Origin of the sequence: Streptomyces sp. NBC_01808, assembly GCF_035917395.1 — a bacterium.
In the GTDB taxonomy this organism is placed as follows: domain Bacteria; phylum Actinomycetota; class Actinomycetes; order Streptomycetales; family Streptomycetaceae; genus Streptomyces.
The window spans coordinates 287,518-402,860 of record NZ_CP109072.1 but is presented as its reverse complement, the minus strand read 5'-3'; the positions used below and the strand labels follow the sequence as shown (position 1 = coordinate 402,860).

The following is a 115,343-nucleotide window of genomic DNA, read 5'->3' as shown; positions in this document are numbered from 1 at the left end:
CCATCTTCATGACGCCCGCTACGCCCGCCGCGGCCTGGGTGTGGCCGATGTTGGACTTGATGGAGCCCAGCCACAGCGGCCGCTCAGGGCTGTGCTCGCGCCCGTACGTCGCGAGCAGCGCCTGCGCCTCGATCGGGTCGCCCAGCGCCGTGCCCGTGCCGTGCGCCTCCACGGCGTCCACCTGACCGGGGGTCAGCCCGGCGCTGACCAGCGCCTGCTCGATGACGCGCTGCTGTGACGGGCCGTTGGGCGCGGTGAGCCCGTTCGACGCACCGTCCTGGTTGATGGCGGAGCCCTTCAGCACCGCCAGCACCTTGTGCCCGTTCCGCTGGGCGTCCGACAGCCGCTCCAGCAGCACCAGGCCGACGCCCTCGCCCCAGCCCGTACCGTCCGCCGCGTCGGCGAACGCCTTGCACCGGCCGTCCACGGACAGCACACGCTGCCGGGAGAACTCGATGAACGCACCCGGGCTCGACATGACGGTGGCGCCGCCCGCGAGGGCGAGGTCGCACTCGCCGTTGCGCAGCGCCTGCGCCGCGAGGTGCAGCGCGACCAGCGACGACGAGCACGCGGTGTCGATCGTCACCGCCGGGCCTTCGAGCCCGAAGGTGTACGCCACCCGGCCCGAGGCGACGCTCGCCGCGCTGCCGTTGCCGAGGTAGCCCTCGAAGCCTTCCGGGGCGTTCTGCATGAGCCGCGAGGCGTAGTCGCCGTAGATCACGCCGGCGTAGACCGCGGTGCTGCTGCCCCTGAGCGTGGCCGGGTCGATACCCGCCCGCTCGAACGCCTCCCAGGAGGTCTCCAGCAGCAGCCGCTGCTGCGGGTCCGTGGCCAGCGCCTCGCGCGGGTTCATCCGGAAGAAGTCGGCGTCGAACTCGTCGGCCTCGTGCAGGAATGTGCCGTAGCTGGTGTAGCTCTTGCCTGTCGCCGCCGGGTCGGGGTCGAAGAGGTTCTCCAGGTCCCAGCCGCGGTTCGTCGGGAAGCCGGAGAGACCTTCGCGGCCCTCGGCGACGAGCTTCCACAGGTCGGCGGCGGAGTGCACGTCGCCGGGGAAGCGGCACGCCATCGACACGATGACGACGGGGTCGTCGGTGGTGTCGGCGCTTACGACCTGCGCCGCCGCCGCGCGCGGCGCCGACTCCAGCACCTCGGCACCGATGTGGTCGGCGAGTACCTGCGCGGTCGGGTAGTCGAAGATCAGGGTCGCCGGCAGCCGCAGCCCGGTGGCGGCGTCGAGCCGGTTGCGCAGCTCGACCGCGGTGAGGGAGTCGAACCCGAGGGCGTTGAACGGCGCCTGCGCGTCCACGGCGGCGGCGTCGCTGTGCCCCAGGACGGCGGCGGCGTTGGTGCGCACGAGGTCGAGCAGCAGGCGCTGCTGCTCGGCAGCCGACAGCCCGGCGAGCTGCTGCGCGAGCCCCGAGACCTCGCTCGGCACGGCGGCCGCGGCCGCCCGGCGGCGCGCCCGCGGGGCGAGGTCGCGCAGGAGGGCGGGGACGCGGTCGCCGGTGCGGAGGGTGGCCGGGTTCAGCGGGACGCAGAGGTGGTATGGGGACGGGGTGGCGAGGGCGGCGTCGAGGAGCTTCAGACCGTGCTCGGTGCTGAGCGCCGCGTCGCTGCGGGCCACCTCGCTGTCGCCGAGGTGCTGGGTGAGGTCGGTGGTGTGCTTCCAGTAGCCCCAGGCGAGGCTGGTGGTGGGCAGGCCCTGCTGGGTGCGGTGGTGGGCGAGGGCGTCCAAGTACGTGTTGGCGGCGGCGTAGTTGGCCTGTCCCGGGTTGCCCAGGGTGCCGGCCGCCGACGAGTAGAGGACGAAGTGGGCCAGGTCCAGGTGCCGGGTCGCCTGGTGCAGGTGGTACGCGGCGTCGACCTTCGGCGCCAGGACCGGGTGCAGCGTCTCCGGGGTGAGCTGGGTCAGGACCGTGTCGTTGAGCACGCCCGGGGTGTGGATCACCGCGGTCAGCGGGTGCCGCTCGTCGACGGAGGCGATGAGGGTGTGGACGGCGTGGGCGTCGGTGACGTCGCAGGCCGCGAGGGTGACCTGGGCGCCGAGCTCGGTGAGTTCGGCGCGCAGGGTGTCGGCGTCGCGGTGGTCGGGGCCGCTGCGGGAGGCCAGCAGGAGGTGGCGTACGCCGTGCTCGGCGACGAGGTGACGGGCCGTCAGCCTGGCGAGGCCGCCGGTGCCGCCCGTGATCAGCACCGTGCCGTCCGGGTCGAGCGGCCGGGGGAGCGTCAGGATCAGCTTGCCCGTGTGCCGGGCCTGGCTGAGGTGCCGTAGCGCGTTGGGGGCGTGGCGTACGTCGAAGCAGGTGGTCCGCGGCGCCGTGAGATGGCCCGCGGCGAACAGCGCGGCCAGGTCGACGAGCATCTCCTGGATGCGGTCGGGACCGGCCTCGATGAGGTCGAAGTTCTGGTAGCGGACCCGGTGGTCTGCCTCCACGGTCTGCGGGTCGCGGACGTCGGTCTTGCCCATCTCCAGGAACCGGCCGCCGGGGCGCAGCAGGCGCAGCGACGCGTCGGTGAACTCGTGGGCGAGCGCGTTGAGCACCACGTCGACACCCTGGTGCGGGGTGTGGGCGCGGAAGTGGTCCTCGAAGTCGAGGGACCGGCTGGACGCGACGTGCTGCTCGTCCAGGCCCTGCGCGTACAGCAGATGGTGCTTGCCCGGGCTGGCCGTCGCGTAGACGTCGGCGCCCCAGTGGCGGGCGAGCTGGAGCGCGGCCGAGCCGACGCCGCCGGTGGCGGCGTGCAGCAGCAGCGACTCGCCGGCCGCCAGGCCGCCGAGGTCCTTGAGCCCGTAGTACGCGGTGAGGTACGCCACCGGGACCCCGGCCGCGTCGGTGAACGACCACCCCTCGGGGACGGCGGTGACCATGCGGTGGTCGGTGACCGTCTGCGCGCCCACGCCGTTCGGGAACATGCCCATGACGCGGTCGCCGACCGCGACATTGGCGACGTCGGCGCCGACCTCGGTCACGACACCCGCGCCCTCGCTGGCCAGCAGCGCCTCGCCCGGGTACATGCCGAGGGTGATCAGGGCGTCGCGGAAGTTGAGCCCGATGGCACGCACCGCGACCCGCACCTGATGCGGAGCCAGCGTCTCGGGGAGGTTCGGGTTCGGCAGGAAGGCGAGGTTGTCGAACGTGCCGGAGGCGGTCTTGTCCAGCCGCCAGGACTCCTCGCCGGCGGGAAGCGCCAGCGCGTCGGCGGTCCCCTCGGCGGAGCGGGCCAGCCGGGGTACGAGGACCTGCTCGTGCCGAAGCGCGAGCTGCGGCTCGCCGGTCGCCAGTGCGTCGAGCAGGTGGGGGACGGCGGCGGGGTCGCCGCCGGTGACGGCCTCGACGGCGGTGTCGGTGTCGATGAGGTGGATGCGGTCGGGGTTCTCGTTCTGGGCGGTACGGACCATGCCCCACAGCGGCGCGTGCGGGAGGTGCACGTCGTCGGCCGGGCTGGTCGCGACGGCGCGGTGGGTGAGGACGACGAGACGGCGGTCGGTCCGGTCGTTGGCGGCCAGCCAGCCCTGTACGTGGGTCAGCAGTGCCTCCGCCGCGGCGTGCGCGGCGGTGGGGCCGTCGTCCTCGGCGGGAGCCGCGACGTAGAGGTCCACCAGCTCCGGTGCCACCCGCTCGGCCTGGGCGTGCTGCTCGGCGGCGGCCGCGTTCCAGGCGAGGTGGAAGAGGCTGTTGCGGGTGGCCGTGTCGGCGTGGGGGCCGCCGGTGAGCGCCGAAGCGTCGACCGGGCGGGAGTTGAGCGCGGAGACGGTGGCGACGGGCGCGCCGGAGGGGTCCCACGTGTGCAGGGTCAGATCGTGGCCGTGCTCGCCGGTCGGGACGAGGGTGGCGCGCAGGTGGGTGGCGCCGGTGGCGTGGACGGTGACGCCGGTCCAGGCGAAGGGCAGCCGGAGCCGGCCGTCGGCGCTGTCCTTGTCGCCCTTGCCGAGGTTCTCGGCCGCGAGGGGGTGGAGGGCGGCGTCGAGCAGGGCGGGGTGGATGGTGTGGCCGGCGGCGTCGGTGCCCTCGGGAAGGGTGATCTCGGCGTGGAGGGTGCCGTCGGGGCCGCGCCAGGCGGCGGTGACGCCCTGGAAGGCCGGCCCGTACTCGTAGCCCGCGGAGTGCAAGCGGGGGTAGAGGTCGGTGACCTCCACGGGCTCCGCGCCGGACGGCGGCCACTGGGTCAGCGCCGGGACCGGGTGGGCGGAGGCGTCGGCGTCGGTCGTGAGGATGCCGGTGGCGTGGCAGGTCCAGGGCTCCGGCTCCGCGTCGTCCGCGGTGTGGCGGCGCGAGTGGATCGTCACCTGCCACCGGCCGCCGTCCTGGCCCTCTGCCCCGGCGAGGGGGACGGTGGTGACCTGGACGTCGTGGATGCCGGCCCCGTCCAGGGTGAGGGGCGCGTGCAGGGTCAGCTCTTGCAGGTGGGTGGCGCCGGTGTGGTCGCCGGTGTGCAGGGCGAGGTCCACGAGGGCGGTGCCGGGGAGGAGGACCGTACCGGCGACGGCGTGGTCGGCGAGCCACGGGTGGGTGGAGAGGCTGAGGCGGCCGGTGAAGACCGTCGTACCGGCGGAGCCTGAGCGGCCCCCGGTGGTGTCCGCGAGCTGCACGGCGGCGCTGAGGAGGGCGTGGGTGGTGCCGAGTTGGCCGAGGTCGGTTGCGCTGGTGAGCGCGGCGGGCGCGTCGAGCCAGTAGGGGCGGTGCTGGAAGGGATAGGTGGGGAGGACGGGGAGCTTGCCCGCGGTGTCGGGGAGGTGGGGGGTGAGGTCGAGGGGGTGGTGGTGGGTGTGGAGGCTGACCAGGGTGGCGAGGTGGGTGCGGGTCTCGTCCGGGAGGTGGGGGGTGCTGCGGACGCCGGACGGGAGGTGGGGGGTGAGGGTGGGGTGGGGTGCCAGTTCGGTGAAGAGGCTGATGCCGTCGGTCTCGGTGAGGTGGGTGACGCCTTGGTGGAAGTGGACGGGTTGGCGGATGTGCTGGGCCCAGTAGTGGGGGTCGTGGTGCTGGTCGTTGGTGGCGGGCTGGCCGGTGACGTTGGAGATGACCGGGATGCTGGCGTCGCCGAGGGTGTGGTGGGCGAAGAGGTCTGTCAGGTGGTCGGTGAAGGTGTCGAGGATCGGCTCGGTGTGAGCGGTGTGGAAGGCGTGCGCGACCTTCAGCGCCTTGGTACGGATGCCCGCCTCGGTCAGCTCCGCGGCGAGCGCTCGGAGCGGCTGGTGCGGGCCGGCGACGGCGAGGGAGGTGGCGGAGTTGTACGCCGCGATGGCCACCTCGTCGTGGCGCTTGAGATAGGGGGCGAGGGTGTCGGCGTCGGTGTTGACGGCGAGCATGCCGGTGCCGTCGGGGAGAGTGTGGAGCAGCTTCGCTCGCGTGGCGACCATGTCGGCGGCTACGGCGAGGGGCAGGACGCCGGTGAGGTGGGCGGCGGAGAGTTCGCCGATGGAGTGGCCGACGAGCGCGGTGGGCTCGACGCCGGTCGTCTGGAGCAGCCGGTAGCCGGCCACGTGGTGGGCGAAGAGGGCGGGCTGGGTGTAGAGCGTGGTCTCAAGGAGGGCGGCGTGTTCGCTGTCGGGTTCGGCGAACATCACCTCCCGTAGCGGGACCTCGGTGTCGAGGTGCTCGTCGAGCGCCGCGCAGACCTGGTCCAAGGTCTCGGCGTAGGCGGGGAAGGTTTCGTACAACTCGCGGCCCATGCCGGGGCGCTGGCTGCCCTGCCCGGAGAACATCACCGCCAGCCGGCCGCCGGTCTCGACCGAGCCCAGGCCGGTGACCAGAGCCGGGTGCGTGGCACCGGTGGCCAAGGCGGTGAGAGCTTCACAGAGTTCGGTGCGGTCAGCGGTGACGATGCCCGCGCGGTGCTCCAGCTTCGCCCGCCCCGACCACAGCCCGACCGCCAACGCGCCCACCTCGACGTGCGGGTGCTCCTCGACATACGACGCCAGCCGACCCGCGACCTCCGCGAGCGCAGCCGTCGTACGGGCGGAAACCACCACCGGCACCGGCGAGGGCTCGGCCTTCGCGTCGGCATCGGCAGACTGCTCCGGCGCGGCTTCGAGGATGACGTGGGCGTTGGTGCCGCTGATCCCGAACGACGAGACCGCCGAGCGCCGCGGCTCACCGGTCTCCGGCCAGGGCTGCGTCTCGGTCAGCAGCGACACATGGCCCGCGGTCCAGTCGACGTGGCTGCTGGGCTCATCCACGTGCAGCGTGGGAGGCAGCACCCCGTGACGCATCGCCTCGACCATCTTGATGACACCCGCGACACCGGCCGCCGCCTGGGTGTGCCCGATGTTCGACTTCACCGCACCCAGCCACAACGGACGCTCAGCACTGTGCGCCGCACCATAGGTCGCCAGCAACGCCTGCGCCTCGATCGGGTCACCCAGCGTCGTACCCGTACCGTGCGCCTCCACCGCATCGACCTGACCCGCACTCAACCGCGCACTGGCCAGGGCCTGCTCGATGACACGCTGCTGCGACGGCCCGTTCGGCGCCGTCAGGCCGTTCGACGCACCGTCCTGATTGACCGCCGAACCACGCAACACCGCAAGGATCTCGTGCCCGTTACGCTCCGCGTCCGACAGCCGCTCCAGCAGCACGAAGCCGACGCCCTCGCCCCAGCCCGTACCATCCGCAGCCTCCGCAAACGGCTTGCACCGCCCATCCGGCGCCAAACCCCGCTGCCGCGAAAACTCCACAAACACACCCGGCGTCGCCATCACCGTCACACCACCGGCAAGAGCCAGCTCACACTCGCCGTTACGCAGCGCCTGCGCGGCGAGGTGCATGCCCACCAGAGAGGAGGAGCAGGCGGTGTCGACCGTGACCGCCGGGCCCTCAAGTCCGAAGGTGTACGCCACCCGCCCCGACGCCACACTCGCCGCACCGCCGTTGCCCAGGAAGCCCTCGTAGCCCTCCGGGATCTGGTGCATGAGCCGGCCGGTGTAGTCGTCGTACATGACCCCGGCGAAGACGCCCGTCTTGCTGCCCTTGAGGGAGTGGGAGTCGATGCCCGCGCGCTCGAACGTCTCCCAGGCCGCCTCCAGCAGGAGCCGCTGCTGCGGGTCCGTGGCCGTGGCCTCCCGCGGGCTCATGCCGAAGAACTCGGGGTCGAACTCGTCCGCCGTGTGCAGGAAGCCGCCCTCGCGGGCGTAGCTCTTTCCGGTCCTGTCGGGGTCCGGGTCGTAGAGGCCCTCGACGTCCCAGCCGCGGTTGACCGGGAACTCCGACACCGCGTCCGTACCCGCGGCGACCAGCCGCCACAGGTCCTCCGGCGAACGCACCCCGCCCGGGTAGCGGCAGGCCATCGAAACGATCGCAATCGGCTCCTGCCTTGCCGTCTCGGCGTCCTGCAGGCGCTGCCGCGTCTGGTGCAGCTCGGCGACTGCGCGGGTCAGGTACTCCCGAAGCTTGGCTTCGTCCGACATTGGTCGTCGCTCCTCTGTACGGAATTGCTGGGGCGGCGCGGGCGCCGCCGGGGTCAGGAAAGGTCGAGATCGCTGTCGAGCAGGTCGAAGAGTTCGTCGTTGGACGCGGACCGGAGCTTCGTCTCGATGTCCTCGCCCTCCGGTGCCGTGCGTGCGGTCTCGTTGAGGCGGGTGAGGAGGGCCTGGAGTCGGCGGGTCACCTTCACCCGCCCGGCGTCCTCCGCGGAACGTTCGATCAATGTCAGTTCGAGCTTGTCGATCTCCGCAAGGAAGGAGTTCTCGGGGCTCGCTTCGTCGACGCCGATGCTCTCGCCGACGTGCCGGGCCAGATCGTTCGGCGTGGGGTAGTCGAAGATCAGCGTCGAGGTCAGACGGAGCGCGGTGTCCTCGGTGAGGCGGTTGCGGAGCTGGACGGCGGTGAGCGAGTCGAAACCCAGCTCGTTGAACGGGCGGTACGGATCGATCGCGTCCGCGCCGCCGTGTCCCAGGACCGCGGCGACGGCGCTGCACACGACGTCGAGCAGCAGCTTCTGCCGCCCCTCCGACGGCAGCGCCCGGAGCCGTGCGGCCAGGTCCGTCCCCGGCGGCTGCGCACCGTGCGTCCGCGCGGCGGTGCGGCGGGGGGCCGGTACGAGGTCGCGGAGGAGCGCGGGGAGTCGGGGAGCGGTGCGGAGGGCGCCGGGGTTGAGGGGGGTGCAGAGGTGGTGGGGGTGGGGTGTGGTGAGCGCGGTGTCGAGGAGGTGGAGCGCGTGCTCGGTGGTGAGGGGGGTGGTGCCGTGGGTGAGGGAGCGGATGTCGGTGGTGGTGAGGTGGCCGGTGAGGCCGGTGGCCTGCTCCCAGTAGCCCCACGCGAGGCTGGTGGTCGGCAGGCCGAGCCTGGTGCGGTGGTGGGCGAGGGCGTCGAGGTAGGTGTTGGCGGCGGCGTAGTTGGCCTGGCCGGGGTTGCCGAGGGTGCCGGCGGCGGAGGAGAAGAGGACGAACTGGGCGAGGTCCAGGTCCTTGGTGGCCTGGTGGAGGTGGTACGCGGCGTCGACCTTGGGGGCGAGGACGGGGTGCAGATCGTCGGGGGTGAGCTTGGACAGAACGGTGTCGTTGAGGATGCCCGCGGTGTGGATGACGGCCGTGAGGGGGTGGTCGTCGCCGATGGAGCCGACGAGGGCGCGTACGGCGTCGGTGTCGGTGACGTCGCAGGCGGTGAGGGTGACCTGGGCGCCGAGTTCGGTGAGTTCGTCGCGGATCGTGCCGGCGTTGGGGTGGTCGGGGCCGCTGCGGGAGGCCAGCAGGAGGTGGCGTACGCCGTGCTCGGTGATGAGGTGACGTGCCGTCAGGCTTGCGAGACCGCCGGTGCCGCCCGTGATCAGCACCGTGCCGTTCGGGTGGAGCGGCCGGGGCTCCGCCGCGGCGTCGTCGGTGGAGCGGGTCAGACGCGGGGTGAGTAGCTGGCCGTTGCGGACGGCGAGTTGGGGTTCGCCGGTGGTCAGTGCTTCGGCGAGGTACGGGACGTCGGCGGCGTCGGAGTTGGCGACCGCGGTGTCGGTGTCGATGAGGTGGATGCGGTCGGGGTTCTCGTTCTGGGCGGTACGGACCATGCCCCACAGCGGTGCGTGGGCGAGGTGGATGTCCTCGGCCGGGTCGGTGGCGACGGCGCGGTGGGTGACGACGACGAGACGGCGGTCGGTCTCGTCGTTGTCGGCCAGCCAGCTCTGGAGGCGGGTCAGCAGGGCTTCCGCGGCGGCGTGGGCCGCGGCGGGGGAGTCCTCCTCTGCCGGGGCCGCTCCGTACACGTCGATCTGCCCGAGGTCCGCCTGATCCTGCTCCTGCTTGAGGTCGGCGGGGCGCCAGGCGAGGTGGAACAGGCTGTTGCGGGTGGCCGTGTGCGCGTGGGGGCCGCCGGTGAGCGCGGTGGCGTCGACGGGCCGGGTGTGGAGAGCGGTGATCGTGGCCACCGGAGCGCCGGCCGGGTCCCAGGTGTGAAGAGCGAGGTCGTGGCCGTGCTCGCCGGTGGGGGCGAGGGTGGCGCGTAGCTGGGTGGCGCCGGTGGCGTGGACGGACACCCCGGTCCACGCGAACGGCAGCCGCAGTTCCTCAGCCTTGCCGCTCGCGCCGCCGTCCGCGTGGAGTGTGCGGGTGGCGAGGGAGTGGATGGCGGCGTCGAGCAGGGCCGGGTGGACGGCGTGGCCGGTCGTGTCCGTGTCCTCGGGCAGGGCGATCTCGGCGTGGAGCGTGCCGTCGGGGTGTACCCAGGCGGCGGTGACGCCCTGGAAGACGGGCCCGTACTCGTAACCCGCCGCCAGCAGGCGGGGGTAGAGGTCGGTGACGTCCACGGGGTCCGCCCCCGCGGGCGGCCACTGCGCCGGCGGCGTAGCCGGTGCGGCCGGTTCGGTGGTGAGGGTGCCGGTGGCGTGGTGCGTCCAGGGCTCGGGCTCGGTGTCGTCTGCTGTGTGGCGGCGGGAGTGGATGGTGACCTGCCACCGGCTGACGCCTTCGTTCTCGTCGCCGTCCGTTCCGCCCCGGACGGAGGCGGTGACCTGAAGGTCGTGGGTACTTGCCTCGTCGAGCGTCAGCGGGGCGTGGAGACTCAGCTCTTCGAGATGGGCGGCACCGGCGTGGTCGCCGGCGTGCAGGGCGAGGTCGACGAGGGCGGTGCCGGGGAGGAGGACCGTACCGGCGACGGCGTGGTCGGCGAGCCACGGGTGGGTGCTCAGGCTGACCCGGCCCGTGAACACCGTGGTCGAGGCGTGCTCGTCGGTGCCGTCGGCGAGTTGGACGGCGGCGTGCAGCAGAGGGTGCGTGGTGGTCGCCTGGCCGAGGTCGGTGGCGCTGGTGACCTGCGCGGGGAGGTCGAGCCAGTAGGGCCGGCTCTGGAAGGGGTAGGTGGGCAGGCTCGGCAAGTCGCCGACGGTGTCGGGGAGGTGGGGGGTGAGGTCGGTGGGGTGGTGGTGGGTGTGGAGGCTGACCAGGGTGGCGAGGTGGGTGCGGGTCTCGTCCGGGAGGTGGGGGGTGCGCTTCGTACCGGACGGGAGGTGGGGGGTGAGGGTGGGGTGGGGTGCCAGTTCGGTGAAGAGGCTGATGCCGTCGGTCTCGGTGAGGTGGGTGACGCCTTGGTGGAAGTGGACGGGTTGGCGGATGTGCTGGGCCCAGTAGTGGGGGTCGTGGTGCTGGTCGTTGGTGGCGGGCTGGCCGGTGACGTTGGAGATGACGGGGATGCTGGCGTCGCCGAGGGTGTGGTGGGCGAAGAGGTCTGTCAGGTGGTCGGTGAAGGTGTCGAGGATCGGCTCGGTGTGAGCGGTGTGGAAGGCGTGCGCGACCTTCAGCGCCTTGGTACGGATGCCCGCCTCGGTCAGTTCCCGGGCCAGCTCTTCGAGTGCGCCGAGGGGTCCGGCGAGGGCGGTGGAGACCTCGGAGTTGTACGCCGCGATCTCCACCTCTGCGTGCCGGTCCAGGTACGCGCCCAGGGGCTCGGGTGCGGACTGCACAGCGAGCATGCCGGTGCCCTCAGGCAGGGTGTGGAGCAGCTTCGCTCGCGTGGCGACCATGTCGGCGGCTACGGCGAGGGGCAGGGTGCCGGTGAGGTGGGCGGCGGAGAGTTCGCCGATGGAGTGGCCGATGAGCGCGGTGGGCTCGACGCCGGTCGTCTGGAGCAGCCGGTAGCCGGCGACGTGGTGGGCGAAGAGGGCGGGCTGGGTGTAGAGCGTGGTCTCAAGGAGGGCGGCGTGTTCGCTGTCGGGTTCGGCGAACATCACCTCCCGTAGCGGGACCTCGGTGTCGAGGTGCCGGTCGAGCGCCGCGCAGACCTGGTCCAAGGTCTCGGCGTAGGCGGGGAAGGTTTCGTACAACTCACGGCCCATGCCGGGGCGCTGGCTGCCCTGCCCGGAGAACATCACCGCCAGCCGGCCGCCGGTCTCGACCGAGCCCAGGCCGGTGACCAGAGCCGGGTGCGTGGCACCGGTGGCCAAGGCGGTGAGGGCTTCACGGAGTTCGGTGCGGTCGGCGGTGACGATGCCGGCGCGGTGCTCCAGCTTCGCCCGCCCCGACCACAGCCCCGCCGCCAACGCGCCCACCTCGACGTGCGGGTGCTCCTCGACATACGACGCCAGCCGCTCGGCCGACTGCGCGAGCGCAGCCGTCGTACGGGCCGAGACCACCACGGGCACCGGCGTCGGCTCTGCCGCCGACTCGGCGTCGGCGCTCGGCTCCGGCTTCGCCGCCGGGGACTGCGCCGTGCCGGCCTCCAGGATCACGTGCGCGTTCGTGCCGCTGATCCCGAACGACGAGACCGCCGCGCGCCGCGGCTCACCCGTCTCCGGCCAGGGTCGCGCCTCGCTGAGGAGGGCGACGTGGCCGGTGTCCCACTCCACGTGCCTGGACGGCTCATCGACATGCAGGGTCTGGGGAAGGTGCCCGTGGCGGAGGGCCTCGACCATCTTGATGACACCCGCGACACCGGCCGCGGCCTGGGTGTGGCCGATGTTGGACTTGATGGAGCCCAGCCACAGCGGGCGTTCCTCGCTGTGCGCCTGGCCGTATGTGGCCAGCAGCGCCTGCGCCTCGATCGGGTCGCCCAGCGTCGTACCCGTACCGTGCGCCTCCACCGCATCGACCTGACCCGCAGTCAGCCCTGCGCTGGCCAGCGCCTGCTCGATGACCCGCTGCTGCGACGGACCGTTGGGGGCGGTGAGGCCGTTGGAGGCGCCGTCCTGGTTGACGGCCGAGCCGCGCAGGATGGCGAGCACCTGGTGCCCGTTGCGCTGGGCGTCGGACAGGCGCTCCAGGAGGACGAGACCCGCGCCCTCGCCCCAGCCCGTACCGTCCGCCGCGTCGGCGAAGGGCTTGCAGCGGCCGTCGGCGGCCAGGCCGCGCTGGCGGGAGAACTCCAGGAACGCGGAGGGTGTGGACATCACGGTGACGCCGCCGGCGAGGGCGAGGTCGCACTCGCCGTTGCGCAGCGCCTGCGCGGCGAGGTGCATGCCCACCAGGGACGACGAGCAGGCGGTGTCGATGGTCATGGCAGGACCTTCGAGGCCGAAGGTGTACGCCACCCGCCCCGATGCCACACTCGCGGCGCTGCCGTTGCCGAGGTAGCCCTCGAAGCCCTCCGGGGTCCGGTGCATCAGACGCGGGCCGTAGTCGGCGTAGATGACGCCGGTGAAGACGCCGGTGTTGCTGTCCCGCAGGCTCGTGGGGTCGATGCCGGCCTGCTCGAAGGCTTCCCAGGCGGTCTCCAGCAGCAGCCGCTGCTGCGGGTCGGTGGCCAGGGCCTCGCGCGGGTTCATGTGGAAGAAGTCCGCGTCGAACCTGTCCGCGTCGTGCAGGAAGGCGCCGTGGCGCGTGTACGTCTTGCCCGTCGCGTCCGGGTCCGGGTCGTAGAGGTTGTCGAGGTCCCAGCCGCGGTTGACCGGGAACTCGGAGACCGCGTCCGTGCCCTCGGCCACCAGTCGCCACAGGTCGTCCGCGGAGCGGACCTCGCCGGGGTAGCGGCAGGCCATGGAGACGATCGCGATGGGGTCGTCGTCGGTGACGGTGCGGGTGGTGAGCGCGCGGGGGGTGGCGGGCGCGGTGTCGAGGAGCCGGCCGAGGAGGTGACGGGTGAGGGCGTCGGGGGTGGGGTGGTCGAAGATCAGGGTTGCGGGGAGGCGGAGTGCGGTGGTGGTGGTGAGCTGGTTGCGGAGCTGGACGGCGGTGAGGGAGTCGAAGCCCAGCTCCTTGAACGGGCGGTGCGGGTCGATCGTCTCCGCGGTGCCGTGGCCGAGGACCGCGGCGATGTTGCTGCGGACGATGTCGAGGACGACCTTGTGCTGCCGCTCCGGCTCGGCGAGCGCGGCGAGTCGTTCCACGAGCGCGTTGCCGTCGGCCGCGGCCGAGGAGGCGGCGGTGCGTCGGGTCTGCCGGGCGGCCAGGCCGCGGAAGAGGACGGGGAGCCGGTCCGGGGTGCGGAGGGCGGACGGGGTCACCGGGAGGCAGAGGTGGTGGGGGTGGGGTGTGGTGAGTGCGGTGTCGAGGAGGTGGAGCGCGTGCTCGGTGTCGAGCGGGGTGGTGCCGTGGGTGACGTTGCGGACGTCGCTGTCGCTGAGGTGGCCGGTGAGGCCGGTGGCCTGCTTCCAGTAGCCCCAGGCGAGGCTGGTGGTGGGAAGGCCCTGCCGGGTGCGGTGGTGGGCGAGGGCGTCGAGGTAGGTATTGGCGGCGGCGTAGTTGGCTTGCCCGGGGTTGCCGAGGGTGCCGGCGGCGGAGGAATAGACGACGAAGTGGGCGAGGTCCAGGTCCTTGGTGGCCTGGTGGAGGTGGTACGCGGCGTCGACCTTGGGGGCGAGGACCGGGTGCAGCGTCTCCGGGGTGAGCTGGGTGAGGGTGGCGTCGTTGAGCGCCCCGGCGGTGTGGATGACCGCGGTGAGGGGGTGCTGTTCATCGACGGAGTCGACGAGGGTGCGTACGGCGTCGGCGTCGGCGACGTCGCAGGCCGCGACGGTGACGTGGGCGCCGAGTTCGGTGAGTTCGTCGCGGATCGTGCCGGCGTTGGGGTGGTCGGGGCCGCTGCGGGAGGCCAGCAGGAGGTGGCGTACGCCGTGCTCCGTGACGAGGTGACGTGCCGTCAGGCTCGCGAGACCGCCGGTGCCGCCGGTGATCAGAATGGTGCCTTCGGGGTTGAGGGGCCGGGCCTCGGCGTCGGTGGCGGTGGACCGCGTCAGGCGCGGGGTGAGCAGTCGACCGTTGCGCAGGGCGAGTTGCGGTTCGCCGGTGGCCAGCGCTTCGGCGAGGTGCGGGACGTCGGCCGCGTCGGCGTTGATGCCCGCGGTGTCGCTGTCGATGAGGCGGATACGGTCGGGCTGTTCGTTCTGGGCGGTACGCACCAGCCCCCACAGCGGCGCGTGCGCCAGGTGGACGTCCTCTGCCGGGTCGGTGGCGACGGCCCGGTGGGTGAGGACGACGAGCTGCCGGTCGGTCGCGTCGTTGGCGGCCAGCCAGTTCTGGACGTGGGTCAGCAGCGCCTCGGTCGCGATGTGCGCCGCGGCCGGGGTGTCCTCGGCGGCAGGCACGGCGACGTACACGTCGACCTGGTCGAGATCCACCTGCTCCACCGGAGCGGCCGTGGTGGGGCTCCAGGCGAGGTGGAAGAGGCTGTTGCGGGTGGCAGCTCCCGCCTGGGCGCCGCTGTTGAGCGCGGTGGCGTCGACGGGCCGGGTGTTGAGGGCGGCGATGGTGGCCACGGGCGCGCCGGTCGGGTCCCAGGCGTGGAGGGCGAGGTCGTGGCCGTGCTCGCCGGTGGGCACAAGGGTGGCGCGAAGCCGGGTGGCGCCGGTGGCGTGGACCGACACACCGCTCCACGCGAACGGCAGCCGCAACCCCTGTGCCGCGTCGCCCTCTTCGCCGAGGTTGCGGGTGGCGAGCGGGTGGAGGGTGGCGTCGAGCAGCGCGGGGTGGATCGTGTGCCCCGCGGTGTCGGCGTCCTCGGCGAGGCTGATGTCCGCGTGGAGGGTGCCGTCCGGGTGCGACCAGGCGGCGGTGACGCCCTGGAAGGCGGGCCCGTACTCGTAACCGGCCGCCGCCATCCGGGCGTAGAGGTCCGCGATGTCGAGCCGCTCTGCCCCTGCGGGAGGCCACTGGGTGAGCGGCTGGGGTGCCTCGGCCGGTTCGGCGGTGAGGGTGCCGGTGGCGTGGCACGTCCAGGGCTCGGGCTCGGCGTCGTCGGTGTGCGGCCGGGAGTGGATGGTGACCTGCCAGCGGCCGGGGCCGCCGTCCTCGGTTCCCGCCTCGGGACTCGCTGTGACCTGGAGGTCGCGGGTGCCGCTCTCGTCCAGCACCAGCGGTGCCTGGAGAGTCAGCTCTTCGAGGTGGGTGGCGCCGGTGTGGTCGCCGGTGTGCAGGGCGAGGTCCACGAGGGCGGTGCCGGGGAGCAGCACGGTGCCGGTGACCGCGTGGTCGGCGAGCCAGGGGTGGGTGCTCAGGCTGACCCGGCCGGTGAACACGGTGGTGGCGTACGGGCCTTGCGCACCGGCGGCCGAGTCCTCGCCGCCCTCGGCGAGCTGCACGGCCGCGCTGAGGAGCGCGTGGGCGCTGCTGATCTGGCCGAGGTCGCCGGCGCTGGTGAGCTGCGCCGAGGTCTGGATCCAGTAGCTGTCGCGCTGGAAGGGGTACGTGGGCAGCTCGGGCAGCAGTTCGGCGGAGTCCTCGGCGCCCGGCAGGAGCGGGGTGAGGTCGATCGGGTGGTGGTGGGTGTGGAGGTTCGCCAGGGCGACGAGGAAGCGGGTCTGCGTGCCGTTGTTGCGGATGAGGGTGGCGTGGTGCCGGGCCGGGGTGGCGTGCTGCTCGAAGGTGTCGGCGAGGGCAGCCGTCATGACCGGGTGGGGGCTGGACTCGATGAGGGTGTAGTGGCCGTTGTCGAGGAGTTGTTCGAGGGTGGTGTGGAAGTGGACGGGGTGGCGGAGGTTGTTGAACCAGTACTCCGCGTCCAGCAGTTGGTCCGGCGTGAGCAGGGCGCCGGTGTGGGTCGAGTAGAACGGAATGGCCGGGGCCACGGGCTTGATCGCGGCCCGCTCGCTGAGATCGTTCAGGATGGTTTCGCGCAGGTCCTCGACGTGGGGGGTGTGCGAGGCGTAGTCCACCGGGATCAGGCGCGCCCGGATCTCCCGCTCCTGGTACGTGTTGACCAGGTCCGTCAACGGCTGGGTCTCGCCGGCGAGGATCGTGGTGTGCGGACCGTTGATCGCGGCGACGTAGACACCCTCGGGCAGGTCGCCCAACTCGTCCTGCGGCAGCGGGAACGAGGCCATGGTGCCGGTGCCCGCGAGTTGGGTGATGGCCTGTGCCCGCAGGGCCACCACGGCGATGGCGTCGGGCAGGGTCAGCGCTCCGGCGACGTACGCGGCGGCGATCTCCCCCTGCGAGTGGCCGATGACCGCGTCCGGTTCCACGCCGTGGTGGCGCAGGAGCTGCGCGATGCCGGTCATGACCGCGAACAGCGCGGGCTGCACCACGTCCACGCGGTCGAGGGCCGTCTCGTCCTCGCTGGCCAGGACTTCCAGGAGATCCCAGTCGCACCAACGCGACAGCTCGTCCCGGCACGCGGCCAGGTGCGCGGCGAAAGCGGGCTCGTCTGCGGCCAGCTCATAGCCCATACGGGTCCACTGCGAGCCCTGCCCCGGGAACACGAACGCCGTCTTGCCCGCGCCCACCGACCCCGGACCGGTCACCAGCGCCGGGTGCGCCGCACCCGTGGCCAGCGCGGTCAGCGCCTCCACCAGCTCGTCGCGGTCGGCGGTGACGATGCCCGCGCGGTGCTCCATCTTCGCCCGCCCGGACCACAGCCGCGCCGCCAGCGCACCCACCTCGACCCGCGGGTGCTCCTCGACGTACGCCGCAAGCTGCTCGGCGGACTGCGCGAGCGCGCCCGCCGTACGGGCGGAAACCACCACCGGCATCGCGACGCCCGAGCCGGGCCCGGCCTCCTCGGACTCGGGGGCCGGGGCCGCAACCGGCGCGGCCTCCAGGATCAGGTGCGCGTTCGTGCCGCTCATGCCGAACGACGACACCGCCGCCCGCCGCGGCTCGCCCGTCTCCGGCCACTCCCGCGTCTCCGTCAGCAGCGCGACGTGGCCGGTGTCCCACTCCACGTGGGTGGAGGGGCGATCCACATTCAGCGTCTGCGGGAGCCTGCCGTGCCGCAGGGCCTCGACCATCTTGATCACGCCCGCGACACCGGACGCGGCCTGGGTGTGGCCGATGTTGGACTTCACCGAGCCCAGCCACAGCGGCCGCTCCTCGGTGTGCGCCTGCCCGTACGTGGCAAGCAGCGCCTGCGCCTCGATCGGGTCGCCCAGCGTTGTACCCGTACCGTGCGCCTCCACCACGTCGATCTGCTCCGCGGCCAGCCCGGCGTTGGTCAGGGCCTGCTCGATGACCCGCTGCTGCGACGGGCCGTTGGGCGCGGTGAGACCGTTCGACGCACCGTCCTGGTTGATCGCGGAGCCCTTGAGCACCGCCAGGACCGTGTGCCCGTTGCGCTGCGCGTCCGAGAGGCGTTCGAGCAGGATGAGGCCCGCGCCCTCGCCCCAGCCGGTGCCGTCCGCCGCGTCGGCGAAGGGCTTGCAGCGGCCGTCGGCGGCCAGGCCCCGCTGCCGCGAGAAGACCTGGAAGGTGCCCGGCGTGGCCATGATGGTCGCGCCGCCGGCGAGCGCGAGATCGCACTCCCCGTTTCGGAGCGCCTGCATGGCCAGGTGCAGGGCGACGAGGGACGACGAGCACGCCGTGTCCACCGTCATGGCCGGGCCTTCGAGACCGAAGGTGTACGCGATCCGGCCGGACGCCACGCTGCCCGAGCTGCCGGTGGCGATATAGCCCTCAAGGCCCTCCGGGTTCTGGTGCAGCCGCAGCAGGTAGTCCTGGGAGATGACGCCCGCGAACACGCCGGTGTTGCTGCCCTGGAGCGTGGCGGGCTCGATGCCCGCCCGCTCGAACGCCTCCCACGAGGTCTCCAGCAGCAGCCGCTGCTGTGGGTCCGTGGCCAGCGCTTCGCGCGGGTTCATGTGGAAGAAGTCCGCGTCGAACAGGTCGGCGTCGTGCAGGAACGCGCCGTGGCGGGTGTAGACCTTGCCCGTCGCGTCGGGGTCCGGGTCGTACAGGTTCTCCAGGTCCCAGCCGCGGTTGGTCGGGAGGTCGCCGATGGCGTCGCGGCCGGTGCTGACGAGGTCCCACAGCGCCCGCGAGTCGCGTACGCCGCCGGGGTAGCGGCAGGCCATCGAGACGATCGCGATCGGGTCGTCGCTCGCGGCCACGGCGCCGGCGCGGCTCGGGGTCCGGGCGGTGAGGGACCCGGTGTCGAGGAACTGGCCGAGAAGGTGGCGGGTCAGCGCCTGGGGCGTCGGGTGGTCGAAGATCAGGGTGGCCGGGAGGCGCAGCGACGTGGCGTTCGTGAGGCGGTTGCGCAGCTCGACGGCGGTCAGCGAGTCGAAGCCCAGCTCCTTGAACGGCCGCTGCGGGTCGATGGCGTCGGGCGTGCCGTGGCCGAGGACCGCGGCCACGTTGCTGCGTACGAGATCCAGCAGCCGGCGCTCCTGCTCCGCCTCGGGGAGCGCGGCGAGCTGCTCGGCGAGCGCGTTGCCGTCGGCGGCGGCCGAAGAGGCGGCGACGCGGCGGGCGGGACGCGGGACGAGGTCGCGCAGGAGGGCGGGGAGGCGGGGGGCCGTGCGCAGCGCGGCGGGGTTGAGGGGGAGGCAGAGCTGGTACGCCTCGGGGCCCGCGAGGGCCGCGTCGAACAGGCGGAACGCGTGGTCCGCTTCGAGCGGGGTGGTGCCGTGGGTGACGGTGCGGACCTCGTTGTCGCTGAGGTGGCCGGTGAGGCCGGTGGCCTGCTTCCAGTAGCCCCAGGCGAGGCTGGTGGTCGGCAGGCCGAGCCGGGTGCGGTGGTGGGCGAGGGCGTCGAGGTACGCGTTGGCGGCGGCGTAGTTGGCCTGGCCGGGGTTGCCGAGGGTGCCGGCGGCGGAGGAGTAGACGGCGAAGTGGGCCAGGGGCAGGTGCCGGGTCGCCTCGTGCAGGTGGTGGGTGGCGTCGACCTTGGGGTCGAGGACGGGGTGCAGGTTCTCGGGGGTGAGCTGGGTGAGGACGGTGTCGTTCAGCGCGCCCGCGGTGTGGATGACGGCGGTCAGCGGGTGGTCGTTGCCGATGGAGCCGACGAGGGTGCGTACGGCGTCGGCGTCGGTGACGTCGCAGGCCGCGAGGGTGACGTGGGCGCCGAGCCCGGTGAACTCGTCGCGGAGCGCGGTGGCGTTGGGGTGGTCGGGGCCGCTGCGGGAGGCCAGGAGGAGGTGGCGTACGCCGTGCTCGTTGATGAGGTGACGTGCCGTCAGTCCGGCGAGGACTCCGGTGCCGCCGGTGATGAGCACGGTGCCGTTCGGGTCGAGCGGCCGGGGGAGGGTCAGGATCAGCTTTCCGGTGTGCCGGGCCTGGCTGAGGTAGCGCAGGGCCTGGCGAGCCTGCCGTACGTCGAACGAGGTGGTGGGCAGCGGGGTCAGCACACCTTCGGCGAACAGCTCGGTCAGGTGCGCCAGGATCTGCTGGATGCGGTCGGGGCCCGCCTCGATGAGGTCGAAGTTCCGGTACTCGGCGCCGTGTTCGGCCTGGACCGCCTGCGGGTCGCGGATGTCGGTCTTGCCCATCTCGATGAACCGGCCGCCGGGGCGTACGAGGCGCAGGGAGGCGTCGGTGAACTCGTGGGCGAGGGCGTTGAGGACGACATCCACGCCCTGGTCCGGGCCGTGGGTGCGGAAGTGGTCCTCGAAGCCCAGGCTCCGGCTGGACGCGATGTGGTGCTCGTCCAGACCCTGCGCGTACAGCAGGTGGTGCTTGCCGGGGCTGGCGGTGGCGTAGACGTCGGCGCCGAAGTGGCGGGCGAGTTGGAGCGCGGCGGAGCCGACGCCCCCGGTCGCCGCGTGTAGCAGCAGCGACTCGCCGGCCTCCAGCCGCCCCAGGTCCTTGAGCGCGAAGTACGCGGTCAGGAAGGCCACCGGAATCCCGGCCGCCTGGGTGAAGCCCCACTGCTCGGGGACGGTGGTGAGCAGCCGGTGATCGGTGACGGCGTGGGAGCCCGCGCCGTCGATCATCACGCCCATCACCCGGTCGCCCACGGCGAAGTCGGTCACGTCGTCGGCGACGCCGGTCACGACGCCGGAGCCCTCGCTGCCCAGCGGGGCGTCGCCCGGGTACATGCCCAGGGCGATGAGCGTGTCGCGGAAGTTGAGGCCGATCGCGTGCAGTTGTACGCGGACCTGCCCGGCGGCCAGCGGCTCGTCCCACGCCGGCATCGGCCGGCAGGTGACCGCCTCCAGCGTGCCGTCGCCCCCGGTGGCCAGCTTCCAGGTGCTCTCCGGCACGTCGAGCGCGCCGCCGGCGCCGGTCGCGCGCACGAGTCGTGCGACGAGGAGCTGGCCGTGGCGGAGGGCGAGTTGCGGCTCGCCGGTGGCGAGGGCCTCGCCGAGGTGGGGCACGTCGGCGAAGCCGGCACCGGCGTCGACCGCGGTGTCGCTGTCGAGCAGGTGGATGCGGTCGGGCTGTTCGTTCTGCGCGGTACGGACCATGCCCCACAGCGGCGCGTGGGCCAGGTGGACGTCCTCCGCCGGGCCCGTGGCGACGGCGCGGTGGGTGAGGACGACGAGGCGGCGGTCGGTCTCGTCGTTGTCGGCCAGCCAGCTCTGCAGGTGGGTGAGCAGGGCTTCGGTCGCGGCGTGGGCCGCGGCGGGGGTGTCGTCGGCGGCCGGGGCGGCGACGTAGAGGTCGACCTGCCCGGGATCGATCCGGTCGGAGTCGTCCTGCGGCGCCTGGGCCGGGGTCCAGGCGAGCTGGAAGAGGCTGTTGCGGGTCGCGGCGCCGTCGTCTGCGCTGCCGGTGGTGAGAGCGGTGGGGTCGACGGGCCGGGTGTTGAGCGCGGCGATCGTGGCGACGGGCGCGCCGGTGGGGTCCCAGGCACGGAGGGCGAGGTCGTGGCCGTGGTCGCCGGTGGGAGTGAGAGTGGCGCGGAGGTGGGTGGCGCCGGTGGCGTGGACGGACACACCGCTCCACGCGAACGGCAGCCGCAGCTCCCGCGCCTCGTCCTTCACGGCGTCGCCCGTACCGAGGGCGCGGAGGGCGAGGGGGTGGAGGGCGGCGTCGAGGAGCGCGGGGTGGATGGTGTGCCCGTCGGCGTCGGCGTCACCGGGGAGGGCGATCTCGGCGTGGAGGGTGCCGTCGGCGTGCTGCCAGGCCCGGGTGACGCCGCGGAAGGCGGGCCCGTACCCGTAGCCGGCCGCGGCCATCCGCGGGTACAGCTCGGTGACGTCGAGCGTCTGTGCCCCGGTCGGCGGCCACTGGCCCAACGACTGGGCCGCGTCGGCCGGTTCCGCGGTGAGCGTGCCGGTGGCGTGGCAGGTCCAGGATTCGGACTCCGCCTCGTCGTCGGCGTGGGCGCGGGAGTGGATCGCGACCTGCCGGCCGCCCTGGCCGTCGTCGAGCGGCGTGGTGGTGACCTGGAGGTCGCGGGCGCCGGTCTCGTCGAGCGTGAGCGGGGCGTGCAGGGTCAGCTCTTCGAGGTGGGTGGCGCCGGTGTGGTCGCCGGTGTGCAGGGCGAGGTCCACGAGGGCGGTGCCGGGGAGGAGGACCGTACCGGCGACGGCGTGGTCGGCGAGCCACGGGTGGGTGGAGAGGCCGAGGCGGCCGGTGAACACCATCGTGCTGGCGCCGGTCTCGTCGGCGCCGCCGGTGTCGGCGAGCTGGACGGCGGCACTGAGGAGGGGGTGGGTGGTGCTGCTCAGGCCGAGGTCGGTGGCGCTGGTGAGCTGGGTCGGGGCATCAAGCCAGTAGGGCTGGTGCTGGAAGGGGTAGGTGGGCAGCTCGGGCAGGTGGTCGCCGGACCGGTCGACGTGGGGGAGTTGAGGGGTGAGGTCGATCGGGTGGTGGTGGGTGTGGAGGTTCGCCAGGGCGACGAGGAAGCGGGTCTGCGTGCCGTTGTTGCGGATGAGGGTGGCGTGGTGCCGGGCCGGGGTGGCGTGCTGCTCGAAGGTGTCGGCGAGGGCAGCCGTCATGACCGGGTGGGGGCTGGACTCGATGAGGGTGTAGTGGCCGTTGTCGAGGAGTTGTTCGAGGGTGGTGTGGAAGTGGACGGGGTGGCGGAGGTTGTTGAACCAGTACTCCGCGTCCAGCAGTTGGTCCGGCGTGAGCAGGGCGCCGGTGTGGGTGGAGTAGAACGGAATGGTGGGTGCCATCGGCTCGATGCCGGCGCGTTCGGCCAGGTCCGTGGTGATCGTCTCGCGCAGGTCCTCCACGTGCGGGGTGTGCGAGGCGTAGTCCACGGGGATCAGGCGCGCCCGGATCTCCCGCTCCTGGTACGTGTTGACCAGGTCCGTCAACGGCTGGGTCTCGCCGGCGAGGATCGTGGTGTGCGGACCGTTGATCGCGGCGACGTAGACACCCTCGGGCAGGTCGCCCAACTCGTCCTGCGGCAGCGGGAACGAGGCCATGGTGCCGGTGCCCGCGAGTTGGGTGATGGCCTGTGCCCGCAGGGCCACCACGGCGATGGCGTCGGGCAGGGTCAGTGCCCCGGCGACGTACGCGGCGGCGATCTCCCCCTGCGAATGGCCGATCACGGCGTCCGGTTCCACGCCGTGGTGGCGCAGGAGCTGCGCGATGCCGGTCATGACCGCGAACAGCGCGGGCTGCACCACGTCCACGCGGTCGAGGGCCGTCTCGTCCTCGCTGGCCAGGACTTCCAGGAGATCCCAGTCGCACCAACGCGACAGCTCGTCCCGGCACGCGGCCAGGTGCGCGGCGAAAGCGGGCTCGTCTGCGGCGAGTTCGTACCCCATACGGGTCCACTGCGAGCCCTGCCCCGGGAACACGAACGCCGTCTTCCCCGCCTCCACCGACCCCGGACCGGTCACCAGGGCCGGGTGCGCCGCACCCGTGGCCAGCGCGGTCAGCGCCTGCACCAGCTCGTCGCGGTCGGCGGTGACGATGCCCGCGCGGTGCTCCATCTTCGCCCGCCCGGACCACAGCCGCGCCGCCAGCGCACCCACCTCGACCCGCGGGTACTCCTCGACGTACGCCGCAAGACGCCCGGCCGACTGCGCCAGCGCCGCCGCCGAACGGGCGGAAACCACCACCGGAACCGGCGGGTTCGACACCGCGTCCGTCTCCGGCGCCGCCTCCGTGGACGTCTCCCCGTCGCCCGGCGCTGCCTCGTCCGGTGCCGCAACCGGCGCGGCCTCCAGGATCAGGTGCGCGTTCGTGCCGCTCATGCCGAACGACGACACCGCCGCCCGCCGCGGCTCGCCCGTCTGCGGCCACTCCCGCGTCTCCGTCAGCAGCGCGACGGTGCCCGACTCCCAGTCCACGTGGCTTGACGGCTTGTCCACGTGGAGCGTGGGCGGCAGCACACCGTGCCGCATGGCCTCGACCATCTTGATGACGCCCGCCACCCCGGCCGCGGCCTGGGTGTGGCCGACGTTCGACTTCACCGAGCCCAGCCACAGCGGCCGTTCGGCCGAGTGCTCGCGCCCGTACGTCGCGAGCAGCGCCTGCGCCTCGATCGGGTCGCCCAGCGTCGTACCCGTGCCGTGTGCCTCGACCACGTCGACCTGGCCCGCGTTCAGCCTGGCGTTGGAAAGTGCCTGCTCGATGACCCGGCGCTGCGACGGCCCGTTCGGCGCCGTGAGCCCGTTCGACGCACCGTCCTGGTTGATGGCGGAGCCCTTCAGCACCGCCAGCACCTTGTGCCCGTTCCGCTGGGCGTCCGACAGCCGCTCCAGCAGCACCAGGCCGACGCCCTCGCCCCAGGCCGTACCGTCCGCCGCGTCGGCGAACGCCTTGCAGCGGCCGTCCGCGGCCAGGCCGCGCTGCCGCGAGAAGACCGTGAAGGCCGACGGGCTGGACATGACGGTGGCGCCGCCCGCCAGCGCGCTGTCGCACTCGCCGTTGCGCAGGGCCTGGACCGCCAGGTGCAGCGCGACCAGCGACGACGAGCACGCCGTGTCCACCGTCACCGCCGGGCCTTCGAGACCGAAGGTGTACGCCACCCGGCCCGAGGCGACGCTGCCGGCGCTGCCGGTGGCCGCGTAGCCCTCCAGGTCGCCGGTGGCGCGGTAGAGGCGCAGCAGGTAGTCCTGGGAGTTGAGCCCCGCGAAGACGCCCGTCCTGTTGCCCTTCACCCCTGCCGGGTCCAGGCCCGCCCGCTCGAATGCCTCCCAGGCCGTCTCCAGCAGCAGCCGCTGCTGCGGGTCCATGGCCAGCGCCTCGCGCGGCGAGATGCCGAACAGCTCCGCGTCGAACTGCTCGGCGCCCTGAAGGAAGGCGCCCATCCGCGTGTAGCTCTTGCCGCTAGCCGCCGGGTCCGGGTCGTACAGGTCCTCGGCCCAGCCGCGGTCGGCCGGGAACTCCACGATCCCGTCGCGGCCCTCGGCCACCATCCGCCACAGGTCCTCGGGCGAGGCCACGCCGCCGGAGTAGCGGCAGGCCATGGACACGATGGCGATGGGCTCCGTGGACTTCGACTCGACCTCGCCGAGGCGCCGGCGGGCCTGGCGGAGCTCCGCGGTCACCCACTTCAGATTGTCCAGAAGCTTCTGCTCGTTCTTCATCAGCGCAAGCTCCTTGTCGAGGCGCGGAGAGGTACCGGGTGGTTCAGGGGCGTACGGGCGGGGGGCGTCATGACTTGCCGAACTCCGTCTGGATGATGTCGAGGAGGTCGTCGACGGACGCGGACTCCAGGTCGCTGTCCGCCTCGCCGCCGGCGGCCCCGCCGCCCGGGCCGCCGCCCGCCGCGTGGCCGTTCTCCGCCCCGTACGGCGCGGATCCGTCGAGCCGCTGGAGCATCGTCCGCAGCCGCTCCCCGGCCTGGCGCCGCACCTCCTCGTCCGCCAGCGCCGCGCCGCTCAGCGCACCGTCGAGCCGCGCCAGGTCGGCGAGGATCGACTGTCCCGCGGCGTCGGGGCCGCCGAGTTCTTCGCGCAGGCAGGTGGCGAGGGCATCCGGCGTCGGGTAGTCGAAGACGACGGTCGTCGGCAGCCGCAGCCCGGTCCTGGAGTTGACGCGGTTGCGCAGCTCGACGGCGGTGAGCGAGTCGAAGCCCAGGTCGTTGAAGGGCTTCCCGGGCCGTACGCCGTCGGCCGACGCGTGCCCGAGCACGCCCGCGACCTCCGTACGCACCAGGTCCAGCAGCTCGCGCTGCTGCTCCTCGCGGGTACGGCCCGCCAGCAGCGACCGCAGCCGCGCGGCGGCGTCGGTGCCCGCGGCCTCCGGCTCGGCCTCCTCCCGCGCGCCCAGCACCGCGCGCGCCTCCGGGAGTTCGCCGAGCAGCGGGCTGTGCCGCCGGGACGTGAACGCGAGGGTGAACGCCGACCAGTCGATGTCGGCGATCGTCGTCGGGGCCTCGTCCGCCCGTACGGCCTCGGCCAGGGCCGCCACCGCGGCGCCCGGGTCGAGGCCGCGGATGCCGCGGCGCAGCAGCCGCCGGGAGCTCTCCCCGTCGCCGGCCATGCCCTCGCCGCTCCACGCGCCCCAGGCCACCGCGGTGGCCGGGAGGCCGCGGGCGCGGCGGTGCTCGGCGAGCGCGTCGAGGTAGGCGTTGCCCGCGGCGTACGCGCCCTGCGCTCCGCTGCCCCACACGCCGGCGGTCGACGAGAAGAGCACGAAGGCGCTGAGCCGGCTGCTGCCGTCCGCGTCCTGGGTCAGCTCGTGCAGGTGGCGGGCGGCGAGGGACTTGGGGCCCAGGACTTCGGCGAAGTGCTTGGCGTCCAGATCCGCGAGCCCGCGGTCCGCGCTGACGCCGGCCGCGTGCAGCACCGCGGTCAGCGGGGTCTCCTCGGGTACGCCGGCCAGCAGCGCGGCGAGGGCCGCCCGGTCGGTGACGTCGCACGCGGCGATCGTCACCTCGGCGCCGAGTCCGGTGAGTTCGCTGCGCAGCTCGTCGGCGCCGGGGGCGGCGGGGCCCCGGCGGCTGACGAGGAGCAGGTGCTCGGCGCCGTTCGCCGCCAGCCAGCGGGCGGCGTGGGCGCCGAGTCCGCCGGTGCCGCCGGTGACGAGGACGGTGCCGCGGGGCGGCCACTGGGCGTCCGCCTTGCGGGCGGGCGTCGTACGCCTCAGCCGCCGCGCCCGCGGCCCGTCGGCCCGTAGCGCGATCTGGTCTTCCGCGGGCGCGCCGGAGCCGTCCGGCGCGCCGCCGAGCAGGCCGGCCAGCTCGGCGCGCCCGCGCGCGTCGAGGCCGGCGGGCGTGCCCGGAAGGTCGATCAACCCGCCCCAGCGCGCGGGCTCTTCGAGCGCCGCGGCCCGGCCGAAGCCCCACACCAGGGCGGCCTCCGGGTTCCCGAGCGGGTCGCCGTCGCCCACGGACACGGCTTGGCTGGTGGCGGCCCACAGGGGGGCGGTCACGCCGGCGTCGCCGAGTGCCTGGGTGAGGAGGACGGTCGCGGTCAGCTCCTCCGGTACGCCGTCGGCGGCCGGGTCAGCGGTGGTCCCGGCGGTGTCAGCGCTGCCCGCGTTGTCGGCGCGTACGGCCAGCAGCGACAGGATCCCCCGCGGCTGCCCGGTCTCCTCGATCCGGCGGGCGAGCTGCTCGGCGAGCGGCGCGCGCTCCGTGCCCGCGGCGATCTCGACGGCGGCGACCTGCGCCCCGGCATCCCTGAGCGCCGTCGCGCAGAACTCCGGCCACTCCCCGGCCCGTCCGCCGGCCGGCACCGCGAGCAGCCAGGTGCCGTCCAGCACGGCGCCGCCGCCCCGGGGCAGGCGCGCCCAGGACGTCCGGTAGTGCAGGCCGGAGTCCGCCGGGGCCGCAGCGGCGGGCTCCACCGGGTCGATCCAGTGGCGGCGGCGCTGGAAGGCGTACGTGGGCAGCTCGACCGTGCGTCCGCGCGGCAGCACGTCCGTCCACCGCGGGCCCGCGCCGACCGCGTGCAGCTCGCCCATGGCGTGCAGGAGCGCGGTGGGCTCGTCGGACGGGGGCGCCGGCGCATCGCCGTCCCCGGCCTTGCGGGCCGGGCGCAGCGACGGAATCGCCGCGGCGTCGCCCTCGCCCGGCAGAACCGCCCGGGCGAGCGCCGTCAGGGTGGCGCCGGGGCCGATCTCCAGGAAGGTGGTGGCGCCCTCGCCGACGAGGTGGGCGAGGCCCTGGTGGAAGCGGACAGGGCGGCGGATGTGCTCGGCCCAGTACGCGGCGTCGGTGAGTTCGTCGGCCGTGGCCGCGGCTCCGGTGACGTTCGACACCACCGGGAGGTCGGGCGCACGGTACGTGAGCCCGCCCGCGATGCTCGTGAACTCGGCCAGCACGGGGTCCATCTGCGCGGAGTGGAAGGCGTGGCTCACCTTCAGCCCGCGGGTGCGGATCCCCGCCGCGTCCAGCTCCCCGGCGAGCGCGGCCAGCGCGTCGGCCGGTCCGGCGAGCACCGTCGCGGCGGGGGAGTTGTACGCGGCGATCTCCGCCCGCCCGTGCCGCTCCAGGTGCTCGGCCAGAGCCTCTGGGCCGGACTGCACGGCGAGCATGCCACCGGTGCCGTGGGGGAGTTCGTTCATCAGCCGCGCGCGGGCCGTGACGAGCCGGGCCGCGTCGGTGAGGGAGAGCACGCCCGCGACGTGCGCGGCGGTCACCTCGCCGATGGAGTGGCCGATGAGGTGGTCCGGTTGCACACCCCACGCCCGGAGCTGCCGGGTGAGCGCCGTGTGCAGGGCGAACAGGCCCGTCTGGGTGTAGAGGGTCTGGTCGAGCAGCGCGGACCCGTCGTCGGCCGCGTCGGCGAACATCACGTCGCGTACGGGGAGATCGAGGTGCACGTCGAGCGCCGCGCACACCTCGTCCAGGGCCTCGGCGAACACCGGAAGCGCCTCGTACAGCTCGCGCCCCATGCCGGGGCGCTGGCTGCCCTGCCCCGAGTACATGAACACCAGCCCGCCGGGCCGCTGCTCGCTCCGGGTACGGATCACGCCGGGCGCGCTCCGGTCCTGCGCCACCTCGCGCAGGCCGTCGAGAAGTTCCGTACGGTCGCGGCCGAGGACGGTGGCGCGGTACGGCAGGGCGGTGCGCCGCGAGGCCAGCGACCACGCCAGATCGGGCGCGCTCAGCTCAGGCCGCGCCTGGACGCGCTCGGCGAGCCGGGCGGCCTGGGCGCTCAGGCCCTCCGGGGTCGCGCCGGAGACCAGCCAGGGCAGCGCCGCCCCGGCCGGCTGCGACGGCTCGGCCGGCGCCTCCTGCGCGACGGCCGGCGCCTCCTCCAGGATGACGTGCGCGTTGGTGCCGCTGATGCCGAACGCGGACACACCCGCTCGTCGCGGCCGGCCGGCCCCGGCGCGCGGCCACTCCCGCTCCTCGGTCAGCAGCGAGACGACGCCCGCGTCCCACTCGACGTGCTGCGACGGCTCGTCGACGTGCAGCGTGCGCGGCAGCACACCGTGCCGCATGGCCTGGATCATCTTGATGACCCCGGCGACGCCGGCCGCGGCCTGTGTGTGCCCCAGGTTGGACTTCACCGAGCCCAGCCACAGCGGCTGTTCGGCCGAGTGCTCGCGGCCGTACGTCGCCAGCAGCGCCTGCGCCTCGATCGGGTCGCCGAGCGTCGTGCCGGTGCCGTGCGCTTCGACGGCGTCCACCTCGGCGCCGGTCAGCCGGGCGTTGGCCAGGGCCTGCCGGATGACGCGCTGCTGGGCGGGGCCGTTGGGGGCGGTGAGGCCGTTGGAGGCGCCGTCCTGGTTGATCGCGGAGCCGCGGAGGACCGCGAGCACCTGGTGTCCGTTGCGCTCGGCGTCCGACAGCCGCTCCAGCAGCAGCACCCCGGCGCCCTCACCCCAGCCCGTACCGTCGGCGGAGTCCGCGAAGGACTTGCAGCGGCCGTCCGGGGCGAGGCCGCGCTGCCGGGAGAACTCCACGAAGACCGCGGGCGTCGACATCACGGTCGCGCCGCCGGCCAGCGCCAGCGTGCACTCGCCGTTGCGCAGGGACTGCGCCGCGAGGTGCAGTGCGACCAGCGACGACGAGCAGGCCGTGTCGACGGTCAGCGCGGGCCCCTCGAAGCCGAAGGTGAACGCGATCCGCCCCGACGCCACGCTCGGCGCGCTGCCGTTGCCGACGTACCCCTCGTACTCCGCCGGGGTGCGCAGCAGCAGCCGGCCGCCGTAGTCGCTGTACATGATCCCCGCGAACACGCCGGTCGAGGAGCCGCGCAGCTCGTCGGCGGGGATGCCTGCACCCTCGACGGCCTCCCAGCACAGCTCCAGCAGCAGCCGCTGCTGCGGGTCCATCGAGGCCGCCTCGCGCGGCGAGATCCCGAAGAACTCGGCGTCGAACCGGTCGGCGTCGTGCAGGAAGGAGCCGGCCCGCGTGTACGTGGTGCCCGGGCGCTCCCCGCTCGGGTCGTAGATCGCGTCGATGTCCCAGCCGCGGTTCTCGGGGAACGTGCTGGTGCCCTCGGCGCCCCGGCTGAGGAGGTCCCACAGGTCGGCGGGGGAGTCCACGCCGCCGGGGTAGCGGCAGGACATGGCGACGACGGCGATCGGGTCGTCGTCGCCCGCGCGGGCGGCGGCCGTCGGCGCGGCCGGGGCGGCGGCCTCCTCGGACTCCAGCAGCTCCGCGCGCAGATGGTCGGCGAGCGCCTGGGGCGTGGGGTGGTCGAAGACCGCGGTGGCGGGCAGCCGGCGGCCGGTGGCGGCGCTGAGCTGGTTTCGCATCTCGACCGCGGTGAGCGAGTCGAAACCGAGGTCGCGGAAGGTCTGCCCCGGGCTCACCGACTCGCCCTCGGGCAGGCCGAGCGCGAGCACGGCGGTGCGGCGTACGAGCGCCAGCAGCGTGCGGTCCTGCTCGGCGCGGCCCAGCGCGGCGAGCCCGGCGAGCGGGTCGGCGGCCGGGGCCGAGGTGACGGCGGCCCCCTCGGCGGGGGCGGCGGGCGCGGGTGCCTGCGTGCGGAGTACGGCGGGCAGCGTCCCGGCGCGGGACTGCGTGCGCAGTGCGCGGCGGTCGAGGACCACGGGGGCGGCCAGCGCGACGGGGCTGCGCAGCGCCGTGTCCAGCAGCGCCAGCGCCCGGCTCGCGGGCATGGCGCGTACGCCGGCGCGGGCGATGCGTGCCCGGGCCGCCCGGTCCAGGCCCCCGCCCATGCCGCCCTGCTCCCACAGACCCCAGGCGAGGCTGACGGCGGGCAGCCCGCGAGCGCGGCGGTGCTGCGCGAGGGCGTCCAGGAAGCTGTTCGCGGCGGCGTAGTTGGCCTGGCCGGGGGTGCCGACCACGGACGCGAACGACGAGAACAGCACGAAGGCCACCCGCGGCAGCTCCGCGGTGAGCCGGTGCAGGTGCCAGGCGCCGTCCGCCTTCGGCCGCAGCACGGCGTCGAGCTGAGCGGGCGTCAGCTCGCCGACGGTCGCGTCGTCCAGCACGCCCGCCGCGTGCACCACGGCGGTCAGCGGGTGTTCCGACGGGATCCGGGCCAGCGCCTCGCGGAGCGCGTCCGCGTCGGCGACGTCGCAGGCGGCGAAGGCCACCTCGGCGCCGAGTCCGGTGAGTTCGGCGCGCAGCTCGCCGGCGCCGGGGGCGGCCTCGCCGCGGCGGCTGACGAGGAGCAGGCGGCGTACGCCGTGGGCCGAGACGAGGTGCGCGGCGACCTGCCCGCCGAGCGTGCCGCTCGCGCCGGTGACCAGAACGGTGCCCTCGGGGTCGAGGGCCGCGGGTCCTTCCGGCACGATCCGGGTGAGGCGTGGGGCGAGGAGGGCGCCGTCGCGGATCGCGAGCTGCGGTTCGCCGGCCGCCAGCGCGGCCCGTACCGCGTCCGCGACGGGAAGCGCCGGCCGCTCCGCCGGGTCGTCGTCGACGAGCACGATCCGGTCCGGGTGCTCCGACTGCACCGAGCGCAGCAGCCCCCACACCATGGCGGACTCCAGCGCGGGTACGTCCCCGGCCGCGTCCGCGCCGACCGCGCCGCGGGTGACCACGGCGAGCCGGCTGTCGGCGAAGCGGTCGTCGGACAGCCACCGCTGCACGGCGGCCAGCATCCGGGCGACGGTCGTACGCGCCCTCTCCGCCGTCGCGTCGTCGGGACCGTCCGCGCCGGGGCACCGTACGACGACCACGCCCGCCCGCTCGGGAACGGTCCCCGCGGCGAACGCGTCGAGGTCCGTCTCCCACAGCTCACCGCCGTCCGCCGCCTCCGGCGCGGGGTCGAGCCGCCGCCACTCGACCCCGTACAACGGGTCGGCGGACACCGCGCCGAGGCTGTCGGCGGGCACCGGCCGCAGCGCCACCTCGTCCACCCGCAGCACCGGCGTGCCCGCGGCGTCGGCGAGGTCCAGGGCGACGGTCTCCGGGCCGGTGGGCGTCACCCGGGCGCGCAGCGCCGCCGCGCCTGGCCGCGCCAGCAGCCGGACGCCGGACCAGGCGAACGGCAGCCGCAGCTCCGTCCCGGAATCGTCAAGCAACGCGACGGTGTGCAGCGCGGCGTCGAGCAGCGCGGGGTGGATGCCGTACTCGTCGAGATCCGCGTGCTGCGCCTCGGGCAGCGCCAGGTCGGCATACAGGTGCTCGCCGTCGCGCCACACCGTGCGCAGCGATCGGAAGGCAGGGCCGAAGCGCATCCCGCGCTCGTGCAGCCGGTCGTACAGGTCGTCCACGACCGCGGCGGGCTCACCAGGCGGCGGCCAGGCCGTGCCGTCCCAGGCACCCGGGGCCGCCCCCGCGTCGGGCGCCACCGCGCCCGTCGCGTGCAGCGTCCACGCGGTGTCCCCGGCGAGATCGGCGGTGTCCCCGGCCGCCTCGGCGGGGTCCGGCTCGGGGCGGCCGTAGAGGGAGAGGGTCCTGCGGCCGTCGGCGTCGGGGGCGTCCACCGCCACCTGGAGCTGCAGCGCGCCCTCCGCGGGAAGCACCACAGGCTGGCGCAGCGTCAGCTCCTCGACGCGCGCGCAGCCCACGTGCCGCGCCGCGCACAGCGCGATCTCCACCGCGCCCGTGCCCGGCAGCACCACGGTGGTGCCCAGCACGTGGTCCGCCAGCCAGCCGGGCGTACGCGCGCTGATCCGGCCGGTGCACACGGCTCCCGGCCGCTCGGCGTCCGCCGTCTCCAGCACCGCGCCGAGCAGCGGGTGCCGGGTGACCCGTACGCCCGGCTGGCCGGCGGCCGGACGCGCCTGCCGCAGCCAGTACGGCCGCCGCTGGAACGCGTACGTCGGCAGCTCGGCCGGCCGGCCCTCGCCGTGCAGCGGGCGCCAGTCCACCTCGGTGCCGTGCACGTGCAGCCGGGCGACCGCGGCGAACAGGGCGGGGACCTCGGGGTGGTCGCGGCGCAGCGCAGAGGTGACCACGGCCGGCTCGCCGCCCGGTTGTGCCGGGTCCGCCTCGTCGAGCACCGCCTGCGTGAGGGTGCTGAGGGTGGCGTCGGGGCCCAGTTCCAGGTACGTCGTCGTACCCAGGCGGGCGAGGCCGGCGACGCCCTGGTGGAAGCGGACGGGCCGGCGGATGTGCTCGGCCCAGTACGCGGGGTCGTGGTGCTGCCCGTCCGTCGCGGGCAGACCGGTGACGTTGGAGATGACCGGGATCTCCGCCTCGCCCGGGGCCTGCCGCTCGAAGAGGTCCGTCAGATGGCGCGCGAAGGCGTCGAGGACCGGCTCGGTGTGCGCGGTGTGGAAGGCGTGCGCCACCTTCAGCCGCCTGGCGCGGATCCCGGCGTCCGCCAACTCCCGTGCCAGCGCGTCCAGCGCGTCGAGCGGCCCGGCCAGCGTGGTCGCGGCCGGGGAGTTGTACGCGGCGATCTCCACCCCCGCGTGCCGCTCCAGATGCCCGGCCAGCGGCTCGGGTCCAGACCGTACGGCGAGCATGCCGGTGCCCTCGGGGAGCGAGTCCATCAGCTTCGCACGGGTGGCGACCATGTCCGCGGCGACGTCGAGCGGGAAGACCCCGGCCACGTGCGCGGCCGACAACTCGCCCACGGAGTGGCCGATGAGGTGGTCGGGCCGCACCCCCCACGACCGGAGCAACCGGGCCAGCGCGGTGTGCACGGCGAACAGCGCGGGCTGGGTGTAGAGCGTGTGCTCCAGCAGCGCCGCCCGCTCGGTGCCCGCGGCGGCGAACATCACCTCGCGTACGGGGACGTCGAGATGTGCGTCGAGCGCCGCGCACACCTCGTCCAGCGCCTCGGCGAAGACCGGGAACGCCTCGTAGAGCTCGCGCCCCATACCGGGGCGCTGGCTGCCCTGCCCGGAGAACATCAGCGCCAGCCGCCCGCTCTGCTGCACGCCGGTGACCAGCCCGGCGGCGGCGTCGCCGCGGCCGAGGGCGTCGAGCCGGCCCAGCAACTCGCCGCGGTCGGTGCCGAGGAGCACCGCGCGGTGCCCGAGCGTGGCCCGGGAGGTCGCCAGCGCGTGGCCCACCGCGTCGACGGAGAGCTCCGGACGGGAGCGCAGGTGGCCGGCCAGCCGGGCCGCCTGGGCGCGCAGCCCGTCCGCGGTGGCGGCGGAGACCAGCCACGGTCCTGCGGGACCGCCGGCAGCCGCCGCCCATGCCTGCTCCGGCTCGTCGGCCGGGGGCTGCTCCAGGATCACGTGCGCGTTGGTGCCGCTGATCCCGAACGCCGACACCGCGGCCCTGCGGGCGCGTTCCCCGCCGCGCCACGGCAGCGCCTCGCCGAGCAGCGCGAGCGTCGCCGGGTCCCAGTCGACGTGCGGGCTGGGTGCGTCGGCGTGCAGCGTACGGGGCAACTCCCCGTGCTCCAGCGCCAGTACGAGCTTCATCAGCCCGGCCACGCCCGCGGCGGCCTGCGTGTGCCCGATGTTCGACTTGACCGAGCCGAGGTACAGCGGCGCCCCCGCGGCGGCCCGGCCGCGGCCGTAGACCTCCAGCAGCGCCTGCGCCTCGATCGGGTCGCCCAGCTCCGTGCCCGTGCCGTGTGCCTCGATCGCGTCGACATCTGCGGCGCCGAGCCCGGCGTCGGCGAGGGCCGCGCGGATCACCTTCTCCTGGGCCTGCCGGCTCGGCGCCGTCAGCCCGTTGGAGGAGCCGTCGGAGTTGACGGCGCTGCCGCGGATCACGGCGAGCACGCGGTGGCCGTTGCGGCGGGCCGCGCTCAGCGGTTCCAGCAGCACGACGCCCCCGCCCTCGGACATGCCCATGCCGTCGGCGCCCGCGCCGAACGCCTTGCAGCGTCCGTCGGCGGCCAGCACCCCCTGCCGGCTCATCTCCGTGAAGGGACCGACGGTGGAGAACACCGTCGCCCCGCCGGCCAGCGCCATCGTGCACTCGCCGCGGCGCAGCGCCTGCACGGCGAGGTGCACCGCGGTCAGCGACGTGGAGCACGCGGTGTCCACGCTCACGGCCGGGCCTTCGAGCCCGAGCGTGTACGCGAGCCGGCCGGACAGCACGCTGAGGACCGTGCCGGTGAGCAGGTGCCCGCCCACCTGCGCGGCGGCGTCGCCGAGCAGCCCGCCGTACTCGGTGGGGTTGCTGCCCACGAACACGCCCGTACGGGAGCCGCGCAGCGCGTGCGCGTCGATCCCGGCCCGCTCCACGCTCTCCCACGCCAGCTCCAGCAGCAGCCGCTGCTGCGGGTCCATGGCCAGCGCCTCGCGCGGCGAGATGCCGAAGAACGCCGCGTCGAAGCCGGCGATGTCGTCCAGGAAGCCGCCCTCGCGCACGTACGAGGTGCCGGGCCCGCCGAGGTCCGGGTCGAAGTGGTCGTCCAGGTGCCAGTCCCGGTTCGCGGGCATGGCGGAGATGGCGTCCCGGCCGTCCCGCAGCAGCTCCCACAGCCCCTCGGGGCTCTGTACGCCGCCGGGGAGGCGGCAGGCCATGCCGACGACCGCCACCGGCTCCCGGCGCTGCTCCTCCACCTCGCGCAGCCTGCGCGTGGTGCGGCGCAGGTCCACGGTGAGCCGCTTGAGGTAGTCGCGCAGCTTGTCTTCCTCGGCCATGGCCGGAACTGCTCCTCTCCGTGTGCCGCTCCGGCGCTGGTCAGCCGGTGGTCGATGCCGTCGGTCCCGGCTCCGCCGGGCCGAACTCGTCGTCGATGATCTTGAGTAGGTCGTCGGTGCTGGCGTCGTCGAGGTCCGCGTCGTCGTCCTCGTCCGGCCCGGCCGCCGCCGTGCCGCCGCCGGCCAGCGCGGCGGCGAGCGCCTGCAACCGGTCGCGTACGGCCGCGCGTTCCGCACCCTCGACGGGCGCCGCGTCCAGGGCTGCGGCCAGCCGGTCCAGCTCCTCGTGTACGGAGCCGGGCGCCGGCCGCTCGCCGGCCGCGCCCAACTGCCCGGTCAGGAACCGGGCGAGGGCCTGCGGGCTCGGGTGGTCGAAGACCAGCGTCACCGGCAGCGGGAGGCCCGTCGCCGCGCGCAGCCTGTTGCGCAGCGCCACCGCGGTCAGCGAGTCGAAGCCCAGCTCCTTGAACGTCCGCATCGGCGTGGGCCGGTCGGCAGGGCCGTGGCCCAGCACCGCGGCCACCTCGGCGGTCACCACGTCCAGCACCTCGCGCCCGCGCGCCGCCTCCGGCAGCCCGGCCAGCTTCCGCAGCCGCTCCCCGGCGTCGCCGCCGTCCGCCGCGCCGGTTCCGCCCGCCGCCGCGGAGCGCCGCAGCGCGCCCCGTACCGCGGGGATCTCGTCCAGCAGCGGCCGGGGCCGGGCCGAGGCGAAGACCGGGGCGAACGTCTCCCAGTCCACGTCGACCAGCGTCACCGGCCGCCCGCCGCCCGCGCCCGCCACCTCCCGGCCGAGGCCGGCGAGCGCAAGATCCGGGTCCAGCAGCGGCAGGCCCTGCCGCTCCAACTGTGCCTCGTCCAGGCCCTCCGGCAGCTCCTCGCTGCGCCACGCGCCGAAGGCGACAGACGTCACCTTCCGCCCCCGGCCGCGCAGTTGCTGCGCGTACGCGTCGAGGAAGGCGTTCGCCGCCGCGTACGCGCCGTGCTCGCCGCTGCCCCAGACGGCGGCGATGGAGGAGAAGAACACCAGCTCCGCGGGGCCGTCCGGATCCATCGACTCGGCCAGGTGCACCGCGCCGAGCGTCTTGGCGGCCAGCACCTCCGCCACCCCGGCTGCGGTGGCGTCGGCCAGTGGCTCCAGCCGGGTGGAGGTCGCTGCGTGCACCACGGCGCGCACCGGTCCGCCCACCTCCGCGGCCTGCCGCAGCAGCGCGCGCACGGAGTCGCGGTCGGTCAGGTCGCAGGACAGCGCCGTTACCCCTACGCCCCGACCGGCGAGTTCAGCGGCCAGCGCCGCGTGGCCGGGCGCGTCGGGGCCGCGGCGGCTGGCCAGCACGAGGTGCTCCGCGCCGCCGTCGGCCAGCCAGCGCGCCAGGTGCGGCGCCAGCGAGCCCGAGCCACCGGTGACCACGACCGTGCCGCCCGGCTGCCACGCCGGGCCGTCCGCGGGCGCCGGCGCGGGCAGCAGCCGCCGTACGCGCAGGCCGCCGGGCCGGATCGCCACCTGGTCCTCGTCGCCCGCCCCGCCCGCGAGCACCGCGCACAGCCGCAGCCAGTCCTCGTCGCCGGGCCGCTCCGGGAGGTCGACCAGGCCGCCCCACAACTGCGGCTGCTCCAGCGCCACCACCCGGCCGAGACCCCATGTCTGCGCCTGCTCCGGGTGCGCGAGCACGTCGTCGTCCAGGGCGTTCACCGCGGCGCACGTCAGCGACCAGACGGGCGCGGCGACGCCCAGCCCCGCCAGCGCCTGCACGAGCCCCAGCAGCCCTGCGACGCCGGACGGCAGTGCCGCGTGCCCGGGGTGCGGGCGCTCGTCCAGCGGCAGCAGCGACAGCACGCCGTCGACCGCCTCGCCGGCCAGCGCGGCCGACAACCGCCGTGCGATGTCCGCACGTTCGTCGTCGGCCCGCTCGTCCAGCTCGACCACGGTCACCTTGGCGCCGCGGGCGGAGAGCGAGGCACCCGCCGCGTCGGCCCAGGCGCCGAGCCGCCCGGCGGCCCCCGTACGGGTCACCAGCAGCCAGTGCCCTTCGGGCCCCGGCGTCCGCCGCTCCGCGGCCGGGCGCCACCCGATCTCGTAGCGGTGGCCGGCGAGCGCCGCGTCCGTACGGGTCCGGGAGCGCCAGCGGTGCAGCGCCGGCACCACCGCGCGCAGCGCGTCCTCGCCGACCTCCGGCAACTCCCGGCGCAGCGCCTCGGTATCGGCCTGCTCGACCAGTGCCCAGAACGCCTCGTCGGACCCGCCCGCGCGGGCCTCCGCCGCCCGCGGAGCGCGGTCGTCGCGGTCCGCGAGCCAGTAGCGGCGGCGCTGGAACGGGTACGTGGGCAGGGGCACCGTGCGGGCGCCGGGGAAGAGCACCTGCCAGTCCGGCACCACACCGGCCGTGTACGCCTCCGCCAGCGCCTGCTTGAAGCGCGGCTCGCCGTCCTCGTCGCGGCGCAGCGTGCCCAGCGCCCGGCCCTCGGTCTCCGTCGCGTCGAGGACCTGCTCGATCGCGGGCACGAGCACCGGGTGCGGGCCCATCTCCAGGAACACGGTGTGCCCCGAGTCCATCAGCCGCTCCACGGTCTGCGCGAAGAGCACGGGGGAGCGCAGGTTGCGGTACCAGTACGCGGCGTCCAGCGACTCGGTCGGCATCGGCTCGCCGGTGACGGTGGAGTAGAACGGCACCTCACCGGCCCGCGGGGTGATGGCCGCCAGCTCGCGCAGCATCTCCTCGCGCACCGGCTCGACGAGCGGCGAGTGCGAGGCGTACGCGATGGGCACGGTCCGCGTCCGTACGCCCCGCTCCTCGCAGTCACGCATGAACGCCCGCACGTCCGCGTCGACGCCCGCGACGACCGTCGCCGACGGGCCGTTGACGGCCGCGACACCGACATCGCCGCCGGTCTCCGCGAGCCGCTTCTCCACCTCCGCGACCGGAAGCGACACCGAGGCCATCGAGCCGTGCCCGGAGAGCGCGTGCACGACCCGGCTGCGTACGGCCACCAGACGCGCGCCGTCCTCCAGCGACAGCGCCCCCGCGGCCACGGCCGCCGCGAACTCGCCCTGCGAGTGGCCCACGACCGCCGCCGGCGTCACGCCGTGGTGGCGCCACAGCTCGGCGAGCGAGACCATCACCGCCCACATCAGCGGCTGTACGACGTCGTCCCGCTCCCACGAGGCGTCGTCCGCGGGGACGGTCAGCTTCTCGCGCAGCGCGTAGCCCGTGTACGGGGCGAGGGCAGCGGCGCAGCGCTCCATCGACGCGGCGAACACCGGCTCGGAGTCCCACAGCCCCACGGCCATGCCCGGCCACTGCGCGCCCTGCCCGGAGAAGACGAACACCGGGCGCGCCGCGCCGGACACCGCGCTGCCGCGCACCACCCGCGGGGAGCCGCGGTCCGCGGCCAGCGCCGCCAGGCCCTCGGCCAGCTCGGCGGCGTCGCCGCCCAGCACCACGGCCCGCTCGTCGAACGCCGCCCGCGTGGTCGCCAGCGACCAGCCCACGTCCCCTGCGGCGGGTGGCTGTTCGGTGCGTACCGCCTCGGCCAGCTCCGCGGCACGCGCCCGCAGCGCCTCGCCCGTACGGGCCGACAGCGTCCACAGCGCCGTACGCGGCCCGCCCTCGCCGGAGCGCTCCGCCGGCTCCGCGGGGGACGGGCCCTGCTCCAGGATGACGTGCGCGTTGGTGCCGCTGATGCCGAACGCGGAGACCGCCGCCCGCCGCGGCCGGTCCGACTCGGGCCAGGCGACCTCCTCGGCCAGCAGCGCGACACCGCCCCCGGCCCACTCGACGTGCCGGGACGGGGTCTCGGAGTGCAGCGTGCGCGGCAGCCGGCCGTGCCGCATGGCCTGCACCATCTTGATGATCCCGGCCACGCCCGCGGCGGTCTGGGTGTGTCCGATGTTGGACTTCACCGAGCCCAGCCACAGCGGCTGTTCCGCGCTGTGCTCCCGGCCGTACGTCGCCAGCAGCGCCTGCGCCTCGATGGGGTCGCCCAGCGACGTACCCGTGCCGTGCGCCTCCACCGCGTCGACCTGCCGCGCGGTGAGCCGGGCGTCGGCGAGGGCCTGGGCGATGACCCGCTGCTGGGCGGGGCCGTTGGGGGCGGTGAGGCCGTTGGAGGCGCCGTCCTGGTTGACGGCGCTGCCGCGGATCACCGCGAGCACCGGGTGCCCGGCCGCCCGGGCGTCGGAGAGCCGCTCCAGCACGAGCATGCCGGCGCCCTCGCTCCAGCCGGTGCCGTCGGCGTCGTCCGAGAACGACTTGCACCGCCCGTCGGACGCCAGCCCGCGCTGTCGCGAGAACTCCACGAACATGCCCGGCGTCGACATCACCGTCGCCCCGCCCGCCAGCGCCATCGTGCACTCCCGCGCGCGCAGCGCGCGCGTGGCCAGGTGCACCGCCACCAGCGAGGACGAGCAGGCCGTGTCGACCGTCAGCGCCGGGCCCTCGAGACCGAGCGTGTACGCGATCCGCCCGGAGGCGACGCTCGGCGTCGTCCCCGTCAGCACGTAGCCCTCCGCGCCGGCGGTCGCCTCGTGCAGCCGCGGTCCGTAGTCCGCCGCAGAGGTGCCCGCGAACACGCCGGTGGCGGAGCCGCGCAGCCCGTCGGCGGCGATCCCCGCCCGCTCCAGTGCCTCCCAGGCCAGCTCCAGCAGCAGCCGCTGCTGCGGGTCCATCGCCGCGGCCTCCCGCGGCGACACCCCGAACAGCCCGGCGTCGAACTCCGGCAGGTCGTAGAGGAAGCCGCCGCGGCGGGCGTAGCTCGTGCCCGCCCGGTCCGGGTCCGCGTCGAAGACCGCCTCGAGGTCCCAGCCCCGGTCGGCGGGGAACTCGCCGATGGCGTCCCCGCCCGCCGACACCAGCTCCCACAGCGCGTCCGGCGACACCGCGCCGCCGGGGTAGCGGCACGCCATCCCGACCACCGCGATCGGCTCGTGGTCGCGCTCCTCCAGCGACTGGAGCCGCTGCCGGGTCTGGCGCAGATCGGCGGTGACCGCCTTCAGGTAGTCGCGGAGCTTTTCCTCGTTGCTGCTGGCCATCGAACGCCTTCGTGGAGACGGGGCCGGCGGCGCCTGCGGGCAGGGACCGCGCGGCGGGTACGTACCGGCGGAGCTACAGGGACGGGGGACGACGAACGCCTGCGGGCGCCGACCGGGCTGCGCCCTCCCGGGGCGCGGGGCCGCGGGAGGGCGAGACGGGCGGCTGCGGACCGATGGCGTGGCCGCTCGGCCGCCGCGCCCTTGGCCGGCTGCCGGCTACGGCTTCTGCGGCTTGCGGGCCGCGGACACCACGTAGTCCAGGGACGTCAGCTCGTCCTTCAGCAGGTCCTGGTCGCGGTGCGCGACGGCCACCATCTTGTAGAAGAGCTTGCTGGACCGGCTCTTGAACGTCGGGTCCTGGAGCCGGCGCACGTGGTACTCGCGCCACGGCTCGTAGACCTCGTCGCGGATGGACCTGACCTCGACGCTCTCGAAGCCCGCGGACTCCAGGATCTCGCCGTACCGCTTCCGCGGGTACCAGTTGGCGTCGTCGATCATGACGCGGATCCACTTGATGGCGTGCGAGCGGATGTCGGCCTTCGGCTTGCCGCCCTCCATCGGGATGATGTCGGCGGTCACCAGCACACCGCCCGGGCGCAGCACGCGATGCGCCTCGGCGAAGAAGTCCGCGCGGGTGGCGAAGTGGAACGCCGACTCCAGGGCCACCACCTTGTCGACGCTGTTGTCAGGCAGCGGGATCGCGGTCGCGGAGCCCTCGCGGAAGTCGATCCGGTCCGTCAGCCCGCGCTCCTTGGCGCGGTCGGTGGCGATCCGGATGTGCGTCTTGGTGATGTTGATGCCGATGATCTTGCTGGGGCCGTACTTGTCGATCCAGTGGAAGTCCTGGTCGCCGTAGCCGAAGCCGACGTCGAGGATCGTGTCGTCGGGCTTGAACTCGGCCGTGTCGGCCACCTCGTCGGCGAGGGCCTGTGCCGCCTCGTCGAGCTTGGTGCACCCCGGCCAGTAGCCGAGGTTGTAGTAGTTGGTGTCCTCGACGACCAGCCGGTCCGGCGGGTACATCTCGTACAGCCGTGCCGTCTTCTTCTCGGGGTCGGAGGTCGTACGGACCAGGAAGAGGTTTCCCAGCATCCGCAAGTCTTCCCACAGTGACAGCTTCACAACGGCAATCCCTTTCTGCGATCGGTCGCCGACCGAGACGGCCGCGGAATCCACATCTGACGAAAGGCGAAACTAGGAGCGCCGTCTAAAGACGGCCTTGGTCCGAACTAGGCCCTGTCTGGCGAATAGCGCCGTCCGCCCTCTGGGCGGGGTCCCCCACAGCGCGCAGGGCGCGCGTGGGCGGTACCCCCAGACGCAGGTGGGATTCGCCAGACAGGGACGAGGCCGGCGCCAAGCGCTTTGGCGGGGCTTTGGCGGCGGCGTCGAACATGCTCTCCCCGGCGCGGGCAGGCCCGCACCGCCGTCGTGAAGGAGCACAGCCGATGCTGGACGAGGACGCGCGCAAGCAAGTCGCCCTGGAGTACTGCCGGCGGATCAACGAGGGCGACGTCGACGGCGTCCTCGGCCTCTTCGCCGACCCGCTCCACGTCGAGGACCCGGTCGGCGACAAGACCTTCATCGAACGCGCCGCGTACCGCGCCCACATCGCCCAATTGGTGTCGTACGGCGTGCATGAGCTCCCCGGCGCGCCGGTCGCGGGACTGGACCGCGAGCACGTCGCCCTGCCCATCACCGCCGAGCTGCGCCCGCAGGGCGTGCCGCGGGGCAAGTTCGTCCGCATCTCCCTGATCGCGGTCATGCGGATCGGCGCCAACGGCCTCATCCGCCACATGCGGGTCATCAGCGGCCGCACGGACATGGCGGTGCACGACGCGGCCGAGGCCGCGGACGCCGCGCGGTTCAGTTGAGGCGTCGTCGCCCGGCGGGGGGCGGCCGGGCTTCGGAGATTCTTAGGGACCCCTTTAGCCGCCGTACCGAGACTCCCCGAAAGTGCGCCTTCGCCTTTCGTCGCAACGGGATCGAGAGCGGATGTCCAAGGAAGAGAAGCTCGTCGAGTACCTGAAGTGGGTCACCGCCGAGCTGCATGAGGCCCAGCAGCGGCTGTCCGTCCTGGAGACCGGGGACCGGGAGCCGGTGGCGATCGTGTCGATGGCCTGCCGGTACCCGGGTGGCGTGCGTTCGCCGGAGGACCTGTGGCGGCTGGTCGCCGACGGGACGGACGCGATCTCCGGGTTCCCCCTGAACCGCGGCTGGGAGCTGGACGGGCTCTTCGACGCCGACCCCGACAGATCCGGTACGAGCTACGCCCGCGAGGGCGGCTTCCTGCACGACGCGGCCGCGTTCGACGCGGCGTTCTTCGAGATCAGCCCGCGGGAGGCGACCGCGACGGACCCGCAGCAGCGGCTGCTGCTGGAGACCGCGTGGGAGGCGTTCGAGCGCGCAGACCTGGACCCGCACAGCCTGCGGGGCAGCAGGACCGGCGTCTTCGCCGGCGTCATGTACAGCGACTACGTCGCCCGGCTCATGGACCGGCTGCCCCCCGGGTTCGACGGCTTCCTGGGCAACGGCGGTGCGGCGAGTGTGGCGTCGGGGCGGGTGGCGTACACCTTCGGTCTCGAAGGTCCGGCGGTGACCGTCGACACGGCGTGCTCGTCGTCGCTCGTGAGTCTGCATCTGGCCGCGCAGGCGCTGCGTAACGGCGAGTGTGAGCTGGCTCTTGCCGGTGGTGTGACGGTGATGGCGACGCCGGGTGTGTTTGTGGAGTTTTCGCGGCAGCGGGGTTTGGCGCCGGATGGGCGGTGCAAGCCGTTTGCGGAGGCTGCGGATGGTACGGGCTGGGGCGAGGGCGTCGGCTTCGTGCTGCTGGAGCGGCTGTCGGACGCGGAGCGTAACGGGCACGAGATCCTTGCGGTGCTGCGTGGTTCGGCGGTCAATCAGGACGGTGCGTCGAACGGCCTGACGGCGCCGAACGGGCCGTCGCAGCAGCGTGTCATCGAGCAGGCCCTGGCCAGTGCGCGGTTGAGTGCGGGTCAGGTCGATGCGGTGGAGGCGCACGGTACGGGTACGACGCTGGGTGACCCGATCGAGGCGCAGGCGTTGCTGGCGACCTATGGTGCGGAGCACAGTGCTGAGCGTCCGTTGTGGCTGGGTGCGGTGAAGTCGAACATCGGGCACACGCAGGCGGCGGCCGGTGTCGCGGGTGTCATCAAGATGGTCGAGGCGATGCGTCACGGGGTGCTGCCTCCCACGCTGCACGTGGATGAGCCCAGCAGCCACGTCGACTGGACCGCGGGCCATGTGTCGCTGCTGACCGAGACGCAGCCCTGGCCGGAGACCGGTGAGCCGCGGCGCTCGGCGGTCTCGTCGTTCGGGATCAGCGGCACCAACGCCCACGTCATCCTCGAAGCCGGCCCCGAGCAGTCTGCCGATGCCGACGCGAAGGCCGAGCCCTCGCCGGTGCCGGTGGTGGTTTCCGCCCGTACGACGGCTGCGCTCGCGGAGGTCGCGGGTCGGCTGGCGTCGTATGTCGAGGAGCACCCGCACGTCGAGGTGGGCGCGTTGGCGGTCGGGCTGTGGTCGGGGCGGGCGAAGCTGGAGCACCGCGCGGGCATCGTCACCGCTGACCGCACCGAACTCCGTGAAGCCCTCACCGCCTTGGCCACCGGTGCCACGCACCCGGCTCTGGTCACCGGCCTGGGCTCGGTCGAGACCGGCGGCCGGCTGGCGGTGATGTTCTCCGGGCAGGGCAGCCAGCGCCCCGGCATGGGCCGCGAGTTGTACGAAACATTCCCCGCCTACGCCGAGACCTTGGACCAGGTCTGCGCGGCGCTCGACGAGCACCTGGGGACCGGGACACCGCTGCGCGAGGTGATGTTCGCCGAGAAGGACAGCGAACTGGCGGAGCTGCTGGGCACCACGCTCTACACCCAGCCCGCCCTCTTCGCCCACCACCTGGCCGGCTACCGGCTGCTCCAGACGACCGGCGTCGAGCCCACCGCGCTCATCGGCCACTCCATCGGCGAACTCTCCGCCGCCCACCTCACCGGCACCCTGCCCCTCGCCGTAGCCGCCGACATGGTCGCCACGCGAGCGAAGCTGCTCCACACCCTCCCCGACGGCACCGGCATGCTCGCTGTGCAGTCCGCACCCGAGCCCCTGGGCGCGTACCTGGACCGGCACGCAGAGGTGGCCGTCGCCGCGTACAACTCCGAGGTCTCCACCGCCCTCGCCGGACCCCTCGGCGCACTCGAAGAGCTGGCCCGGGAGCTGACCGAGGCGGGTATCCGTACCAAGGCGCTGAAGGTCGCGCACGCCTTCCACACCGCTCACACCGAGCCGATCCTCGACACCTTCACCGACCACCTGACAGACCTCTTCGCCCACCACACCCTCGGCGACGCCGACATCCCCGTCATCTCCAACGTCACCGGCCAGCCCGCCACCAACGACCAGCACCACGACCCCCACTACTGGGCCCAGCACATCCGCCAACCCGTCCACTTCCACCAAGGCGTCACCCACCTCACCGAGACCGACGGCATCAGCCTCTTCACCGAACTGGCACCCCACCCCACCCTCACCCCCCACCTCCCGTCCGGTACGAAGCGCACCCCCCACCTCCCGGACGAGACCCGCACCCACCTCGCCACCCTGGTCAGCCTCCACACCCACCACCACCCCACCGACCTCACCCCCCACCTCCCCGACACCGCGGGCAAGCTCCCCGTCCTCCCCACCTATCCCTTCCAGCACCGCCCCTACTGGCTGCGTGCCGACCCCGCCAAGGCGACCGACGCCCGCCCCGGCGACGCCGAGCTGTGGGACGCGCTGGAGCGCGAGGACCTGGACGGCGTGCTGTCCGCGATGGGCGTGCGGGACGCCGACGTCACCGCGTGGAAGACCGTCCTGCCCGCGCTCGTCACCTGGCGCCGTCAGCGCGGCTGGGGCCACCGCCTCGGCTGGGAGGCACTGGACGGCGGCACGCCGCCCCCGCTGGACGGCGCCTGGGTCGTCCTGGCCCCCGAGGGCGCCGAGGAGCATCCGGCCGTACGGACCGTGCTGACGACCCTGGACGAGGGCGGGGCCGAGGCCGAAGTCGTTACCGTCGCACGGGAGATGGCCCGTACGACGTTCGCCGGCCGGCTGCGCGCCGCGCTGGGCGCCTGCGGGCCCCGGCTCGCCGGTGTGCTGTCGCTGCTGGCGTTCGCCGACCAGGCGCGGCCGGGCCCCGACGGGCTGGAGCTGTCCGCCGCGCTGCTGCACGCGCTCGACGATGCCGCCGCGCGGACACCCGTGTGGTTCGTGACCGCGGGCGGCGCCGCGACCGGTCGCCAGGACCCGTTCGCCGACCCCGCGCAGGCCCGGATCTGGGGGCTGGCGCAGGCGTTCGCCGTCGAACACCCCGAGCGCTGGGGCGGCTTGGCCGACCTGCCCGTGGGCGGCGCCGGCGATCGGGACGTGCGCGACCGGCTCCGGGCGGCGCTGGCCGGCCGGGCGGACCGCTCGGGTGCCCGCGAGGACCAGGTCGCGATCCGGCCCGGGGCGCTCTTCGCCCGCCGGCTGCGGCCCGCGGACCTCGCCGCCGCCACCGAGCCGTGGCTGCGCGCCACGGACGGCACGGTGCTGGTGACCGGGGCATCGGGCACGCTCGCCGGCGAGGTCGCCGTGGAGCTCGTACGCGAAGGGGTACGCCATCTGCTGCTGGCCACCGAGCCGGGGACGGACGGGGCGGACGGCGAAATCGCCGCGCTGGTCGCGCAGTTGCGCGCGGCGGGCGCGGACGCGGCGGTCGCCCCTGTCGACCTCACCGACCGCGACGCCGTCGCCGCGCTCCTCCGCTCCGTCGCGCCCGAGCACCCGCTGGCCGCGGTGGTGCACACGGCCGCCGAGCTCGACGACGCCGTCGTCGGCGCCGCGGACGGCGACGACATCGGTCGGCTGCTCTCCCCGGCCGCGGCGTCCCTTGCGCATCTCTGCGAACTGACCCTGGACCGCGGGCTGGAAGCGTTCGTGCTCTGCTCCTCCGCGGTCGGCGTCCTCGGCGCGGCCGGGTTCGGCGCCCAGGGCGCCGTGCACGCCCACCTGGACGCGCTGGCGCACACGTACCGCGCACGCGGCCTGCCCGTCAGCTCGCTGGCCTGCGGTCCCTGGCAGGCGCCGGAGGCGGCGGAGACCGCGGCCGGAAAGCACCTGCGCTACCAGGGCATCCGCCCCATGGCGCCCACGCCCGCGGCCCGGTTGGTGGTACGCGCCCTCGCCGGCAGGTCCGCCGCGCCCGTCCTCGTGGACGTCGACTGGGACCGCTACGTCAGGCAGTCGGAACAGGGCGCCGTCGGCTCCCTGTTGCGTGCTGTCCCCGAGGCCGGCGGCGCCGGCGCGGCGGAGGGCGGCGCCCGGGAGCCGGAAGCCGACGGCGCCGGGCCCCTCGGCGAGGCCGCCGCGCGGCTGCGCCACCGGCTGGACACCGCCCCCGCCGGCCAGCGCGCCGAACTGCTGCTTGAGCTGCTGCGGGACGCCGCCGCCCAGGTCCTCGGGCACGCGGACACCGCGGAGATCTCCGCCGACGCCCAGTTCACCGAGCTGGGGTTCTCCTCCTTCACGGCCCTCGAACTGTGCAACCGGGTCGCGGCCGTGTCGGGGCTGCAGATCCCGCCGATGGCCATCTTCGACAACCCCACGCCGCAGGCGCTGGCGGGCTATCTGATGACCACGTTCGAGGGGGAGACCTCCCCCGCACCAGCGGCCGGGGCCGCGGCCCGGTGACGCGCCGAGCGCCGACCCGGGCAACGCGCCCCGTACCGACGTACGTTCGTACCTTCCGAAGGAGCCTTTATGAGTGAGCCGGTCGTCGTCGTGGGCGCCGGGCCCGCCGGTCTGATGCTCGCCTGCGAGCTGGCGATGCGCGACGTGCCCGCGGTCCTTGTGGACGTCCACCCCGCGCAGCGCGCCGAGGCTCCGGCCATGGCGATCAACGCGGGCACGCTGGAGATGCTGGACCAGCGCGGCCTGGCCGCCGGGCTGCGGGAAGGCACGGTGACTTTCCCCGAGGTGCGGTTCGCGGACCTGCGTCTGGCCTTCGAGAAGGTCCAGGGGCCGCGCGAGCCCACCCACATGGTGCTGCAGTCCCGGCTGGAGAAGGTGCTGATCGACCGCGCGGTCGAACTCGGCGTCGACCTGCGCTGGGCCACCCGCCTGACCGGCTTCGAGGAGGCCGCCGACGGGTCCGGCATCACCGTCACGCTCGCCTCCGACGCCGGCGAGGAGACGCTGCGCTGCGGGTACCTCGTCGGCTGCGACGGGCGGGACAGCGTCGTCCGCGAGGGCGCGGGCATCGACTACGTCGGCGACGACTGGGTGATCGTGCGCGGCATCGTCGGCGACGTCGCGATCAACCGCGAGGACGTGGCCCGCGAGCAGTACGGCCTGTCCTACACCGAGAACGGCGACCAGTTCCTCGGCGCCCCGCTGAGCCCCGACGTCATGCGCGTCTTCAGCGCCGAGTTCTCCACCGAGCCGCCGGAGTTCGAGGACGGCCCGGCGACGCTGGAGCAGCTCGGCGACGCCGTCGAGCGGCTCACCGGCAAGGAGCTGAAGGCCACCGAGGCGCACTGGCTGCGGCACTACTCGATCGTCACCCGCAACGCCGAGCAGTACCGCAAGGGCCGGGTGTTCCTCGCCGGCGACGCGGCGCACGTCCACTACCCGTACAACGGGCAGGGCATCGGCACCGCCATCGGCGACGCGGTCAACCTCGGCTGGAAGATCGCCGCAGAGGTGCACGGCTGGGCGCCGGAGGGCCTGCTCGACTCGTACCACGACGAGCGGCACCTCGCGGGCCGGCTGGCCTGTATGAACATCCAGGCGCAGCTCGCCCTCCTCTACCCGCGCCCGCTCGCCCGCTACATGCGGGAGATGATGGCCGAGTTCCTGAAGTTCGACGACGTGAACGTGTTCCTCGCCGAGCTCGTCACCAACCTCGGCCCGGCCGTCCCCATCGCCTACGACGGCGTGCCGAAGAGCGACGAGGACGACCGGCTGCTCGGCCGCCGGCTGCCGCAGGTGCGCATCAAGACCGCGGCCGGCGACATGGGCGTCGCCGAGACTCTGCAGTCCGGCCGCGGGGTACTGCTGGACCTGTCCGGTGACGCCTCGGCGCAGGAGGAGAGCGGCTGGGCCGACCGGGTCGAGGTCGTCCGCGCCCAGCCCGTACCCGAGTTGCCCCGCACCCTGCTGCTGCGCCCCGACGGCTGCGTCGCCTGGCACGACGGCGACGGCTGGGGCCAGGACGAACTGCGCATCGCGCTCCGGGCCTGGTTCGGCGCCCCCACCGCCTGACCGGATCCGGTACGCGCCCGGAGAGCGCGCGAGGCGCCGCGCCCCGCGCTCTCCGGGCGGCCCGCGGCCCGTGGGCCCATACTCCGAAGGTGAGAACCGGGCAAGGGCGGCTTTAGGCCAACGGACCAGCATGACCGCGTCGGCGCCGGTGCCTGCTCTGCTGAGCGGGCCCGGCGCTTTCGCCCAGCAGTATCACCACCAGAAGGGACAGCAGTGCGCCCGACAGAGATCCCCTCCCGGCTGACCGCCGCCGGGGCCGCCGCCATCGTGCTCACCGTGCCGATCGGCGCGAGCCAGGCCCACGCCGCGGACACCCACAAGGCCGAGTGCATGACCATCTCCTTCATCGAGCAGTTGGTCACCACCGAGACCAAGGACGCGGCTCCGGTCGGTCCCAGCGTCGGCGACGTCGTGATCACCGAGGACGCGGTGCTGGACGACCAGCGCAACCGCATCGGCACCAACGACATCAAGGGCATCATCATCAAGAAGGACGCCGAGACGGGCGAGCTGTACTCGTTCTCGGCCTCCGAGTACACCCTCGACGACGGCACCATCCACGTCGCGGGCCTGGTCAACCTGACCCAACTGGCCGCGGGCAAGGAGCAGAAGCTCCCGGCCTACGGCACCGGCGGCCGCTACGCCGGCAAGGTCGGCGAGCTGACGTGGACTCTCGTCAGCGAGACCGAGTCGCTCAACTCCATCGCGCTCTGCGACTGACGTCGCCGTCCGCAGCCGAACAACGGGCTGAGACCGGCGGGCACACCCCCGCCGGTCACTCCTGCCCGACCCCGACCAGCAGAGCCCGGGAAGTGCGATGATCCTCGAACCTCAGGTGTGGGCCGCCGCCCCCGCGGACAGCTCAGGCAACTGGGCCACCGACCTCATGGAGAGCCTCGGCTCGCCCGGGGTCGCGATCGCCACCGGCCTGGAAAGCCTCTTTCCCACCGTGCCCAGCGAGCTGGTGCTGCTCCTCGGCGGGTACACGGCGCGCCTCGGTGACCTCAACTTCTTCGCGCTCGTCTGCTGGAGCACCCTCGGGTCCGTCATCGGATCCGTCCTCCACTACTACGTCGGCGCGCTCCTCGGCAGACGCCGCACCCGCGCCATCTTCATCCGCTTCCCGCTGGTCAAGGGGTCCGACCTCGACCGCGCCGAGGGGTGGTTCGGCCGCTACGGCGCCAAGGCCGTGCTGGTCGGCCGGCTGATCCCCATCGTGCGCAGCTATGTCTCGCTCCCCGCCGGGATCGAGCGCATGGCGATGCCGCTGTTCGTGGCGTACACGGCGATCGGCTCGCTGCTGTGGAACCTCGTGCTCCTCACGGTCGGCTACGCGGTCGGCAGCAGCCACGACACCGTGGAGCAGTACGCCAACGGGTTCACCGCCGTCGTCGGCGCCATCCTCCTCGTGCTCGTCGCGCGGTTCGTCGTCGTCCGGCTGCGGGCCCGGCGCCGGGAGCGCCGCGAGGCCCCGGCGGAGTCCGCATGACCTGCCCGTAGGCACTCAGCCCACGGTTAGGCCCTCTTTAGCCCGGCCGCCCAGCATGAGCCAGTACCGCGCCCGGTATCGCCTCCGCGCGCCCGCCGGGCCCCCGACGGATCGGAGTGTGGACAGTGTCGGAACCGGCGGCCCAGGCATTCGCGCGACCGGAAGGCCCGGCATCCATCGCCGTGGTGGGGACGGCCTGCCGTCTCCCGCAGGCTGACACGCCCGAGGCGTTCTGGGAGCTGCTGCGCGACGGCCGCGACGCCGTCACCGGGCTCCCCGAAGACCGGCCCGACCTGCACGCACCGGGGGAGGCGCGGCAGAAGGCGCGCCGCGGCGCGTTCCTCGACCACGTCGACCTCTTCGACCCCGCCTTCTTCGGCATCGGCCCGCGCGAGGCCGCCGCCATGGACCCGCAGCAGCGCCTCGTGCTGGAGCTGGCCTGGGAGGCGCTGGAACGGACCGGCATCGTGCCCGCGTCGCTCGCCGGCACCCGCACCGGGGTGTTCGTCGGCGCCATGGCCGACGACTACGCCCGGCTCACCCAGCAGCTCGGCCCGGCCGCCGTCGGCCAGCACACCGCGACCGGCCTGCACCGCGGCATCATCGCCAACCGCGTCTCGTACCTCCTCGGCCTCACCGGCCCCAGCATGTCCGTCGACACCGGGCAGTCCTCCTCCCTCACCGCCGTCCACCTCGCCTGCGAAAGCCTGCTGCGCGGCGAGGCCGACCTCGCCCTGGCCGGCGGCGTGAACCTCAACCTCACCGCCGACGGCTACGAGATCACCGAGAGCTTCGGCGCCCTGTCGCCCGACGGCCGCTGCCACACCTTCGACGCCCGCGCCAACGGCTACGTACGCGGCGAGGGCGGCGGGCTCGTGCTGCTCAAGCGGCTCGCCGACGCCCTCGACGACGGCGACCGCGTGCTCGGCGTCATCCTCGGCAGCGCCGTCAACAACGACGGCACCACGGACACCCTCACCACCCCGGGCGGCCGGGGCCAGACCGACCTGCTGCGGCTGGCCTGCGACCGCGCCGGCGTCGAGCCAGGCGACGTCCAGTACGTCGAACTGCACGGCACCGGCACGCGGCTCGGCGACCCCGTCGAGGCGACGGCCCTCGGCGAGACCCTGGGCGCAGGACGCGGCGACGGGGACCGGCTGCGCGTCGGCTCCGCCAAGACCAACGTCGGCCACCTGGAAGGCGCGGCCGGCATCACCGGCCTGATCAAGACGCTGCTGAGCCTGCACCACCGGGAGCTGCCCCGCAGCCTCCACTTCCGCTCCGCCAACCCCGCGATCCCGCTCGCCGGCCTCGGGCTGCGGGTGCAGGAGGAGCACGGGCCGTGGCCGCACGCCGACCGGCGGCTGATCGCGGGGGTCAGCTCGTTCGGGATGGGCGGGGCGAACGCCCACGTGGTGGTGGCGGAGCCGCCGGCGCGGAGCGCTGACGCCGAGGAGGGGGCCGATCGCGGAGGCCCCGCACACGAGGAGAATGCCGCCACGGAGGACGCCGCGCCCGTCACCGGCGCCGGTGTGCTGCCCTTCCTCCTCTCCGCCCGCAGCGCCGCCGCCCTGCGGGCCCAGGCGCGCCGGCTGCACGACCACCTGACCGCGCGGGGCGACGTCGCCTCTCCCGTCGACGTCGCCCGCGCCCTCGTCACCACCCGGGCGGCCTTCGAGTACCGGGCCGCCGTCCTCCCCGCCCTCACTCCCGCGGAGGCGACGGCTCCGGCCGCCGGGGGGACGCTCGACGCCCTGCTCGCAGGACTGGCGGCGCTCGCCGACGACACCCCCGCCTCCGGCGTCCTGCGCGGCACCGTCCGCGACGGCCGCGTCGCGCACCTCTTCGCCGGCCAGGGCAGCCAGCGCGCGGGCATGGGCCGCGAACTGCACGCGGCCTGGCCGGTCTTCCGCGCCGCACTCGACGAGCTGTGCACCGCGCTCGACGTCGCGCTCGCGCCGTACGTCGACCGCCCCCTGCGCGACGTGATGTTCGCCGACGACGACCCGGAGCTGCACCGCACCGTCTACGCGCAGCCGGCGCTCTTCGCCTTCGAGGTCGCCCTCTTCCGGCTGCTGGAGAGCTGGGGCATGCGTCCGGACGTGGTGGCAGGGCACTCCATCGGCGAACTCGCCGCCGCCCACGTCGCCGGTGTGCTCACCCTGCCCGACGCCTGCCGCCTGGTCGCGGCCCGCGGCGGGCTCATGCAGGCGCTGCCGGAGGGCGGCGCGATGATGTCCGTCCGCGCGCCGGCCGACGAGGTCGAAGCGCTGCTCACCGGCCCTGACGCCCTCCCCGGGCTGGACGTCGCCGCGGTCAACGGCCCCGCGGCCACGGTCGTTTCCGGCGACGCCGAGGCGGTCGACCGCCTGGCCGCGGTGTGCGCGGAGCGGGACTGGAAGACGCGCAAGCTCCGGGTGAGCCACGCCTTCCACTCCGCGCACATGGACGGCATGCTGGCCGACTTCGCCGCCGTCGCCGCCGAACTGGACTTCCGGCCGCCGCGCATCCCGATCGTGTCCAACCTCGACGGCCAGGAGGTCGGCGCCGACGAGGTCTGCGACCCCGGCTACTGGGTGCGGCACGTCCGCAGGACCGTCCGCTTCCACGACGGCGTGCGCTGGCTGGGCGCGGCCGGCGTCACCACCCTCGTGGAGATCGGCCCGGACGGCGTGCTGTCCGCCATGGCCAAGGACTGCCTGCCGAGCGCCGTGACCGTACCGCTGCGCCGCGGCGGCACGCCCGAGGTGCGCGAGGTACTCACGGCGGTCGTACGGGCCCATCTGCACGGCGTGGCCGTCGACTGGTCCGCCGTGTTCCAGGGGGCGGGTGCCGGGCATGTCGACTTGCCGACGTACGCGTTCCAGCGTGAGCGCCACTGGCTGACGGGGGAGCGGCAGGCCCCGGCGGCGCGCCCGGCCGACGATCCTGGCGGGGCGCGTACGGACGCCTCGGCTTCCGCCGCTCCGACGGCCCCCGCCCCCACCCCCGGCGCCGACCCGGCGGAGACCCTGGCGCTCGTCGTGGGCGAGGCCGCCGGCGTCCTCGGATACGCCGACGCGTCGGCCGTCGAGGTCCGCCGCGCCTTCCGCGACCTGGGCTTCGACTCGATCTCCGCCGTCACCCTCCGGGACCGGCTGGCCGACGCCACCGGCCTCGACCTGCCCAGCTCCGTCCTCTTCGACCACCCCACCCCCGAACGCCTCGCCGCCCACCTGCACGCCCGCCTCACCGGCGCCGACGACGGCGTCACGACGACGGCCACCGCCGTGGACGCGGACGATCCGGTCGTGGTGGTCGGGATGGCGTGCCGCTATCCGGGCGGTGTGACGTCGCCGGCGGAGCTGTGGGACCTGGTGTGGTCGGGGCGCGAGGGGATCTCGGAGTTCCCGGCCGACCGCGGCTGGGGTGCCGATCTCTTTGATGCGGACCCGGGTAAGTCGGGGAAGTCGTACGCGCGTCATGGCGGGTTTCTGCATGATGCGGGGGATTTCGACGCGGAGTTCTTCGGTGTGTCGCCGCGTGAGGCGTTGGCGATGGATCCGCAGCAGCGGTTGGTGCTGGAGGCGTCGTGGGAGGCGTGCGAGCGCGCGGGTGTCGACCCGGACAGCCTGCGCGGCAGCCGCACGGGCGTCTACATCGGCGCCACCGCGCAGGAGTACGGGCCCCGGCTCGCCGACGGGCACGACGGCCACGACGGGCACCTGCTCACCGGCACCACGGTCAGCGTGCTGTCGGGCCGGGTGGCGTACGCGTTCGGTCTTGAGGGCCCGGCGGTGACGATCGACACCGCGTGCTCGTCGTCGCTTGTCGCCGTCCACCTCGCGGCCCAGGCACTGCGGAACGGGGAGTGCGACCGGGCGTTCGTCGGCGGCGTCACCGTCATGGGCTCTCCCGGGATGTTCCTGGAGTTCTCGCGGCAGCGGGGGCTTTCGCCGGACGGTCGCTGCAAGGCGTTCGCGGAGGGCGCGGACGGTACGGGCTGGGCCGAGGGCGTCGGGCTGCTGCTGGTGGAGCGGCTGTCGGAGGCGCGGCGGCAGGGGCACGAGGTGCTGGCGGTGCTCCGCGGTTCGGCGGTGAACCAGGACGGCGCGTCCAACGGGCTGACCGCGCCCAACGGGCCGTCCCAGCAGCGGGTCATCCAGCAGGCGCTGGCCAGCGCGGGACTCGGCGCAGGGCAGGTCGACGCCGTGGAGGCGCACGGGACCGGCACCAAGCTGGGCGACCCGATCGAGGCACAGGCGCTGCTCGCGACGTACGGCCGGGAGCACTCGGCGGAACGGCCGCTGTGGCTGGGGTCGTTGAAGTCCAACATCGGGCACACGCAGGCCGCGGCCGGTGTCGCGGGTGTGATCAAGATGGTCGAGGCGATGCGGCGCGGGTCCCTCCCGCAGACGTTGCACGTCGATCGGCCCACCACGCATGTCGACTGGGACGCGGGTGCGGTGTCGCTGCTGACGGAGGCGCGGGAGTGGCCGGAGACGGGTGAGCCGCGGCGGGCGGCGGTGTCGTCGTTCGGGATCAGCGGGACGAACGCGCACGTGATCCTGGAGCAGCCGGCAGCCGAGCCGGTGCGCGGGGAGCCGGGGTCGACTCTGCTTCCGGTGGTGCCGTGGGTGGTGTCGGGGCGTAGCGCGGAGGCGTTGCGGGAGCAGGCGGCGCGGCTGGGGGAGTTCGTCGCGGGGGCCGGGGGAGAGGTGTCTCCGGTCGACGTGGGGCTGGCGCTGTTGTCGCGGTCGACGGGCGACTACCGGGCCGTGCTCGTCGGTTCCGACGCGGCCGAACTCGGCGCCGGGCTGACGCGGTTGGCCGAGGGAGAAGCCACGCCGGTGGCGCCGGGCGGTGGTGTGGGGCTTCTGTTCACCGGTCAGGGTGCGCAGTGGGCGGGGATGGGTGCGGGGCTGATGGGTTTTGCGGTCTTCCGGGAGGTGTTGGAGGAGGTTTGTGCCGGGTTCGACGGGCTGCTGAGCCGGCCGTTGGGCGAGGTGCTGGCCGCGCGTGACGGCGGGCTGGTGGACCGGACGGAGTTCACGCAGCCGGGGTTGTTCGCGTTCGAGGTGGCGATGTTCCGCCAGCTCCGTGCGTGGGGTGTGGAGCCGGGTGTTCTCGTGGGGCACTCGGTGGGCGAGTTGGCCGCCGCGCACTGCGCGGGTGTGTGGTCGCTGGCGGATGCGTGCCGTCTGGTGGCTGCGCGTGGGCGGTTGATGGATGCGCTGCCGCCGGGTGGTGCGATGGTGTCGCTGCGCGGCAGCCTGGATGAGGTCAACGCCCTGCTGGAAGGCAGCTCCCAGGTCGATGTGGCGGCGGTCAACGGGCCGCGGTCGGTGGTTGTCTCCGGTGATGAGAAGGAGATCGAGGGGCTGGTGTCGCGATGGGAGGCGGGTGGCGGCCGGGCTCGTCGGCTGCGGGTCTCCCACGCCTTCCATTCGCCGTTGATCGAGCCGATGCTCGCCGACTTCCGCCGGGTGGCGGAGGAGGTCGAGTACCACCAGCCGTCCCTGACGCTGGTCTCGAACGTCACGGGCCAGCTCGCCGACGCGGAGAGCGTCTGCGATCCCGAGTACTGGGTCGGGCACGTACGCCACGCCGTCCGCTTCGCAGAGGGCGTGGAGTCGGCAGCTCGCACGGGCGTCTCCGTTTTCGTGGAGGTGGGGCCTGCTCCTGTGCTGACCGCCATGGGACAGGAATGCCTCCCGGACGAGCCGATCCAGTGGGTCGCCCTCTCCCGCGCACCCCGGGAAGAAAAGAAAGAATCGCGGATCGAAGAATCTGCGAAGGCAAACGATGAATTTGCGCACGAGGACGCGCGTGCCGCCGGTGTACTGATGTCCGGCGTCGGCGCCGCATTCTCCGCGGGCGCGCGCGTGGATTGGCGCGCGGTGTTCGGCGGCGTCGACGGAAAGCCGGTCGCGCTGCCGACGTACGCATTTCAGAGGCGCCGCTACTGGCTGTCCGGGTCGGCGGTAACCGGTGACCCGGCGGGTCTCGGTCTCGGTGCCTTCGGGCATGGCCTGTTGGGTGCGGCGGTGACCGTAGCGTCGTCGGGTGCGGTGGTGTTGACCGGTCGTATCTCGCGTGCTGGTGACGGCTGGTTGACGGGGCATCGGATCCAGGGCCGTGTGCTGGTGCCGGGAGCGGCGCTGGTGGAGATGGCGCTGCGGGCCGGGGACGAGGCCGGCTGCCCGGTCCTCGAAGACCTGACCCTGGAAGCGCCGTTGGAGCTGCCGGAGAGCGGCGGTGTGCAGATCCAGGTCACGGTCGACCCCGCCGAGGACGGCGGATCGGCTCGTACGGTCACCGTGCACGCCCGTCCGGACGACGATCCGGACCGCCCCTTCACCCGCCACGCCACCGGACGCCTCACCCCCGCCACCGACGACGCGGCCGGAGAGCCGTGGCAGGGTGCGTGGCCACCCGCCGGGGTCGAAGGCGTGGACCTGGCAGGCGCGTACGACCGGCTGACTGAGCTTGGTTACGACTACGGCTCCGGCTTCCAGGGCCTGACCGCGCTCTGGCAGGACGGGACGACGCGCTACGCCGAGGTCGTACTGCCCGAAGAGCACACCGGAGAACACGGGCCCGACGCCTTCGGCCTCCACCCCGCCCTCCTCGACGCCGCCCTCCACACCCTCCTCGTCGACAGCGGCGACTCCTCCGACGCCGGCATCCGCGTGCCGTTCGCCTGGTCCAAGGTGGCGCTCCACGCCACCGCAGCCACCCACCTCCGCGTCAAGGCCGTCACCCTCGGCCCCGACACCGTCGAGATCACCCTCTTCGACGCCGAAGGCGGTCCGGTCGCCGAGATCGGCGAACTGACGCTACGCACGCTCGCGGCCGAGCCCCGGGCCACCGCAGACCTCTACACCCTGCGCTGGACCCCGCAGCAGCTCCCGGCCGACGCCACGGACCTCACCGGCTGGGCCACCCTCGGCCCGGCCGCGCCGGTCCCCGAGACCGCCGCCCGGCACCACACCAGCCTGGCCGCCCTCCTCGACGCCGAACCCCAGCCCACCGCCATCGTCTACGCCCCCGCACCCGGCGACCCCACCCCCGCCGCCGCCCACCAGGCCGCACACGACCTGCTCACCCTGCTGCAGGACTACCTCGCCGAACCCCGCCTGGCCGACAGCCCCCTCGTCCTCCTCTCCCGCCACGCCCACACCGCCGAGCCCGACCCCGTACACGCGGCGCTCTGGGGACTGGCCCGTACGGCGCAGGCCGAGCAGCCGGACCGGATCCACCTCGTCGACACCGACGACCACCCCGACACCCGCACCCACCTCCCGCGCGCCCTCGCCCACGCGCTCACGACCCCCCAACTCGCCCTCCACGTCGGCACCCCGCACACCCCGCACCTCACCCACCTGCCGCCCCCGGGCGACGCGGGACAGGCACTCGGCCGCCGCAACGGCACCGTGCTGATCACCGGCGGGGCCGGGGCGCTGGGCGGGCTGGTCGCCCGTCACCTGGTGGCGACGCACGGCGTACGGCACCTGCTGCTCGCCGGTCGCCGAGGCATCGACACGCCCGGCGCGCCCGAGCTCAAGGAGGAACTGCGGGCGGCCGGCGCGGAGGCCACATTTGCCCGCTGCGACCTGACCGACCGCGACGCCGTGGCCCGGATGCTCGCCGGCCTCCCCGACGACCGGCCGCTGACCGCGGTCATCCACGCCGCGGGCGTCGTCGCCGACGCCACGATCGCGTCCCTCACGCCCGAGGCGCTGCGCGACGTCCTGGCCCCCAAGATCGACGCGGCGACGCACCTCGACGAGCTGACGCGCGACCTCGACCTCGACGCCTTCGTCCTCTTCTCCTCGATCGCCGGCGTGCTCGGCACCCCCGGGCAGGGCAACTACGCCGCGGCCAACGCCTGGCTCGACGCCCTGGCCGCCCGCCGCCGGGCCCAGGGCCTGGCGGGACAGGCCCTGGCGTGGGGCCTCTGGGGCGACGTCGGCGGCAGCGGCGGCATGGGCGCCGCGCTCGGCGAAGCCGAAATCGCGCGCTGGCACCGCAGCGGCATCGCCCCCCTGACGCCGGAACTCGGGCTCGCCTCCTTCGACGCGGCCCTGGGTACCCGTACGCCGAACGTCGTCCCCGTACGCATGGACCTCCCCGCGCTCCGCGCGCAGGCCGAGGTCGGCGAAGTCCCTTACCTCCTACGCGACTTCGCCCCCCGTCGTCGCGCCCGCCGGGTGGCGGCCGGGACGGCGACCGGCACGTCCGCCCTCGCCGCCCGGCTGGCGGGACTCGACGCGGAGGCACAGGACGCCGAGCTGGTCGGGCTCGTCCGCACCCAGGCCGCGCTGGTCCTCGGCTACGACGACGCGGCAGCCGTCGACGCCGACCAGGACTTCAAGGCGCTCGGCTTCGACTCCCTGACCGCGGTCGAGCTGCGCAACCGCGTCAACGCCGCGGCAGGCGTGCGCCTCGCCCCCACGGTCGTCTTCAACTACCCCACGCCCGCGGGCCTCGCCCGCCACCTGCGCGACGAAGTGCTCGGAGCCGTCACCGCCTCTCCCGCGACGGCGCCCGTGAGCGCCGTGGACGCGGACGACCCCGTGGTCGTCGTGGGGATGGCGTGCCGTTATCCCGGCGGGGTCACCTCGCCGGCGGAGCTGTGGGACATGGTCTGGTCCGGCAGCGAGGGGATCTCGGAGTTCCCGGCCGACCGCGGCTGGGGTGCCGATCTCTTTGATGCGGACCCGGGTAAGTCGGGGAAGTCGTACGCGCGTCATGGCGGGTTTCTGCATGATGCGGGGGATTTCGACGCGGAGTTCTTCGGTGTCTCGCCGCGTGAGGCGTTGGCGATGGATCCGCAGCAGCGGTTGGTGCTGGAGGCGTCGTGGGAGGCGTGCGAGCGCGCGGGCATCGACCCCGACGCTCTGCGCGGCAGCCGCACCGGCGTCTACGTCGGCGTCATGTACCACGACTACGCGCCCCGCATGTCGACCGAACGGCAGGAGATCGAGGGCTACGCGCTGACGGGGAACCTGTCGAGCGTGCTGTCGGGCCGGGTGGCGTACGCGTTCGGGCTCGAAGGCCCGGCAATGACGATCGACACCGCGTGCTCGTCGTCGCTCGTCGCGCTGCACCTGGCGGCGCAGGCGATGCGGAACGGGGAGTGCGACCGGGCGCTCGTCGGCGGCGTCACCGTGATGGCGACGCCGAACACCTTCGTGGAGTTCTCGCGGCAGCGGGGGCTTTCGCCGGACGGTCGCTGCAAGGCGTTCGCGGAGGGCGCGGACGGTACGGGCTGGAGCGAGGGCGTCGGGCTGCTGCTGGTGGAGCGGCTGTCGGAGGCGCGGCGGCAGGGGCACGAGGTGCTGGCGGTGCTCCGCGGTTCGGCGGTGAACCAGGACGGCGCGTCCAACGGGCTGACCGCGCCCAACGGGCCGTCCCAGCAGCGGGTCATCCAGCAGGCGCTGGCCAGCGCGGGGCTGAGCGCCGGACAGGTCGACGCGGTCGAGGGCCACGGAACCGGGACCAAGCTCGGCGACCCCATCGAGGCCGAAGCGCTGCTCGCGACGTACGGGCGGGAGCATTCCGACGAGCGGCCGCTGTGGCTCGGCTCGATCAAGTCGAACCTCGGCCACACGCAGGCCGCGGCCGGTGTCGCGGGTGTGATCAAGATGATCGAGGCGATGCGGCACGGAGCGCTGCCGCAGACCCTGCACGTGGACACGCCGAGCACGCATGTCGACTGGGACGCGGGTGCGGTGTCGCTGCTGACGGAGGCGCGGGAGTGGCCGGAGACGGGTGAGCCGCGGCGGGCGGCGGTGTCGTCGTTCGGGATCAGCGGGACGAACGCGCACGTGATCCTGGAGCAGCCGGCAGCCGAGCCGGTGCGCGGGGAGCCGGGGTCGACTCTGCTTCCGGTGGTGCCGTGGGTGGTGTCGGCACGTAGCGCGGAGGCGTTGCGGGAGCAGGCGGCGCGGCTGGGGGAGTTCGTCGCGGGGGCCGGGGGAGAGGTGTCTCCGGTCGACGTGGGGCTGGCGCTGTTGTCGCGGTCGACGGGCGACTACCGGGCCGTGCTCGTCGGTTCCGACGCGGCCGAACTCGGCGCCGGGCTGACGCGGTTGGCCGAGGGAGAAGCCACGCCGGTGGCGCCGGGCGGTGGTGTGGGGCTTCTGTTCACCGGTCAGGGTGCGCAGTGGGCGGGGATGGGTGCGGGGCTGACGGGCTTCGCGGTCTTCCGGGAGGCGTTCGAGGAGGTCTGCGCCGGGTTCGACGGGCTGCTGAGCCGCCCGCTGGGCGAGGTACTCGCCGGTGCCGACGGGCTCATTCATCGGACGGAGTTCACGCAGCCGGGGTTGTTCGCGTTCGAGGTGGCGATGTTCCGCCAGCTCCGTGCGTGGGGTGTGGAGCCGGGTGTTCTCGTGGGGCACTCGGTGGGCGAGTTGGCCGCCGCGCACTGCGCGGGTGTGTGGTCGCTGGCGGATGCGTGCCGTCTGGTGGCTGCGCGTGGGCGGTTGATGGATGCGCTGCCGCCGGGTGGTGCGATGGTGTCGCTGCGCGGCAGCCTGGATGAGGTCAACGCCCTGCTGGAAGGCAGCTCCCAGGTCGATGTGGCGGCGGTCAACGGGCCGCGGTCGGTGGTTGTCTCCGGTGATGAGAAGGAGATCGAGGGGCTGGTGTCGCGATGGGAGGCGGGTGGCGGCCGGGCTCGTCGGCTGCGGGTCTCCCACGCCTTCCATTCGCCGTTGATCGAGCCGATGCTCGCCGACTTCCGCCGGGTGGCGGAGGAGGTCGAGTACCACCAGCCGTCCCTGACGCTGGTCTCGAACGTCACGGGCCAGCTCGCCGACGCGGAGAGCGTCTGCGATCCCGAGTACTGGGTCGGGCACGTACGCCACGCCGTCCGCTTCGCAGAGGGCGTGGAGTCGGCAGCTCGCACGGGCGTCTCCGTTTTCGTGGAGGTGGGGCCTGCTCCTGTGCTGACCGCCATGGGACAGGAATGCCTCCCGGACGAGCCGATCCAGTGGGTCGCCCTCTCCCGCGCACCGCGCGACGAGGAGCCGAACGGCGCGGCAGCCTCCCGTGCCGCGGGCATGCTGATGTCCGGCGTGGGCTCCGCCTACGCGGCCGGGGCGCGTGTGGACTGGCGCGCGGTGTTCGCGGGGTCCGGCGGTCGCCGGGTTGCGCTGCCGACGTACGCGTTCCAGCACCGCCGCTACTGGCTGTCCGGTCCTGTCTCCGCGGGTGACCCGGCGGGTCTCGGCCTGGGTGCCTTCGGGCATGGCCTGTTGGGTGCGGCGGTGACCGTAGCGTCGTCGGGTGCGGTGGTGTTGACCGGTCGTATCTCGCGTGCTGGTGACGGCTGGTTGACGGGGCATCGGATCCAGGGCCGTGTGCTGGTGCCGGGAGCGGCGCTGGTGGAGATGGTGCTGCGGGCCGGGGACGAGGCCGGCTGCCCGGTCCTCGAAGACCTGACCCTGGAAGCGCCGTTGGAGCTGCCTGAGAGCGGCGGTGTGCAGATCCAGGTCACGGTCGACCCCGCCGAGGACGGCGGATCGGCTCGTACGGTCACCGTGCACGCCCGTCCGGACGACGACCCGGACCGCCCCTTCACCCGCCACGCCACCGGACGCCTCACCCCCGCCACCGACGACGCGGCCGGAGAGCCGTGGCAGGCTGCGTGGCCACCCGCGGGCGCCACGAGCGTGGACCTCACCGACGCGTACGACTGGCTGGCGATGCAGGGCTACGAGTACGGCTCCGGCTTCCGCGGCCTGACCGCGCTCTGGCAGGACGGGACGACGCGCTACGCCGAGGTCGTACTGCCCGAAGAGCACACCGGAGAACACGGGCCCGACGCCTTCGGCCTCCACCCCGCCCTCCTCGACGCCGCCCTCCACACCCTCCTCGTCGACAGCGGCGACACCCCCGACGCCGGCATCCGCGTGCCGTTCGCCTGGTCCAAGGTGGCGCTCCACGCCACCGCAGCCACCCACCTCCGCGTCAAGGCCGTCACCTCGGGCCCCGACACCGTCGAGATCACCCTGTACGACACACAGGGCGGCCTCGTCGCCGAGGTCGGCGAGCTGACCCTGCGCACCCTGCCTGCCGGCCCTCAGCCGACCGGCATCCCGGACCACCTGTACGCCCTGCGCTGGACCCCGCAGCAGCTCCCGGCCGACACTACGGACCTCACCGGCTGGGCCACCCTCGGCCCGGCCGCGCCGGTCCCCGACATCGCCGCCCGGCACCACACCAGCCTGGCCGCCCTCCTCGACGCCGAACCCCAGCCCACCGCCATCGTCTACGTCCCGCCCCCGGCCGACTCCACCCCCGCCGCCGCCCACCAGGCCGCACACGACCTGCTCACCCTCCTCCAGCAGTACCTCGCCGAACCCCGGCTGACCGAGACCCCCCTCGTCCTCCTCACCCGCCACGCCCACGCCCTGCCCACCGACCCCCACCCCGACCCGGCGACCGACCCCGCGCACACCGCGCTCTGGGGCCTGGCCCGCTCCGCGCAGGCCGAACACCCGGGCCGTATCCACCTGGTCGACGCCGACGACCACCCCGACACCCGCACCCACCTCCCGCGCGCCCTCGCCCACGCGCTCACGACCCCCCAACTCGCCCTCCACCACGGCACCGTGCACACCCCCCTCCTCACCCACCTCCGCGACGATCCGCCGCTGACCCCGCCCGCCGACGCGGGCGCCTGGCGGCTGGACACCGCCACCCCCGGCACCATCGAGTCCCTGCAACTCCTGCCCGCTCCCGAGGCGTTGGCTCCGCTCGCCACCGGCACGGTGCGGGTGTCCGTACGGGCCGCCGGGCTCAACTTCCGCGACGTGCTCATGGCGCTCGGAATGTACCCGGGCGAGCAGATCATGGGCAGCGAGGGCGCCGGCGTCGTCACCGAAGTGGGACCCGGCGTGACGGACCTCGCGCCCGGCGACCGGGTGCTGGGTCTGCTCCCGCACTCCTTCGGCCCGGTCGCGGTCGCCGACCGGCGCATGCTGGCACCGATGCCCGAGGACTGGACGTTCGCGCAGGCCGCCGCCGTGCCCGTCGTCTTCCTCACCGCGTACTACGGCCTGCGCGACCTGGGCCGGCTGGCCAAGGGCGACGCGGTGCTCGTGCACGCCGCCACCGGCGGCGTCGGCATGGCGGCCGTCCAACTGGCGCGGCACTGGGGCGCGGACGTGTACGCCACCGCCAGCCCGCCGAAGCAGGGGCTGCTGCGTGAGCTGGGGCTGCCGGAGGAGCGGATCGCCTCCTCCCGCGACCTCGACTTCGTCGAGCGGTTCCGGCGCGCGTCCGGCGGCGCCAGCATGAACGTCGTCCTCAACTCGCTGGCCCGGGAGTTCGTGGACGCCTCGCTGGAACTGCTCCCCGCGGGCGGGCGGTTCGTGGAGATGGGCAAGACCGACATCCGCGCCGCCGCCGACGTCGCGGAGCGCCACCCGGGGGTCGCGTACCAGGCGTTCGACCTGATGGAGGCGGGCCCCGACCGGATCCGCGAGATGCTCGCCGAGATCGTCACGCTGCTGGAGTCGGACGTGCTCACCCCGCTGCCGCTGCGCACCTGGGACGTACGGCGCGCGCCCGAGGCGTACCGCTTCATGAGCCAGGCCCGGCACGTCGGCAAGATCGTGCTGACCGTGCCGGCGCCGCCGGACCCCGCCGGCACGGTGCTCGTCACCGGCGGCACGGGCGCGCTGGGCGCGCAGGTCGCGCGCCATCTGGCGACCGTCCACGGCGTACGGCACCTGCTGCTCACCAGCCGCCGCGGGATGGACGCACCCGGGGCCGCGGCGCTCCGGGCCGAGCTTGCCGCTCTCGGGGCCGAGGCCACCGTCGCCGCGTGCGACGTGTCGCGGCGCGAGGACGTCGTACGGCTCCTGGCCGGTGTACCGGCGGAGCACCCGTTGACCGCCGTCGTGCACGCGGCGGGCGTGACCGCGGACGGCACCGTGGAGACGCTCGACGCCGCCGCCGTCGACCGGGTGCTCGCACCCAAGGTGGACGCGGTCGCGCACCTGGACGAGCTGACCCGCGGCCTCGACCTCAGCGGCTTCGTGCTGTTCTCGTCCATCGCCGGCACCCTCGGCACGGCGGGGCAGGGCAACTACGCCGCCGCCAACGCCTGGCTGGACGGGCTGGCGCAGCGCAGGCAGGCCCAGGGCCACCCGGCGGTCTCGCTCGCCTGGGGCTACTGGGCCGAGGAGAGCGAACTGTCCGGCCACCTCAGCGACGCGGACGTGGCCCGGCTGAGCCGCACCGGCATCCTGCCGCTGGCCACCGACGAGGGCCTGGCGCTGCTCGACGAGGCCATGGCGCTGGGCGACGCCGCCGTGGTGCCGGCGCGGCTGAGCACGCGCGCCGAGGAGGGCGTGGCGGTACCGGCGGTGCTCCGGCAGGTGGTCAGGCCGGCGCGGCGCACGGCCGCGGCGGACGACTCGCCTGCGGCGGGCGGGTCGCGGGCGCAGCTCACGGAGCTGCCGGCGGCGGAGCGGGCCGAGGCGCTGGTGCGGCTCGTACGTACGCACGCCGCCGCGGTGCTCGGGCACAGCTCGGCCAACTCCGTACCGCGCGAAGCCGCGTTCAAGACCATCGGCTTCGATTCGCTGGCCGCCGTCGAACTGCGCAACCGGCTCAACGCCGCGACCGGCCTGCGGCTCCCGGCCACGGCCGTCTTCGACAATCCGACCGCGGAGGCGCTCGCCGCCCTGCTCGACGGGGAGTTGCCGGGTGCGCCGGCCGCGGCGGCCCCGGCGGACGCCGGGGCGGGCAGCCTCGGCGAGCTGGAGGACATGCTGGCCGCGGGCGCGCTCGACGAGCAGGAGCAGGCGCGGCTCGCCGCCCGGCTGAAGGCCCTGCTGTGGCAGCTCGAAGACGCGCAGGGCGGGGCCCAGGAGACCGGTCCGACCGCCGAGGAGCCCGGCGGCGCGCTGGACGCGGCGAGCGACGAGGAGATGTTCGCGATGATCGACCGGGAGCTGGGCCGGGACTGACTCCCCCGCCCGGCCCGGCCGGTGGACCGGGGCGGACGAAAAGACCGCCGGCCCGCGACGAGAGTACGCGGGCCGGCGGGGCAGGTGGCGGGGATGTCGAACCCCGCGGGTGCGGTGCGGAGAGGGTCAGGTGCTCGGGGCGGGAGAGGCCGGGTCGCGGGCGTCGACCGCCTCGTGCACGACCTCCTCCTGCGCGGCAGGCTCCTCGACGGCTCTTTCCTCGGACGACTCCTCCGCGGCCGTCTCGGGGGCCGCCTCCGGCGCGTACCCCTCCAGGAAGTCCTTGAGTTCGGACAGCACGTCGGCCGCCTCCGCCCCGTCGATCACCCGGTGGTCGAAGGCGAGGCTCAGCCGCATCACCGGCGCCACCACGACGGCACCGTCCCTGACGACCGGGCGGTCCACGATCCGCCCGAGGCCCAGCGTGACGGTCGTGCCGCCGACCGAGTGGAAGCTGTCCACCGCGCGGTGGCCCAGCGAGGTGACGGCGACGGTGCCCCGCAGCTCGGGGCGGTGCGCGAACGACCGCGTCGCCAGCCGGAACAGCGTGCGGCCCACCGGCACGGGCAGCCGGTGCAGCTTGCGTACCGCCTCGAACTCCGGCATCGTCTCGGGGTCTCCGTCGCGCAGCCGGTCCACGTGCTGCTGCACATCGTCCAGGCTCGACTGCTCCAGCTTCGGCACGACCGAGGAGAGCACCACGCGGCGCCCGCCCAGGGTCTTGTCCAGCGTCACCTTGCCGCCGACGGTCGCGTAGCGCGCGACCTTGGGGCGGAGCCGGCCGCGGATGGCCGCGTTGGCCTCCGGGTGCTCGGCCAGCACGCTGCCGGACGCCTTGAGGACGTACGAGACGACCGAGTACCGGCGGCCGTCGCGCCTGGCCTCCGCCCGGTGCTCCTGGATCCGGCTCATGTCCACCTCGGTGTCGAGGAAGACCGGCGCCGTGGCCCGTATCTCGTCGCAGTGGTAGAGCGTGTGGCGGCGCTCGGCGGGGAAGCGGCTGACGCTCACGCCGCGACCGCCGCCTTGTGGATGCCGCTGAGGCTGCCGGCCTCCAGCAGGTCCGGCAGCGACACGCTGCGGCCGGTGCGGCGCTCGATGGCCGCCGTCAGCCAGAGCAGGTGCACCGAGTCCCAGCCGGCGATCTCGTCCAGAGGCCGGTCGGCGTCCTCGACGGACACCGGCAGCCCCAGTTCGTCACGGATCAGCACCACAAGATCGTCGATGGTCGTCATGAAGCGGGCACTACCTTTCGGGGGTGGGTCAACGGGGCTGCGTCGCGGGCGCGTTCGTGAACGCCCGGATGTCGCGCAGGAGGGCGGTGGCGACGGCCCGCTCCGCGCCGTCGAGGTAGAAGTGGCCACCGGGGAACCGCTCGATGCGGAACGCGCCGGAGGTCAGCGGCTCCCAGGCCGCCGCCTCGTGCTCGGTCACCTTCGGGTCCGCGGTGCCGGTGAAGACGCTGACGGGGCAGCGCAGCAGGAAGCTCCGGTCGTAGCGGTACGTCTCCACGGCGGTGTAGTCGGCGCGCAGCGCCGGCAGGATCATGGCGCGCATGTCCGGGTCGGCGAGGATCTGCGGGTCGGTGCCGCTCAGCTTGGTGATCTCGTCGATGAGCCCGTCGTCGTCGCGCTGGTGCACGGTCTCGACGCGCGGCGTCGCCGGCGAGTGCCGGCCCGAGGCGACCAGCCCGAGGGGCGGGTTGGTGCCGTCCCGCTCCAGCCGGGCGGCGGTCTCGAAGCCGACGACCGCGCCCATGCTGTGCCCGAAGAGGACCAGCGGCAGGTCGGTCAGCGGCCTGAGCGCGGCAGCCACGCGGTCGGCGAGCGTACGGACGTCGCGCAGCGGCTGCTCGTGCCTGCGGTCGTGCCGGCCCGGGTACTGCACGGCCACGAACTCGACCGACGGCGGCAGTTCCCGCTGCAGCGGGAAGAACGTGGTGGCCGCGCCGCCCGCGTGGGGCAGGCAGACAAGCCGTACGTCCGGCTGCCGGACCGTGCCGAAGCGGCGCAGCCACGTGTCGTCGAACGGGATCTCAGTGGGCACCGTGCCAACGCCTTCCCGCGCTCTCCCGGGTGCGAGAGGCGGCACACGTGGAGAGCGCACCTTGAGCACTCCGACTCGTTTGTGGACCGCGACGCTACGGACACCGGTTGAAAGCCCGACAAAGAGCTTCTAAAGAGGTACGGGACCGAGGGCCGGTGCCGAGGGGCGCGGTGTCCGCGACAGCCGCGCCCCCGCGGCGTGGGCGGTCAGGGCGGGATGCTCTTCAGCCGCGTGCCGATGTCGGCGCGCTGGGAGATGCCGAGTTTCTGGTAGATGCGGGTGAGGTGCTGCTCGACGGTGCTCACGGTGATGTGGAGCCGGTTCGCGACCTGACGGTTGGTCAGGCCCTTGGCGACGAGCGCGGCCACGCGGTGCTCGGCCCGGGTGAGCAGCCTCTCCCTGCCCAGGGCGTCGTGCACGGCCTTGCCGGTCCGCTCCGGTACGGGCGTGCGCGCCAGGGCCTGGTCGGGCAGGCAGTTGCGGGCGATGTGCGCGCCCGCGGCCTGCGCTCTGGCGGCCCAGGACTCGTGCCCGAGCCCGCGCAGCGCGACGCCGAGTTCGTGCAGCGTACGCGCCTGGTCCAACCGGTCGCCGGTGGCGAGGAGTTCGTCGATCGCCCGGAACAGCAGCCCGGGGCGCTTGTGCGGTGGCGCCAGCCGGGCCCGTAGCCGCAGCGCCATCGCGTGGTCGCGACCGCCGTGGCCGGGGGCGCGCGCGGTGTGCTCGGCGAGCATGCGGGCGGACATCTGGCTGTCGCCCAGGTGCAGCCACGCCTGGGCGACGTAGAGCCGCCACGGCACCAGCGTGGGGTGGTCGACCAGGGTGCGCTCGGCCACCTTCCCGATCCGCAGGAAGTCCGCGAGCGCCGAGTGCGGCCTGTTCGTGGCGAGGTGGAAGCAGCCGCGGATGCACAGGTAGCTCAGCCAGTAGACGCTCTTCTCCCACGCAGGGGGGATCGGCTTGGCGAAGACCCGCGCCACCTCGTCGTAGCGCCCCATCTCCATGTGCAGCGCGGCGAGTACGGCCTCGGCGGCGCACGCGTAGCCCGTGCTGCGCTCGGTGATGACGCTCTCCACCAGCCGGACGCAGTCCAGGCCCGCGGCCAGCTTGCCCTGCCGCAGCGCGACGATCGCCTGCTGGAGCGAGAAGATGGCCTGCCAGCCGGGCGCGTCCCGGCTGGCCGACTCCTTGACCAGCCACTCGCACCACTGCCAGGCCGTGTCGAGCCGGTCCGCGATGACGAGGGCCTTGATCGAGCTGGCCAGCGACCAGACCGTGGCATCGGAGAGGGTCGAGACCTCCAGCAGGTTCTCGGCGGCGGCGGCCCAGTCGCCCCGGCCGCCGAAGAGGAACGAGCCTTCGAAGGTCTGGAACAGGGAAGTCGCCGATGCGTACGGGCTCGGCGCGCCGCCCTCGGCGGGCGGGAGCCGCGCGGTCTGCGCGCCACCCCCCTGCCCGTCCTCCTTCCCGGCGTCCTCCTGTCCGCAGTCCTCCTGCCCGGATGAGTGGTGGCTGTACCAGGCCCACAGCCAGGCGATGCTGGGGTGGTCGCCGGCGCGTACGTCGGCGGCGCTCGACTCGGCGCCCTGCCGCTGCAGCACGGCGAACGCCTCCTGGACCTTGCCGTAGCTGAAGAGCAGGTCCGCGAGCCCGTCGTACGCCGTGCTCGGCATCTGGTCCGCGTGGAAGGCGCTGAGCAATGCGGTGAGATGCCGGATTTCCGTGGCCGCGGGGCTGATGCGCTGCGTGATGAGCGCCAGGCGCATGTAAATCTCGATACGGTCCGGGCTGCTCGGGCTGTTTTCCAGCGCCAGTTCGAGATACCTGACGGCGAGCCGGATGTTTTCCTGTCCGATGGCCGTCTCCGCGGCGTCGCGCAACGCGGACCGCTGCCACGCCTCCGCCGCGTGCCGGGCGGCGAGGAGATGCCGGGCCACTTCCGTGGTGGGACTGCCGGCATTGTTCTGGACCACGGCCGCGCGCCGGTGAAGTTCGTTCCGCTGCAGGGTGCCGAGGTCCGCAAGAATTTCCCGGGGAGCGCTCTCGTGCCGGAAATTCGTTCCGTCCAGGACGCCGGAGTGGCGCAGCGCCTCCAACTGCTGGTCCATGACGGCCGGTGAAATACGGGTCATGCCCGACAGTAGCTCGGGCGCCGCGGAATCCCCGAGCACGGAGATCAGCCGCCCCAGCTCCACGGCGGTGGCGCCGCTGCGGTAAAGGCAGGACACGACGGCACGGCCGTACATGCCCAGCTCCGCCGCGGATTCCGCGCCCGTCGGCCGGGCTTCCATGTCCTCGTCGCGCAGGTCCTCGAGCAGCGCGCGCAGCAGCAGCGGGCTGCCGCCGCTGAGGTGGTGCAGCAGCTCGATCCACTGCTCGTGCGGACGGTTGACGCGCGTGGTGACCGCCGCCCGCACCCCGCGCTCGTCCAGCGGGCCCAGGTGGATGCGCTGGGCATTCGGCCGCCGCAGCAACTCCGTCTTGACCGGCTGGTCGCGATGGCGCAGGTGCGGGCAGTGGGACAGCAGGATGAGGGTGCGCCGGCTGCGGTGCCAGCCGACCGCCTGGAGCAGGAAGTCCAGCTCGGACCAGGGGATGTCCTGCACGTCGTCGATGCTGATCACCACCGCGCCGTTCTCCGCGACATGCGGCAGCGCGGCACTGAACTGCAGCGCGGGCGTGGCCCCCGCGGGGCCCTCGCCGGATGGCGGGGCGGGCACTTGCGCGACGAGCTGCTGGAACAGGGAGATGGGCGGGTGCGCCGCGGTGCTCCTGCCCTGGACGCTGAGGATGGTCGCGCCCATGTCGGCCGCGTGTTCTGTGATGGCGTGTAAAAGAGCACTCTTGCCGCACCCCACGCCGCCTTCGATCAGAATTGTGCGCGACATTCCGTGGAGACAGCGAGAGAAAGCAGACCGCAGCGCCTCGAATTCGGCCGCACGGATGACGAAAGCCATACCGGATTACTCACCTCCCGTTGGCGCAATTGATTCGTCGTGGGAATCAATGCACCTGAGCAAGTCCAGGTCATACGGCACTCAGGGGAAGCGCCGTACCGCGTATTCGGTTAGTAGTTTCACAGGTAGAGTTTGGTTACGCAAGGCCGGGTTTTCTCAGGTCCCGAGATAATGCCTAGGTCCGTTTTGCGTCATTTATGCTGGCCTTGTTGTGATGCTGCGGAGTATACATCCCCTGGGACAAACGTATCGGTCCGCGAGCACCGCTCCCGACTTGCGGGAGCGAAGGCGGGCGTACCGGACGGCGCGTGCGCCCCCGAGGTGCGCCCGCGGGTCCCATCGTGGCGCCGCGGACGGTTCGTAGGGGGGTGGCGCAGCGAGATTTTGGCGGGACTTTGGCGCCGCGCAACAGTCTGCCCGGATGGTTGCTGCCCTTGCCTGGCTGCTGCGCGCGCTGCAGGAAGCCTTGACGTCGCTCGGCCGGGTCTGGTTCTTCATCCCGCCCCCGCCCCCCGCCCCGCCCCCACCCCCACCGGGCCCCGCCCCGGGCCACCCCGAGCGCCTGCGCCCGGACCTCCCGCTCACGGAGCAAGAGGAAGCCCTGCGCCGCCAGTTGGGCGACATAGCCCTGCCCGACGCCATAGGCGAGGAGAAGAGCCCGGGCGCGTAGCCGCACAGGTGCCGGCGGTCAGGCGCAGGGAAGGGTCCGTACGAGGACGAAGGAGCCGCTGTACGCGGCGGCGGGCAAGGGGAAGCCCCGGTCGGAGGGGGGATCCGACCGGGGCGGTCTGAGGCGGATACGGAGGGCGGTCGCCTCGCGGCGAAAGGCTCCATGGGGCTTCAGCCGAACGATCTTCCCCACGGGCGAGAGGTGAGGCCCGGGGACACTGTTCCCTCCGTACCCACGCTCGATTCAACGGGAGGGGACCTCCGCTTGTTCCATGCCCCCGCCCGGGACGGTGTGAAGCCCGACACAGCGGGGCTGCGGTGTCAGTCCAGCCAGCGGCCCCCGCGCATCAGCTCGCGCCCCGGCAGCTCGTTCACCTCGCGCCATGCCTGGATCCGCAGCGGGGTGATCCGGAACCAGCGGTACCGGGTGGCCTGCCCGCGGGGGTCGAACCCGGAGCGCGCCGCGAAGCGGTCCCCGTGCTCCCGCGGCAGCGCGTCCAGCTCGAAGACCTCGACCTCGCCGTCGATCACCGTGACGTCCCGCGTCGGCCCCAGCGCCAGCCGCGCGGCCCCGGTCGCGGCCAGGTTCCTGCCGGTCGGGCTCTCCGCAGGCGTCGCCACCCACAGCGCCTCGCCGTCCCAGGAGAACGACAGCGGCACGAGATACGGCACGCCGTCCGGCGCCGCGCTCGCCACCCAGACGTCGACGTCGTGGGCCAGCCGGTGCTCGGTGTCCCGGCGGCGCAGCACGCGGGTGCGGGGCTCGGCGGGGTGCGTGGCTGCGGTCATCTCTCGCTCCTGGTCGTCGTGAGGCTCGTACGCGATCCGCCCGGCCGAAACCGCACCGGGCCCGATCGCCGCCACCACAGCCTGGCCCCGCCCACCCCCGCACCGCCTCCGTGCTGACCACGGAGAACACCGCGGATAATGAGACTGTGTCCACCCCGCCGATCTCCGCCCGCGAAGCCGAAGTGCTCGCGCTCGTCGGCGAGCACCTGAGCAACGCCGAGATCGCCGGCCGCCTCTTCATCTCCGTACGCACCGTCGAATCGCACGTCTCCTCCCTCCTGCGCAAGCTGCACCTGCCCGACCGGCGCGCCCTCGCCCGGCACGCAGCCGCCTCCACCGCCTCCACCGCCCGCCCCGGGCAGAGCGCGCCCGCCCTGCCCGCGCCGCTGACCTCGTTCGTCGGCCGCGCGCGGGAGCGCGCCGAGCTGGCCGCCGCCGTACGGGCCCGGCGGCAGGTCACCGCCGTCGGCCCCGGGGGCGTCGGCAAGACCCGCCTGGCGCTCGCCGCGGCCGGCGACCTGGCCGGCGAGTTCGCCGACGGCGTGTGGTTCGCCGACCTGGTCCCGGTCACCGAACCGGCGCGGGTGGGCGCCGCGGTCGCCGCCGCCGTGGGCGTCGGCGAGCAGCCAGGACGCAACGTGGACGACGCCGTGCTCGCCGCGCTCGCGGACCACGACGCGCTGCTCGTCCTGGACAACTGCGAGCACGTACGCGAAGGAGTCGCTCCGTTCCTGGAACGGCTGCTCGCGGCCTGCCCGAAGCTGCACGTGCTTGCCACCAGCAGGGCCCGCCTCCTGGTGCCCTTCGAACGCGCCTTCCCCGTGCCCCCGCTGTCCCGCGACGGCGGCGACGAATCCGACGCCGTGGCCCTGTTCATGGACCGCGCCGCCGCGGTCGGCTGGCCGCCGGGACCGGGTGCAAGCGCGGGCGTCGCGGCCGTCTGCGAACGGCTCGACGGCATGGCGCTGGCCATCGAGCTGGCCGCCGCCCGCTGGGCCACGCTCGGGCTCGACGGCCTGACCGCGGGCCTCGGCGACCAGCTCCGGATCCTCGCCGGCGGCGCCCGCGCGGACGACCGCCACCGCTCGGTGCGCGCGGTCCTCGACTGGAGCCACGACCTGCTGGAGCCGGAGGACCAGGTGCTGCTGCGGCGGGTGTCGGTGTTCGTCGCGCCGTTCACCGCCGCCGCGGCCGCCGAGGTCGCCGGAGACGGCCCGCAGGACGCCGCCGCCGTCGCCGACGGCCTCGGCCGGCTCGCCGAGCAGAGCCTCCTCGTCGTCGCCCCGTCCGCGGCCGGCACCCGCTACCGGGCCCTGGAGACCATCCGCCAGTACGGCGCGGAGCACCTCGCCGCCGCCGGCGAGGAGACCGCCGTACGCACCCGCCACCTCGGCTGGTGCACCGCCGCCGCCGGCGCCCTGACCGGCGCCGGCGGCCCGGACTGGCGCGCCCGGTTCGACGACCTCGCCGAGGACCTGCGGGTCGCGCTCGGCTGGGCCGCCGCCCGGCCGGAGCTACGCGCCGACGCCCACCGGCTCGCCGTGTCGCTGGCCGGGCTGGCGTTCACCCGCACCCTGCTCGGCGAGGCCCAGCAGCGGTACGAGCAGGCAGCCGCCCTCGCCGACGACGCGGGCGCCGCGGTCGTGCTGCGGCACGCCGCGGCGGTGGCCGGCTGCCGGCGGCTCGGCGACGACATGTACCGCCTGCACCGCGCCGCCGCAGAGGCCGCCGAGCACGCGGGAGACCCCGCGGCCGCCGGCCGCGACCTCGCCGAGGCCGCCACCGCCGCCTACCGCTTCTCGACCTCCTTCACCCGGCTCCCCGCCGTCGCCGAGGTCACGGCGATGCTCGCCCGCGCCCGCGACCTGGCCGGTGCCGACCCCCGCGCGGGCGCGGCCGTGGCGCTGGCCGAGGCGGCGGTGGTCAGCGACGCGTACGGCGCCGTGCAGGGGGACGCGGACAACGCCGTGGCCGAGACGATCGGGCGCGTCGAACGGGCCGTCGACCTGGCCCGCCGCGCGGCCGACCCGGTGACGGAATCCGCCGCCCTCGACGCCCTGTCCGGCGCCCTGAGCTGGGCCGGCGACGCCTTCGCCACCGCCGCCGCCACCCGCCGCAGAACCGAGGCGCTGGCGCCCTTGCCGCCCACCCCCGCCGCCACCCACGAGCGGATGGACGCCCTCGCCATGGCCGCCGGCACCGCGGTCGGCGCCGGGGAACTGGAGCGCGCCCGCGAGTGGGGCAGGGAACTCGCCGACCACCCGCTGCTCGCCGAAGCCGGCCACCACGCCACCTCGTGGCTCCTCGTCGCCGACGCCTTCGCCGGCCGCGCCGACGAAGCTCTCGCCCACGCCGTCCGCTTCCGCGACTCCTTCGAGCACAGCGGCGGGCAGCAGTCGCTCTCCCTCGCCGCCGGAGCCGCGTCGGTCGCCATGGTCCACGGGCTGCGCGCCGACGACACCGCCCGCGACACCTGGCTCGACCTCGCCGCCCGCGCGGACACCACGCCGGAGCACCGGCACGGCTACGGCGCGGTCTTCGACGCCACCGTCCTGCTCCACCGCGGCGACGCGCAGGCGGCGCTGGAGCGGGTCGCGCCCGAGCCGGAGGAGGTGTGGAAGTGGGTGTGCTGGATCTGGCTGCACTGGTACGTCGGGCTGCGCGCGGAGGCGGCGGTGCTCGCCGGCCACCCGGCCGCCCGCGAACGGATCGCCGCGGCCCGCGCGGTCGTCGCCGGCAATCCGGTCGCCGCCGCCCAGGTGGACCGCGCGGAGGCGCTGCTCGACGGCGACCGGCTGCGGCTGCCGGCCCTCGCGAGGGCGTTCGCCGCGGCGGGGAGCCCGTACCAGGCGGCCCGTACGCTGCTGCTCGCCGGCGGCGACCACACCGCGACGGGCGAGGCGGCACTGGCGGGCCTCGGCCTCGTACCGTAGGACACCGGACCGCCGCCGCGGCAGCACCCGCGCCCCGCTAGCTGACGGCCTGCTTCACCAGCGCCGCGATCCGCGCCTCCACCTCGTCCGTCACCTCGGTCAGCGCGAAGCCCGCCGCCCACATCGTGCCCTCGTCCAGGTTCGCCAGATCGCTGAACCCCAGCGTCGCGTAGCGCGCGTTGAACTTCCCCGCGCTCTGGAAGAAGCAGACGACCTTGCCGTCCCGCGCGTACGCCGGCATGCGGTACCAGGTCTTCGGTGCCAGCTCCGGTGCCGTCGCCGTGACGACCGCGTGGATCCGCTCGGCCATGACCCGGTCCGAGTCGTCCATCTCCGCGATCTTCGTGAGCACGTCCCGCACCGACTCCGCCGCCTTGTCCGCCTTCGAACCGCGGCGCACCGCCTTCTTCCGCTCCTGGGCGTACTCCTTCATCGCGGCCCGCTCCTCGGCCGAGAACCCCTCGTACGCGCCGCCGGTCTCACTCTTGCCCATGATCACTCCCGTGTTCCCGGCTCCGGCCCGGTCCTGCTCCGGGCCGATCACCATGCGCACAGCCTCGCTCCGGGGAGCCGCGGAACGCCTCCGTGCCGACCACGGAATCCGGCACGGACGTACGCACCCGTGGCCCACGGTCCCGCCCGGATTGGGCTGGACGGGGGGCAGTTGGGTGTGTCTGCCCCGTAATAGGGCGATGCCGCGACCGGCTTCTCCTACGGTTCTCACGTTCCTCCCCGCTCTGGTGCGTAGCACCGCGAAAGGAGATCCCCGATGTCGATCCGCAAGGCTGCCGCCACCCTGGTGGCCACCGCCGCCCTGACCCTGGGCGCGCTCGCCACGACGCCGTCGCTCGCCGCAGCCGACTCCGAGGGGCAGAAGGCGCAGGCCGCGCCCGCCGCGCAGCCCAACCCCTACCCGTACCGGGGCAAGGTGCTCGGCAACAGCGTCGTCTACAAGCGGGCCAAGCCGACGACGCGCAGCGACATCCTCGGGTGGGCGAACTCCGGGACGATCGTCCGTATCCAGTGCAAGGTCATCGGCCAGAACGTGCTGGGCAACGACAGGTGGTACCGCGTGCCCGTGCGCGGCGGCCACGGCTACATGTCCGCCCGCTACGTGCAGAACCTGGACCAGATTCCCTTCTGCCGGCGGTGACCCCGCCGCGGCTCACCCCCGCCGCCACGCCCGGCCGGTCCCACCGGCCGGGCGTTCGCGTGGGCTGCCAGGCAGGGCCTAGCCGCCCTGGGCCTCCCCGCCCGCGCGCTGTGCGGGGAGGCCCGGGATGCGGTGGGGGTGTGCGCGGCGGTGCCGGAGAGTGCGCAGGTACGAGCGCGCGGTGGTGCCGCCGGCGCGCGCCGTGCACAGCAGGCGGGTGCTGCGGCGGCGTTGGAAGATGTCGTAGTCGTCGCGGATCAGCTCGGCCAGCACCGTACGGCCCAGCTCCAGGTACTGCCGCGGCAGTTCCTGCCCCGACGGGTGGACGTGGCGGTGCCAGCCGTCCGCGAGCCGGAAGAAGCGCCGGATCCGGTCGGCCTCGAAGCGGACGGCCTTCCTCAGCGACGGGGTCATCCGCTGCCGGGCGGCCGCGGTGGTGAGGTCGTCGCGGCTGAGTCCGTGGCGTTCGAGGTCGGCGAGGGGGAGGTAGACGCGGCCCAGGGCGGCGTCCTCGGCGATGTCGTCGAGGAAGTCGAGCATGTAGACGCCGTAGCCCAGGGCGATGGCCTTCACCTTGGCCTCGTCGTCGACCGGCTCCAGCAGGGTGTTGACCCAGATGCTCATGTCCCCGCTGACGGAGCGCATGTACAGCTCCAGATCCTCGAACGTCGCGTACGAGCTGGTGTCCAGGTCCGTCCGCAGCGTGCGCAGGAAGCGCCGGATCCCCTCCGGATCCATGTCCCAGGTACGCACCGTGTGGGCCAGCGCCCGGCAGATCAGCACGGCCTCCGCGGTCACGGGCCCGGCGCCGGTGCCCGCGGTCGCGGCCGTGCCCCGGTCGATCCGGCGCAGTGCCTCGTGCCGCAGCGCGTCGAACCGCTCGGCGCGCTCGTGTATGCCCTGCTCGGTGGTGTCGAGGACGTCGTCCGCGTACCCGCAGAACGCGAGCATCGCGTCGTAGTACGGGCGCTTGCCGGGCGGGAGCAGGAAGCGCGCCACGGGAAACGCCGCGGAGTTGCGGCGCCTCAAGTATCGTCCGCAGGCGGTGTACGCGGCCTCCGCCTCCGCGCCGCGCAGCCCGGCGGCGCTCAGTTCATGGGCGAACACCCTGCACCTCCCCTTCCGCCGGCACCGGGCCGGTCTCGTGCGCCGGGCGGATCAGCGCGTACCCCTGCGACGGCGGCGGGCGCAGGCTCCCGCCGCGGGAGAAGAGCAGCTCCGCCGCCGGAATGGGCCGGTGGTAGAAGCACACCGACGAGGCGACGCCGAACACGTCGGCGGAGCCGAGGAAGAACGGCAGCTCGGCCTCCAAGTAACCCAGGCCCGCCTCGACCTGGCCCGGCGAGGGCTCCGCGCCCCGCAACTGCGAACGCAGCGCGGAGGCGCTCATCTCCAGGCAGCAGCGGCGCAGTTCTGCGTCCGCCGCGAGCCCCCGCACCACCTGCGCGCGCAGGCTCAGGTAGACCGCGTCGCCGGCAAGCGTCGACAGCAGGTGCACGTGCTGCGCGCCCGGCGCCCCGATCCCCGCCTGCTGCCATGCCCGCAGGATCCGGCTGCGCGCGGTGGCGGTCTCCCGGGTGGTCTTGCGCTTCGCGTACGCCGCTGGATACCCCGCGACCAGCAGGTTGTCGTGGAAGGAGGAGTCGGGGACGACGACGTCGATCGTCTCGAAGCGTGCGTGCAGCCACCGCAGCAGCCCGCGCAGCACGTCGCCGTTGAAGTAGCTGTTGCCCAGGCTGACTCCGACGACGACGTGCACGCCGGAGTCGAACACCCGGGCGCAGTTCGGTGTCAGGGGCGTGTCGGTGAATTCCACCAGGGACACCTCCGAGAGGTTCCCGCCGGTGACGGGGGCGGAGCCCGGGGCGGCGGGATACGAGGGACGGCGAGCCGATCCGGGCGATGGGGGCACCACTAGATCATCCGTTGATTACCCACAGCGTTCATGCGGACGCTGAAAGTGAAGATGCGTGCGCTAAAGCGCCCCCGCGGTACGCCCACGCCCCCGACTGCGCCGCCGGGTCCGCAGGACCCGCCGTCGCGGTCGGCCGTCGCCGTCAGCCGCCGGGCTTCCCGTCGTCGTTCGCCGCGGCGGCGCGGGCCAGGCCCAGGGCGTACTGCGGCCACCACCGGCCGGCCGGCGGGCCGCCGCGGCAGGTGCCGTCGGAGTCCCCGGGCCGCTTGATCCACAGGTACGCGGCCACGCCCTCGACGCCCGTCCGCGTCGTCGGCAGGCGGCCCAGTGCGCGGCCGGGCGGGTTGCACCACGCCTCGTCCGCGCCGCCGCGCAGCGGGCCGTTGCCGTTGCGGCTGGTGTCGATGACGAAGCGGGCGCCGTCGAGAAGTTCGGACAGCCGGCGCCCGTAGCCGATCTCCGACTCGGTGGTCTGGAAGTTGGAGACGTTCAGCGCGAAGCCGTCGGCCCGGTCGACGCCGGCGGAGCGCAACGACCGGGCCACGTCGGACACGTTGGAGATCCAGTTGGAGTGGCCGGCGTCGAGGTAGACCTCGACCCCCGGGTGCTGCTTCAGCCGCATGACGGCCCCGGACAGCAGTTCCAGGCGCTCGGGGTGGTACTCCGGCGGCGTGCATCCCGCGACCATGTGCGCGACGGCGTCGGGCTCCAGGACCACCAGCGCCTGGCCGTCCCCGATGGCGTCCGCGAAGGCGCCGATCCAGGCGCGGTACGCCGCGGCGTCCGCCGCGCCGCCGGCGGAGTGCTGGCCGCAGTCACGGTGCGGGATGTTGTACGCGACGAGCACCGCCCGGCGCCCCGCCGCCGCCGCGCTCCCGACCGCCCGCTCCACGTCGGGGCCGGGATCGTCCCACCGTGGCCAGGTGGCCACGGGGCGCGCCGCGATCTGCTTGAGCAACTCCGCGTCCTCGCCGCGCCCCTGCCGCCGCCATTCCCGCACCTGCCGGGCGGCGGCGGAGTCGGGGTCGACCCAGAACGGCGCCGCGGCCGCCGCAGGCTTCCCCCGCCCGCCCGCGGCATCCCGGGCGCCGGCCGGGGGCGGGCAGCCGAGGGCGACCCCGAGAAGCACGACGCACACGAGCGTACGGATCCGCGCTGACATCTCTTCCCCTGCGAGTAGGCGCCGAGAAACGGTCGTGATCATGCCACGGGCAATCGCCCCCACGCCGTAACCCGGATTCCCTTCCGGGCCCGGACACCCGACCGGACGAGCGCCTTGCACCGGCCGTCGCCCCCTGCCCCTTCACCCGGACGGGGCACGTCCGCCAAAACCCGCACGGCGGCGCCCACATCGCCCTTGAGCTGTGCAGACATGGCAATCCGCGGTGTCCGCGGCCCGTACCGGCGGGGCATGGATATGCACCTCGCCGAATTCACCGCTTTCCTCGAATCAGCAGCAAGTCCCCATCCGCCGCGCCCGGATACCGCGCCCGGCACCGCTACCGGAGGACCCGGCCATGCCCTGCATACCCGCCGCGGCCGCAGCCGTGCCCGCCGAGCCGGGGTGAAGCCTCCGTGCGGTACTCGCCGGGCTTGACCCCCTCCGTGGGCAGAGAGCGCCGACACCGGCGGGTGCCGCACGGAGTTCTCTGCGCCAATGCGGTGACGCGCGCCGTGGCGCGGCCGGACAAGGGCCCGGTCCCTGCATGCGAAAAGTAGGTTATGTAGCTAATCATCCACTATGCGCATGCGAGCGATGGGGCCATGAAGAGACTGACGAAATACCTTGATCTGCCGCTGGTGCAGCGGTTCCTGGGCAACCGCTTGGCGATCGGTGCCGTGTGCGCCCTCATGGTGGTGACGGGAGTGGTGGCCGCCATGCTGACCACCGGCGGAACCGAACCGGTCAGCGACGCCAAGTCGGCCGTACGGGAGAGCGCGGCCGAGGCCGCCGAGCCCGAGGACCAGTCCGGGGAAGAGGCGGGAGAGCAGGCGGCCGAGGAGGAGGCCGGGGCGCAGTCCGGCCAGGAGCAGGCCGCGGAACCCGCGGGCGGGGGGCAGGATTCGGCGAAGCCCGGCGAGCAGCCGCCCGCGCCCTCCCGCGGCGAGCACCACCCGCCGCGCCGCTCCGGCGGGGACGGACACCGGCTCGCCACCTCGTTCGACAACGGCACGTTCTTCGTCGGCGGCGCCATCGCCCCCGGCACGTACGCGACCCAGGGCTCCGACGGCGAGCCCGGCGGCTGCCGGTGGGCGCGGCTGGCCGACAACCGCGGCGAGCTGATCCCGATCATCAGCGGCTCCGCCTGGGGGCCGACCCACATCACGGTCCACGACGGCGAGTACGTCCGGAGCACGGGCTGCCAGACCTGGAGCCGCACCGGCTCCGGCGGCCCGAACCACGGCAAGTAGGCGCGCTCCGGGGCCCGCCGCCCGCCGCATCACCCGGACGCCACGCGCGTACGACACGGCTGTCACCCCCGGCGCCGCCAGGGTGGAGGCGTACGTGCAGGCGCGTGGAGCGGCGGCGAGGAGTGGTGGCGATGCAGGCGGTGGCGAGAGCGGCGAAGGCGGTGCTGGGGCACCGGGGCAGGGCGGCGGCGCTGGCCGCGGTGCCCGCGGCGGTGGCGCTGCTGGTGTCCGGGGCGGCCGGCCCTGCTCCGGCGTCGGCCGCGGAGGGCGAGAGGCCCGATGCCGTCGCCCGCGAGGCGTACTTCCTGCCGCCGGAGGACGCCGAGCCGGACGACGGGCTCACGTACGACCCGGCGCTCGTGCCCGCGGGCACCGGCATCGGCGTGGTCGAGGTGGCCAGGCGCGGCAAGACGCACCTCAGGCTCACCCTGACCGGCCTGATCCCCGACCGTACGTACGGCGCACACGTCCACACCCGGCCCTGCGGCAGCAGCGCCGACGAAGCCGGGCCGCACTACCAGAACGAGCCGGACCCCGCGCAGCCGTCCGTCGACCCCGCGTACGCCAACCCCGACAACGAGGTGTGGCTCGACTTCACCACCGACCTCCGGGGCAACGCCGAAGCCACGGCGCGCCAGGACTGGCGGTTCCGGCCGGGCGAAGCCCGCTCCGTCGTCATCCACGAGCACGCGACGATGACGCACCCGGGCGAGGCCGGCATGGCGGGCACGCGGCTGGCCTGCCTGTCGGTGCCGTTCGAGTAGCGGGGGAGTGGTCAGGGGTGGCCGGTCGTACGCGCACGCCGACGCGTATCGCGGCGGGTGCGGTGGCGCTCGCGCTCCTCGGCGCCGCCGGGGTGGTGGTCTGGCTCTTCGCGCTCCCCCCGAGCCTCGTCCCCGACGCCCTGTACTCCCACGCGCCGCAGGCCGTCGTCGACGACGCCAAGCCCCCGCCCCTCCAGGTGCAGCAGCGCACGTCGGGCTTCCGCGTGCCGTACCGCGCGCCGGCCTCGGGGCTGCCGCACAGCTCCGGCTTCGCCGCCCGCGGCTCGGCGGACATGCCGGCTCTCAGCGACCTGTTGTACCGGCGCCGGATGAGCGAGACGTACCCGGTCCCCGCCGGGCTCGCCGGCCCCGGCACCTTCGAGACGGTCCCCGGCCACGATCCGGCCCCGGGCACGGGGCGGGTGGTGCGCTACCGCGTCGACGTCGAGGAGGACGTACCCCTGGACGGCCGGATGTTCGCGCGGGCCGTACAGGAAACCCTCAACGACGCGCGGAGCTGGGGCGAGGGCGGGCGGCGGACCTTCGAGCGCGTCTCGACCGGGCCCGCCGACTTCGCCGTCACGCTTGCCAGCCCCGGCACCACGGGGGAGTGGTGCGCCATGTCGGGCTTCGACACCACCGTCGACAACGTCTCGTGCGACTCCGGCATGACCGAGCGCGTCCTCATCAACGCCTTCCGCTGGGCCCAGGGCTCGACGACCTACGGCGACGACATGTTCGGCTACCGCCAGATGCTCATCAACCACGAGGTGGGCCACCGGCTGGGGCACCTGCACGCCTACTGCGTACGGGACGGGGCCCGCGCGCCCGTGATGATGCAGCAGACGCTGTCCCTCACCACCGACGGCGCGCAGTGCGAGACGAACCCCTGGCCGTACCCGGACCGGGGCTGACCCCGCCCCCGCAAGCGAGGGACCCGCTAACCCGTTCGGAGCACCACCCCGTGCGCCCCGCGAATCCCCTGACTCCCGGCCGCCGCGGGCGGGCTCCCGGAAACGTGGCTGATCAGCGGTCCCGGCACGGCGGCCGAAGGCGTTCGACGGGCAGTCCGGACAGCGTTGTTCGAGATGCGGCGGGCCGCCATCTGTTCCCATCCTGGGTGCGGCGGAACGCTCGTCGAACAGGAATGTGGAGGACCCCCGCATGGCTCTCCCGCTGGCGGAACGAATAGCGACGGTCGCGCGTCGGCACCCGGAGAACCCCGCACTGTTCTGGCAGGGCCGCCCGGTGTCGTACCGGGACCTGCTGGCGATGGCCCGCACCGCGGAGAAGAGCATCGCGGCGCTCCGCATCCCCGAGGGAAACCCCGTCGCCGTCGTCGCCGCGAAGTCGCCCGAGAGCATCGCCGTCCTCCTCGCCTGCATGCACACCGCCAGGCCGGTGCTGGTGCCCTCCGCCGACGTGACGGGCAAGCCGCTGGACGGACTCCTCGCCGAAACCGGCGCCCTCGTGCTCCCCGACCCGCGCGCCCTCACCACCGGCACCGCGGGACCGGCCGTCGCCGGAAGGCCCGCCGAGAGCCGGGTGCCCGAGGGCAACGCGCTGATCCTCACGACCTCCGGGTCCGCCGGCTTCCCGAGGGCGGTGCCGCTGCCCGCAGCGGCGATCGGCGCCTTCGTGGAGTGGGCCGCCGCGACGTTCCGGATCCGCGTCGGCACGTGCGTACTGAGCTACGCGCCGCTCAACTTCGACCTCAGCCTCTTCGACGTCTGGACCACCCTCTCCCACGGCGGCCAGGTCGCCCTGGTGGCGCAGGACCGCGTCGCCCAGCCCGGCCACCTGCGTACGCTGCTGCGGCAGTGCCCGGTGCACGTGGTCCAGGGCGTGCCGATGCTCTTCCAGCTCCTCGCCGCGGCTGAAAGGCCCACCGGCGGCGGCGAGTTCGCCTCGGTCGCGGAAGTCCTCGTGACCGGCGATTCGCTGTCCTCCGCCGGCCTCGCCGCGCTGCCCGGCCTCTTCCCCCGGGCGCGTATGCACAATGTCTACGGCTGTACGGAGACCAACGACACCTTCGTCCACGAGATGGACCCCGAGGGCGACCTCGGCCGCTACGGCGCCGTGCCGATCGGCCGCCCCGTCGAAGGCGTCGCCGCGGACATCGTCACCGACGACGGCACCGTCCTCAAGGGACCGGGGCACGGCGAGCTGATCGTCACCTCCCCGTTCCAGACCAGCGGCTACCTCGACCCGGCGCAGCACGCCAAGTCGTTCGTCGGTCACCCCGACGGCGTGACCCCCGGCCCGTACTACCGCACCGGGGACCTCGTGACCCGCCATCCCGACGGCGTGCTCACCCTCGACGGCCGCAGCGACTTCATCGTCAAGATCCACGGCATCTGCATCAATACCGCCGCCGTCGAAGGCGCGCTGCGCTCCCACCCCGAGGTGGCGGACGCCGTGGTCTTCGCCCTGCCCGACGAGCGGACCGGCAGACGGCTGCACGCCGTCGTGCACCGCACCGCCGGGTCGATGCTCAACAGCCTGCGGCTGCGTGAGCACGTCGCCGCGGAGCTGCCGCGCGCCGGCATCCCCAGCGGCATCGAGTTCGTCGACGCGCCGCTGCCGCGCACCGCCACCGGGAAGATCGACCGGCGCACCGTGGCGAACAGCCTCTGACCGCGGATCCCGTACGAGGAAGGAACGACGCATGTCCCGCATCGACGCCATGGACGTCCTCCCGGACGGCTTCCGCACCGCCGCGTCGATCGACGGCTTCGCCCCATCCGCCGCCCCGACGGTGAAGGCCGGCTGACCGTGCCCGTCGACGTGCTGCCCGCCCTCGCCGCCCGCCGCCCGGTGGACGAGACGAGCTGGCACGACCTGTGGGAGCGGGCCGCCCACAAGGCCCTCCGCCCCGGGGAGGCCGTCGGCGTCGTGGCCTCCCTCTCCACCCGGCTGCCGGACGCGGACTCCGTCGTCGCCCTGCTCGACTCGCTCGACGCCCGGCGTGGCCCCCTCCCCGCCCCCTGGCCCGGCACCGTCAACCCCGTCGGCACCGGGGGCGGCCCGGCCACGTTCGACGTCGCCACCGCCGCCGCGCTGCTCGCGGCGGCCATGGGCATCCGCGTCGTCAAGACCGGCTCGTGCGGGTGCACCGGCCGCTCCGGCTCCCTCGACACCCTGGAGCGCCTCGGCATCGCCACCGCCGCGAGTTACGCCGAGTGCGAGGACATGCTCGCCGCCCACGGCATCGCCTTCGCCGGCGGCTTCGTCCACCCCGTCGAGCTGACCTCGCTGGAGCGCGCGATCCTCCCGTACGGGATGGAGCAGGTCGGCGGCGCCGTCCACCGCCTCGGCCCGTTCCTCGCCGCGATACCCGTCACCGCCCAGGTCACGGGCGTCACCGAACCCGGCCTCCACGCCGTCGCCGCCCGGATCGCCGACAGCCGCCCGCACCGCGCGCTCTGGCTCACCCGCAACGACCTCGGCGCCGACAAACTGCTGAGCTTCGCCGCCAACACCGTACGCCCCGGCCCGAACCGGTCCGAGACGACGATCGCGCCCGGCTTCGCCGGCGGCGGCCACCCGCACCCCGGCACCCTCGCCGACCTGCGCCCTGCCGGCCCCGGCGAGCCGGCCGGGACGCACCTGCTCGCGCTGCTGCGCGGGGAGGGCCCGGCCGCCGCGCGGGAGACCGTCTGCCTCAACGCCGCCGTCGCCGCCCTCGCCGCCCTCGCCGCGGGCGCGGACCAGAGCCTGGCCGAGGCGTTCCACGCCGCCGAGGACGCCCTGCGGGACGGCGCCGCCGTACGGCTCGTCGAGCGGCTGCGCGCCCGCCGCGGGACGGAGTCGGCAAGGCAGGTGGCCGGTGTCCGCGCCTAAGCCCTCTCTGACTTCTGCGCCTTCGGCCCCGCGCCGAAGGGCGACGGGACGCATCCCCCGCGACGGTGCAGGACCCTCTCCTGCTGCTGACCGCCGCAAGCAATCCGAGTAAAGGAGCCGGCAGTGATCGCGTGGTCGAAGGACGACGAGAGGCTGAGAGAGGGGATCGGCCAGTGGTTCGGGAAGTTCGGCGAGGACTTCTCGCGCTACGACAGGGAAGCGGCCTTTCCACGCGAACCCTGGCTCGCCGTCATGGAGTCCGGGCTCCTGCGCCTGCCCTTCGACGAGAAGTGGGGCGGCCTCGGCCAGTCCCTCCTCACCACCATGTACGTACTGGAGGAACTTGGCCGCGGCTGCCCCGACAGCGCAGTGAACTTCGCCATCACCACACACATGGTGAGCACCGGCATCGCCCTCCAGCGCTTCGGCTCCACCGCGCTCAAGGACACGTACCTGCCGCGGATCAGCGCCGGCACCGCGATCGGCGCCCACGCCGTCACCGAACCCGACAGCGGCTCCGACGCCCTCGGCATGCGGACGACCGCGACCGCCGACGGCGACTGCTACCGCCTCAGCGGTTCCAAGGCGTTCGTCGGCAACGGGCCGGTCGCCGACCTCGTCGTCGTCTACGCCAAGACCGAACCCCCCGCCGGACCCCTCGGCGTCACCGCCTTCCTCGTGGAACGCGACACGCCCGGCCTCACCTTCGGCAGCCCCACCGGGAGGACGGGGCCGAAGTCCCCGCCGCTGTGCTCGCTCTTCCTCGACGACTGCCGGGTGCCCAAGACCCACATCCTCGGCCGCGTCGGCGCCGGATCCCTCGTCCTGGACCACGTGCTGACGTGGGAGACCCTGTGCTGCTTCATCGTCAGCACCGGCGAGATGCGCCGCCGCCTCGACCGCTGCGTCGAGTACGCGGGGGAGGGCAGCGCCTTCGGCCGGCCCAGCGGCGGCTTCCATGCCGTCGCCCACCGGATCGTCGACATGAAGATCGGCCTGGAGACGTCCAGGAAGTGGCTCTACGACACGGCCGAGAAGTTCACCGCGGGCCGCAAGGTCACCGCCGACCTGGCGATCGCGCAGTTCGTCGCCGGCCGCGCGGCCCTCGACTCCGCCCTGGCCGAGTACGGCCTCGAACAGGAGCTGCGCGGCGCCCTCGCCGTCACCATCCACTCCGGCACCACGGAGACCCAGTACAGCCGGATAGCCGCGACGCTCGGCCTGGGGCGCGCCGCCTGACGCGGGAGAACACCGATGACGACCACAGACCTGGAAAGCACCCTCGCCCCCACCGAGTTCCTGAACTCCGACGACCCCGACGTCCGCGACTTCGTCCGCCGCGCGCTCCCACGGGACGGGCTCGACAGCAGGGACGCGGCCGTACGCCTCTACTACGCGGTGCGCGACGGCATCGACTACGAGGTCTACGGCGCGGACCTGTCCCGCACCGGCGTCACCGCCGGGCAGGTGGCCCGTACCGGCAAGGGCGTGTGCATCCACAAGTCGGTGCTCTACGCCGCCGCCCTGCGCGCCGTCGGCATCCCCGCGCGGCTCGTGCTCACCGACGTGCGCAACCACCTGTTCTCCCCCGCGCTGCGCAAGCTCGTCGGCGGGGACGCCTTCCGCTACCACACCTTCACCACCGTCCACCTCGACGGCGGATGGGTGCGCGCGACCCCCGTCTTCAACCGGCTGCTGTGCCGCCTGTACGGCATGCGCCCCCTCGACTTCGACGGCCGAGCCGACAGTGTCCACCACCCGTACGACGACCACGGCGCCCGCCACCTGGAAGTCGTCCGCGAGCACGGCGAGTTCGACGACCTGCCGTACGAGCGGGTTCTCGACGGCATGCGCGCCGCGCACCCCGGCATCTTCGCGGACCCCACGAGCACCCGGCTTGTCACCGGCTCGCTGCACGCCGACGCCGGCGCACGGAAGGGCTGAAGTCGCGTGTGGTTCAAGGCGTTCGGCATCACCGCGGAACACCACGGCGGCATCGACGCCGCCGCGGGACATCCCTCGCCGGCACCCGTCGGCGTCAACCGCCACGCCCGGGACCGGGTGCGGCGACAGGCCAAGCAGGAGGAACAGCATGCCCTTTCCGGCTGACATCACCCCCGTGAACGCGACGGACCTGCGCTTCGGCGACGCGCTGGCCGTGGCCGAGCTGCCGGTGATCATGGAGATCAAGCAGTCAAGAGCGGGCGGTGAGGACCTGATGCAGGGCCGTACCGCCGGCGATCTGGTACGGCACTACGAGGAGTTGGGTGCGCCCGCGGTGTCCGTCGTCACCGGCTCGTGGTTCGGCGGCACGGCCCGGCTCCTGGACGAGGTGGTCGAGGCGACCTCGCTGCCGGTCCTCGTCAAGGACTTCTTCACCAAGGAGAAGCAGATCACGCAGGCCGCCGAGGCCGGCGCGGCGGCCGTGCTGCTCACCGCCACGATCCTGCCGCACCGGCTCATGGCGGTGCTGATCGACGCCTGCCTGGCCCGCGGCGTCACACCGTTCGTCGAGATCACCTCCGGCGCCGAACTGTCCGCGCTCACCCGGCCCGAGGCGTGCGTCGTGGCGGTGAACAACACGGACATCCGCACCCGGGAGAGCGACGAGCCCGACCTGGGCCGCAGCCACGACCTGCTGCCGCGCGTCCGGGCCGCCAGCGCTGGCCTGGCCGTCAGCGCGAGCGGCATCGCCACCCCCGAGGAGGCCGCCGGCCTGCTCGCGGCCGGCTTCCGCGGCCTGCTGATCGGCACGGGGCTGCTGCGTGCGGAGGATCTGGACGCCTGGTTCGGCGACCTGCGCGCACTGCTGCCCGGCGCAGAACAGGCGGCCGCGGACGGACAGCGGCGTCATGCGGCGGAGCCCTCCGCACGGACAGCGGCAGCCGCCCGTACGGGACGGGCAGCCGCCGCAGGCAGCGCGCCGAGCACGGGAGCCGCCGCGGCCTGACACCGGCAGTGGCGGCGTCGTAGCCGATCATCAGCCGGATGTACGCGCCCTCAACGCGACCACGCACCGGCGCCAACTCCGCCGCGCCGACGACCAGCAGGGACCGTGTCCACGACGACGCGACGGGCGCCCTTAGCGGGCGACCAGGCGGCGACTGACCGCGCGCGGCCGGATCTCTTCTGTGCCGGGCGGCGCCCCGGCCGGTACGTTCTGGTACTCCTCTTCCGCGGGCCCGTAGCCCGCGGCGGCGGCACCCCAGGGCAACCGGGCGGAAGGAGCCGGACGATGACCGGACCGAACGGCGCACGGGCGTACGAAGGACCGGGCCGGAGAGGGTTCCTCGGCTACGTGCTGGCCGCCCCCACCCTGGTGGCCGCCGCCCAACTCGCGCCCGCCCCCGCGGCCCGCGCCGCCCCCGCCGCGCCGGACCTCACCGAACTCCTCGACCTCAACGACGTCATGACCGCCGCCGCGCTGCCCACCTCCGGCCTCATCACCGTCGAGGTCGAAGCCGACGGCACCGTCTCCTTCGCCCTGCCCCGCGCCGAGGTCGGACAGGGCATCACCACTTCCACCGCCATGCTCGTCTCCGAGGAACTGGCGGTGCCGCTGGAGCGGGTACGGGTCACGCTGGCCGAGGCCCGTCCCGAGCTGCTGTTCAACCAGCTCACCGGCGCCTCCAACACCACCATCGCCACCTTCACCCCCATCCGGGTCGCCGCCGCCGTCGCCCGCCACCGGCTGCTCACCGCCGCCGCGGCCGAACTCGGTGCCCCCGTCGCGCGCCTGACCCTGCGCGACGGCGCCGTCCACGACCGCTCCGGCGCCGCCGTCGGCATCGGCGCCCTCGCCCCCAGGGCCGCCGCCACCCGCTCCGAGCCCGTCGAGGTCCGGCTCACCGCCCGCGAGGACTTCACCGTCATCGGCCGGCCCCACGACCGTATCGACGCCCGGGACGCGGTCACCGGCCGCAAGAAGTTCGCGATGGACCTCGACGTCCCCGGCGCGAAGCCCACCATGGTCTGCCGCCCGCCGACCATCAACGGCAAACCCGGCGCCGTCGCCAACCTCGCCGAGGTCACCGCCATGCCGGGCGTCACCGACGTCGTGCCGATCGACACCGGCGTGGCCGTACGCGCCGAGACCTTCGGCCAGTGCATCGACGCCGTACGCGCGCTGCGCGTCGACTGGCTGCCCGGCACCGCCGAGGGCAAGTCCGACGAGACCGTGCTGCGCGAACTCGCCGCGGCCGAGCCGCCGATGGGGCCAAGGCGTGCACCAGCCACCTCAACGGCAAGGCGGTCAACCCCTGCGCGGTCCCCGTCGGCGACCTCCGCCCGACCGACGAGGTCACCACCATCGAGGGCCTCGCGGACACCGTCGACGAGGACCTGCACCCCATGCAGCAGGCGTGGCTCGACCACGACGTCGTCCAGTGCGGCTACTGCCAGCCAGGACAGATCATGGCCGCCGTCGCCCTGGTGCGCCGCGTGGCCGCCGAGGGCCGCGAGATCACCGACGACGACCTCGACGGCCTGCGCAACATCTGCCGCTGCGGCACCTACGTCCGTATCCGCGAGGCCATCAGGGCGGGTGCGGAACAGATGTGACGCAGGTCGGTCAGGCGGGCAGCCGGGCGTCCACGACGACGGCTATCTCGACGAGCTGCCCGGGGAAGGCCAGCTCGGTTACGCCGACGACGGTGCTGACGGGGCGGTGGGCGCCGTAGTACGCCAGGTTGCCGGCCGAGATCGCCTCGGCGTTCTGCTGGAGGCGCACGCCGTACACGGTCTGCGAGACGATCTGGTTGCGGGTGGCGCCGTAGTGCTCCAGGACCTTGTCGAGGTTGGCGTACGTCAGCGTGAGCTGCGCGGCGCAGTCGTCCGCGTGCGCGAACTCGCCCGCCTCGTCGAAAGCGACTTGGCCGGAGACGTGGATCAGCTCGCCGGACCTGATCGCCTGGGCGTAGCCGAAGTCGTTCTCGGGTGCCACGCCGTGGTGGAAGGCGTCGATGGTGGCCATGGTGAGGGTCCTTCCCTGTGCTCTCTTGCGGTTACTCGGAAACTGTAAGAGAGTGAGCACTGATCTGGAAGAACGCACTTTTCGGTAACCGAGGAACCAGATGGTGACCAAGCACGAACTCAGGGGCCTGCCCGAGGACGCGGACCTCAGGCGCGCGGACTCCCTGGCCCGGGAGATCTTCTCCGACGTGGCCAACAAGTGGGCGCTGCTGATCATCGAAGCGCTCGGCGAGCGCACCCTGCGCTTCGGCGAGCTGCGCAAGGAGGTCGAGGGTGTCAGCCACAAGATGCTCACCCAGAACCTGCGCACGCTGGAACGGGACGGCCTGGTCGACCGGAAGGTCTACCCCACGGTCCCGCCGCGGGTCGAATACACCCTCACCGAGCCGGGCCGCGCCCTGCGGGCCACGGTCGACGCCATGTGCGAGTGGACCCAGCAGTACCTGGGCCACATCGAGGACGCGCGCAGCCGCTTCGACGCCTGACGGCCGAAGCGGGCGCGGAGGGCGTCAGCCCACGGGCTGCACCCGGGAACGCAGCAGGCAGAACTCGTTGCCCTCGGGGTCGGCGAGCGGGTACCAGCTCTCCTCGCCCGTCTGGCCGATGTCGACGTGCCTGGCCCCGAGCGCCAGCAGCCGCTCCAGCTCCGCATCCTGGTCGCGGTCGGTGGCGTTGACGTCGATGTGCAGGGGCAGCTTCCCCTTGCGCGGCTCGCTGCTCGCGCTCAGCACGAGCGTGGGCTGGAGGCCGCCGAAACCGGCGTCGGGCGGCCCGATCTCGATGGTGCCGTCGTCCTCCCGGCCGAGCTCGACGTAACCGAGGACCTCGCTCCAGAACGCGGCGAGCCGCTCGGGATCGGCGGTGTCGATGACGAGTTCGGTGATTCGGCATGCCATGCAGGCAGCATACGGGCCGCTCCCCGGCACCGCGCGGCCCCGGGTGGTCCTGCCGTGGCGGACTGTCAGTGGCGGCTGAGAGGCTGGGGTCATGGACAGGGACGAGGAGCTGCTGCGAGGCCGGGTGTACGGCACGGAACACGACGATCCGCACCCGGGGCCGCGGCCGGGCCGGGAGTACGCGGAGCTGGTCGGCGGTCCCCTGGACGGGCTGCTGCTCGACATCACCGGCTGGACCGCGGCGGAGACCGCCGCGGGCGCGGCCCTGCCCACCGAGCTGGGCCGCTTCGGCGCCGGCGGCCGCGCCACGTACGCCCCCGCGCCCGGCTCTCCGGGACGCTGGGTCTGGGCGGGCGACATAGCCTGAACGCCCGTGTGGCCGCGCGGACTTCGGGAAGCGGAATCCGGCCTGGTAACGCGCATGCCCGACGTAGGGTGCCGCGTATGAAAATCTTCGGATGGCTGCTGTTCGTCTGCGGCCTGTACTTCCTCGTGCAGGGATTCGCGATGCCGATGATCGCCGAGCGCTCTGACGTGGAGAGCATCGAGTTCCAGCAGATCCGCGAGTCCAGCTCGTACCTGGGCATCGGCCTCATGATCGGCGCGGTGGCCTGCGGCGTACTGGACCGCGGCCCCGGCGGCTCGACTCAGCACGCCGCGCAGCAGCCCCCGTCGTACCCGGCCCAGCAGCCCTACGGTGCCCCGCCGCCCCCGCAGCAGCCGCACGGCGGCTGGGGCCCGCCGCCCGCGGGCTGATCCCGCGCGACCTCAGGGGGTGACGACGGCGAAGTCCGGGTCGGGCTTGTCGAGGACGGACAGCAGGGTGCGCAGTACGCCGAGGTCGCCCGTGTGCTCGATGTCCTCCGGATCCTCCCCCGCCAGCAACGCGAGCAACTGGGCCTTCGTCAGCGTCAGCGACACGTCGGCCGGCTCCGCGGGATGGCCGTCGAGGTGGTGATGGGTGAGGGCGCCGTGCGAGAGCGTGGCGCGGTGGTGCTCGCCGAGGTCGGTGACGTGCCAGTCCAGGGTGAGGCGGAGATCCCACGCCCGGGGGCCGTCGACGACGATGGCGACGGAGTCGAGGAGCTGCTCCACGCTGAGCGCGGCCATCATGCTGCTCGCGGCGATATCGGTCCGGCTGACGCCTTCGCGCAGCTCGCGGGCGCCGACGAGATAGCAGTTGCGCCAGGTCGCGCACTCGGCGCCGTGGCCGAGCCGTTCGAAGACATCGGCGAGCGTGTTCTTGGCGCCGGTGTGGTCGGGGTCGGCGAAGACCGCGTGCTTGAGGAGCTGCGCGGCGAAGCGCAGATCGCCGTCCTCGGCGTACGCGCCGGCCTTGGCCACCAGGGCGTCGACGCCGCCCATGCACTCGGCGTAGCGCTTGGCGGTCTCGGCCGGCGGGTGCTCCCACAGCGAGGCGGGGTGGCCGTCGTACCAGCCGAGATAGCGCTGGTAGATGGCCTTGACGTTGTGGCTGACGGTGCCGTAGTAGCCGTGCGTGTGCCAGGCGGCGGCGAGCGACGGCGGCATCTCGATGATCTCGGCGATCTCGGCGCCGGTGTAGCCCTGGTTGGCCAGCCGCAGGGTCTGGTCGTGGAGATACGCGTACAGGTCCCGCTGCTCGGTGAGGAAGTCGCGCATCGCCTGCTGCCCCCAGGTCGGCCAGTGGTGGGAGGCGAACAGCACGTCGGCGCCGGCCGCGAAGAGCCGCAGCGCCTCGTCCAGATAACGGGCCCACACCCGGGCGTCCCGGACGAGGGCACCGCGCAGGGTCAGGATGTTGTGCAGGTTGTGGGTGGCGTTCTCGGCCATGCACAGCGCGCGGTGGTCGGGCAGCAGGAAGTTCATCTCCGACGGCGCCTCGGTGCCGGGCGTCATCTGGAAGACGAACCGCACCCCGTCGACGGTCTCCGTCTGCCCGGTGTGGGTGACGTCGATCGTCGCGGGCAGCAGCGCGGGCGTACCGGTGGAGGCGGTGAAGCCCAGCCCCATGCCGACCAGCCCGGCGGGGCCGCGGTCCAGATTCATGCCGCCGTAGTAGAAGCCGCGGCGCAGCATCGCGGTACCGGCGTACACGTTCTCCGCCACGGCGTGCTCCAGATACCCGGCCGGGGCGATGGCCGGCACGTCCGCGTCCGGGTCGAGGACCCCGAGGATGCCGCCGAAGTGGTCGAGGTGCGAGTGCGTGATCACCACACCGGTGACGGGCCGGTCGCCACGCTGCGCGCGGTACAGGGCCAGCGCGGCGGCGGCGGTCTCCCGCGAGATCAGCGGATCCACGACGACGACCCCTTGGTCGCCCTCGATCAGGGTCATGTTCGACAGGTCGTACCCGCGTACCTGCAGCACGCCCTCGGCCACCTCGTACAGCCCGGCACGCGCACAGAGCTTCGCCTGCCGCCACAGGCTGGGGTCGACGGTGTCGGGATGGTTGCCATCGGGAAGAGAACCGAGGAAGGCGGTGTCGTCGAAGTCCCACACCACCCGCCCGTCCGCGGCCGTGACCCGCCGCTCGACGGGGCCGGCGAGGAAGCCGCGGTCAGCGGCCTCGAAGTCGGCGCGGTCGCTGGGATCGGGCGTGGCCATACAGGTCCTCCCACGGGGGGTAAATGCCGTGATACCAGCCTCTGCCAGGCACGTAGGCCGGACTCTCCGGGCCGGGCCGTTCGAGTGACACGCGTAGAACCGCCACCTCTTCGAACCTGACGATCCGAATCCTTGTGATCGTGTCCCGGTCAGGTCACCAAACAGTCACACCGGCAGACACGGGCCGCCGCGGTCGGACAGGATTCACCGGTCCGAACACGTATTTGCTAGGGGAATCATGCACAAGCGCACTGCCCGTGTATCCGCTCTTGTTGCGGCTGCGGCGGCACTGACCTTCGCCGTGGCCGGTTGCGGTAGCGACAGCGAGCCGGATGAGGCAGCCTGCAAGGAGGCCATCAGCAAGGGGTTCAAGGATGCCGCGGCCGGCAAGGAGGGCGCCCTCGAAGACAAGCCTGAAGCCTGCGAGGGCATCAGTGACAAGACCGGCCAGCGTCTGGTGCAGGAGGTCCAAGACGAGGAGATGAAGGGCATCGAGGAGTCCCTCGACGCTCCCTGACCGAAACCGGCGCCTGCCCGGCGCGGAGGCGAACAAGCCCTCCGCGCCGGGCGGGCCCCGCTTCGGCCAACCGGGCGGTCCGCAGGGTCCGTACGGGCGGATCCGTACCCCGGCCCGCGTGATCGTGCCACCGGCGCGCAGCCTCCCGGCATGAACAAGATCAGCCGCATCCTGCGCGCGAAGCTGTCGACGGCGGCCGCCTCCCTGGCCCTCCTGACAGCGGCCACCCTCGGCGCCACAACGGCCCAGGCCGCCGGCACCACCGACTCCGCTCCCGCAGCAGCGCCGACGCTGCGCGAGCAGGCCGACGCCATCATGAACCTCACCTACGGGGAATTCGCCGGAACCCCGCACGTCCCCCCGTTCAACTGGACGACCGACGGCACGTAGTGCGGGGAGACGCCCGACAGTCGGCTCCGCCCCGGCGTCACCCGCCCGCGTCCGCAGCGCGGATCATGCCTGACCGGTCTCGAAATGGCCGATCTTGCCGTCCGTGACGGTGAAGGCCCAGCGGGTGTGCATGCTGCCCCACGTGGTGTTCGTGTACGTGGCGACCAGAGAGCGGCCGTCGGCGGACACGGTTTCGATTCCATGCGGCGCTCCGCCGAGAAGATCTCAGGGCGCGAGGCCGTGGCCGGTGCCGTCGTCGGACCTCGTGGCGTCGTCGGTGAGCACGGTGAAGAACGCGCCGGCGTAGGCGGAGTACAGACCGGTGTACGTGGCGAGCAGGTAGGTGGGCCACCTTGATGCTCTTCCCGCCGTCCTCGATGCGCCGCGCCGCCTCGCCGATCAGAAGAGCGCCGCCTTGGAGTTGACCGCGAACATCCGGTCGTACTCCTCCTCGGCGATGTCGACCTCCGCGGGCCTGGTCAGGCCGGCCTGGGACCACGTCCTCGGCCTTGGCGCGGGAGGAGCCGCTGTTGTAATGGACGGCGACCAGGTCGCCCTCGGCGCCCAGGGTCGCGCTGATCAGGGTGCCGAGATCGCGCGATGCGCCGCCGACGAAAGCGGCCTTGGCGCTGAGCGTGTAGTCCGAGGGGTAGGCCATGACGGTCTCCTGCGGTGTCGCCCGGGTGGCGTGGCCCGGTGCTCCGGGCCACGCCACCACCCTGGCCGCGGCGCGGGGCGCAGTTCTTGAACGATCAGCGCACCCGTGGAACGAACCTTTGGTGAGGATGCGCCACTTCTTCAGGTGCGCGAAGGCGTGCTCGCACGCCGCCCGCTCGGCGGCGATGAGCTTGTTCGCTTCCTGCTTCGCACGGGTGAGCGGCTTGGTGCGGGCGGCCTTGAAGTTGGAGATGACCGGGGTGGCGGTGAATCGGCCGTTACCCGTCCTGCGCAGCAAGCCGCGCTGCGTAAGACGACTGAGCTTGCCGCGCTCCAACTCGGCCCGCCGAGCCGCGATTTTGTCCAGCATCCCTGCCAGCAATCGCGACGGATCATCATCGGCCGGAGAGGCCCCGAACCGCCGGGCAACGGGCGCGTTCCCGGCGCGCTCGTCCTGCCACCGCGGTAGGCGGCGATCTCGTCGTGATCGCGGCCGAGGAAGTTCACCACATCACGATCCGCTCGGCCAGCGGCTCGCCGCCCAGCAGTAGCACCCGGGCGTTCCCCTCGGCCGAGGCGGCGAGGCCGAGCCTGCCCGCGCCGAGGAGTTGGCAGACCAGTTCGCCCGATCCTGCCGTCGTCGCGTCGCCGACGGTGACGCGGCCGGTGCCCACGAGCATCCCGTGCTCGAACGCCGGGTCGGTGAACCGGTGCGCGTCCGGCAGCGCCACCCGCAGCTGGGAGCCGTGCGGCACCGTGGTGCCGGGCGTGGAGTACTCCGAGTGCGCGACGCCGGACCCGGCCTCTGGTCTCTCGCGTCAGCGTAGCCGCCGGTCGTGGGCGACGAGGACGCGGCGCAGCAGAGCGGTCAGGGTCTCGCGTTCGGGAGCGGTGAGGTCGCACAGGAACTCCTCCTGGGCGCGCTCCGCGACCCGCCGCAGCTCCGCGTGCAGCCGCTCGCCCTCCTCGGTGAGCGCGACGAGCTGGCGGCGGCGGTCGCCCGGGTCGCGGGTGCGGTGGACCAGGCCGCGCTCCTCGACGGCGTCGAGATACCCGACGAGGTGGCTGCGGTTGAACCCCAGGCGGTCGGCGAGCACGTGCTGCGGCAGCGGGCCGAAGTCGGCCAGCGCCGTGAGCGTGGCGAAGTGGGGCAGTCGAAGCCCGTGCTCGCCGACGGCGGCGATCAGCACGTCGTGACCGATCCGCGCGACGTGGCTCGCCAGGTACGTCGGCAGGGCGAGCAGGCTCGGCGGCCGGTTCGGGCCCGGTGATGCGTCGGCGTCGTCCATGGGGCCAGCCTAGCCAAATGGAGGCTGGATGTAAGAATGTCATTGTGTAACGATGTCGCAGTGGCATCGAATCTGACAGTGACATCGACACAACCGCGAACAACGCCCTACCGCACCGGCCCGGCCTTCGCCGCCCTCCTGATCGCCGTGCTCGCCTTCTCTCTGATGCAGACGATGGTCGTGCCCGCCCTGCCCGACCTCCAGCGGACCTTCGACGCCGGCACCACCGCCAGCTCATGGGTGCTCAGCGCCTTCCTGCTGACCGCCTCGGTGGCCACCGCGCTCCTCGGCCGGGTCGGCGACATGTTCGGCAAACGCCGGGTGCTGCTCGCCAGCCTCACCGTCTTCGCCACCGGCACCCTGCTCGCGGCCCTGTCGACCTCCATCGGCATGCTCATCGCCGCCCGCGCCGTCCAGGGCGTGGGCTCGGCCGCTTTCCCCCTCGCCTTCGGCATCGTGCGCGAGCGCTTCCCGCGCGAGCGCGTGCCCGTGGCCATCGGGCTGATCAGCTCGACCTTCGGCATCGGCTTCGGCGTCGGGCTCGTCATCCCTGGGCCGATCGTCGACGCGCTCGGCTGGGAGTGGATCTTCTGGTCCGGGCTGATCGTCATCGTCCTCGGCATCGTCGCCGTCGCCGCCTTCATCGAGGAGTCCCCGAGCCGCTCGCCCGGCTCGGTCGACTGGGTCGGCGTCGCGCTCCTCAGCGCTGGTGTGGTGGCGTTGCTGATCCCCATCAGCCAGGGGAGGTCCTGGGGCTGGGGGTCCCCGGGCGTGGTCGGGCTCTTCGCGGCCGGCGCGGCGCTGCTCGCGGCGTTCGTGGCCGTGGAGCGGCGGCTGGCGGCGCCGCTGATCGACATCGGCCTGCTGTGCCGGCCGGCCGTGGCGACGTCGCACGTGGCCGCGCTGATCATCGGCTTCGGCATGTACGGGGCGTTCACGCTGGTGCCGCTGCTGGCGCAGACGCCCCCAGCCGCGGGCTACGGGTTCGGCGCCTCGGTCACCGAGTCCGGCCTCTTCATGGTGCCCATGGCCGCCACCATGCTGATCGCCAGCCCGCTCGCCGGGCGCGTCGGCGCGGCCGTCGGCTTCAGGACGCCGCTCGTCCTGGCCTGCTTGGTCGGCGTGGCGGGCTTCGCCGTGTACGCCGGGGCGCACGAGAGCGAGTGGGCCCTGTACGCCGGCTCCGCTGTGCTCGGCGTCGGCGTCGGCCTCGCCTTCGCGGCCCTGGCGAACCTGGTGGTCGGTGCGGTCGACCCGCGCCAGACCGGCGAGGCCACCGGCATCAACACGATCGCGCGGACCATCGGCGGCTCGCTCGGCGCCCAGCTCTCCGCCTCGATCGTCGCCTCCGACACCGCCCCAGGCGCCGGCCTGCCCGCCGAGTCCGGCTACACGACGGCGTTCGTCATGTCCGCCATCGCCCTCGGCGTCGCCGCGCTCGCCGCCCTCGCCGGGCCGGGCCGCCGCGAGCGTCGCGCCGAGGACGGGGAGCGAGCCGGTGCCTGACTAAGGACACGACCTGCTCTTCGGCGCCATCGTGCTGCCCGCCGCCGCACGCCCGCAGGTCGCCGTCGCCACGGCGCGCGTCGCCGAGCGGGCCGGCCTCGACCTGGTGAGCGTGCCGGACCACCCCTTCCGGCCCGGCCTCCTGGACGCCTGGGCGGTCCTCGCCGTCGTCGCCGCGGCCACCACCAGCGTCCGGGTCTTCCCCAACGTCGCGAACCTGCCCCTGCCCCCCCCCGCCGCCCTGGCCCGCACGGCCGCCAGCCTGGACCTGCTCAGCGGCGGGCGCGTCGAACTCGGCCTGGGCGCAGGCGCGTACTGGGAGGAGATCGCCGCCGAGGGCGGGCCCCGGCGCACACCCGGCGAGGCGGTCGCCGCCACCCGCGAGGCCATCGACGTCATCCGCGCCCTGTGGTCGCCGCCCGGCCCCGGGGTCCCGGGCGACCGCTCTGGCCACCGCCCGGCGCGGACCTCGTCACGGCCCACGACCGCCTCCGCGCCGAGAACCGATCGGATCGACCGGGAGCTGGTCGCGCTGGCCACCGCGGCGGACGCCGGAGCGGGCGGCGGCCTGCAGGACGCGGTGGACCGGCTCGACGAGGCACTGCTGGCGCATCTGGCGTACGAGGAGCGGGAACTCATCGCGCCAGGCCGGGGGCAACGGGGGTCTCCCACACCACGGTGCGCCGCCGGGTGCTGGAGGTCTGTGGCCTGCCGGCCGCCCGCACCAAGCCGCTCACCCGTGCGAAGAAGGAAGCGAACAAGCTCATTGCCGCGGAGCGGGCGGCGTGCGAGCACGCCTCTGCGCACCTGAAGAACTGGCGCATCCTCACCAAACAACGGCTGTCCGCCCGCCACGCGACTACGCTGCTGCGGGCCCTGCTCGTGCTGACCAACACCGAGGTCGCCCGCTGACAGACGATCTTCGACACACCGGTTCCAGCCCCAGCAACGGTTCGCCGACCGCCCGGTGTGCACCACCAGCACGTGTACGGGCGGCCCGACCGGCAGCGGCGCCGTGTCCGACACCCCGGCGGCCCGCTCCACCGCCCGTTCCACCACCGCGTGGCCCAACTCCCGCCCGCTGCCGTGCAGACACGTCACATGAGGCTTGATGCATGAACCGCTCACCGCGCCATTCTCCCGCCGCCCCACCCCGACCGCGGTGAAAGCCCGCGCCCCCGTGGACCTCGGCGTTCATCGCCCGCGACCACCACGGCGACGTGTACCCTGCCGCGCCGGCTGCGAACTCCCTCGACCCTGTGATCCGCCGATCCGGTCCCGGTTGCGCCGAGTCGAGTGCCGCCGCCGGGCGGCTACTGCACGCCGATGTGTACCGGGCCGCCCGTGGGCGAGATGCCGTTCAGCAGGGCCGACGGGATCCGGAAAGCGCGGCCGGGGGCGGCCGGCCAGGGGAGTCGGCGGGTGGTGACGGTTCCGGAGTCCTGCCGGACGGTGATCCTGGGGAAGCGGACGAAGGTGTCCGTCCACAGCAGCAGCCGGCCGTGGGGCGGTGCCGGATCGCCGGGCCGCAGGACCTGCGGGGCGATCCAGCGGAACGGGGCGTCCGCGATCAGGCGTGCGCCCTCGGTCGGCCGGCGTTCGCCGTGCAGGTGGCGGCGGACCTGCTCGGCGACATGGCGGCCGTCGAGGGCGGCGATGTCCGCGGTGTCCACCGGGTGCAGGAGGTTGCCGGCGGCGAAGACCCCCGGACTGCTGGTGCGCAGTGCGGTGTCCGTGAGCGGACCGAGCGTGCCGGGGTCGAGGGTGAGGCCGGCTGCGCGGGCCAGTTCGTGGTCCGGGATCCAGTCGCCGGTGAAGACCACGGTGTCGCAGGCGACGGTGCGGCGGCGGCCGGTGTCGAGGTGCTCGATCTCCACGGCCTCGCAGCGGTTCCTGCCGATGACGCGGGTGACGCGGGTACGGGTGGCCACGGGCACGCGCAGCACCGTCCGCCCGGCGGCGTTGAACGCGGCGTAGGACTCCGCCTTCGGGTGCTCGCTGATCATGAGGGCGGGGGTGCAGCCGGCTTCGCGGAGAGTGAGGGCCGCGGACCAGCTCACGAGTTCGCCGCCGACGATCACGGCGCGTTTGCCGACGGGACGGTGGTGGAGGTGGACGAGATTCTGCAACTGACCGGTGGTGAGGACCCCTTCGGGGCGGTCTCCGGGGATGCGGCGCGCGGTGCGGGGGCGCTCTCGTGCGCCGGTGACCAGCACGATCGCCCGTGCGCGGATGCGGTAGCGGCCCTCGGGGCTGGTGACCTCGACCGTATCCGCGTCTGACCAGCCGGTCACGGTGGTACGTGTCCGGATCTCGGCCCCGGCCGCGGCGGCCCGGTCGACGAGACGGCGAGCGTACGCGGGCCCGGACAGCACGCGGTGCAGGTCACGCAGCCCGTAGCCGGTGTGGTCGCTGTGCCGGGGGATGCCGCCCGCGGCCGGCTCGCGGTCGACGACCAGGACCTCGCCGGCCTGGCCCGCGGCCAGATCGGCGGCGGCGGTCAGCCCGGCGGGGCCGCCGCCGATCACGAGCACGTCGGGAGTGGTCAGAGGCGGCTGGTCAGTCATCGGTCGTCCCCGCTGTGGTGGTGGCAGCCGTCGTGGGTGTGGTGCTGCTCGTACAGGGCGGCGACGGCCGCGCCGCAGTAGAAGCCCTGGCAGCGGCCGTTCATGGCGCGGGTCCTGCGGCGCAGGCCGTCCAGGGTCCGCGCGGGGACGGCGGCGTGGCAGGCGTCGCGGATCTCGCCCTCGGTGACCCGCTCGCAGAAGCAGGCGACGGTGCCGTAGGCGCGGTCGCGGGCGATGAGGCCGGCGTCCTGGTACGGGCGTGGGGAGGCTTCGCCGATGTTGGGCATCCGCGGCGGCTCGGGCAGTGACTCGCGGGCCCGCATCGCCAGACCGGCGTCTGCCAGTCGTCCGCGGACGTGCTCGGCGATCGCCATGCCCGCGGTCAGCCCCGTGGAGCGGATGCCGCCGACGAGGACGTAGCGCTGGCTCCGGTCGGTCTCGATGAGGTAGTCGGGGTGGTCGATCGAGGCGCGCAGGCCCGCGTAGCTGGCGGTGACCTCTTCGGTGAGCAGGCGCGGCATCAGGCGCGCGCCCTTGGTGAGGAGGAAGTCGAAGCCCTCTTCTGAAGTGGCCGTGGCGGTACGGTCGGTGAGGTCCTCGGCGGTGGGACCGAGCATGACGTTGCCGTAGACGGTCGGGGCGATGAGCACACCCTTGCCGCGGGACGAGGGCACCGGAAGGATGATCTTGTTCGCGAGCGGGCGGGCCAGCTTGTCGAAGACGAAGAGCTCGCCGCGGCGGGGGGTGACCGTGAAGCGGTCGTGACCGAGGAGGCGGTCGACGTGGTCGGCACCGAGGCCGGCCGCGTTGACGACCCAGCGGGCGCGTACGTCACCGCCCGCCGTGTGCAGGGTGGTCGCCTCGTGTCCCGCGTCGATGCCGGTGACGGCGTGCCGGAGCAGGATGGTGGCGCCGCGCTGCTGTGCGTCGGTGGCCAGCGCGAGGTTGGTGGTCCAGGTGCAGATGATGGCCTCGTCCGGGACGGTCAGACCGCCCAGTGCGCCCTGGCCGAGGTCGGGCAGGTCCCGGTAGACCTCGTCGGGGCCGAAGAGCCGGCAGTGCTCGTAGCCGTTGGCCTCGGCCTTCTCCTTCAGCCCGGGCAGAGCGTCCAGCTCCTCGCCGGTCCACGCCACCAGGACGGCCCCGGTCCGTTCCACGGGGATGCCGGTGGCCTCGGCGTACGCGCCGAGCAACCGGTAGCCGCGGGCGACCAGTTCGGACTCGAGCGTGCCGGGCTTCGCGTCGAAGCCGGTGTGGAGGATGGCGGTGTTGGCCTTGCTGGTGCCGTCGCCCACGTCGTCGCGGGCTTCGAGCAGGGCGACGGCGAGGTCGTATCCGGACAGCTCGCGGGCGATGGCCGCGCCGACGATGCCTCCGCCGATCACCGCGACGTCGAAGACGCCGTCGTGCGGACGGTGGGGGGTGGCGGTCATGTGTGATCTCCCTTGGCGGCTTCGGCCGCGGCGGCCCACGCGGTACGGAACTCTTCGGCCCGTTCCCGGGGCCAGCGGGGCTCGTAGACGGTGGTGGGCTGCCAGTCGCCTACGGCCTCCTCAAGGCTGAGCGCTGGATCGAGGGCGCAGCGCGCCAGGGCGGCCGCGCCCAGGGGAGTGGCGTGGCCGTGAGGGTAGACGTCCACGGGGATCTGCGCGATGTCGGCCTGGGCCTGCATGAGGGCGGCGGAGTTGGTCAGGCCGCCGTCCGCGCGCAGCCGGGTCAGCGGCTTGCCGATGTCGCCGGCCACCAGCGTCCACAGCTCGGCGACCTGCGCCGCGATGCCCTGCAGTACCGCGGCAACGAGGTGCTCGCGGCGGGTTGCCAGCGTCATGCCCGTGAAGGAGGCGGTGGCGTCCGGGGCCCACCAGGGGGCGGCCAGACCGGCGAACGCGGGGACGCACAGCACCCCTTCCGTATCGGCGGCGGCGAGCGTGTCCAATTCGGTCGCGGACCGTACGAGACCGAGGTCCTCCAGCCAGCGCACCGCGGAGGCGACGGTGTAGACCTGCCCGTCCACGCAGTACGTGGTGTGGCCGTGCCGCTGCCAGGCCACCGACGTGGTCAGTCCGGCGCCGGAACGCACCGGGGTCCGGCCGGTGTTGGCCAGCAGGAACGCTCCGGTTCCGTAGGTGCACTTCGCGGAGCCGGGCTCCAGGCAGCCCTCGGCGACCAGCGCCGCCTGCTGGTCGCCGACGAGGCCGGCCACGGGCACCGGCGGGCCGAAGGCCCGGGTGGTGCCGGCGATCTCGTCGGAGGCGACGATGCGGGGCAGTCGCTCGCCGCCCAGACCGAACAGGCCGAGGAGCTCGTCGTCCCAGGTGGCGCTGTCGAGATCGAGGACGAGGGAGCGGCTGGCGGTGGCGGCGTCGGTGACGAACTCCCCGGTGAGGTGGTGTACCAACCAGGTGTCGGTGGTCGTCACCACCCCGTCGCGGGTGAGGTGGCGGCGCAGCCAGGCCATCTTGGGTGCGGAGAAGTACGGGTCGAGAACGAGCCCGGTGCGCCGCGCGATGTCGCCGGCCCGGTCGGCCAGTTCCGCGCAGACGGATTCCGCCCGCCGGTCCTGCCAGACGAGGGCCGGGGACAGCGGTGCTCCGGTGGCCGGATCCCAGGCCAGGACGGTTTCGCCCTGGTTGGCCAGGGCTACGCAGTCGATCGGCCGGCCGGCCTCGCGAACGGCCCGGCGGCCGGTGCCGAGGACGGAGCCGAGCAGTTCGTGCGGGTCCTGCTCGACGCCTCCGCCGGGGAGGTAGGCGGGACGGATCGTCTCCTCGGCGATCGAGACGATCCCCTCCTCGGCGTCGACGACGATGGCCTTGGTGCCGGAGGTGCCCTGGTCGATGGCGAGGATCGCGCTCATCGCGCGTTCCCTTCTGCGGCCTTGGGCCGCGGAATCGCGGTGTCGGCCGTGTCCAGCGACCGGTCGACGTCGGCCAGGTCGGGCATGGTCAGGCCGGCCCGGCCGCTGCGGAGCAGCAGACCGGCGAAGTACACGGCGCCGATCGCGAACAGGACCAGCACGTAGATCCACGGGGCCCGGAACGAGGCGTCACGGAAAAAGAGCAGCACGGTCAGGGCGATCATGCCGATGAGCTGCACGGTCACCGCCGTGCTGTTGACCCGGTGGGTGAATCGCGTCGAGGCGGCCACCAGGACGGCCTGGAGCAGCACCACGACGGCGGTGATCACCCAGGCGTTCTGGGTGGTGCCGACGTACTGGAACAGTTCGGGGAGGATGGTCGAGGCGATGGTGTAGTCCACGGCGACGAGGACCACCCCCAGGAAGGCGAACGAGACCCAGCCCATGATCCAGCCCCAGACCGGGCCGACGATCCGCGACACCCACTGGTAGGAGTAGCCGCTGATCGGGATCCTGGCCGCGAGGGCGCCGAAGACGAGGGCGATGGAGAGCTGGCCGATCACGGAGATCGGCCAGGCCCAGATGCCGCGGGAGCCGGAGGTGCCTAGGACCGCCCCGTAGGTGGTGAAGATCCCGGTGGCGATGGAGACGAAGCCGAAGGCCACGGAGAACGAGGCGTACCAGCCAAGCTCGCGCGCCATCCGCTGCTGGGGCGGGCCGCCGTCCTGGCGGGCCGGCTCCGCTCCCGGGGGACGTGCCTCTACGTCTGCCATAGCTCGACCGCCTGACCGTTCATGTGGATTTCTGACTGAGATTTCCTGTGATTGTGGATCCGTGCCCGAGCATAGTCAAGGGGGTGTCGCGAGCATCGTCCGTGCTTGAGCTCGGACGCCCGGTCCGGCAGTGGCGTGGCGCGGCCGTAGGATGCAGTCACAGCTCCACAAAAACGGTCACGTATCCAAGGGGTGAGTCGTGCTCGCTGCCGAGCGACACCGCAAGATCGTCGCCGAGATCTCCCGGCTCAAGTTCGTCACCACCGATGACCTGACCACCCTGCTCGGAGTGTCCCAGGAGACGATCCGCAGGGATCTCGCCCTCCTCGAACGGCGCGGTGAGCTCACCCGGGTCCACGGCGGCGCCACCAGCCGCCAGGAGCCGGTCGGGGAGGAGGCGTCCTTCGCGGAACGCAGCGGGATCCTCGCCGAGGAGAAGGCGGCGATCGGCAAGGCCGCGGCAGCCCTGATCAAGCCCCACCAGACCGTCGTCGTCGATGTCGGAACCACCGCCCTGGAGGTGGCGCGCGCCCTGCCCGCCGACCATGTCGGCGTCATCGCCACCCCCTCCCTGCTCGTGGCCGCGGAGGTCAGTACCCGGCCCGGGGTCGAGGTGCTGGTCAGCGGCGGGCGGGTGCGCGCGGGCGACCTGGCCTGCTCCAACGTCCGGGCCGTGGAGTTCTTCAGCGACCTGCGCGCCGACACCGCCTTCATCGGCTCCGGGGGCATCGCCCAGTACGGCCTGACCGACTTCCACCTGGACGAGGTCGCCACGAAGCGCGTCATGCTCGCCAACGCCGCGCACCGCTACATCCTCGCGGACTCCAGCAAGCTCGGTCGCACGGCGGTGCATCGCGTGTGTGAGCTGGACGGTTTCGACACCGTGATCACGGACAAGCCGTGCCCGCCCGAGCTGAACACGGCCCTCAGCCTGGCTGGTGCCCACGTCATCGTGGCCAGACGCGCGTAGCTGAAGCCGGCGACGGTGTCGGTCGGAAGCAGCGACGTGTGAGGGTGAGTTGGACTTCAGGGGTGTGAGGCGACAGGGCAGGCCCTTGCAGTAACCATCCGGGACTCGTCGTACGCCGGCGGTGTGCGTCCGTCGGGGTGAGCCGCACGCGAGCCTCCGCAGACTTTCCGGCTCCGTGGGCTAGGCAGGCGGTGTGAATTCCCTTTGGTAGGTAGATGTTCGCTGCATCGCGAGAGGCGCCCCTTGAGGAACACCACGTTGCGTAGCGGAAGACCTCGCGGACATCGACGGGACCACGGCCGCGTCTACCCCGGTCGACGGCCCCTCCCCGTCAGGAACGTGACGCCCGGCCACAGGGCCAGGGCCGGCGTGCTGGGCACGGGCGTCAGCTGAAGCGTGGCCGATCGCAAGCTCCACCGCCGTCCACCGGCCCGCCGGGCGGGATACCTGGCAGCGGCGGGTGCCTTCGCGGTGGGCATGCTCGGTACGACGCTGCCGACCCCGCTGTACGGGCTCTACCGGCAGCAGATCGGATTCTCCGAGCTGATCGTCACGGTGGTCTTCGCCGTCTACGCGGTGGGTGTCATCGTCGCCCTGCTGGTGGCCGGCGACTTCTCCGACATCCTGGGCCGGCGGCCGATCCTGCTGTGTGCCGTGGCACTGGCCGGGGGGAGCGCCCTGTTCTTCGTGTTCGAGCAGGGGCTGCCTGAACTCTTCGCCGGCCGAGTCCTTTCCGGCTTCTCCGCGGGCCTGTTCAGCGGCACGGCCACCGCGGCCGTCCTGGACCTGGCGCCGCCGGGGCGCCGCGCCCGCGCCGCCTTCGCGGCGACCGCCGCGAACATGGGCGGTCTCGGCCTCGGGCCCCTCCTCTCCGGGATCCTGGCCCAGTACGCGCCCTGGCCGCTGAAGCTGCCGTTCCTCGTGCACCTGTCCCTCCTGGTGGTCGCCGCCGCGGTCGTCTGGATGCTTCCCGAGACGGTGCACCGCCGCCGTCCTCGGCCCGCCCTGCGGCCTCAGGGCATGACGATCCCTCCTGTCGTCCGCGGGGTCTTCGTGCCCTGTGCGCTGGCGGCCTTCGCCGGTTTCTCCATGCTGGGGGTCTTCACCGCGGTCGCTGCGGACTTCATGGCGACGGTCCTGGGCGTGCACAACCTCGCGGTCGTCGGCGGCGTCGTCTTCTCCGTCTTCTGCGCCTCGACCGGAGGCCAGTTGCTCATGGGCCGCGTCGGCCCGGTCAAAGCGCTGCCCCTGGGCTGTGTGGTGCTGGTCCTGGGCCTCCTGCTCATCGGGGCCTCGCTGCTGGTGGAGTCGTTGCCGATCCTCGTCGTCGGCGCGGTCACCGGCGGCGTGGGACAGGGCCTGTCCTTCCGCGCAGGCCTCACAGTGATCGGCTCCGCGGCGCCGGAGCTGCAGCGAAGCGCGACCCTCTCGGCGTTCTTCGTCTTCGCCTATGTGGGGATCTCGCTGCCGGTGGTCGGGGTCGGCGCGTTGACGGTGGAACTGGGGGTGCGCAACGCCGGTTTGGTGTTCGCCGGTTGCGTGATCCTGCTCGTCTCCGCGGTGGCCGCTTATCTGAGGCTGCGACCGCCTGCGGTGCGCTGACCCCGCCGGCCGCGGCAACCGAGATCGGTTCTTCAGTGACGTGCGCGCTGATGTCGCCTTCATCGGCTCTGCTGGTGGCGCGCGGCACGGCCTGACCGACTTCCCGTGGGGCCGCGGATCCGCGATACGTGACACGCACCACCGTGGTTGGTGGAGTCCGGCCACAGGCCGGAGTCGGCAGGTGTGTACGGCCTCTCCGATGGCGTGGCGGCGGTGCGTGCCTAGCGTGCGACATCGGGCACCCGGCTCAGGGACGGCCTGGCCGGCTTCCCGTTCCCTCACCCCCTCACGACGGGAGAACGCCATGGCGGTTCGTGACCGTACCCGTGCTCGCCCCCGGGCGGTGCTGTTCGCGCTGTTCGCCCTGGTCGCCGGGATGTTCGCGGCGCCGGCAAGCGCCTCGGCGGCCGGCCTCACACAGGTCACCGGCTTCGGCTCCAACCCCGGCAACCTCGCCATGTACGCCTACGTGCCCGACGGACTGCCCGCCGGGGCGCCGCTGGTGCTCGCGCTGCACGGGTGCACGCAGAGCGCGAGCGACTACCACGGCCATTCCGGCTGGGCCGAGTTGGCCGACGCGCACGGCTTCGCCGTGGTCTACCCGCAGACCACGAGCGTCAACAACGCCAACTCCTGCTTCAACTGGTTCCAGTCGGGAGACACCGCGCGCGGTCAGGGCGAGGCCCTGTCCGTGAAGCAGATGGCCGACCACGCCACCGCGCTCTACGGCACGGACCCCGACCGCGTTTACGTCACCGGCCTGTCCGCCGGCGGTGCCATGACCGCGGGGCTGCTCGCCGCGTACCCCGACGTCTTCGCGGGCGGTTCCATCGCCGCGGGCATCCCGGCCGGCTGCGCGCGCAGCCTCGTCGACGCCTACACGTGCATGTACGTCTCGCCCGGCAAGACCCCGCAGCAATGGGGCGACTTGGCGCGTGCCGCCTCGGGCGGCTGGAGCGGGCCGTGGCCGCGGGTGGCGATCTGGCACGGCACCGGTGACACCACCGTGGTGCCGGCGAACGCGACCGAGTCGCGCGACCAGTGGACCGACGTATGGGGCACGGGCCAGACACCGGCGGAGACGACGACGCTGCCCGGCGGCACGACGAGGGCCTCGTACGAGGACGCATCCGGCCGCTCCGTCGTGGAGACGTACACGATCTCCGGCATGGCCCACGGCCTGCCCGTCGACCCGGGCACGGCCGCCGGGCAGTGCGGGGCCACGGGCACGTACTACCCGGACCGCCTCTGCTCCAGCTACTACACGGCGCAGTTCTGGGGCCTGATCTGACACCGCCCCCGCACCGGGCCCGGCCCTCGGCCGGGTCCGGTGCTGCGTCCTGGGCGCGGTGTGCCCGGCGTCGTACCGCCCAACCTGACCGCGCCCCGCCTGACTTGGGACCGGCCGGCCCGTCTACGGTGTCGGGTCAGGACTCGGGGCTGCCGCCCGGCCCGTCTGTGCGTACTGCGAAGTCGGCGGCGGCCGTACGGATATCGTGTCAAGGTCACGACACCGGATGCGAGTTTGTACACGGGCGCAGGATGAGGAGCATCACGTGGGGGACGGCACGGCGGCTGACGGGCCCGGGCGGCTGATCGCGGGGCGGTACCGCCTGTTGGAGCGGATCGGTCGCGGTGGCATGGGTACCGTCTGGCACGCCGAGGACGAGGTTCTCGGTCGGCATGTCGCGCTCAAGAAGCTGCATCTGCCGCCGCACCTGAAGGACGCCGAGCGCGCCACCCTCTTCGAGCGTACGAGGCGTGAGGCGCGCAGCGCCGCCAGGATCACGCACCCCAACGTCGTGGTGGTGCACGACGTGGTGGACGACGACGGACTGCCCTGCATCGTCATGGAGTACGTGCCCGCGCCCGCCCTCGACGAGGTGCTGAAGAGGGACGGCCCGCTGGCGACCGCCGAGGCGGTCAGAATCGGCATCGGCGTGATCGCGGCGCTGCGGGCCGCGCACGCCGCCGGAGTCCTCCACCGCGACGTGAAGCCCGGCAACGTGCTGCTCGGAGCCGACGGGCGCGTAGTCCTGACGGACTTCGGGATCGCGGTCGTCGCGGACACCTCCACCCTCACGCGCACCGGTGAACTGGTCGGTTCCGTCGACTTCTGCGCCCCGGAACGCCTCAAGGGCGCGGAGCCGGCTCCTCCCTCCGACCTGTGGGCCCTGGGCGCGACCCTCTACCAGGCCGTGCAGGGACGGCCGCCGTTCCGCCGGGCCACGCCGCTCGAAACCGCCTACGCGATAGCCGCCGACCCACTCGAACAGCCGGCCGGCGGCGAGGCGTTGGCCCCCCTGATCGCGGAGCTGCTCGCCAAGGATCCGGAGACCCGGCCCTCGGCCCCGGAGGTGGAGCGGCGACTGCGGCACCTGGCGGACGCCGGCCCCGTCACGGATGCGCGCCCCACCGTGCCCGAGGTCCCGGCCACCGCGCCGGTGGCACCACCGGCGTACGGAACGGACGCTGCCACGGTGCGTCACGGACGCGGACGCGGACGGGGACGGGGACGGCGTACCGGCGTATGGGTGACTGCCATGGCCGTCACGGTGCCGGCGGCGCTCGCCGGCGTGTACTTCGCGCTGCCCGACGAGAGCAAGGATTCCGGCACCGCCACCCCCGAAAAGAAGCCTTCCGCAACCGCCACCCCGAAGCCCAAGCCCGATCCCGCCCCCGCTCCCGTACCGGAGGGCTACCAACTGGTGCGGGAAGAGGAGTTCGACATCTCCTTCCCTGTCCCCGAAGGCTGGACCCGCCAGGACCTGGAGGAGGAAGGCGAGGGCATCGCCTACATAGACCCGACCGGCATGGCCGGCCTGCGCGTTGTCGCCCTCGACTACGCGAGCAGCGATCCCCTGCAGCACTTCAAGGACGACGAGACCAAGTCCATCCAGGAGGGAAAGCTCCCCGGCTACCGCCAACTGCGGATGCAGAGCACGACTTACCGGGGCATGCCGGCCGCGATCTGGGAGTTCACCTGGCAGGGCCGCGCCCGCGAATGGCGCGCCCGGGACCTCGGGTTCGGACGCCCCGGCGAGAAGGAGTACGCGATCTACCTCTCCACGCCCAGCGCGGACTGGGATCGCCACGAGCCGGTCTTCGAGAATGTGAGCGACGGGATCCGCCTCAAGACCGATGCAACCGGGACGCGTTGACCTGACGCCTCGGGCAGCCAGTTGCTACCTGGACCGATGCCGCGCTGACGACTCACCTGAGGACTACTACACGCGCGAGCAGCGCCAGAAGGTCGTGGACCACCTCAGCCGGCAGCGCTGGACCGACGCCGAGATCGGCGCCTATGCGCGGCTCTCCCACGAGGTCCCCTTCGACGAGAACGGCGATGTCGCCCCCCGTGAACCGCGTCCTGCCCCAGGCCCTCCCGGCGGACGCCGACCCGGTCACGGCGAGCTTCTTCGACTACTACCGCACCGAGCGCGGCTACCACCCCCGCTCGATCAACTCCACCACCGCGTGGACCGGGACCACGCCGACGGCGTTCTTCGCCTTCCGGCAGATGACGAACATCGACATGCTCGCGCCCCGCCAGGCCCTCCTGGTGGCCGGAGCCGATGCACACTCCCTCCATTACTCCGAGGATGTCCAGGCGATGGCCCCCGACACCGTCGACCTCGTGACCGTCCCGGGCGCGGACCACGTCGACCTGTACGACCGCAAGGACCTCATCCCCTTCGGCAAGCTCGACGAGTTCTTCACCAAGAACCTCGCCTGACCGGAAGTGGCCCCGACAGGCCGGTACCGCCACCGGCCTGTCGGGAACGGTCGGGACGGTCAACCAGCGGAGTTCCCCGATGCCACCGCGGTCAGCCGCGGTCAGCAACGGATTGCCGTACTGCCGACGCACCGCTGGACCACGTGTGTGCCATGTCCACCGGTCAGCTCCCGCACCTGAGCGATGCTTTCGTCGCCACGTGCGGAGACGACATCGCTGGCGCCGAACTCGCGGCCGAGGGCGGTGCGCGCCTGGTGACGTCCCGTCAGGATGATCTGCTCCGCGCCCAGGCGCTTGGCCGTGCCCAGATCACCCCGGAGCAGGTCGGGCTGCCCACCAGCGGCCGGCGTCGGGTACCGGGGCTGCGGCGCGAGGAGGTCGCCGTCCTCGCCGGCGTGAGCACCGAGTGGTACACGCGGCTGGAGAAGGGCCACATCAGCGGGGTGTCCGAAGACGTCCTCGACGCGGTCGCCCGCGCGCTGCAACTGGACGACGACGAACGCACCTACCTGTTCGACCTTGCCAGGGCGGCGCAGCCGCCCAGCCGCGCGCCGCGCCGCCGCAAGGCCGTCGACATCCCGCCCCGCGTCCAGTGGCTGCTCGACTCCATCACGCTGTCCGCGGCGTTCGTCACCAACGGGCGCTTGGACGTCGTCGCCACCAATGCACTCGCCCGCGCCCTGTTCTCGCCGCTGTTCGAGAGCGAGACCACGGACGAACGCGGCCGTCCGAGTTTCGCCCGGTACTGGTTCCTTGACCGCGGGGCACCCGACTTCGTCGCCGACTGGGACAGCGCCCTCGGCGCCACGGTCGCGCTCTTGCGCGCGGAGGCCGGGCGTTACCCGCACGACAAGGCGTTGCGCGAGCTGATCGGCGAGCTGTCCACCGTGAGCGCCGAGTTCCGCACCCGGTGGGCCTCCCACGACGTACGTATCCACCACGGTGGGGTCAAACAGTTCCAGCACCCTGACGCCGGGTCACTCGAACTCGTCTACCAGCCGTTGGACCTGCCCCTTTCTCCCCGTGAGGCACACTCCCTGACCATCTACACGGCCGAGCCGGACACCCCTGATGAGGACCGGCTCAAGCTCGTCGCCAGTTGGGCAGCGACCCGACTGGCGGAAACCGAACTCCCCGGCGTCCGGTCGAAGAAGGCATCATGAGTCGCGTCCTGGTGACCGGTTCCGCGGACGGCCTTGGACGCGCTGCGGCGGACGCGCTGCTGTCCGAAGGGCACGACGTGGTGGTGCACGCCCGCAACCAGGCGCGGGCGGCGGCCCTCCGTGCCCTGGTCGACCGCGGGGCGCATCTCGTGGTGGCCGATTTCGCCGACCCCGACGACGTCAGGCACGTAGCCGCCGCATTGAACGACGCCGAGCCGCTCGACGCGGTGATCCACAACGCCGGAGTATGGAGCGGCCCGGCGGTCATGCCCGTCAACATCGTCGCGCCGTACCTGCTGACGGCCCTGCTGCCCGATCCGCGCCGCACCGTGTACCTGAGCAGCGGCTCGCATTTCGACGGGCGCCCTTCGCTCTCCGGGGTCGACTGGCAGGGCACGGCAGGAGGCTCGTACGCCGATAGCAAACTGTTCGTCACGACGCTCGCGGCCGCGGTGGCGCGCCTGCGGCCCGGGGTGCTGAGCAACGCGGTGGATCCGGGCTGGGTGCCGACCAGGATGGGCGGACCGGCCGCACCGGACGATCTCGAACTCGGCCACCGCACGCAGCAGTGGCTCGCCGTCAGCGACGATTCCGAAGCCCGGACCACCGGCGGGTACTGGTACCACCACCGGAGGCAGCGGCCGCACCCCGCCGTCCATGACGAGGCGTTCCAGAACCGCCTGCTGCAGACGCTGGCCGAGGAGACAGGCGTCACGCTCGACTGAACACGACACGGCCGTACAGGGCGGCCGTACAGGACTGCCGCCCGTCACCTTCGCGCGAGGATCGCGGACAGACCGAACTCCAAGCGCTCGCCGAATGATTCCGCGTCGAGATGACCGAGGACGCGATGAAGGGCGGGGTAGCCCCTTTCGGAGACCGCGTTCGCCAGACGGCCGTTCGGGGACTGCCGGGCCGTCGCCTGTTCTTCCTGGGTGAGGCCGAGCGTGAAGTAGATGATCGTCCACGCGGTCCAGGCGGTCTCACGCTCGTCCAGGCCGCCGTCCAGCAACGCGCCCACCAGGGCATCGGCGAAGCTCAGGGTATGTGGTTCGGCGGCGTGGGTGCCGACGACGAGCGTGGCGCCGTCGCTGTGGGCGAGCAGGGCGCGGCGGTACCGGCGGGCCAGTTCGCGGACCCGCCCGTCCCAGGGGGCCGGAAGGTCATCGAGCGGGGCTTCGCCGACGACGGCGTCGGCCATCAGCTCCAGCATCCGGGCCTTGGTCTTCACATGCCACAGCACGGTGTTCATCCGTACGCCGAGCCTGTCGGCGACCGCCCGGACGGACAGGGCGTCCAGGCCCTTCTCGTCCAGCAGTTCCAGCGCGGTACGGATCACCGTTCCGGAGTCCAGCCGCGGGCCGCGGACCTCACCCGTTTGCCTGTTGGTCATTGACCTAGTTTACTGCGCACAGGATTATTGGTCACTGACCTAGGATTGCCCATGGAACAGCAGGTTGTCATCGCCGGAGGAGGCCCGGTCGGGCTATGGCTCGCCGCCGAACTGCGGCTGAGCGGGGTCTCCGTCACCGTCGTCGAGGAGCGTGCAGACATCGACCAGCGCTCCAAGGCCCTCACCATCCACCCACGCACCATCGAGATCCTGGCCTCGCGCGGCGTGCACGAGCCCTTCCTCGCCGAGGGCCGGCCGATCCCGGGCGGCCACTTCGCCATGCTCGACGACCGGCTCGACTTCCGGGCGCTGGAGACCCCGTTCCCGTACACGCTCGCCCTGCCCCAGGCCCGCACCGAGGAACTACTGGAGGAGCACGCGCTCGCACTCGGCGCCACCCTCGTGCGCGGTCGCCGCGTCAGCGGGTTCACCGAGCACGCGGAGTCGGTGACCGTGCGGGTCGACGGGCCGGACGAGTCGTACGAATTCCAGGCGGCGTACCTCATCGGCTGCGACGGCTCCCGCAGCACCGTGCGCACCGCCGCCGGCATCGACTTCATCGGTACGCCCTCCACCGTCGTGGGCTGGCTCGGCGACGTCACCCTTGACAGCCCGCCGCCTCCCGGGTTCAGCACCTTCGGGCTCCGGGGCGGGGTGATGGTCGCGCCGCTGCCCGGTGGGCGGTACCGCGTGGTCGGTGTCAGCCACGACAGCCTCACGACCGAATGGCCCGGCGACCTCACCCTGGAGGAGCTGCGGGCCAAGACCGTCGCGATCGCGGGCGAGGACTTCGGGATGCGCAACCCCGTCTGGCTCTCCCGATTCGGCAACGCCACCCGGCTGGCCGCCCGGTACCGGCGAGGTCGGATCCTGCTCGCAGGAGACGCCGCCCACCAGCACTTCCCTGCGGGTGGCGTCGGGATGAACGTCGGCATCCAGGACGCTCACAACCTCGGCTGGAAACTCGCCGCCATCCTCCGCGGCCGGGCCTCCGACCACCTGCTCGACACATACCACACCGAGCGCCATCCGATAGGGGCCCAGGTCATGGAACACAGCCGCGCCCAGACCGCCCTGATGACCGGCTTCACCCCCGAAGGCATCGACCTGCGCTCCCTGTTCAGCAGGATGATCGCCACCCAGCCGGCACTCAACAAGGCGCTGTCCGAACAGCTCACCGCGCTCGCCGTCCGCTACACCACGGCGGACCCGGAAGCCCACCCGCTTACCGGCACCCGAGCCCCCGACCTGGCCTTCACCGGCTCCGAGAAGCGCCTGTTCTCCCGGTTGCGTCCGGACAGCCACCTCCTGCTCGACCTGACGGCGGGCGTCCTGGCAGACCGGGCGCGGCCGGGTCTCGCGGTGCACACCGCAGTCCTCGACCGGCCCCCGGCCGCATGGGCCACCGTGCGCGCCGCGCTTGTCCGCCCCGACGGGCACGTCGCCTGGGCCGGCATCGATGACGACGACACCGCACTGGCCGCCGCCGTGGACCGGGCTCTCGCCACCACCCACCGCAGTGCGGCCCCCTGACCACACGGGACTCCAGTGAGCGGAACGGGACACGAGTCAAACGGGCTGCTTCAGTCGCTTCTGCCGTCTCCCACTTCCGCCCGGGCGTCAACCGACCTGACGATTCCGGGGCCGAGTACCTCGCCGCTGCCTGCGACGGGATGGGCGGGAGGAGGATCCTGCCATGATCGCAGTAGGCTTCGACGCCTGCGTCTGGCCGGCATCCTCGGCCGTACGGGCTGGGGCTAGCCCAGCGTACGGTCGAGGTTGAAGGCTGCGCTGATCAGGGCGAGGTGGGTGAATGCCTGGGGGAAGTTACCGAGTTGCTCACCTGTGTGACCGATTTCCTCGGCGTACAGGCCGAGGTGGTTGGCGTAGGTGAGCATCTTCTCGAACGCGAGCCGGGCCTCGTCGAGGCGGCCTGCCCGGGTGAGTGCCTCGACGTACCAGAACGAGCAGATCGAGAACGTGCCTTCTTCGCCCGGCAGCCCGTCCGCGCTGACCTGCGGGTCGTAGCGGTAGACCAGCGAGTCGGACACCAGGTCCTCGCGCAGGGCGTCCAGTGTGGCCAGCCACTTCGGGTCCGTGGGGGAGACGAACTTCGCGAGGGGCATCATCAGCAGGGATGCGTCGAGGAGGTCGCTTCCCTCGCACTGGACGAAGGCGTTCCGTTCGGTGGACCAGCCGTCGCGCATGATCCGGCGGTAGATATCGTCCCGGGACTTTCCCCACCGGACCAGGTCGGCGGGCAGTCCGCGATGCTGGGCCATGCGCATCGCCCGTTCGATCGCCACCCAGCACATCAGCCGTGAGTAGAGGAAGTTCCTGGACCCGCCGCGGCTCTCCCAGATCCCCCGGTCGGGCTGGTCCCAGTGGGTGCACACCCAGTCGACGAGCGCGCTGATGCCGTCCCAGTAGGCGCTGGAGACGGGCCGTCCCCATTTGTCGTAGAGGTAGAGGGAGTCGACGAGCGCCCCGTAGATGTCCAGTTGCAGTTGGTCGACGGCGCCGTTGCCGACGCGTACGGGCGCCGAGCCCCGGTAGCCCTCCAGGTGCCGAAGCTCCCGTTCGGGCAGGTCGTGTCGCCCGTCGATGCCGTACATGATCTGCAGTGGCCCGGGCCCCTCGGCTGATTCGAGGCGGACGTGCTCGGAGAGGAAACCCATGAACGCCTCGGCCTCATCCGTGAAGCCGAGCCTGAGCAGGGCATACACGCAGAAGGCCGCATCACGGATCCATACGTAGCGGTAGTCCCAGTTGCGCTTTCCGCCGATGTGCTCGGGCAGGCTGGTGGTCGGCGCGGCGATGATGGCGCCGGTCGGGGCATAGGTCAGAAGCTTCAGGGTGAGGGCGGAGCGGTGCACGACCTCCCGCCAACGACCGCGGTAGCGCGACTGGGACAGCCACCGCCGCCAGTAGCCGACGGTGGCGTTGAACTGCTCCTCCGCCTCGGCCACGGGGCAGTGGCGGGGCAGCACATCGCCGCCGACCCGGTCGAGCGCGAAGACGGCCGACTGGCCTTCGTGCAGCTTGAACAGCGACCAGGCATCAGGGCCGGCAACCTCGATCGGCACACTCGACGTCAACGCGAGAGTCAGTGAGGAAGATTCGAAGACCACCTGACGGTCCTGCGCGTGCACGGTGTGCGGCTGCGTCCCGTACGCGAAGCGGGGTGCTATGCGGGCACGGAACGGCAGTGATCCGCGGACGCACACCACACGGCGGATCAGCCGATGCCGGTTGGCCTCGCGTGAATCGTCGACGACCGGCATGAAATCCTGGATCTCCCCGACCCCGTCGTCCGAGGAGAAGCGGGTGATCAGCACGTTGGTGTCGGGGAAGTAGAACTGCTTCCTGCGCGCCGGAACGTCCGCCGCGAGTTCGAACGACCCGCCCCGCTCGGCGTCGAGGA

The 115,343-nt window shown here is 73.4% G+C and carries 61 protein-coding genes and 2 pseudogenes (2 of these 63 only partly in view); 36 read left to right on the top strand and 27 right to left on the bottom strand.

The window, feature by feature from the left end:
* The 5 genes from OG946_RS01510 to OG946_RS01490 form a co-directional block, all read right to left on the bottom strand.
* Positions 1 to 7,405, bottom strand: the start of a protein-coding gene (locus OG946_RS01510; RefSeq protein WP_326794337.1) for an SDR family NAD(P)-dependent oxidoreductase. It extends 10,526 nt beyond the left edge of the window; the window shows 7,405 of its 17,931 coding nt (coding positions 1-7,405); it begins with the start codon at positions 7,403 to 7,405; the stop codon falls past the left edge of the window.
* Positions 7,406 to 7,458: 53 nt separating this feature from the next.
* Complete coding sequence (locus OG946_RS01505) at positions 7,459 to 24,498, bottom strand: SDR family NAD(P)-dependent oxidoreductase (protein WP_326794336.1); 17,040 nt, start codon at positions 24,496 to 24,498, stop codon at positions 7,459 to 7,461.
* 67 nt (positions 24,499 to 24,565) lie between these two features.
* Positions 24,566 to 34,786 (bottom strand): type I polyketide synthase, encoded by a 10,221-nt coding sequence (locus OG946_RS01500; RefSeq protein ID WP_326794335.1) that lies wholly within the window; start codon positions 34,784 to 34,786, stop codon positions 24,566 to 24,568.
* 40 nt (positions 34,787 to 34,826) lie between these two features.
* A complete protein-coding gene (locus OG946_RS01495; protein WP_326794334.1) occupies positions 34,827 to 39,812 on the bottom strand; it encodes a type I polyketide synthase in 4,986 nt (1,661 codons plus the stop codon).
* Positions 39,813 to 40,028: 216 nt separating this feature from the next.
* Positions 40,029 to 40,931: an SAM-dependent methyltransferase gene (locus OG946_RS01490; protein ID WP_326794333.1), complete on the bottom strand. Its 903-nt coding sequence runs from the start codon at positions 40,929 to 40,931 to the stop codon at positions 40,029 to 40,031.
* Between the two features lie 323 nt (positions 40,932 to 41,254).
* Between OG946_RS01490 and OG946_RS01485 the strand changes: the two genes are divergently transcribed.
* The 6 genes and pseudogenes from OG946_RS01485 to OG946_RS01460 all read left to right on the top strand — a co-directional run bounded on the left by OG946_RS01485 (position 41,255) and on the right by OG946_RS01460 (position 64,565).
* Entirely contained in the window at positions 41,255 to 41,680 is a 426-nt protein-coding gene (locus tag OG946_RS01485) for a nuclear transport factor 2 family protein (RefSeq protein WP_326794332.1), read from the top strand.
* A gap of 145 nt (positions 41,681 to 41,825) precedes the next feature.
* Positions 41,826 to 46,535, top strand: a pseudogene (locus OG946_RS01480) (type I polyketide synthase); the annotation flags it as partial.
* A 69-nt stretch (positions 46,536 to 46,604) separates the two neighbouring features.
* A complete protein-coding gene (locus OG946_RS01475; protein ID WP_326794330.1) occupies positions 46,605 to 48,107 on the top strand; it encodes an FAD-dependent monooxygenase in 1,503 nt (500 codons plus the stop codon).
* A 213-nt stretch (positions 48,108 to 48,320) separates the two neighbouring features.
* Complete coding sequence (locus tag OG946_RS01470; RefSeq protein WP_047014285.1) at positions 48,321 to 48,827, top strand: allene oxide cyclase barrel-like domain-containing protein; 507 nt, start codon at positions 48,321 to 48,323, stop codon at positions 48,825 to 48,827.
* A gap of 97 nt (positions 48,828 to 48,924) precedes the next feature.
* Complete coding sequence (locus OG946_RS01465; RefSeq protein ID WP_326794329.1) at positions 48,925 to 49,596, top strand: DedA family protein; 672 nt, start codon at positions 48,925 to 48,927, stop codon at positions 49,594 to 49,596.
* 125 nt (positions 49,597 to 49,721) lie between these two features.
* Positions 49,722 to 64,565: an SDR family NAD(P)-dependent oxidoreductase gene (locus OG946_RS01460; RefSeq protein WP_326794328.1), complete on the top strand. Its 14,844-nt coding sequence runs from the start codon at positions 49,722 to 49,724 to the stop codon at positions 64,563 to 64,565.
* A gap of 126 nt (positions 64,566 to 64,691) precedes the next feature.
* Here OG946_RS01460 and OG946_RS01455 read toward each other — a convergent pair whose 3' ends face one another.
* The 4 genes from OG946_RS01455 to OG946_RS01440 form a co-directional block, all read right to left on the bottom strand.
* Positions 64,692 to 65,576 carry a 2-oxo acid dehydrogenase subunit E2 gene (locus OG946_RS01455; RefSeq protein ID WP_326794327.1) on the bottom strand — a complete coding sequence of 295 codons (885 nt, stop codon included), beginning with the start codon at positions 65,574 to 65,576 and terminating at the stop codon, positions 64,692 to 64,694.
* Complete coding sequence (locus OG946_RS01450) at positions 65,573 to 65,800, bottom strand: acyl carrier protein (RefSeq protein ID WP_047014281.1); 228 nt, start codon at positions 65,798 to 65,800, stop codon at positions 65,573 to 65,575. Before OG946_RS01450 ends, OG946_RS01455 begins: the two co-directional genes overlap by 4 nt.
* Positions 65,801 to 65,828: 28 nt before the next feature.
* Positions 65,829 to 66,611: a thioesterase II family protein gene (locus OG946_RS01445; protein ID WP_326794326.1), complete on the bottom strand. Its 783-nt coding sequence runs from the start codon at positions 66,609 to 66,611 to the stop codon at positions 65,829 to 65,831.
* Positions 66,612 to 66,817: 206 nt separating this feature from the next.
* Positions 66,818 to 69,568, bottom strand: a complete 2,751-nt coding sequence (locus OG946_RS01440; RefSeq protein ID WP_326794325.1) for a LuxR C-terminal-related transcriptional regulator — start codon at positions 69,566 to 69,568, stop codon at positions 66,818 to 66,820.
* A 421-nt stretch (positions 69,569 to 69,989) separates the two neighbouring features.
* Between OG946_RS01440 and OG946_RS01435 the strand changes: the two genes are divergently transcribed.
* Entirely contained in the window at positions 69,990 to 70,238 is a 249-nt protein-coding gene (locus tag OG946_RS01435; RefSeq protein WP_326794324.1) for a DUF6059 family protein, read from the top strand.
* A 320-nt stretch (positions 70,239 to 70,558) separates the two neighbouring features.
* On the opposite strand, the gene OG946_RS01430 is transcribed toward OG946_RS01435, so the two are convergent.
* On the bottom strand, positions 70,559 to 71,026 hold the full coding sequence (locus tag OG946_RS01430; RefSeq protein WP_326794323.1) for a pyridoxamine 5'-phosphate oxidase family protein: 468 nt from the start codon (positions 71,024 to 71,026) through the stop codon (positions 70,559 to 70,561).
* Positions 71,027 to 71,172: 146 nt separating this feature from the next.
* Between OG946_RS01430 and OG946_RS01425 the strand changes: the two genes are divergently transcribed.
* Positions 71,173 to 73,959, top strand: coding sequence for an ATP-binding protein (locus OG946_RS01425; RefSeq protein WP_326794322.1), 2,787 nt, complete (start codon positions 71,173 to 71,175; stop codon positions 73,957 to 73,959).
* Positions 73,960 to 73,996: 37 nt separating this feature from the next.
* Here OG946_RS01425 and OG946_RS01420 read toward each other — a convergent pair whose 3' ends face one another.
* Entirely contained in the window at positions 73,997 to 74,452 is a 456-nt protein-coding gene (locus OG946_RS01420; protein WP_326800112.1) for an iron chaperone, read from the bottom strand.
* 276 nt (positions 74,453 to 74,728) lie between these two features.
* On the opposite strand from OG946_RS01420, the gene OG946_RS01415 reads away from it, so the two are divergent.
* Positions 74,729 to 75,112: an SH3 domain-containing protein gene (locus tag OG946_RS01415; RefSeq protein WP_326794321.1), complete on the top strand. Its 384-nt coding sequence runs from the start codon at positions 74,729 to 74,731 to the stop codon at positions 75,110 to 75,112.
* A 78-nt stretch (positions 75,113 to 75,190) separates the two neighbouring features.
* Here the strand turns inward: OG946_RS01415 and OG946_RS01410 are convergent, their stop codons facing one another.
* From OG946_RS01410 to OG946_RS01400, 3 genes are all read right to left on the bottom strand, one after another.
* A complete protein-coding gene (locus tag OG946_RS01410) occupies positions 75,191 to 76,219 on the bottom strand; it encodes a phytoene/squalene synthase family protein (RefSeq protein WP_326794320.1) in 1,029 nt (342 codons plus the stop codon).
* Positions 76,206 to 76,928, bottom strand: coding sequence for a tRNA-dependent cyclodipeptide synthase (locus OG946_RS01405; protein WP_326794319.1), 723 nt, complete (start codon positions 76,926 to 76,928; stop codon positions 76,206 to 76,208). Before OG946_RS01405 ends, OG946_RS01410 begins: the two co-directional genes overlap by 14 nt.
* A gap of 241 nt (positions 76,929 to 77,169) precedes the next feature.
* Positions 77,170 to 78,189, bottom strand: coding sequence for a glycoside hydrolase family 6 protein (locus tag OG946_RS01400; RefSeq protein ID WP_326794318.1), 1,020 nt, complete (start codon positions 78,187 to 78,189; stop codon positions 77,170 to 77,172).
* A gap of 602 nt (positions 78,190 to 78,791) precedes the next feature.
* Between OG946_RS01400 and OG946_RS01395 the strand changes: the two genes are divergently transcribed.
* The 11 genes and pseudogenes from OG946_RS01395 to OG946_RS01345 all read left to right on the top strand — a co-directional run bounded on the left by OG946_RS01395 (position 78,792) and on the right by OG946_RS01345 (position 88,606).
* Positions 78,792 to 79,439 (top strand): hypothetical protein, encoded by a 648-nt coding sequence (locus OG946_RS01395; RefSeq protein ID WP_326794317.1) that lies wholly within the window; start codon positions 78,792 to 78,794, stop codon positions 79,437 to 79,439.
* A gap of 131 nt (positions 79,440 to 79,570) precedes the next feature.
* Positions 79,571 to 80,203, top strand: a complete 633-nt coding sequence (locus OG946_RS01390; RefSeq protein WP_326800111.1) for a superoxide dismutase family protein — start codon at positions 79,571 to 79,573, stop codon at positions 80,201 to 80,203.
* Between the two features lie 17 nt (positions 80,204 to 80,220).
* Entirely contained in the window at positions 80,221 to 81,117 is an 897-nt protein-coding gene (locus tag OG946_RS01385; protein WP_326794316.1) for a DUF3152 domain-containing protein, read from the top strand.
* Between the two features lie 250 nt (positions 81,118 to 81,367).
* Positions 81,368 to 82,840 carry an AMP-binding protein gene (locus OG946_RS01380; protein ID WP_326794315.1) on the top strand — a complete coding sequence of 491 codons (1,473 nt, stop codon included), beginning with the start codon at positions 81,368 to 81,370 and terminating at the stop codon, positions 82,838 to 82,840.
* Between the two features lie 138 nt (positions 82,841 to 82,978).
* Entirely contained in the window at positions 82,979 to 84,046 is a 1,068-nt protein-coding gene (locus OG946_RS01375) for a hypothetical protein (protein WP_326794314.1), read from the top strand.
* 123 nt (positions 84,047 to 84,169) lie between these two features.
* Complete coding sequence (locus OG946_RS01370; protein WP_326794313.1) at positions 84,170 to 85,285, top strand: acyl-CoA dehydrogenase family protein; 1,116 nt, start codon at positions 84,170 to 84,172, stop codon at positions 85,283 to 85,285.
* A 15-nt stretch (positions 85,286 to 85,300) separates the two neighbouring features.
* Positions 85,301 to 85,990 carry a transglutaminase-like domain-containing protein gene (locus OG946_RS01365; RefSeq protein ID WP_326794312.1) on the top strand — a complete coding sequence of 230 codons (690 nt, stop codon included), beginning with the start codon at positions 85,301 to 85,303 and terminating at the stop codon, positions 85,988 to 85,990.
* 6 nt (positions 85,991 to 85,996) lie between these two features.
* A complete protein-coding gene (locus OG946_RS01360) occupies positions 85,997 to 86,155 on the top strand; it encodes a hypothetical protein (protein WP_326794311.1) in 159 nt (52 codons plus the stop codon).
* On the top strand, positions 86,139 to 86,996 hold the full coding sequence (locus OG946_RS01355) for an indole-3-glycerol-phosphate synthase (protein WP_326794310.1): 858 nt from the start codon (positions 86,139 to 86,141) through the stop codon (positions 86,994 to 86,996). Before OG946_RS01360 ends, OG946_RS01355 begins: the two co-directional genes overlap by 17 nt.
* A gap of 285 nt (positions 86,997 to 87,281) precedes the next feature.
* Positions 87,282 to 88,262 (top strand): annotated as a pseudogene (locus OG946_RS01350) (molybdopterin cofactor-binding domain-containing protein); the annotation flags it as partial.
* Positions 88,151 to 88,606: a (2Fe-2S)-binding protein gene (locus tag OG946_RS01345; protein WP_326794309.1), complete on the top strand. Its 456-nt coding sequence runs from the start codon at positions 88,151 to 88,153 to the stop codon at positions 88,604 to 88,606. The pseudogene OG946_RS01350 and the gene OG946_RS01345, both read left to right, overlap by 112 nt.
* A 10-nt stretch (positions 88,607 to 88,616) precedes the next feature.
* On the opposite strand, the gene OG946_RS01340 is transcribed toward OG946_RS01345, so the two are convergent.
* A complete protein-coding gene (locus tag OG946_RS01340; RefSeq protein ID WP_326794308.1) occupies positions 88,617 to 89,018 on the bottom strand; it encodes a Rid family hydrolase in 402 nt (133 codons plus the stop codon).
* Positions 89,019 to 89,118: 100 nt separating this feature from the next.
* On the opposite strand from OG946_RS01340, the gene OG946_RS01335 reads away from it, so the two are divergent.
* Positions 89,119 to 89,502: a winged helix-turn-helix transcriptional regulator gene (locus OG946_RS01335; protein WP_326794307.1), complete on the top strand. Its 384-nt coding sequence runs from the start codon at positions 89,119 to 89,121 to the stop codon at positions 89,500 to 89,502.
* 24 nt (positions 89,503 to 89,526) lie between these two features.
* On the opposite strand, the gene OG946_RS01330 is transcribed toward OG946_RS01335, so the two are convergent.
* A complete protein-coding gene (locus OG946_RS01330) occupies positions 89,527 to 89,913 on the bottom strand; it encodes a VOC family protein (RefSeq protein WP_326794306.1) in 387 nt (128 codons plus the stop codon).
* Positions 89,914 to 90,004: 91 nt separating this feature from the next.
* Here OG946_RS01330 and OG946_RS01325 point away from each other — a divergent pair, with 91 nt between their 5' ends.
* Together OG946_RS01325 and OG946_RS01320 are read left to right on the top strand one after the other, a co-directional pair.
* Entirely contained in the window at positions 90,005 to 90,280 is a 276-nt protein-coding gene (locus OG946_RS01325; RefSeq protein WP_326794305.1) for a hypothetical protein, read from the top strand.
* Positions 90,281 to 90,357: 77 nt separating this feature from the next.
* The gene (locus OG946_RS01320; protein ID WP_326794304.1) at positions 90,358 to 90,669 is read left to right on the top strand and encodes a hypothetical protein; all 312 of its coding nucleotides are present in this window, start codon (positions 90,358 to 90,360) and stop codon (positions 90,667 to 90,669) included.
* A gap of 12 nt (positions 90,670 to 90,681) precedes the next feature.
* On the opposite strand, the gene OG946_RS01315 is transcribed toward OG946_RS01320, so the two are convergent.
* Complete coding sequence (locus OG946_RS01315; RefSeq protein ID WP_326794303.1) at positions 90,682 to 92,499, bottom strand: alkyl/aryl-sulfatase; 1,818 nt, start codon at positions 92,497 to 92,499, stop codon at positions 90,682 to 90,684.
* 238 nt (positions 92,500 to 92,737) lie between these two features.
* On the opposite strand from OG946_RS01315, the gene OG946_RS01310 reads away from it, so the two are divergent.
* Together OG946_RS01310 and OG946_RS01305 are read left to right on the top strand one after the other, a co-directional pair.
* Entirely contained in the window at positions 92,738 to 93,016 is a 279-nt protein-coding gene (locus OG946_RS01310; protein WP_326794302.1) for a hypothetical protein, read from the top strand.
* A gap of 150 nt (positions 93,017 to 93,166) precedes the next feature.
* A complete protein-coding gene (locus tag OG946_RS01305; RefSeq protein WP_326794301.1) occupies positions 93,167 to 93,406 on the top strand; it encodes a hypothetical protein in 240 nt (79 codons plus the stop codon).
* Positions 93,407 to 93,469: 63 nt separating this feature from the next.
* Here the strand turns inward: OG946_RS01305 and OG946_RS01300 are convergent, their stop codons facing one another.
* On the bottom strand, positions 93,470 to 93,595 hold the full coding sequence (locus tag OG946_RS01300; RefSeq protein WP_326794300.1) for a hypothetical protein: 126 nt from the start codon (positions 93,593 to 93,595) through the stop codon (positions 93,470 to 93,472).
* 574 nt (positions 93,596 to 94,169) lie between these two features.
* On the opposite strand from OG946_RS01300, the gene OG946_RS01295 reads away from it, so the two are divergent.
* Positions 94,170 to 94,532, top strand: a complete 363-nt coding sequence (locus OG946_RS01295; protein WP_326794299.1) for a hypothetical protein — start codon at positions 94,170 to 94,172, stop codon at positions 94,530 to 94,532.
* Between the two features lie 34 nt (positions 94,533 to 94,566).
* Here OG946_RS01295 and OG946_RS01290 read toward each other — a convergent pair whose 3' ends face one another.
* Positions 94,567 to 94,794 (bottom strand): pirin-like C-terminal cupin domain-containing protein, encoded by a 228-nt coding sequence (locus OG946_RS01290; protein WP_326794298.1) that lies wholly within the window; start codon positions 94,792 to 94,794, stop codon positions 94,567 to 94,569.
* A gap of 87 nt (positions 94,795 to 94,881) precedes the next feature.
* Positions 94,882 to 95,352, bottom strand: coding sequence for a MarR family winged helix-turn-helix transcriptional regulator (locus OG946_RS01285; protein WP_326794297.1), 471 nt, complete (start codon positions 95,350 to 95,352; stop codon positions 94,882 to 94,884).
* Positions 95,353 to 95,430: 78 nt separating this feature from the next.
* Here OG946_RS01285 and OG946_RS01280 point away from each other — a divergent pair, with 78 nt between their 5' ends.
* Positions 95,431 to 96,858 (top strand): MFS transporter, encoded by a 1,428-nt coding sequence (locus OG946_RS01280; RefSeq protein ID WP_326794296.1) that lies wholly within the window; start codon positions 95,431 to 95,433, stop codon positions 96,856 to 96,858.
* Between the two features lie 31 nt (positions 96,859 to 96,889).
* A complete protein-coding gene (locus tag OG946_RS01275; protein WP_326794295.1) occupies positions 96,890 to 97,669 on the top strand; it encodes an LLM class flavin-dependent oxidoreductase in 780 nt (259 codons plus the stop codon).
* Positions 97,670 to 98,171: 502 nt separating this feature from the next.
* Here the strand turns inward: OG946_RS01275 and OG946_RS01270 are convergent.
* Genes OG946_RS01270 through OG946_RS01255 form a run of 4 tightly spaced genes read right to left on the bottom strand, consistent with a single transcriptional unit; the run spans position 98,172 to position 103,055 of the window.
* Positions 98,172 to 99,425, bottom strand: a complete 1,254-nt coding sequence (locus OG946_RS01270) for an NAD(P)/FAD-dependent oxidoreductase (RefSeq protein ID WP_326794294.1) — start codon at positions 99,423 to 99,425, stop codon at positions 98,172 to 98,174.
* A complete protein-coding gene (locus OG946_RS01265) occupies positions 99,422 to 100,858 on the bottom strand; it encodes an NAD(P)/FAD-dependent oxidoreductase (RefSeq protein ID WP_326794293.1) in 1,437 nt (478 codons plus the stop codon). Before OG946_RS01265 ends, OG946_RS01270 begins: the two co-directional genes overlap by 4 nt.
* Positions 100,855 to 102,282, bottom strand: coding sequence for an FGGY family carbohydrate kinase (locus OG946_RS01260; protein WP_326794292.1), 1,428 nt, complete (start codon positions 102,280 to 102,282; stop codon positions 100,855 to 100,857). Before OG946_RS01260 ends, OG946_RS01265 begins: the two co-directional genes overlap by 4 nt.
* Positions 102,279 to 103,055 carry an amino acid permease gene (locus OG946_RS01255; RefSeq protein WP_326794291.1) on the bottom strand — a complete coding sequence of 259 codons (777 nt, stop codon included), beginning with the start codon at positions 103,053 to 103,055 and terminating at the stop codon, positions 102,279 to 102,281. Before OG946_RS01255 ends, OG946_RS01260 begins: the two co-directional genes overlap by 4 nt.
* A gap of 199 nt (positions 103,056 to 103,254) precedes the next feature.
* On the opposite strand from OG946_RS01255, the gene OG946_RS01250 reads away from it, so the two are divergent.
* The 5 genes from OG946_RS01250 (at position 103,255) to OG946_RS01230 (ending at position 109,363) form a co-directional block, all read left to right on the top strand.
* Complete coding sequence (locus tag OG946_RS01250; protein ID WP_326794290.1) at positions 103,255 to 104,025, top strand: DeoR/GlpR family DNA-binding transcription regulator; 771 nt, start codon at positions 103,255 to 103,257, stop codon at positions 104,023 to 104,025.
* Positions 104,026 to 104,421: 396 nt separating this feature from the next.
* The gene (locus OG946_RS01245; protein ID WP_442814252.1) at positions 104,422 to 105,627 is read left to right on the top strand and encodes an MFS transporter; all 1,206 of its coding nucleotides are present in this window, start codon (positions 104,422 to 104,424) and stop codon (positions 105,625 to 105,627) included.
* A 304-nt stretch (positions 105,628 to 105,931) separates the two neighbouring features.
* Positions 105,932 to 106,918, top strand: coding sequence for an extracellular catalytic domain type 1 short-chain-length polyhydroxyalkanoate depolymerase (locus OG946_RS01240; protein WP_326794289.1), 987 nt, complete (start codon positions 105,932 to 105,934; stop codon positions 106,916 to 106,918).
* A gap of 265 nt (positions 106,919 to 107,183) precedes the next feature.
* Positions 107,184 to 108,788, top strand: coding sequence for a serine/threonine-protein kinase (locus OG946_RS01235; protein ID WP_326794288.1), 1,605 nt, complete (start codon positions 107,184 to 107,186; stop codon positions 108,786 to 108,788).
* A 185-nt stretch (positions 108,789 to 108,973) separates the two neighbouring features.
* The gene (locus tag OG946_RS01230) at positions 108,974 to 109,363 is read left to right on the top strand and encodes an alpha/beta hydrolase (RefSeq protein WP_326794287.1); all 390 of its coding nucleotides are present in this window, start codon (positions 108,974 to 108,976) and stop codon (positions 109,361 to 109,363) included.
* 101 nt (positions 109,364 to 109,464) lie between these two features.
* Here OG946_RS01230 and OG946_RS01225 read toward each other — a convergent pair whose 3' ends face one another.
* Positions 109,465 to 109,632, bottom strand: coding sequence for a hypothetical protein (locus OG946_RS01225; protein WP_326800109.1), 168 nt, complete (start codon positions 109,630 to 109,632; stop codon positions 109,465 to 109,467).
* On the opposite strand from OG946_RS01225, the gene OG946_RS01220 reads away from it, so the two are divergent.
* Positions 109,618 to 110,526, top strand: a complete 909-nt coding sequence (locus tag OG946_RS01220; protein WP_326800108.1) for a helix-turn-helix domain-containing protein — start codon at positions 109,618 to 109,620, stop codon at positions 110,524 to 110,526. The genes OG946_RS01225 and OG946_RS01220 overlap by 15 nt on opposite strands.
* Positions 110,523 to 111,251 (top strand): SDR family NAD(P)-dependent oxidoreductase, encoded by a 729-nt coding sequence (locus OG946_RS01215; protein ID WP_326794285.1) that lies wholly within the window; start codon positions 110,523 to 110,525, stop codon positions 111,249 to 111,251. The genes OG946_RS01220 and OG946_RS01215 overlap by 4 nt, the downstream gene beginning before the upstream one ends.
* A gap of 44 nt (positions 111,252 to 111,295) precedes the next feature.
* Here OG946_RS01215 and OG946_RS01210 read toward each other — a convergent pair whose 3' ends face one another.
* Entirely contained in the window at positions 111,296 to 111,919 is a 624-nt protein-coding gene (locus OG946_RS01210) for a TetR/AcrR family transcriptional regulator C-terminal domain-containing protein (protein WP_326794284.1), read from the bottom strand.
* A 51-nt stretch (positions 111,920 to 111,970) separates the two neighbouring features.
* On the opposite strand from OG946_RS01210, the gene OG946_RS01205 reads away from it, so the two are divergent.
* Positions 111,971 to 113,452, top strand: a complete 1,482-nt coding sequence (locus OG946_RS01205; RefSeq protein ID WP_326794283.1) for an FAD-dependent monooxygenase — start codon at positions 111,971 to 111,973, stop codon at positions 113,450 to 113,452.
* Between the two features lie 224 nt (positions 113,453 to 113,676).
* On the opposite strand, the gene OG946_RS01200 is transcribed toward OG946_RS01205, so the two are convergent.
* On the bottom strand, positions 113,677 to 115,343 hold the 3' portion of the coding sequence (locus OG946_RS01200) for a glycoside hydrolase family 15 protein (protein ID WP_326794282.1). Its footprint extends 178 nt past the window's final position; only the last 1,667 of its 1,845 coding nucleotides appear in the window; its start codon lies off the right edge, out of view; the stop codon is at positions 113,677 to 113,679.

Excerpts from the sequence above, each read along its gene's own strand:
- OG946_RS01380 (WP_326794315.1), top strand. The coding sequence starts at position 81,368 with ATGGCTCTCCCGCTGGCGGAACGAATAGCGACGGTCGCGCGTCGGCAC.
- OG946_RS01365 (WP_326794312.1), top strand. The coding sequence starts at position 85,301 with ATGACGACCACAGACCTGGAAAGCACCCTCGCCCCCACCGAGTTCCTG.
- OG946_RS01400 (WP_326794318.1), bottom strand. The coding sequence starts at position 78,189 with ATGTCAGCGCGGATCCGTACGCTCGTGTGCGTCGTGCTTCTCGGGGTC.
- OG946_RS01340 (WP_326794308.1), bottom strand. The coding sequence starts at position 89,018 with ATGGCCACCATCGACGCCTTCCACCACGGCGTGGCACCCGAGAACGAC.
- OG946_RS01330 (WP_326794306.1), bottom strand. The coding sequence starts at position 89,913 with ATGGCATGCCGAATCACCGAACTCGTCATCGACACCGCCGATCCCGAG.
- OG946_RS01475 (WP_326794330.1), top strand. The coding sequence starts at position 46,605 with ATGAGTGAGCCGGTCGTCGTCGTGGGCGCCGGGCCCGCCGGTCTGATG.
- OG946_RS01265 (WP_326794293.1), bottom strand. The coding sequence starts at position 100,858 with ATGACCGCCACCCCCCACCGTCCGCACGACGGCGTCTTCGACGTCGCG.
- OG946_RS01255 (WP_326794291.1), bottom strand. The coding sequence starts at position 103,055 with ATGGCAGACGTAGAGGCACGTCCCCCGGGAGCGGAGCCGGCCCGCCAG.
- OG946_RS01465 (WP_326794329.1), top strand. The coding sequence starts at position 48,925 with ATGATCCTCGAACCTCAGGTGTGGGCCGCCGCCCCCGCGGACAGCTCA.
- OG946_RS01440 (WP_326794325.1), bottom strand. The coding sequence starts at position 69,568 with ATGGCTTTCGTCATCCGTGCGGCCGAATTCGAGGCGCTGCGGTCTGCT.
- OG946_RS01430 (WP_326794323.1), bottom strand. The coding sequence starts at position 71,026 with ATGACCGCAGCCACGCACCCCGCCGAGCCCCGCACCCGCGTGCTGCGC.
- OG946_RS01415 (WP_326794321.1), top strand. The coding sequence starts at position 74,729 with ATGTCGATCCGCAAGGCTGCCGCCACCCTGGTGGCCACCGCCGCCCTG.
- OG946_RS01230 (WP_326794287.1), top strand. The coding sequence starts at position 108,974 with ATGTCGCCCCCCGTGAACCGCGTCCTGCCCCAGGCCCTCCCGGCGGAC.
- OG946_RS01505 (WP_326794336.1), bottom strand. The coding sequence starts at position 24,498 with ATGAAGAACGAGCAGAAGCTTCTGGACAATCTGAAGTGGGTGACCGCG.
- OG946_RS01390 (WP_326800111.1), top strand. The coding sequence starts at position 79,571 with ATGCAGGCGGTGGCGAGAGCGGCGAAGGCGGTGCTGGGGCACCGGGGC.
- OG946_RS01205 (WP_326794283.1), top strand. The coding sequence starts at position 111,971 with ATGGAACAGCAGGTTGTCATCGCCGGAGGAGGCCCGGTCGGGCTATGG.
- OG946_RS01270 (WP_326794294.1), bottom strand. The coding sequence starts at position 99,425 with ATGACTGACCAGCCGCCTCTGACCACTCCCGACGTGCTCGTGATCGGC.
- OG946_RS01240 (WP_326794289.1), top strand. The coding sequence starts at position 105,932 with ATGGCGGTTCGTGACCGTACCCGTGCTCGCCCCCGGGCGGTGCTGTTC.
- OG946_RS01320 (WP_326794304.1), top strand. The coding sequence starts at position 90,358 with ATGAAAATCTTCGGATGGCTGCTGTTCGTCTGCGGCCTGTACTTCCTC.
- OG946_RS01395 (WP_326794317.1), top strand. The coding sequence starts at position 78,792 with ATGAAGAGACTGACGAAATACCTTGATCTGCCGCTGGTGCAGCGGTTC.
- OG946_RS01485 (WP_326794332.1), top strand. The coding sequence starts at position 41,255 with ATGCTGGACGAGGACGCGCGCAAGCAAGTCGCCCTGGAGTACTGCCGG.
- OG946_RS01435 (WP_326794324.1), top strand. The coding sequence starts at position 69,990 with ATGGTTGCTGCCCTTGCCTGGCTGCTGCGCGCGCTGCAGGAAGCCTTG.
- OG946_RS01420 (WP_326800112.1), bottom strand. The coding sequence starts at position 74,452 with ATGGGCAAGAGTGAGACCGGCGGCGCGTACGAGGGGTTCTCGGCCGAG.
- OG946_RS01310 (WP_326794302.1), top strand. The coding sequence starts at position 92,738 with ATGCACAAGCGCACTGCCCGTGTATCCGCTCTTGTTGCGGCTGCGGCG.
- OG946_RS01210 (WP_326794284.1), bottom strand. The coding sequence starts at position 111,919 with ATGACCAACAGGCAAACGGGTGAGGTCCGCGGCCCGCGGCTGGACTCC.
- OG946_RS01305 (WP_326794301.1), top strand. The coding sequence starts at position 93,167 with ATGAACAAGATCAGCCGCATCCTGCGCGCGAAGCTGTCGACGGCGGCC.
- OG946_RS01315 (WP_326794303.1), bottom strand. The coding sequence starts at position 92,499 with ATGGCCACGCCCGATCCCAGCGACCGCGCCGACTTCGAGGCCGCTGAC.
- OG946_RS01495 (WP_326794334.1), bottom strand. The coding sequence starts at position 39,812 with ATGGCCAGCAGCAACGAGGAAAAGCTCCGCGACTACCTGAAGGCGGTC.
- OG946_RS01215 (WP_326794285.1), top strand. The coding sequence starts at position 110,523 with ATGAGTCGCGTCCTGGTGACCGGTTCCGCGGACGGCCTTGGACGCGCT.
- OG946_RS01325 (WP_326794305.1), top strand. The coding sequence starts at position 90,005 with ATGGACAGGGACGAGGAGCTGCTGCGAGGCCGGGTGTACGGCACGGAA.
- OG946_RS01450 (WP_047014281.1), bottom strand. The coding sequence starts at position 65,800 with ATGACGACCATCGACGATCTTGTGGTGCTGATCCGTGACGAACTGGGG.
- OG946_RS01285 (WP_326794297.1), bottom strand. The coding sequence starts at position 95,352 with ATGGACGACGCCGACGCATCACCGGGCCCGAACCGGCCGCCGAGCCTG.
- OG946_RS01500 (WP_326794335.1), bottom strand. The coding sequence starts at position 34,786 with ATGGCCGAGGAAGACAAGCTGCGCGACTACCTCAAGCGGCTCACCGTG.
- OG946_RS01260 (WP_326794292.1), bottom strand. The coding sequence starts at position 102,282 with ATGAGCGCGATCCTCGCCATCGACCAGGGCACCTCCGGCACCAAGGCC.
- OG946_RS01355 (WP_326794310.1), top strand. The coding sequence starts at position 86,139 with ATGCCCTTTCCGGCTGACATCACCCCCGTGAACGCGACGGACCTGCGC.
- OG946_RS01335 (WP_326794307.1), top strand. The coding sequence starts at position 89,119 with ATGGTGACCAAGCACGAACTCAGGGGCCTGCCCGAGGACGCGGACCTC.